The sequence below is a fragment of the Calyptranema fuscum S582 genome, from assembly GCF_055793305.1.
In genome coordinates this window covers 57,672-145,843 of the sequence record NZ_JBSLYH010000016.1, presented here as the reverse complement: position 1 = coordinate 145,843, position 88,172 = coordinate 57,672, and the positions used below count along the sequence as shown (strand labels likewise).

General features: G+C 48.2%; 65 protein-coding genes (1 of these 65 only partly in view). 20 read left to right on the top strand and 45 right to left on the bottom strand.

Annotated features, from left to right (window positions below; genetic code table 11):
- Nucleotides 1-111 precede the first annotated feature (111 nt).
- Entirely contained in the window at nucleotides 112-657 is a 546-nt protein-coding gene (locus ACR6Z4_RS13275; protein ID WP_479717755.1) for a hypothetical protein, read from the top strand.
- A gap of 1,672 nt (nucleotides 658-2,329) precedes the next feature.
- Nucleotides 2,330-4,696 carry a cation:proton antiporter domain-containing protein gene (locus ACR6Z4_RS13270; RefSeq protein ID WP_479717754.1) on the top strand — a complete coding sequence of 789 codons (2,367 nt, stop codon included), beginning with the start codon at nucleotides 2,330-2,332 and terminating at the stop codon, nucleotides 4,694-4,696.
- Here ACR6Z4_RS13270 and ACR6Z4_RS13265 read toward each other — a convergent pair.
- Complete coding sequence (locus tag ACR6Z4_RS13265) at nucleotides 4,686-4,901, bottom strand: Hfq-related RNA-binding protein (protein ID WP_479717753.1); 216 nt, start codon at nucleotides 4,899-4,901, stop codon at nucleotides 4,686-4,688. The two genes, ACR6Z4_RS13270 and ACR6Z4_RS13265, sit on opposite strands and share 11 nt — an antisense overlap.
- 73 nt (nucleotides 4,902-4,974) lie before the next feature.
- Here ACR6Z4_RS13265 and dapF point away from each other — a divergent pair, with 73 nt between their 5' ends.
- The 3 genes from dapF (at nucleotide 4,975) to ACR6Z4_RS13250 (ending at nucleotide 6,871) form a co-directional block, all read left to right on the top strand.
- Nucleotides 4,975-5,820 (top strand): diaminopimelate epimerase, encoded by an 846-nt coding sequence (gene dapF / locus ACR6Z4_RS13260; protein WP_479717752.1) that lies wholly within the window; start codon nucleotides 4,975-4,977, stop codon nucleotides 5,818-5,820.
- A gap of 280 nt (nucleotides 5,821-6,100) precedes the next feature.
- Entirely contained in the window at nucleotides 6,101-6,307 is a 207-nt protein-coding gene (locus tag ACR6Z4_RS13255; protein ID WP_479717751.1) for a glycogen debranching protein, read from the top strand.
- Nucleotides 6,308-6,436: 129 nt separating this feature from the next.
- On the top strand, nucleotides 6,437-6,871 hold the full coding sequence (locus tag ACR6Z4_RS13250; RefSeq protein ID WP_479717750.1) for a response regulator: 435 nt from the start codon (nucleotides 6,437-6,439) through the stop codon (nucleotides 6,869-6,871).
- Nucleotides 6,872-7,054: 183 nt separating this feature from the next.
- Here the strand turns inward: ACR6Z4_RS13250 and ACR6Z4_RS13245 are convergent, their stop codons facing one another.
- Both ACR6Z4_RS13245 and metH read right to left on the bottom strand, forming a co-directional pair.
- Nucleotides 7,055-8,101, bottom strand: a complete 1,047-nt coding sequence (locus tag ACR6Z4_RS13245) for a pentapeptide repeat-containing protein (protein ID WP_479717749.1) — start codon at nucleotides 8,099-8,101, stop codon at nucleotides 7,055-7,057.
- An 887-nt stretch (nucleotides 8,102-8,988) separates the two neighbouring features.
- Nucleotides 8,989-12,681 (bottom strand): methionine synthase, encoded by a 3,693-nt coding sequence (gene metH, locus ACR6Z4_RS13240; protein WP_479717748.1) that lies wholly within the window; start codon nucleotides 12,679-12,681, stop codon nucleotides 8,989-8,991.
- Between the two features lie 469 nt (nucleotides 12,682-13,150).
- Here metH and ACR6Z4_RS13235 point away from each other — a divergent pair, with 469 nt between their 5' ends.
- Nucleotides 13,151-13,798: a hypothetical protein gene (locus ACR6Z4_RS13235; protein WP_479717747.1), complete on the top strand. Its 648-nt coding sequence runs from the start codon at nucleotides 13,151-13,153 to the stop codon at nucleotides 13,796-13,798.
- A 237-nt stretch (nucleotides 13,799-14,035) separates the two neighbouring features.
- On the opposite strand, the gene ACR6Z4_RS13230 is transcribed toward ACR6Z4_RS13235, so the two are convergent.
- From ACR6Z4_RS13230 to ACR6Z4_RS13205, 6 genes are all read right to left on the bottom strand, one after another.
- Nucleotides 14,036-16,396, bottom strand: a complete 2,361-nt coding sequence (locus ACR6Z4_RS13230) for a CHASE domain-containing sensor histidine kinase (RefSeq protein WP_479717746.1) — start codon at nucleotides 16,394-16,396, stop codon at nucleotides 14,036-14,038.
- Between the two features lie 98 nt (nucleotides 16,397-16,494).
- Nucleotides 16,495-17,661, bottom strand: a complete 1,167-nt coding sequence (locus tag ACR6Z4_RS13225; protein WP_479717745.1) for a nucleotidyltransferase family protein — start codon at nucleotides 17,659-17,661, stop codon at nucleotides 16,495-16,497.
- A gap of 427 nt (nucleotides 17,662-18,088) precedes the next feature.
- Nucleotides 18,089-18,940, bottom strand: coding sequence for a segregation/condensation protein A (locus ACR6Z4_RS13220; RefSeq protein ID WP_479717744.1), 852 nt, complete (start codon nucleotides 18,938-18,940; stop codon nucleotides 18,089-18,091).
- Between the two features lie 366 nt (nucleotides 18,941-19,306).
- On the bottom strand, nucleotides 19,307-19,687 hold the full coding sequence (locus ACR6Z4_RS13215; protein WP_479717743.1) for a LapA family protein: 381 nt from the start codon (nucleotides 19,685-19,687) through the stop codon (nucleotides 19,307-19,309).
- A gap of 382 nt (nucleotides 19,688-20,069) precedes the next feature.
- The gene (locus ACR6Z4_RS13210; RefSeq protein ID WP_479717742.1) at nucleotides 20,070-20,873 is read right to left on the bottom strand and encodes a DUF3153 domain-containing protein; all 804 of its coding nucleotides are present in this window, start codon (nucleotides 20,871-20,873) and stop codon (nucleotides 20,070-20,072) included.
- Nucleotides 20,874-21,179: 306 nt separating this feature from the next.
- Nucleotides 21,180-21,722, bottom strand: coding sequence for a hypothetical protein (locus tag ACR6Z4_RS13205; RefSeq protein WP_479717741.1), 543 nt, complete (start codon nucleotides 21,720-21,722; stop codon nucleotides 21,180-21,182).
- A gap of 12 nt (nucleotides 21,723-21,734) precedes the next feature.
- Here ACR6Z4_RS13205 and ACR6Z4_RS13200 point away from each other — a divergent pair, with 12 nt between their 5' ends.
- A complete protein-coding gene (locus tag ACR6Z4_RS13200; RefSeq protein WP_479717740.1) occupies nucleotides 21,735-22,544 on the top strand; it encodes a hypothetical protein in 810 nt (269 codons plus the stop codon).
- A 238-nt stretch (nucleotides 22,545-22,782) separates the two neighbouring features.
- Here ACR6Z4_RS13200 and ACR6Z4_RS13195 read toward each other — a convergent pair whose 3' ends face one another.
- Entirely contained in the window at nucleotides 22,783-24,129 is a 1,347-nt protein-coding gene (locus tag ACR6Z4_RS13195; RefSeq protein WP_479717761.1) for a (Fe-S)-binding protein, read from the bottom strand.
- Nucleotides 24,130-24,296: 167 nt separating this feature from the next.
- The gene (locus ACR6Z4_RS13190; protein ID WP_479717739.1) at nucleotides 24,297-25,613 is read right to left on the bottom strand and encodes an FAD-binding oxidoreductase; all 1,317 of its coding nucleotides are present in this window, start codon (nucleotides 25,611-25,613) and stop codon (nucleotides 24,297-24,299) included.
- A 497-nt stretch (nucleotides 25,614-26,110) separates the two neighbouring features.
- Between ACR6Z4_RS13190 and ACR6Z4_RS13185 the strand changes: the two genes are divergently transcribed.
- From ACR6Z4_RS13185 to ACR6Z4_RS13150, 8 genes are all read left to right on the top strand, one after another.
- Complete coding sequence (locus tag ACR6Z4_RS13185; protein ID WP_479717738.1) at nucleotides 26,111-26,647, top strand: DUF2808 domain-containing protein; 537 nt, start codon at nucleotides 26,111-26,113, stop codon at nucleotides 26,645-26,647.
- A gap of 243 nt (nucleotides 26,648-26,890) precedes the next feature.
- The gene (rpmH, locus tag ACR6Z4_RS13180) at nucleotides 26,891-27,031 is read left to right on the top strand and encodes a 50S ribosomal protein L34 (RefSeq protein WP_479717737.1); all 141 of its coding nucleotides are present in this window, start codon (nucleotides 26,891-26,893) and stop codon (nucleotides 27,029-27,031) included.
- A 219-nt stretch (nucleotides 27,032-27,250) separates the two neighbouring features.
- Nucleotides 27,251-27,655, top strand: coding sequence for a ribonuclease P protein component (gene rnpA, locus ACR6Z4_RS13175; RefSeq protein ID WP_479717736.1), 405 nt, complete (start codon nucleotides 27,251-27,253; stop codon nucleotides 27,653-27,655).
- Nucleotides 27,645-28,046, top strand: coding sequence for a PH domain-containing protein (locus tag ACR6Z4_RS13170; protein ID WP_479717735.1), 402 nt, complete (start codon nucleotides 27,645-27,647; stop codon nucleotides 28,044-28,046). The genes rnpA and ACR6Z4_RS13170 overlap by 11 nt, the downstream gene beginning before the upstream one ends.
- Before the next feature lie 238 nt (nucleotides 28,047-28,284).
- On the top strand, nucleotides 28,285-29,445 hold the full coding sequence (gene yidC, locus ACR6Z4_RS13165) for a membrane protein insertase YidC (protein ID WP_479717734.1): 1,161 nt from the start codon (nucleotides 28,285-28,287) through the stop codon (nucleotides 29,443-29,445).
- 5 nt (nucleotides 29,446-29,450) lie between these two features.
- A complete protein-coding gene (locus tag ACR6Z4_RS13160; RefSeq protein WP_479717760.1) occupies nucleotides 29,451-29,948 on the top strand; it encodes a Jag family protein in 498 nt (165 codons plus the stop codon).
- Between the two features lie 30 nt (nucleotides 29,949-29,978).
- Nucleotides 29,979-30,485: a YceD family protein gene (locus ACR6Z4_RS13155; RefSeq protein WP_479717733.1), complete on the top strand. Its 507-nt coding sequence runs from the start codon at nucleotides 29,979-29,981 to the stop codon at nucleotides 30,483-30,485.
- A 246-nt stretch (nucleotides 30,486-30,731) separates the two neighbouring features.
- The gene (locus tag ACR6Z4_RS13150; RefSeq protein ID WP_479717732.1) at nucleotides 30,732-32,246 is read left to right on the top strand and encodes an AAA family ATPase; all 1,515 of its coding nucleotides are present in this window, start codon (nucleotides 30,732-30,734) and stop codon (nucleotides 32,244-32,246) included.
- A gap of 73 nt (nucleotides 32,247-32,319) precedes the next feature.
- Here the strand turns inward: ACR6Z4_RS13150 and ACR6Z4_RS13145 are convergent, their stop codons facing one another.
- From ACR6Z4_RS13145 to ACR6Z4_RS13110, 8 genes are all read right to left on the bottom strand, one after another.
- Complete coding sequence (locus ACR6Z4_RS13145; protein WP_479717731.1) at nucleotides 32,320-32,607, bottom strand: MSMEG_0570 family nitrogen starvation response protein; 288 nt, start codon at nucleotides 32,605-32,607, stop codon at nucleotides 32,320-32,322.
- An 80-nt stretch (nucleotides 32,608-32,687) separates the two neighbouring features.
- On the bottom strand, nucleotides 32,688-33,848 hold the full coding sequence (locus ACR6Z4_RS13140) for an MSMEG_0565 family glycosyltransferase (RefSeq protein ID WP_479717759.1): 1,161 nt from the start codon (nucleotides 33,846-33,848) through the stop codon (nucleotides 32,688-32,690).
- Nucleotides 33,848-34,807 (bottom strand): sll0787 family AIR synthase-like protein, encoded by a 960-nt coding sequence (locus ACR6Z4_RS13135; protein WP_479717758.1) that lies wholly within the window; start codon nucleotides 34,805-34,807, stop codon nucleotides 33,848-33,850. Before ACR6Z4_RS13135 ends, ACR6Z4_RS13140 begins: the two co-directional genes overlap by 1 nt.
- A 495-nt stretch (nucleotides 34,808-35,302) precedes the next feature.
- On the bottom strand, nucleotides 35,303-35,821 hold the full coding sequence (locus ACR6Z4_RS13130) for an MSMEG_0567/Sll0786 family nitrogen starvation N-acetyltransferase (protein WP_479717730.1): 519 nt from the start codon (nucleotides 35,819-35,821) through the stop codon (nucleotides 35,303-35,305).
- A gap of 12 nt (nucleotides 35,822-35,833) precedes the next feature.
- Nucleotides 35,834-36,922, bottom strand: a complete 1,089-nt coding sequence (locus ACR6Z4_RS13125; protein ID WP_479717729.1) for an MSMEG_0568 family radical SAM protein — start codon at nucleotides 36,920-36,922, stop codon at nucleotides 35,834-35,836.
- A gap of 132 nt (nucleotides 36,923-37,054) precedes the next feature.
- Nucleotides 37,055-38,128 (bottom strand): Nit6803 family nitrilase, encoded by a 1,074-nt coding sequence (locus tag ACR6Z4_RS13120; RefSeq protein WP_479717728.1) that lies wholly within the window; start codon nucleotides 38,126-38,128, stop codon nucleotides 37,055-37,057.
- Nucleotides 38,129-38,158: 30 nt separating this feature from the next.
- Nucleotides 38,159-38,641, bottom strand: a complete 483-nt coding sequence (locus ACR6Z4_RS13115) for an MSMEG_0572/Sll0783 family nitrogen starvation response protein (RefSeq protein WP_479717727.1) — start codon at nucleotides 38,639-38,641, stop codon at nucleotides 38,159-38,161.
- 351 nt (nucleotides 38,642-38,992) lie between these two features.
- Complete coding sequence (locus ACR6Z4_RS13110) at nucleotides 38,993-40,288, bottom strand: MSMEG_0569 family flavin-dependent oxidoreductase (protein ID WP_479717726.1); 1,296 nt, start codon at nucleotides 40,286-40,288, stop codon at nucleotides 38,993-38,995.
- A gap of 491 nt (nucleotides 40,289-40,779) precedes the next feature.
- Between ACR6Z4_RS13110 and ACR6Z4_RS13105 the strand changes: the two genes are divergently transcribed.
- Nucleotides 40,780-43,125 carry a tetratricopeptide repeat protein gene (locus tag ACR6Z4_RS13105; protein ID WP_479717725.1) on the top strand — a complete coding sequence of 782 codons (2,346 nt, stop codon included), beginning with the start codon at nucleotides 40,780-40,782 and terminating at the stop codon, nucleotides 43,123-43,125.
- Nucleotides 43,126-43,219: 94 nt separating this feature from the next.
- On the opposite strand, the gene ACR6Z4_RS13100 is transcribed toward ACR6Z4_RS13105, so the two are convergent.
- On the bottom strand, nucleotides 43,220-43,453 hold the full coding sequence (locus tag ACR6Z4_RS13100; RefSeq protein ID WP_479717724.1) for an NfeD family protein: 234 nt from the start codon (nucleotides 43,451-43,453) through the stop codon (nucleotides 43,220-43,222).
- Between the two features lie 361 nt (nucleotides 43,454-43,814).
- Complete coding sequence (locus ACR6Z4_RS13095) at nucleotides 43,815-45,593, bottom strand: hypothetical protein (RefSeq protein WP_479717723.1); 1,779 nt, start codon at nucleotides 45,591-45,593, stop codon at nucleotides 43,815-43,817.
- Nucleotides 45,594-46,092: 499 nt separating this feature from the next.
- Between ACR6Z4_RS13095 and ACR6Z4_RS13090 the strand changes: the two genes are divergently transcribed.
- Complete coding sequence (locus tag ACR6Z4_RS13090) at nucleotides 46,093-46,389, top strand: hypothetical protein (protein WP_479717722.1); 297 nt, start codon at nucleotides 46,093-46,095, stop codon at nucleotides 46,387-46,389.
- A gap of 244 nt (nucleotides 46,390-46,633) precedes the next feature.
- Here the strand turns inward: ACR6Z4_RS13090 and ribD are convergent, their stop codons facing one another.
- Complete coding sequence (ribD, locus tag ACR6Z4_RS13085; RefSeq protein ID WP_479717721.1) at nucleotides 46,634-47,755, bottom strand: bifunctional diaminohydroxyphosphoribosylaminopyrimidine deaminase/5-amino-6-(5-phosphoribosylamino)uracil reductase RibD; 1,122 nt, start codon at nucleotides 47,753-47,755, stop codon at nucleotides 46,634-46,636.
- A 1,195-nt stretch (nucleotides 47,756-48,950) separates the two neighbouring features.
- Here ribD and ACR6Z4_RS13080 point away from each other — a divergent pair.
- Nucleotides 48,951-51,545 carry a DUF5060 domain-containing protein gene (locus tag ACR6Z4_RS13080; protein ID WP_479717720.1) on the top strand — a complete coding sequence of 865 codons (2,595 nt, stop codon included), beginning with the start codon at nucleotides 48,951-48,953 and terminating at the stop codon, nucleotides 51,543-51,545.
- A 180-nt stretch (nucleotides 51,546-51,725) separates the two neighbouring features.
- On the top strand, nucleotides 51,726-54,179 hold the full coding sequence (locus ACR6Z4_RS13075) for a DUF5060 domain-containing protein (protein WP_479717719.1): 2,454 nt from the start codon (nucleotides 51,726-51,728) through the stop codon (nucleotides 54,177-54,179).
- Nucleotides 54,180-54,250: 71 nt separating this feature from the next.
- Here ACR6Z4_RS13075 and ACR6Z4_RS13070 read toward each other — a convergent pair whose 3' ends face one another.
- From ACR6Z4_RS13070 to ACR6Z4_RS13050, 5 genes are all read right to left on the bottom strand, one after another.
- Nucleotides 54,251-55,420, bottom strand: coding sequence for a DNA double-strand break repair nuclease NurA (locus tag ACR6Z4_RS13070; RefSeq protein WP_479717718.1), 1,170 nt, complete (start codon nucleotides 55,418-55,420; stop codon nucleotides 54,251-54,253).
- A gap of 187 nt (nucleotides 55,421-55,607) precedes the next feature.
- Nucleotides 55,608-56,315 (bottom strand): choice-of-anchor K domain-containing protein, encoded by a 708-nt coding sequence (locus ACR6Z4_RS13065; protein WP_479717717.1) that lies wholly within the window; start codon nucleotides 56,313-56,315, stop codon nucleotides 55,608-55,610.
- A gap of 271 nt (nucleotides 56,316-56,586) precedes the next feature.
- Nucleotides 56,587-57,810, bottom strand: a complete 1,224-nt coding sequence (gene chlP / locus ACR6Z4_RS13060; protein WP_479717716.1) for a geranylgeranyl reductase — start codon at nucleotides 57,808-57,810, stop codon at nucleotides 56,587-56,589.
- A gap of 411 nt (nucleotides 57,811-58,221) precedes the next feature.
- Nucleotides 58,222-58,413 (bottom strand): hypothetical protein, encoded by a 192-nt coding sequence (locus ACR6Z4_RS13055; RefSeq protein WP_479717715.1) that lies wholly within the window; start codon nucleotides 58,411-58,413, stop codon nucleotides 58,222-58,224.
- Between the two features lie 93 nt (nucleotides 58,414-58,506).
- Nucleotides 58,507-58,692 (bottom strand): hypothetical protein, encoded by a 186-nt coding sequence (locus tag ACR6Z4_RS13050; protein WP_479717714.1) that lies wholly within the window; start codon nucleotides 58,690-58,692, stop codon nucleotides 58,507-58,509.
- An 89-nt stretch (nucleotides 58,693-58,781) separates the two neighbouring features.
- Here ACR6Z4_RS13050 and nusB point away from each other — a divergent pair, with 89 nt between their 5' ends.
- Nucleotides 58,782-59,405: a transcription antitermination factor NusB gene (nusB, locus tag ACR6Z4_RS13045; protein ID WP_479717713.1), complete on the top strand. Its 624-nt coding sequence runs from the start codon at nucleotides 58,782-58,784 to the stop codon at nucleotides 59,403-59,405.
- Nucleotides 59,406-59,652: 247 nt separating this feature from the next.
- On the opposite strand, the gene ACR6Z4_RS13040 is transcribed toward nusB, so the two are convergent.
- The 18 genes from ACR6Z4_RS13040 to ACR6Z4_RS12955 all read right to left on the bottom strand — a co-directional run.
- On the bottom strand, nucleotides 59,653-61,110 hold the full coding sequence (locus ACR6Z4_RS13040; RefSeq protein ID WP_479717712.1) for a dihydrolipoyl dehydrogenase family protein: 1,458 nt from the start codon (nucleotides 61,108-61,110) through the stop codon (nucleotides 59,653-59,655).
- A 131-nt stretch (nucleotides 61,111-61,241) separates the two neighbouring features.
- Entirely contained in the window at nucleotides 61,242-62,393 is a 1,152-nt protein-coding gene (cobD, locus tag ACR6Z4_RS13035; RefSeq protein WP_479717711.1) for a threonine-phosphate decarboxylase CobD, read from the bottom strand.
- An 11-nt stretch (nucleotides 62,394-62,404) separates the two neighbouring features.
- Nucleotides 62,405-62,686 carry an HU family DNA-binding protein gene (locus ACR6Z4_RS13030; protein WP_479717710.1) on the bottom strand — a complete coding sequence of 94 codons (282 nt, stop codon included), beginning with the start codon at nucleotides 62,684-62,686 and terminating at the stop codon, nucleotides 62,405-62,407.
- Nucleotides 62,687-63,399: 713 nt separating this feature from the next.
- Nucleotides 63,400-64,998, bottom strand: coding sequence for an ELWxxDGT repeat protein (locus ACR6Z4_RS13025; protein ID WP_479717709.1), 1,599 nt, complete (start codon nucleotides 64,996-64,998; stop codon nucleotides 63,400-63,402).
- 419 nt (nucleotides 64,999-65,417) lie between these two features.
- A complete protein-coding gene (locus ACR6Z4_RS13020) occupies nucleotides 65,418-67,889 on the bottom strand; it encodes an AMIN domain-containing protein (protein WP_479717708.1) in 2,472 nt (823 codons plus the stop codon).
- Between the two features lie 95 nt (nucleotides 67,890-67,984).
- Nucleotides 67,985-68,827 carry a pilus assembly protein PilO gene (locus ACR6Z4_RS13015; RefSeq protein ID WP_479717707.1) on the bottom strand — a complete coding sequence of 281 codons (843 nt, stop codon included), beginning with the start codon at nucleotides 68,825-68,827 and terminating at the stop codon, nucleotides 67,985-67,987.
- Complete coding sequence (locus tag ACR6Z4_RS13010; RefSeq protein WP_479717706.1) at nucleotides 68,824-69,645, bottom strand: PilN domain-containing protein; 822 nt, start codon at nucleotides 69,643-69,645, stop codon at nucleotides 68,824-68,826. Before ACR6Z4_RS13010 ends, ACR6Z4_RS13015 begins: the two co-directional genes overlap by 4 nt.
- 1 nt (nucleotide 69,646) lies before the next feature.
- A complete protein-coding gene (gene pilM, locus ACR6Z4_RS13005) occupies nucleotides 69,647-70,762 on the bottom strand; it encodes a type IV pilus assembly protein PilM (RefSeq protein ID WP_479717705.1) in 1,116 nt (371 codons plus the stop codon).
- Between the two features lie 361 nt (nucleotides 70,763-71,123).
- Nucleotides 71,124-71,339, bottom strand: coding sequence for a hypothetical protein (locus tag ACR6Z4_RS13000; RefSeq protein WP_479717704.1), 216 nt, complete (start codon nucleotides 71,337-71,339; stop codon nucleotides 71,124-71,126).
- A gap of 568 nt (nucleotides 71,340-71,907) precedes the next feature.
- A complete protein-coding gene (locus ACR6Z4_RS12995) occupies nucleotides 71,908-72,423 on the bottom strand; it encodes a methyltransferase family protein (RefSeq protein ID WP_479717703.1) in 516 nt (171 codons plus the stop codon).
- 55 nt (nucleotides 72,424-72,478) lie between these two features.
- The gene (locus tag ACR6Z4_RS12990) at nucleotides 72,479-73,714 is read right to left on the bottom strand and encodes a glycosyltransferase family 4 protein (protein ID WP_479717702.1); all 1,236 of its coding nucleotides are present in this window, start codon (nucleotides 73,712-73,714) and stop codon (nucleotides 72,479-72,481) included.
- Between the two features lie 321 nt (nucleotides 73,715-74,035).
- Nucleotides 74,036-75,892, bottom strand: coding sequence for a glycoside hydrolase family 55 protein (locus ACR6Z4_RS12985; RefSeq protein ID WP_479717701.1), 1,857 nt, complete (start codon nucleotides 75,890-75,892; stop codon nucleotides 74,036-74,038).
- A gap of 132 nt (nucleotides 75,893-76,024) precedes the next feature.
- Nucleotides 76,025-77,113 carry an acyltransferase family protein gene (locus ACR6Z4_RS12980; RefSeq protein WP_479717700.1) on the bottom strand — a complete coding sequence of 363 codons (1,089 nt, stop codon included), beginning with the start codon at nucleotides 77,111-77,113 and terminating at the stop codon, nucleotides 76,025-76,027.
- A gap of 153 nt (nucleotides 77,114-77,266) precedes the next feature.
- Nucleotides 77,267-78,169 carry a sulfotransferase family protein gene (locus tag ACR6Z4_RS12975; protein ID WP_479717699.1) on the bottom strand — a complete coding sequence of 301 codons (903 nt, stop codon included), beginning with the start codon at nucleotides 78,167-78,169 and terminating at the stop codon, nucleotides 77,267-77,269.
- 76 nt (nucleotides 78,170-78,245) lie between these two features.
- A complete protein-coding gene (locus tag ACR6Z4_RS12970; RefSeq protein ID WP_479717698.1) occupies nucleotides 78,246-79,721 on the bottom strand; it encodes a lipopolysaccharide biosynthesis protein in 1,476 nt (491 codons plus the stop codon).
- 49 nt (nucleotides 79,722-79,770) lie between these two features.
- The gene (locus tag ACR6Z4_RS12965) at nucleotides 79,771-82,404 is read right to left on the bottom strand and encodes an alpha/beta fold hydrolase (protein WP_479717697.1); all 2,634 of its coding nucleotides are present in this window, start codon (nucleotides 82,402-82,404) and stop codon (nucleotides 79,771-79,773) included.
- Nucleotides 82,405-82,842: 438 nt separating this feature from the next.
- Nucleotides 82,843-83,961: a bifunctional chorismate mutase/prephenate dehydrogenase gene (gene tyrA, locus ACR6Z4_RS12960; RefSeq protein WP_479717696.1), complete on the bottom strand. Its 1,119-nt coding sequence runs from the start codon at nucleotides 83,959-83,961 to the stop codon at nucleotides 82,843-82,845.
- A gap of 75 nt (nucleotides 83,962-84,036) precedes the next feature.
- Nucleotides 84,037-88,172, bottom strand: partial view of an alpha/beta fold hydrolase gene (locus tag ACR6Z4_RS12955; protein ID WP_479717695.1) — the 3' portion only. It continues 1,168 nt past the right edge of the window; the window shows 4,136 of its 5,304 coding nt (coding positions 1,169-5,304); the start codon falls outside the window, past its right edge; its stop codon occupies nucleotides 84,037-84,039.

Here is an 88,172-nt window from a genome sequence, read left to right as displayed (position 1 = left end):
CTTTGATACTCCTTGTAAAATCCTCATCCTCGCAATCTGATAGAAATGAACCCAAACAAACCTGACCTCAGAAAAATTGTGGACTACCTGCCAGATCAACTAACTAAAGCTATGGCAGCCTATGCAACATCGAACCAATGTTCTGTAGAGGCAGTTTTAGAGAGGGCGATCGCTCGTTTTTTTGATTCTGAAAGCACCACGTTTACTGATGCACTCCTTGAATTGCCTGAGTCTGACCAAAGGGCACTTGAGGATTTGAGGTTGCAGGGTAGTACTGGCCTGACACCATACTGGACTGACAAACAGGATGTTTTCAGCGAATTGCCAGCTAAGATTATTACTTTGCTGGAGGACTGCTTTGTACTTCTCACGCTACTGCCACTTCAGACTATTGAGTTGGCGATCGCCCAATTTTTGCAAATCAAGCCAGTCAGCTTCGTTGCCTGTATCGATTCCCCTGGTAAAGTTCGTGAGCGGGAAAAAGCCTTACAGGATTTTTTAGAATCAACAAGACGGCAGCTAAAAAACACTCGGCTGCACATCGTGCAACCCCTCTCAAAAAATATTGAGAATCAAAGAAGAGGAAGACTTACTCCTGTGGAAAATCTGGTGGTAGAGGAAGGGACTGATTTTGCACCAATTGCCGAAACTGATTAAGCAAGTCAGCCCGACGTAAGAGAAGCGGAACGTATTGGGGTCTCTTGGAAAAATCACTTCCCCAGTCCTTGACAGTATGCGGGCTTAAACCAGTAGCGGCGGCGATCGCGTTGACGCAAGTTTTTCGATAGCCTCTTGTGGAGTCTTGCCGAACCCAGCGATGACAATATTCGCTTGGCTCTAATGGCTGTCCAAGCACTTGATCGATGCGTTCCTCAACACCCCTTACCTGCATCAGCCCACCAGGAAATGGGTGAGTAGAGCAGCAAGTGGTTTGCACAACCCCCAACTCCGAGTTCTGATAATCACAGCTTCCCCCAAACTTCCCGTCTAGAGGGATAAGTTAGAGGAATTCTGTACCAGAAGGCAAGAGATTTAGTCGGAAAACACGATCAAATTATTCCTGAGGAAGATCCGGGGGAAGGACAATCTCCCTGATACGGTTAAGCATATCTGCCATCTTCAGAACATGCAGAATGTGATCGGGTCTCCGCTCAAAATTGGGTCCCCAATCATTAACTGTACGCGGACTCAGCCCCGTCGCTTCAGCTAGGGCAGAAACACACGCTTTTCTATAACCACGTTCATCCGGGGGTACTTTAACCCACCGTTTACAGTATTCAGATGGCTCCAACAGGCATTCTGGTCGGTACGTCGATCCTAGTATTAGGTGTCTGAGTGCTCCTGTCTATTACTCTATTAAAGCTTGCTTGCAGGACGAGTCGCAATTTGCGACTATTATTCCGATATCTCAAATTCAATGCTAATAGTTCCAAGTTGTAGAGAAGTAGGGGGTTGAGTTCACGCCATGATTTATCCAAAAAGTAAATATCAAGCTTCAAGATCTTTAAACTCTTTAAGTTATGCTACTTAGTAAATAGGTTACTGTACCGAAGCTTCAAGTACCAATCAGGTAAAAGTAGGTCGAGCAAAGCGGCTTAATCTGATGGGTTTAACCGCTTTGATTTACCGCCACAACCAGGAGACCAAGTTTTCTCCTACAAAAAGCTGACGATCAGAATGAGAAATCGTAGTTTCGCTAGTATTCTTAACCGATGCAGGTTTAACACCTTCGCGAAGGGTCTATGCTCCCACATGGCTAATACAATGTTATTTTGCCAAAGCTAGGATCTCAAACGACTGACCCTTTGTGAAAGCCTTTCAGTTCCCATGTACTGTTCTTGAAATTCACATTAATCTTCTAGTGTGCCGTTTGCTCTTTAAATCTTGCTTAAACTCACAAGCCTTAGCAATCCCGGAATTTCAAGCGTTTAAAGAGCTAAAAATTAGCGTGAGCGAGAAAATTGCAACTTATGCGCGAATTATTCTGGAAAATTGCAACTTATGCGCGACAGAATTTTAACATATTGCGATCAAAATGTCTTTAATTCGCTATTTATCGTTGATACATTTGCAGCTTATGTGCGAACCGATAGGAGCACAGTATATTTTTAGAAGCGCGGCGTTGCCGTGCTTCTAAAAATATAGTATTTCGCGCCTGAATAGACTACGAGTGCTGTTGAGAGAGAGCCACGCTCCGCGCGGCTCTCTCTCAACAGCACGTACTTCAAAATATGGACTGAACTTGTTTGAAATATCCCTACACGGTCTGAAAAATCGATATCCTTAAGATTAGAAAAGATTAAAGTTTTATCTCGTTTCTAAAAAAACTGTGCAGGAAGATTTCAGACTAATCGTCGATTTGGTCATCGTGCTGGCAGCCGCCGCTGGTGGAGGATTACTTGCCGCTCTCCTGCGACAGCCCGTATTGCTGGGCTATCTGCTAGGCGGTGCGATCGTAGGGCCAGCGGGTTTAGGGTTGGTGAAAGAACTGATCCAGGTAGAGACGCTAGCTCAGTTTGGAGCAGCATTCTTGCTGTTTGCTCTGGGGGTCGAGTTTTCCCTGGCTGAGTTGAAAAAAGTTCGCGCCATTAGCCTGGGGGGTGGCACACTTCAGATTCTTTCCACCATTTTGATCACCGCGCTGGTTTCGGTGGGCATCGGTTGGGTGACATCGCCAACCCAGGGAATCTTTTTGGGTGCAATTCTCTCCCTTTCTTCCACAGCCGTTGTCCTAAAATGCTTGATGGAGCGGAGTGAGACAGAGACTCCCCATGGGCGGGTGATGTTAGGCATTTTGGTGGTGCAGGATCTGGCATTGGGGCTAATGTTAGCCGTGTTGCCTGCCCTCAATAGCCCGTCTGAAGAGATTTGGATTGCGATCGCCATGGCGTTGCTAAAAACTGCCCTGATTGCAGGTGGTGCGATCGCCGCTGGCATCTGGTTGATTCCTCGACTGCTGCGCCTGTTAGCCAAAACAGAAAGCCGAGAATTATTTCTGTTGGGTGTGGTGGCGCTGTGTTTGGGAATTGCCCTGCTGACAGAATATTTGGGGTTGTCGATCGAGATGGGCGCGTTTATCGCCGGGTTAATGATCTCCGAGGTCGAATATGCCGATCAAACCCTGACCTATGTCGAACCCATCCGCGACATTTTTGCCAGCCTGTTTTTTGCAGCCGTTGGTATGTTGATTGATCCGGGTTTTATCTGGATCAATCTGGAATTAATTTTGGGTTTAGTTGCCCTGGTCTTTGTTGGCAAATTTTTAATTATTACCCCGTTGGTCAGAGTCTTCGGTTATCCGCTGAAAACGGCTTTGATTGCAGGGTTAGGGTTAGCCCAAATTGGGGAATTTTCGTTTGTCCTGGCGAGCAAAGGGCAAAGTCTAGGCTTGGTTTCCCGACGCGTTTATTTGCTGCTACTGGGCACGACAGCGGTGACGTTAGTCTTTACGCCCTTTGTTTTGCGTCTGGTACCACGATTGCTGGCCTGGTCAGAAACTGTACCCTGGTTAACCCGTTGGCTCGATGGGGCAGACGAAGCCATGGCAGTTGCCGAAGATATGCCCACGCAAAACCATATTGTGGTGTGTGGCTATGGCAGAGTTGGGCAAATTATTGTGCGCATGCTGCAAGACCATCAACAACCCCTCGTGGTGATTGACCAATCTGAAAGCACTATTCAAACTCTGCGCGACGCCAAAATTCCTTATGTCTATGGCAATGCAGCCAGTCTGCATGTGTTAGAAACCGCCGGTGTCAGTCGGGCAAAGGGAATTGCGATCGCCCTTCCTGATCCCATGAGTACGCGCCTGTGCTTAAAGCGATCGCTAGAAATTTCACCCGATGTCGATGCGGTGGTGCGGGCGACCCAAGAAAAAGATATTGATCTGCTCTATCAATTGGGCGCACGCGAGGTGGTTCAGCCAGAGTTTGAAGCCAGTCTAGAACTCTCTGCCCATTTGCTGGCAGGTATCGGCATTCCGATGCCAATCATTCAACGCGAAATTCAACAAGTTCGCACTTCTCATTATCTAGAGCTATTGCCAGAACGACCTTCGCGCGAGATTTCTCGCGATTTAGAGGTAGCCGCCAGGGATATGAACAGCCGCTGGTATACGCTGCCGGAGGGTTCCCCGTTAGTCGGCATGACGATCGAAGAAGCAGATATGCGCCGCCTGACCGGCGTCAGCCTGATGGCAATTCGACGGGCAGAGGGCGAAGAAGTGGATTATCCCGATGCTCAGACCTTACTGCAACAGAGCGATCGCCTGTTGATTGTCGGAGAAGCCGGGGAACTGGCAGCCTTCAGCGAGCTTGCCAAGGGTGCAGCGGCAATTCCCGGAGAGAATGCATCTTGCCAGTGGTTGCTGGTCCCCGCCGATAGTTTGGTGGTTGGCAAAACTCTGGCAGAGCTCCATATCCGGCGTCAGTTTGGGGTATTGATCCAAGCAATCCGCCGAGAAAGCAAATTTATTCGCTTTCCCGATGGTAAGAGTGACATTCAGGCAGGCGATCGCCTGCTGCTCTGTGGTAATTTCCATTCTCTCAACCAGGCCAGATTGCTGATTGCACCGACAGAAGAACCGTCCGTGTTGCAAATCCCGCTAGCCACCGTCAATGCTGCCGAACGAGATGACCTGCAAGACCTGGCTGAGTCAGAGGCAACACCGGAGATTTTGAGTCAACTTAAGCCTTAGGTTTGAGATAAACGATCGCTTGCCGCCAAACGATCGTGGGTTGATCGTAATGATCGAGCAAACAGATGCAGTGGATATCTTGCCAGCGAATTTTGCCGGTAAGCAGATCGTTTGTCACCAGCTTTAACTCGACCTCGGTTTCTTCACGGGTCAATGTTTGAATTTGGCGAACACTTGGCAGTCCTGTTTCGAGTTCAGCAGTCATAAGTTTCCTTAGAATAAATTGATTGCAGCAAATTATGAATCGCTCATAATCAATACTAAGCATGGAGAGAGCAATGGCAATCGAGTTTATTAAATATCATGGGCTGGGTAACGATTTCATTTTGATCGACAATCGCCAATCTCCTGAGCCGATATTGAGTCCTGAGCAAGCGGTGCAGTGGTGCGATCGCCATTTTGGCATTGGCGCAGACGGTGTCATTTTCGCACTCCCCGGTGAAGATGGCACCGATTACACCATGCGAATTTTTAACTCCGATGGGTCAGAGCCAGAGATGTGCGGCAATGGCATTCGCTGCATGGCGCGATTCGTCGCAGATCTGGAAATAGCCGAGACGGGTTCTGCCCGAGAAGTCTACCGAATTCATACCTTGGCAGGGTTGATCAGTCCCAAAATGCTGGAATCTGGCTTAGTGACGGTCGATATGGGGTTACCCCGGTTGTTAGCCGCCGAAATTCCAACCACCTTAGTCGCGGCTGACGAAAAGGTTATCGATCAACCCTTAGCCGTTGCCAATCAAACCTGGAACGTTACCTGCGTCAGCATGGGCAACCCCCATTGCATCACGTTTGTCGAAGATGTCGCGGCGATCGCGTTAGACCAGGTCGGACCTGAATTTGAACATCATGCCGTTTTCCCCAAACGCACCAATACCGAATTTATCGAAGTGGTCAACCGTGCCTACCTGAAAATGCGGGTTTGGGAACGGGGGGCAGGCATCACCCTCGCTTGCGGTACGGGAGCCTGTGCCACGCTTGTCGCAGGTGTATTAACCGATCGATGCGATCGCCAGGCAACGATCGAGCTACCCGGGGGATGTTTAGAGATTGAGTGGTCTGAGACAGATCAGCATCTCTACATGACGGGCCCAGCGACTCAAGTTTTCGCAGGTCAAGCCTGAGACTCCAGGATTGGAATGAAATCCCACTCTTTAATTTTGGGAGCGCGGCGACGCCGCGCTCCCAAAACTAAAGATCCTCTGATCCCCAGGACAGGGTTGCATCCTGGGTCTGCATTCCATGCAAATCTAATCGTTGATTTTATAGCGGTACGCATTCGGGTTAGAACGGGGTGCAGGGGTGAAACCCCTGCGTGGGGGCACCACCACCCCTGATGTCCTGACTAGATTGCGTAGAACCATAGAAAATTAGGATATAGTCGAGCGACGAGGAGCCACTATTGTGATTATTTGGATAAACGAACAGATCGACCCTTCCGGGTTACTCTATTCCTGCATTGCCTGTTGCGATGAATCGCAGGCGCAGGAGTGCCATGCGTCTTTTGAAGCCAATTTGACGGCTTCGCAAAAAGAAGCCGGTTGGATTGCCCGCATCCGCCAAGTTAACTCCTGGGAAGAAGTCCCTGTCAATGCTCTGAAGCTAGATTAAGATTTGCGTTTACCATGAATAGGGAGAGTGCTGTGTATCCTCACACATCCTTCGTGTCCAAGTCCCATCCATGAAAAAAAGACTGAAAGACCATGAAGTTTCTGGTTGATCTCGTTTGGGAACTCTAGGATGGAATACAGTGTAAGCTGCGACCAAAGCGATCGCCCTCAACTACCTATGAATAGACCGCTGAGAGTTTTACTCGCAGAAGACAATCCAGTCAACCAGAAAGTAGCCTTACGCATGTTAGAGCGAATTGGCTATCAAGCAGATTTGGTTGAAGATGGTTTAGCCGTCTTGGAAGCTCTGCGCCGTGAGCCGTATGACGTAATTTTGATGGACATGTACATGCCCAAAATGGACGGTACCGACGCCGCCCGTCAAATCTACCGAGAATTTCATCCTTCCATTCGCCCTCGGATCATTGCCATTACTGCCAGTACCGATGATGGCGATCGCAAGAAATGCTTAGACGCAGGCATGGATGATTACATCAGCAAACCAATCCGGATGAACGAACTGGAACAGGTTTTGCAAACCTGCCAACCCGTCGGGTTTTCTTAGGGGGTTCACTGAACCCAAGCAGAATTGTGAGAGCTTGAAAAGTGCCACGGAGTGCCACTTTTCAACGCTTCACCTACCCTATTCGCTCGTGACCTGAGTAATGCACAGTCACGCTCAAAAAAGTGCATGGAGGTCTTGTGAAAGGACGCCTCCCTGCACTTTTTTCGATCAGGGATCAGGTTTTTAATCATGGATTTTGCCATCCGGCATTGTTGTTCCTTTCAGGCAGGTGCCTTCTAAATTGGCTTCCCAAAGATTAGCCTGACGCAAATTGGCATAGCTCAGATCGGCATTGGTAAGATTTGCCCCTGACAAATTTGCCATCCCCAAATTACTGCGTTGCAAACTGGCTCCCGATAAATTTGCCTGACACAAACTGGCTTCGCGCATGTCCGATTCATTCAACATGGCTTCGGTCAGATTTGCCACGTAGAGGTTAGTACCGATCAAATTGGCACCAATTAAAATCACTTTTGATAAGGTGGCGTGGCTTAGATTTGCCATACACAGGTTCGCCATACTCAGGTTGGCTCGACTCAGATTTGCCTTATATAGCGTTGCCCCGACTAAATTGGTCAAACACAGAATAGCGGCACTCAAATCGGCTTCTCGCAGGTCGGCATCCCGTAAATTTGCCTGACTAAAGGTTGCTTCTCGCAGGTCGGCATGGCTCAGATTCGTGGCATAGAGAACGGCCTGCGTCAGATTTGCCGTATAGAGCTTGGCTTGCCGTAAATCAGCCCGACTTAGATTTGCCTCTCTGAGATTTGCCATACAAAAATCGGCATAACTCAAGGAAGCATGACTCAAATTGGCTTCGCGCAACATCGTCTCGCGCAAAACCGCCTCGCGCAAATCTGCCATTGCCAGGGTTGCCGTATAAAGATTGGCGCGAGATAAATCGGCTCTAAACAGGTTCGCTTCGCGCAAATCTGTACCGATCATGTCGGCTTCTCTGAGATCGGCGTGGCTTAGATCAGCCGTGTAAAGAATGGCTTCTTTTAAGTTGGCACGTCTGAGGTTTGCCTCCTTCAGATTTGCCATACAAAAGTCAGCCTGATTGAAAAACCCTTCCCTCAGATCCGTATGACTCAGTGTGACTTCTCTAAGCTTCAACATACCGAGGGTTGCCTGACTTAAATTGGGATTGACATCAGCATGATCTTCCCGCCAGCGATTCCAGGCGGATACCCCTTGTTTAATAAGAGCTAGATGTTCTGAATTTGGCATCTAGAGCGACCCTTTGAGCTTGATTAACAGGAAATCCGACTTTAATGGAATACATCAAAGGTTTGCATTCTATTTAAGAAACACGGGCAATTGATGAGGTTGATACACAACCGCTGGAACAACGCATTGATGAGCAATCAGATCTCTTTTTAGCTAGTACACCAACTTAAAAGTTTTAGAGGGAGGTGGAGGGGGTAAAAACCCCTCTTGGGAGCGCAGCCCCCAAACCCCCATGTTGCAAAATTTCGTGTTTGCAACACTAGTTAAGGTTGCTGACTGAATGGCTGACAAATTTGTGCGATCGCGGATGAGTAATTTCCCTGAGAAACCTATACGGTTAGCCAGAATATACCTAGTATTCCCCTGACGAGATAAGAATCTTCACGTATGTCACATAAACCTCATCCGGTTTATGCATCTCAGTAGTCCTACACCCAAAGTCTGTAGCGCTTCGCGCCTGGATCAATAACAGCTGTTGAGATAGAGCCGCACTGCGTGCGGCTCTATCTCAACACCTTATACTTCAAGCCATTGAGGATTGCCAGAGAACAGATGCAGGGATAAAAAACCCTGTCCAAAACCGCGATCTCGGCAACCTGCTGTTCGATATAGCGGTACGCATTAGGGTTAGGACGGGGTGCAGGGGTGAAACCCCTGCGTGGGGGCACCGCCCCCACCCCCTAATGTCCTAACTGAATTGCGTAGAGCCATAACAATAAAGATTTTTGCAGCGCAGACGACGCCTGTGCCACAAAAAATCTTTATTTTTTAAGACTATAGCTTTATGGATTCACGGTAGGACATTGGAGAATGAGGTTGTGCCCCACGCAAGGGTTCTGCCCCTGCACCTCGTCCTGACCTAAGTACGTAGCGCCATATCTCTGCTTTTAAGCACTGAAGTACTTGGCTGCCGGATGGTATGCCACGATCGCCGTTGTCGATTGCTCAGGATAGAGTTGTTCACTCTCATCCATATGCAAGCCAATCCGCTTTGCCTCCAACAAATCCAATAGTGTGAACTGATCTTGGATATTCGGACATGCCGGATAGCCAAAACTGTAGCGCGACCCCTGATATCGTTGTGCCAACATATCCCGAATGGTGGTCGGCTCTTGACTGCCAAAGCCCAACTCGCGCCGAATCCGGGCATGGGTCCATTCTGCCAGTGCTTCTGCCAGTTGCACCGCCAATCCGTGGAAATAGAGATAGTCGGTATACTGGTTCGCATCAAACAGTTTCTTGGCAAATTCAGTAGCGACCTCGCCTACAGTCACCGCTTGCATGGGGAATACATCAATGGTATTTTGCGCTGCGGCTTTAGGTAAGTAAAAATCGGCAAGACATAACCGTCTCAGCGACTTTTGTCGGGGAAAATGGAACGTGGCGATCGCATGCGGTAGCGTCGCATCGGGATTTATTCCAATACTGGGATCATAAAGATGTAAGGAATTACCCTCTGACAAACAGGGGAAATAGCCATAGACCACCTGAGGATGCAGCAGATTTTCTTCAACCACCCGCTGTTTCCACTCTTCCAGGACGGGATAGACCTTCTCTGCGAGAAACGCATCATAGTCCTCTCGCGACTGTTCTTTGGGCTTGCGGAACTGCCATTGTCCTGCAATCAATGCCTGTAGATCGAGGTGCCAGAATAGTTCGTCGAAGGGAATCTCATGGGGTTGCAAAATCTGAGTGCCCCAGAACGGAGGCGTTGGGCGAGGAATATCAATCGCAACGGCGTCAGACCGGGTCGTATCTTCAACCGCAGCTGTTGCACTGATGGTGCGATCGCTTGCGTCGGATACGGGCGATCGCGTCTCTGCCGATCCTTGCTCTTTGACCGTTGCCCCTGCCTCCACTTCATCCAGGAATCCCTGCAAATCATCCCAGTTATTCTGAGCCTTAGCAGGCATCAGCTTATCCATGAAGTGCAGATCAGAAAAAGCATCTTTGCCGTAAACCACCCGACCGTTATAGGCATTCTGACAATCTTCATAGACAAACTTAGGCGTCAGCGCTGCGCCTCCCAAAATCACAGGCACAGTAATGCCGCGTTCGTTAAATACCTCCAGATTTTCTTTCATGAAAGCGGTCGATTTCACCAGCAAGCCACTCATGGCAATGCAGTCGGCTTTGTGTTCAGAATAAGCATCGATGATCTGATCGACCGTTTGTTTGATCCCCAGGTTGATCACCCGATAGCCATTGTTGGTAAGAATGATATCTACCAAATTTTTGCCGATGTCATGCACATCGCCTTTGACTGTGGCAATGATGACGATGCCCTTGGTCTGATTGGCATCCTCCTTCTCCATGAACGGTTCCAGGTAGGCAACAGCAGATTTCATTGTTTCTGCCGATTGCAACACAAACGGAAGTTGCATTTGCCCAGAACCAAACAGCTCACCGACCACTTTCATGCCATCGAGCAGGAAAGTGTTGATGATTTCTAACGGGGGATACTGTTCTAAAGCCTTTGCCAGAGCATCTTCCAGTCCAATGCGTTCGCCATCAATAATGTGGCGTTTGAGTCGCTCTTCGATGGGCAGATCGGTCAACGCTTCGCCCGATCGCGCGGCTTTGGCAGAAACCCCTTCAAATAGCGTCGTCAGTTGCGTCAGCGGGTCGTAAACGCAAACATTGCCTTCAAATTGACGCTGATCGTAAATCAACTGCCGACAAACGTTCTGGTGTTCTGGGTCAATTTTTGCCAGGGGTAAGATCTTTGCCGCACTCACGATCGCCGAATCTAGTCCGACTGCCATGGCTTCATGTAAAAACATCGAGTTCAGGACAATCCGCGCGGCTGGACTGAGTCCAAAGGAGATATTAGAAACTCCCAAAATAATATGAACACCGGGGAGGTGCTGACGCATCATTCGGATCGCGTCGATGGTGGCTTTGCCGTTTTCTCGATCTTCTTCGATGCCTGTAGAAATCGGCAGGGCCAGGGGATCATAGAAGATTTCGTAGGGCGGAATGCCGTATTCCAGCGCATCTCGATAGGCGCGTTGGGCGATCGCAAATTTCTGTTCAGCCGTGCGTGCCATACCGTCTTCATCGATCGTACCAACCACGATCCCGGCACCATACTGCTTTGCCAGTTCCAACACTTTAAAGAAGCGCTCATCGCCATCTTCATAGTTAGTAGAGTTGAGCAAACATTTGCCCCCGGCAACTTTTAATCCGGCTTCCATTTTTTGCCACTCGGTGGAGTCCAGCATCAGCGGCAGCGTCACATTCGTTACCAGGCGCGACACCAGTTCTCGCATGTCATGTACGCCATCACGCCCAACATAATCGACGTTGACATCCAATACATGAGCACCTTCCCGTACCTGATCTTTGGCTAATGCAACTAAGCCATCCCAGTTTTCTGCATTCAGCATCTCCCGACATTTTTTAGAACCACTGGCATTAAGCCGTTCGCCCACAATTAAGAAAGAATTGTCCTGGTCGTAAGGCTGAGCCGCGTAGATCGACGCCGCAGAAGGGGTGTATTGCAGGGCTGGACGGGGAGAAATGGGGGATGGGGGAGATGAAGGGGGTGGGGGAGATAGGGGAGATGGGGGAGATAGGGGAGGTGGGGGAGAGGTGGGGGTGGCTAACTCCAGGCTTTTTCGGACGGGGCGATCTTTGGGCTTGAGGGTGGGGGCAACCTCTGCCAGTTGGCGAATGTGGTCAGGTCGGGTACCACAGCATCCACCGATCACCTGCACACCCAGGTCTTCGACAAAATGCATTAACGCCATCCGCAGCTCTAGCGGCGTCAGTTTGTAGTGGGCATGACCCCCAACGTTTTCAGGAATTCCGGCGTTGGGAATGCAGGAAATTACAAAGGGAGAGTTGGCAGACAAGTAGCGGATATGCTCTGCCATGCGATCGGGACCAGTGGCGCAGTTTAGCCCCAAAATATCAATCGGGTAGGGTTCCAGAATTGTCAGCATGGCAGCTGCATCTGAACCCACCAACATGGTTCCGGTGGTTTCCATCGTTACCGACACCATCAGGGGCAGGCGTTGCCCTTTTTTGGCTAAAACGTCTTCGATCGCATTCAGAGCCGCTTTAATTTGCAGCACATCCTGACAGGTTTCCACAATAAATAGATCAACGCCCCCGTCATATAGCCCTTCGGCTTGCTCGGCAAACGTGGCTTTCATCGTGTCGAAGTCGATGTGTCCGAGCGTTGGCAACTTGGTGGTGGGGCCTATCGATCCGGCAACAAAGCGTGGCTTTTCAGGCGTGGAATACTCTGCGGCACACCGTTTTGCCAATTCTGCGGCAAGTTTATTTAATTCATACGCCTGATCTGCCAGGTCATATTCGGCTAAAACCAGGGAGGTTGCGCCAAAGGTATCGGTTTCGATGACATCGGCTCCGGCTTCTAAAAACCCCCGGTGAACAATGGCGATCGCCTCTGGTTTCGTTTTAATTAAATATTCATTGCAGCCTTCGTACTCTGCCCCACCAAAATCTTCTGCGGTCAGATTTTGCACCTGAAGGTTGGTTCCCATGGCACCATCAAAAACCAAAACAGGGCGGTCAGGACTGTGGAGGCGTTCGAGAAAAAGGCTTTTCATAGGAAAAATGGCAGCTTGCAGAAGTGAAGGAATCAGTCAGCATGAGACGTCAGGATCGGGAATGAAATCAAACCAAAACTAAACGTCCGGATGGTATTGAACTGGCGATCGTTAGAAACAGGGATTTACTTAAGGTGTAATTGCTTGCGTAGGGGCATGGCATTCAGTAAAACGTCTTCGCTATTACCCCAGAGTCATCTGCCGAATGCCGCACCCGTACCAGTAGAAGGCTAAAGTTGCCGATCTTAACTAAATCCACGATCTTTAGGATCACACATTCATCAACCTGTAATCCGTTGAGAGAACGATGGCTCCGCCATCGTTCTCTCAATAAAGAATTGGGTTTGATTAGATTTGCGATCCTCAGTAGATCTAGATTATCAACCTCTTTCCATTCTGTGGTAGGGGTATACAAGTTTCTGCTAGTATGCTGTCAACCTGTGTTGAGTTGGACGGAGACTGATGGGGTATGAGAAAACTTGGATATCTGGTACTCTCGGCGGTCGTTTTCAGCGTATCTACCAGTGTCAATGCCTGGGCTGGCGATCGCCCCACATCCATGTCACACTCCCCAATACCAGCGACTCCAAGCCTTCAAATCGCCCAGACAGACGTCGAGTGTCGTCTGGTCAACCGCCAAATGGGAATCTATCAAGAACCGCGCACCGATAGCGAATCGTTAGGATTAGTCCAAGAAGGAGATGTAGTGCTGTTGGGCACCGGCAGTGGTTCGGGTTGGGCACGAATTGTTGAACCTGTGGTGGGTTGGATCGATGCGCGAAATTTGCGAGTGATTCGTTGCCCCAGTGGCATGGTCAGACCGCAACCCGTCCCCATCGATCCGATGCCCGATACCGAATGTGCCGTTGTCACCTACGAAGGCTTAGAAGGGTTGGCAATCTACGATCGCCCATCGTCTACGGCAACACCCCTGGGCAACTTACCGGCTCGTTTTAGAGCTACCTTAACCGGACGCAGTGTCAGCGATCGCATGGGACGGCAGTGGGTCGAAATTCGCACAGGTAATACAGTCGGCTGGGTGGCAGAAACCGGACCCACAGGCCCCGACAGCGGCTATAACATTCGCCGACTGCGATGTAGCGATATTGTGGGTTGAAAACATAACGCCGTTAGGGTCAGTATTCTGAATGGTGTTCTAGATCTGTTGTTAATTTTTGGGAAAGGCGCGGAGCGCGCCTTTCCCAAAAATTAACAACAGATTTGAAACCAGGTTTACAGCCATTTTCAATTGCTTAAGCTACAGATTTTTTGTTGTGTGCCGCGCGGAGCGCGGCACACAACAAAAAAATTAAACATATCCCAGCGCGAAGCGCTGTAAATAACTAACACCCCGCTAGAGATTACGGTTTACTCCCTGTGGTAACGTCACAGTAAACGTTGTCCCGATGCCCATCTCGCTATCAACCGTAACCTGCCCCCCGTGTAGATCGACGCAGGTTTTTACCACAGCTAAACCTAAGCCTGTACCAACAATATCGCCGACATTTTGACCCCGATAAAATGTTTCGTATAATCGTTGCTGATCGTCCGGAGCAATGCCAATCCCTTCATCTTTAACGTGAAAGATCACAGCGTCAGGGGCGCACTCCAAAATCAGCCAGACGGGACGTTCGGCTGACGAATACTTCAGCGCATTGGAGAGTAAGTTGGACAGGATAGAATGCAGCAGTTTGGTATCGACAGAAGCATGGGTAGAAGGACTGTGACACTGCCAACCAATTGAGCGTGAGGCATCGACGCTGTGTTGCACCGCTTCCATCACCTGGCGACAGAAAGGTGCCAAATCAATCCATTCAGGATGACATTCGAGTTTACCGGCTTCAGCTCGACTGAGGGTCAAAATATCGCTCAGCAACTGCGCCATCGTCTTAGCAGCTGTTTGAATGCGCGTCAGATTTTTTGTTTTTTTCTCTTCGTTCCAGGTGCGATCGCTACTCGCCAGCAATTGAGTTGAAACCAGGATAGTACTCAGCGGTGTGCGAAATTCATGGGACACCATGGAAAACAAACGCATTTTTAGATCGCTAATTTCTTTGGTTCGTTCCAGTTCTGCGGATCGTTGCTGCACCTCTAATTCCAGTTGGCTATTGGCTTCAAACAAAGCCGATTCGACTTGTTGACGTTCCGTCATTTGCCGTTGCAACAGATAATATACTCCCGCCAATAACGTCAAACTGAAGGCAATGCTGACTATATTGATCAACAACGTTTGCTGAAGATAGTGAGATGCCTGACGATCGCCTTGTTCCAATTGCGATCGCAGATTTTGTTCCATCTCTGCAATCCGTTGTTGGAGTTGGGGTGGCAATGCATCTGAGGTGTCCCCCGGCTGAGAGGATGCCAAGGTTTGAGCAAGCAACTGTTCTAACGCTGCCAACTGCTGCTGTTGACCGGGAGTATCGGGGGTTGCTTGACGAAGCTGCGAAATTTCTAGTTCAATCGCAGCGATCGCCGATGTAGACGGATCAGCTGAGACAGAGGAATTGGTTGAAGCAGCGGAATTAGGGACGGTGGCACGTTCACTGGGTCGAGTGGCAGCGTCTGGGGTGGATAATGACCGCAATCTGGATAGGCTGGCGATCGCCGTATAAGCCTGTTGCAATGCTTCTCGATTGTCAAACAAACGAGTCATGTTCTGATATGCCGACAGGTTAGCGCCGCCCAAAATTAGCAATACCAGCCCCACCCCCACGGCAATCATCTTTTTTTCTAGCAGCCATCTTGCCTGGGTTTGCTGAAGATTGCGCAACACCAGTTTTAATTTTTCTGCTTCAGCTGTTGCTGTATCGGCGCGTAACTGGCTTTGTTGATAGAGTTCAGCCCGATCGACATACGCCGCAGTCGGCATCAGAATTAGCAACCACTGGCGATCGGCGACCGCAAAACTGCGGCTACAAATCGCCGGAGTATAGTCAGAGGCAGAGTCGGATGGGGTGCCCCTATCGGTTACGGAATTTGGCGTTGAGTCTGCCAGCACTTGCTGCTGCTGAGACGCATAAAACGCCAGTAAACTCTCATCTTTGGAATTGGATTGATCTTGCAACGAAAAGTCGATGTGTTCCAAATTCAATCCATTTAAAGCAGACTGAACCACATCTGCCAGCCGAAACACCCCCAAGACAAATCCCTGAAGTTGCTCCCGACGCGCAACCCGATGCGCAGGACTACCGCCCTGTTGATAAATCGGCAAAATTACCAAAAACCCATATTGCTTTTGGGCTTCTTGCACCAGCTCAATCCGTCCACTGATGGCGATCGCCCCTGTATCTCGCGCCTTCTCCAATGCCGACCAGCGGGTTGGGTCAGAGGCTAGATCAAACCCCAACGCCAGTTGATTTTTACTCAACGGCTCGGTGTAATAAACCGGAAAATATTCATCCCGTTGTCGTGCCGGAATAATTTCACTATTGGCATCTTGCTCGGTAATACAAAACTGAGGAAACCCTTCAGCTTGCACCGTCTGTTCAAACTTCAGGCGATCGCTTTTCTGTAGACGAGGCAACCACTCCAACGCTTGAATACTCGGATGCCGTGCCAACGCCGGTTGGACAAACCGCTGAAAATCTGACCGTTTAATTTGCTCAGACGATGCAAACAGCTGACTAATCGATCGCAACACCTCAAAGCAGGTATCCACGCTTCTCTGTAAATTGCTAACCAGACTGTCAGCCCGCTCTTGAAGTTCAGTTTTCATGCCGATTAAAAACAACAACTTTTTTGGGAGAGTGCGGCTCCGCCGCACTCTCCCAAAAAAGTGATTCACGTTATTTTTATCAGTATCCTATCCGTTCCCTACTTTGTGTCTACCTTGAGCAAATCTGCAATCACCTTATGCTCTGCCGGAGGATCTTCGGGCATCACCTGACGGGTATCGGTAATCAGCCAGTCTAACGCCGCTGCCTGGACGTCAATCGAAGCCCCCGTTTTATCCACACAATAGCGTCCAAACACGAGCTTATCGACCAATCGCACCCCCGGTCCCAAACGGGAATACTCAAACACCACGCTGTTATCGACATTTGCACCACTACAAATATGGCAACTCGGTCCAATCATCGACGGCCCGATGATGGTTGCACCATCTTCAATCTGGGTCATGCCACCAATGTAAACAGGACCCTTTATATTGACTTTGTCCCAATTGACAGCGACATTCAGCCCTGTGTAGATGCCAGGAAAAACCTCGTGTCCCGGAATATCAACATTCCGCACTTTCCCCATCAGCACGTCGCGCACGGCTCGCCAATAGTCGGGGACTTTCCCGATATCCACCCATTCAAACTCCATGGAGATGCCGTAGAAAGGTGCCCCCATTTCTACCAATTTCGGAAACAGCTCACTACCAATGTCAAATTCGACGCCAGAGGGAATATAATTCAACACTTCTGGCTCAAAAATGTAAATCCCGGTGTTGATGTCGGTGCTAAGTGCTTCTTCAACAGACGGTTTCTCCTGGAAAGATTTGATCCGACCCTCCTCATCCGTCACCACAACCCCATAGCTGGGGACTTCTTCACGGGGAACAGACTTCATGATGACCGTGGCGATCGCCCCTTTCTCTCGGTGCCAGCGCACGGCTTCAGTTAGATCGAGATCAATTAACGCATCGCCGCATAACACGATAAAGGTGTCATCAAAAAATGGAGAAAAATCCTGGATGCGCTTCATCCCACCCGCAGAACCCAATGCCTTCCCAATCAGTTCACCATCTTCGATATAACCTTCAAAAGAGTAAGCAATTTGAACGCCAAAGCGCTGACCATCCCGGAAATAATTTTCGATCTCGTGGGCGAGATGGCTGACGTTAACCATAATTTGGTCAAAGCCATGCCGACGCAAAAGTTCGAGCAGAAATTCCATGACTGGCTTCTGCATAATTGGGATCATCGGCTTTGGAGTTGTGTAGGTAATAGGACGAATACGCGTACCCTTACCAGCAGCCAAAATCATCGCTTTCATATGAAATCCACTCGTCCGGGGCAACTTCAGGTGAGACTAAGTTCGACTAAGGTAGCTTGTAACAGTGTTTCACAAGCCTGCGATTTTGCCAGAAAGAAGATGGCAATTTTGCAGAATCTACATCGAACGGATCGGGCGAAGAACTCTTAAATTTACGTAAAATTCACGGGATTGCGCGAAATTACGGGAAAGCAAGTCGCCTTGCTCGGAGTTCTTCTTAAGGATAATCCAACTGGAAATGTTTCAAAAAGATTCCGGGTATCAATTTGGGTGGAGGAATTGAAGAGGTCACTGGATTCAGGGAATGATGTTTGGTTTGCAGACGCAGCCCACACACCAATGTTGTCAGACTGTCATTCTGTTCAAGAGGGGACAGCGAAGCCGTCCCCTCTTGAACAGAATGTTCTTTTAGAACGATCCGTTGGCGTCAATCCAGCAGGGCGATACTCGACAGATCGAGCGGCTCGATGCCCGTGGCTCCGTCAAATCGACGAACTTTGAGGTCTTGATAAAACTCCTCCTGGGCAAGTTCTACTTTAGACTGAGCAGAAAGAAACAGCAGTGCCCAGAATACACCCACGCGATCGCTCTGATCGGTATGATGAGCATTTTCTTGCCGGGTTGTTTCTGCGGCATCTGAGTTAACCCAGAGGTTGAGCAACAGCTCAAATTCCAACCACTCTTCCCCATGTTCCAATTCATCCCAATACTGGCTGAGAAATCCATCTAATGCGGCAGCCACTTCAGACAAATTTTCCTGGTGCGCCAATTGGGTAATTGCCCGCACTGCCTGACTGCGAGATTGGGGACGAGGCCGCCGGGCACGAATGCGTGGTTTTTGGTCGGCAACTGCTGCTGCCATTAACTCCAGTTGGGTAATCAGCTCCTTTAACGTTACGCGGCGATTTTGGATCGGTTGGGCAACGGCACGTCGTCTAATTTTTCGCTCTAAGTTGAGCGGCAAAGAACGAGGGTCGGCGTCGCCCTCCAAAAATTCTGTGTCTCCCTCTAGCAACTCTTCGGGCTGAATCGCATCCGATCGCGCCAGACTATCCGCTTTGAGCAACACCAACACAGACGCATACAAAAAAGCCTGACCCGATTGGGATAGGTCGGCTTCGTAGGGGGCTCTGCCAGCTTCACTACTTTGAACGGGTTGTAGTTGACTCAGGAATCGATCGATCACCTCAATCACCTTGACATCCCAGGGATCGATCTCCCCCCGTTCGGCTAAGTCAATTAAAAGTGCGATCGCATTTTGTGCCAGAGAGAGCGTCATGGATGGCAATTACCGAACGCTGATGTGAACGAAATAGACCGATATCAACACAATTAAAGAGAGAAGGAACAGTGGCACCCAAAGGCTAAGGAAATTGAGTGGATCGAACACAGCAGACAAGCAATGAAAGAGTAAACATTTTAGGGTCTGAGTAGAGACGCGATTCATCGCGTCTTTACCATCAGCCAATTTCTTCGTACAGGCTGCCTAAGAATCACAAATTAAATGAAACCTGAATGTTTATTAGTGGCAGCGCGGCGTTGCCGCGCTGCCACTAATAAAATTAAATCCACGCTCCTGAGTACATCGCACCATACGTGGGGGACGGAATTCGGCGCGATCGCCCCTGTACTCCCCAATCAAGGTCTAGCCATTGGCATAGACTTCTGTCACTTCTACATCAGAGACGCCATCATCATCGTCTTGTTTAGACGCCGGTAAGAGCCGTTGTTGTTCTTCTAACTCTACTCTGTAGCGCTGAAGATCTTGCTCAAGTTCTTGGATGCGATCGTCACGCTTTTGCAACTCGCGTCCCGATTCGAGTACCCGTTGCAATTGCGTCCATACGCTAAACACCCAGGCAAGCACCGCTCCAAATCCCATCGCCAAGATCAGCTCGATCGACAGGGGAGCCTGGACTTGAACATTTTGAATAATATGAATTACAGCTGGCTCAGTATTTTCAATACCGAAGAGTACAAGTGCCAGACAAATAACAAAGATGACCGTAAAGTTAACTTGACGCATCGACTGAATCCTCAATCTAGCTAATAATCTAGCGAATAACTAAATGACCTCAGATCCTATGGCTCTACGCAATCCAGTTAAGACATCAGAGGGGCGGAGGCGGTGCCCCCACGCAGGGGGTTCACCCCTGCACCCCGTCCTAAACCTAATGCGTGCCGCTATAAATTAAATAAAACCCGGACGATTATGTCTGGAAGTGCGCTTCCACAAATCTTTGGTTTTATTAAATTCACGATCCCAGTGTCCTAACGACAACAAGCGAGTATCGAACTAAAGTTTAACAGGTCATCGAAAAAAGTATATCCAACCCCTGGGCGATCGCCCGTTATTTCAGCACACCCAAGCCACCAATGGAACGAAAAAGCAGGGATGGTTGACCGATTCAATTTTTATTAACAAATGTTGCATTTTCACGCGGGGGATGGTCTGGAAGAGGGGTCAACAGTGCCTTGAGCAGCATTCCCAGGGCAACAAAACCCATGATGACCACCGTGCCAATACCCAGCGGACTGGGTATCCAGAAGGTGGCTTCCAGGTGGTTGATCTCGCCAGCCATCAGCGTCCACACCAGGCGATCGCCCTCCAGAGTTGGAGCTAACGCCAGGGCATTGGTCAGACTCTGGGCACCCCAGGGGGTTGAGAGGCTAAATTTCAGGTCAAATAAGGTGCCGGGATTGATCAGCAGGTTGCCCTCTGACGAGAGTAGACCCAGCGATCGCAGATCAACGTCGTAACTGAGGTGGTCGCGCAACACCAGGATTAGATTGCTCTCGCGGACGCTGAGATGTGATTGGATATCAGGCAAATCAAGTGGAGTATCGGTCTGGGTATCATCAGCGGCGATCGGGCGAAAGAACTGATTAAACTTGCTTTCTAACTCTTTGCTATTGCTAAACGGAATCGTGACGACAACATCCTCATCCGTTGGCTTTTGGGTGCGCCCTCCCAACTGTTTGGCGCGTTGGTCGATCTGCTTCAGCCATGCCTGGGTCGTAGCCCGATTCAAGCGGTTTAATTGCGCCAGTTGAATATGTTGCACGATCTCGCCGTGGTGTTGATCGAGGTAATGCACGTCGATATCAGACTGCACACATCCGGTCAGACCTACGGCTAGCACCACTGCACAGAGTACCAATGTGCGCTTTAACGGGATGGCGATCGCGCTCAACCACAAACTTACAGACATGCGACCTCAACAATGCAATTGCAGGATTAGGATTTATTCTTGCTGTGCAGGTTAATTCAGTACGGTGTTGTGGGGCGCAGAGCGCCCCACAACACCGTTTCTGTAATGAACGAACTTGCACACCGCTATATTCTCGCTGGTTTGAGGGTAGGGTTACAGCAATTCATTATGGAAACTTGAGGTTTATCAGTGGCAAACCTTGAGTTCCAACCAGTCAACACACCCCTTAACACTTTTCAAACGGGGCTAAGAGCGTTGATGTTTCGTGCCCTTTGGGCACGAAACATCAACGCTCTCAATACGCTTTTAGCTCAGCCAGAACAGATACCCTGCGATCAGGGCGATCGCCACCAATGCAATCCAGACAAAGGCATTATCTTTGGTATTCACGTTGCTCCAGTCCACTGGCTCTGGTTCTGCCGGGGGACGAGGGCGGGGCGATCGCGGTGTTTTAGGTTGTTGAGCCGCTTTAAACACCGTCTCCGCATCGTCCAGGTTCGTCAGATCGGGAATTTGGGTGAGCCATTCAGATTTAATCTGGAGCCGAGGAGCCTTGAGAATATAAAGCAACCGCTTGCCTTGTTTACGGGTATCCAGGTCAGGATGTTTACTGACTTGCTCACACAGGGCGATCGCCTCCGTCCGCTGGTCGGCTGCCTCGTAGGCGATGACCAACCAGATTTGAACCTCACCACTAAACCGAGATCGTTGTTCTAATAAATTGACGGCTTTTTCTAAATCTTGCACCGACTGACGATATTGCCCTCGTTCAAAGGCTGCTTTTCCAGAAACATATAACTTTCTGGCAACGTCTAGATTTTCCGAACTCACTAGATTTTCCGAACTCACACGCCTAATTCCTTGTCAACCCTATCAGCAAAAAAACAGTGCTACTGTTTTGAGTATGAAGTTGAACGAAAAACGTTCAACTTCTTCCCAGAATTCAGCCATATCCTAAAAAAGGTTCCTGAAAAAGGAACTTCTTTGCATTGTGACACGTCAGATTTTTTACGAGCGTTTTTCATCCGCAACGGGCAAGGGTTTAGCCGTCCCGATTTGCTCAAGGTAGCTCTACGAATTTTTGAGCATTCTACCCTCGCCTGCCAGCCTCACCTTAAAACGATTCATCCCCATCATTCACCCACCTTTCGAGGTAGACCTATGCGCTCCATCCAGCATTATCTGGGCAACTGGTTCACGACCACCCAAAAACTTACCCCGGCGATCGCACTCTTGTCATTAACCAGTCTGGGGCTACTGGCTGAAGCACCCAGGGCAAACGCAGATGAAGTCGTGGTGAATGGCGGCTTAACCATTCGAGTTGGCGAAGTCTATCCCAGTCAGCAGACTTATCCTTCTTCCTATGTGATTCAAAACCCTACGTATCCAACCGTTTCAGGAACTGTTGTAGACCCAGGTGCCTACTACTATTACAACTCCGTTACTCCCTACCCCAGAACCAGCAACGGTATTGTGAACTCCACACTGATTAATCCAGTGGTGATCAATTCTCCTATCGTCAACTCGACGCTAATCAACCCGGTGATTGTAGACTCCCAGCGCAATCCGCACCGAACGATAAGAACCAGTACCTACAACAGCTACAGTGGATTTCGTCCGTCTTGTACGTTGATGGCAGAATACCGAGCTGCTTGCAACTACGGTCGCTAAGTACATCGCACCATAAGTAGGGGACAGAGAATTCGGGGTGCAGGGGTGGAACCCCTGGCTGGGGGCTGCGCCCCCAAACCCCCTGGTTTTATTTCCGAATCCTATCTGTGAATAACAATACTAAGGGTCACAGATTCATTAACCTGTAATTCTTCTTGGCAAAGCGACGGCTCCGCCGTCGCTTTGCCAAGAAGAATTAGGTTTTATTCAATCCACGATCCAAAGGAATGGGAGTGATTTAATCATGCAGTTTGATCCCACGGATTGAATAATCTAATAGCTGCATCGGATGCAGGACGGGAACCGATTTATCTTGCAGCTGTAAATGTTTGCTGATCTGGACAAAACAGCCAATGTTGGCAGAAGCGATCGCCTCTGCGCCGGTATTGAGTAAATTCCTTACCTTTTGCCGACCCAATTCTTCGGCTACGTCTGGCTGCAAAATATTGTAAACTCCAGCACTGCCACAACACAGCGCCGCATCCACAGGCTCTCTCAACTGCACCCCTGGAATTTGGCGCAAGAGTTGCCGGGGTTGCAAACTAATTTTCTGCCCATGCAACATATGGCAGGCATCTTGGTAAACCAGCGTCAGAGGTTTGTCTTGCAACGGAGCCAGCGGCGCAGTCAGCCCAACCGATGCTAAAAATTCCTGGACATCTCTCACCTGGCTGGCAAACTGTTTTGCCTGGTCTGCATACCGTGGGTCATCCTGCAAAATAGCACCGTATTCCTTCAGCGTATGCCCACATCCAGAGGCGTTGACCAACACCGCATCGACCCCTGTGTCCGCGAAACTATCGATCATCTGTCGGGCTAGCGTCTGCGTTTGTGCCTCTTGACCTTGATGATGCGAGAGAGCCGCACAGCATCCTTGAGACTTAGGAATGACAACCTCACAGCCATTGGCAGTCAAGACTCTGACCGTTGCCGCATTCACTTCAGGGTTAAACAACCGCTGCACACATCCCAATATCAGACCCACGCGATATCGTTTTTTTCCAGTTGCCGGAACGATTTCGGGTAACGAGTCCACAAAGGCTTCCGGCGGAATTGGAGGCAACATCGACTCCATCGCTGCCAGTTGAGGCGAAATTTGGTTTAAAAACCCTAGCGATCGCACCAGCTTCTGAAATCCTGATTTCTGATATAGCCCCAACGGTCGTAACAACAATCGCATCCGCTGCGGATAGGGGAACGTAGAAAAAATCAACTTTCGCAATAATGTTTCAGGCAGCGATCGCACATGATTTCGTTCCACTTGCGGACGGGTTGCTGCAATCAGCTTGTCATATTGCACCCCTGACGGACAGGTCGTCACACACGCTAAACACCCCAAACACGAATCAAAATGCTGCACGGTCGCCGCAGAAAGCGGAGCCTGCCCTTCATTCACCGCATCCATCAGATAAATTCGTCCCCGTGGCGAATCTGTCTCTTTGCCAATGACTCGATAACTGGGGCACGTAGCCAAACAAAAGCCACAGTGGACGCAGGTATCAATTAATTGCGGAGCAGGCGGGTTATGGCTATCAAAGCCTTTCATGACTCCCAGTTCCGGGGCTACGGCTCTATCAGAGGTCATGGGGGTAGCTGAATCAGACGAATCGGCAATCAAAGGTTCTGGAGAATACATGCCAAAAATTTCAACGCAGTAGAGGGATTAGAGCAAATCGATATGGGCAGGGGTTGCTAACGGGGTGAGAGGAGTTTTGCCTGCGGCAAAACTCCTCTCACCCAAACCCATAGGGTTCAAATACCGCCGACAAATCGATGGGGGCAGAGCACATTGTCTGGATCAAACTGATGTTTGAGGTTTTGCATAATTGTCAGAGCATTCCCGGTATAGCCCCAGACATCAACCGCCTGTTTTAGCGACGACGGCGCTTCTAATATCGTCAGAAAACCACCCTGGGCTTGGCACAGCTGACGCAGATTGCGTAAGGTTTTTGCGTCAACCGTTTCACCACTCACCCGAAACATTCCTAAGCCACTGGCTGCATGGATCACACCGGCCTGCATCAGCGGCAACATGGCGCTAATTTTGTCTAACACGGTAATGGCATGGGATGGGAATACTCCTATTTTGCAAGTTAACGACGGTTCTGGGTTGCCACCCTCCAACGAGGTTTGCAATGTTTGCCATAGCTGCACCTCATCATTGCCTTGCAAACACGTGCCACTCAAGTTCAAAGCTTGCCCGACCTGAAGCAACTGGTCAGCTTGCTGCTCAACGCTAACCTCTAAATTTTGAAACCGGACGATCGCTCCCATGCCATTTCCCAGACCCAACCGGGCAATCGTTTGATAGGGAACGAGTTCAGCCGCAGCGGGGGTTAGAGCTGACGCCAACAAGGTATGCATAGCACGGGCGATCGCCTCGGTTGAGCCGGTCAAAACCACGGTACGCGAGGCTTCTGGTAACGGATAGGTGCGAAAGGTCACCTGGGTGATAATCCCCAATGTGCCAAACGATCCGGTCAACAGCTTCATCAGGTCATATCCAGCAACATTTTTAACCACCCGTCCCCCAGCTTTCACCAACTGCCCATCAGCGCGGATAAAGGAAACCCCAATCAACATATCGCGAATTCCACCATAACGCTGCCGCAGGGCACCTGTGTCGGCTGTTGCGACAATTCCCCCCAGCGAAGCCGAGGTCGAGCAGGATGGATCAATCGCTAACCACTGATTTGCCTCTGCCAAACGGGTCTGCAACCCGGCAAATTGCACCCCCGCTTCTGCGGTGAGGGTCAAATCTCCTACCGCATGTTCGACCAGGCGATTGAGCCGTTGGGTGCTGACTGCCAGTTGGATGCCGTCTGCCACCCCACCCCAGCCTAATTTGCTGCCATACCCAAACGGCAATACCCGCCAGCGATTGCGATGGGCACACCGCATCACCTCTCCCAGTTCGGCTGAAGTCGTGGGAAACACCACACAGTCTGGTTGGCTATGGGGCACAAGAGCTGACGAAATCTGAGTCCTGAGGCTAGGTTCCAGGCGTTCCCAAGATTCAATCCCTGTGGCTCCGACAATTGTTGCTAATTCAGAGGCGATCGCACTCATGGGCTTGTTAATACCAGTTAGATCCAATTAAAAGTTCTACAGCAGGGTGCAGGGGTTCCACCCCTGCGTGGGGGCGCAGCCCCCACACCCCATGTTGCAAAATTTAGTGTTCGCAACACTAGTAAACTCACTCAACCGCAGCGGATTCTCAACCGCTCTCCTTTGTCACGTGCTGCCTTTAGACTCCTCATAAAAATAATTCGAATAACTTTTTTGGGAGAGTGCGGCTCTGCCGCACTCTCCCAAAAAAGTTGCGGTTTTTAATTTTGTAAGGAGCCTTAGGCTTTAAACTAATAGTCTCATCCCTGGTCTCTCCCTGAAAAATGAAATCTGGTAGGGTTGAGATTGTATGAATGGGCACTTTCCGGTTCCCGATGCGTCGTAGCTGAAAGAATACAGAAATTCCTATTGAACTTGTCTTCCGGCTCAAGTTCGTTCATCATTCGTATTCAGCCCTTGAGCAGTCATTATTGTCAGTATTTCTCGACATCAAACTTATGTCTTCTGTAGGACCCTCTCTTCAACGTGTTTTATCAGCCCTAGCGATCGCAGGTACGGTAGTTACTGCCCTGCCCATCGTCAGTCTGGCACAAGGAACTCCTGGGTTAACGATCTTTAGTGGAGTCGATCGAGCCAATGAGTTGGGTTTCCACCTCAACGATGGCAGACCTAGCCGCCCCGATCGCTACTATTTGAGAATTCCCGCAGACAAAATGACGCTGGCGGTCGATCAATTTACAGTCAGCTACCCAGAAACCTATCGCGGCAGATTTGACCCTGACCGGGTAGAAATTCGAATTCGCGGAGACGAAGTCCCTCTGAACGAAGTCATCTGGGATCAAGAAAATCGCGTCATCGAAATCTATCCCGAAACGCCCATTCCCGCAGGAACACGCGTTGAGCTAGTCTTGTCCAATGTACGCAACCCGAATAGCGTTGGCACCCATTATTTCAATGCACTGGTGCGGTCTCCAGGCGATTTACCCCTGCTGCGATACCTGGGCACCTGGATCTTGACCATCGGTGACAACTAAACCCACATTCCTACATCTCAGTATCGGCTTAAATTTAAATAGGGCAGATCATGATTGGGAGCCGCGCTTTGCGCGGCTCCCAATCATGATCTGTTCTGTAATTAAATTAAAGCTGGAAGCAAGTGGTTCTTGAGGGATTACCCCCGATTAACCAAAATTTGCCTTGGAATAGGTCTATAGAAAGTGGTATAGTTGTAGACTGTGACTTTTTAAGAATTTGACATCTTTGGGAGCGATCGCCTTATGACTAAGCGCACTCTGGGAGGAACCAGTCGCAAACGGAAACGAGTTTCCGGTTTTAGAGCTAGAATGCGGAGCCACACAGGCAGACGAGTCATCAAAGCTCGTCGTAGCAAGGGTCGTGTCAGGCTCGCTGTCGTCTAATTTTTGTTGGCAGATGTTGCCATTGATTAAACTATTGGCTTTCCTAATCCAGGGCACTTGAGCTAAAGATTCCAGCTTTTGTCGGTTTGTGTCTCAGATAGATTGCGTATAGGGTTGAAATGCTCACACTATGAGCGTTTCAATGACCTTATCAACCTATCTAGAACGTCACTTTGCACCCGTGCCCTGATGATTAGCAGCCCCATTTATCGTTAAATTGTGGCTCTTCCTAAAGCGCATCGGCTCAGAAAGCGCGAAGACTTTAACGCTGTCTATCAGCTCGGCTCACGCCGTTCTACAGCACATCTCACCCTGAGAGCCCTGCATCGACCCTACCCATCTGCGGATGCCAAGCCATTGAGTCTGGGCGAGCCTACTGAAAAAAGCTATCCGCCCACCTGTTTTGGTATTTCGATTAGTCAGAAGGTTAGTAAACGAGCAGTGGTACGCAACCGAATTAAACGTAGAATTCGAGCGGCTTTGCATCAACTTTTACCTCGTGTCATGCCTGGTTGGAAGGTGGTTGTAGTAGTTCGACCGCAAGCAATCCAGTGCGATTATGAAAGTTTTCTGCAAGAATTAGAGCAGTTACTCATCAGTGCCGAGGTTATCCATGGGCATTAAAGAAGACGTTTATTATGAAGGTGGTCCCCACATTGGAGACCTAATTATAAATATCTTGTTAGGGTTTACTGTGATTTGCTTACCCCTGACCGTAGGTGCGATCGTGCGTGCGTTCTGGCTGCGCTATCGCATTACCAGCCGACGAGTCTCGGTAACAGGTGGATGGATGGGGCGCGATCGCTCTGACATCATCTATTCAGAAATCGCAAAAATTATCACTGTGCCCCGTGGCTTAGGCTTTTGGGGAGATATGGTGCTAACGCTCAAAGATGGAAGTCGTCTGGAAATGAGGGCAGTACCTCAGTTTCGAGAAATGTATAACTACATCTACGAAAGACTTTCGACTCAGGCACAAAATGCCAGCGGCGTGCTAGGGCAGAGCAATAATTAGTCTGATTAACATCAGCTATATGCTCTCCGGAACTCAGCATCATTAAAACTCAGATCTAAAACCCTGTGCTGCTCGCGCAGCGGGTGGCATAGGGATTTTAAGGCTGTACGTTTAATCATGAGTACCGACCGAATAGCAAAGAAAATTCCGTGATGTATGGATGTTTATGCATTACCTCGTTTATTCTCAGGTAAGCTAGACTCGAAAAATTCAAAGAACGCAGGTTGACTTAGGGCACATGGATTTTGGCGTTGGGTTTCTCTCTAACAATGTAATGTTACCGATCCTGGACTTCTTTTACGGGATCCTTCCTAGCTATGGTCTGGCGATCGTAGCACTGACTTTGGTGGTTCGGTTTGCTCTCTACCCACTCAGCGCTGGCTCAATCCGCAGCATGAGGCGGATGAAAGTGACACAACCCGTCATGCAAAAGCGCGTCAAGGAAATCCAAGAGCGCTATAAAGATGACGCAGCAAAGCAACAAGAAGAGATGGGGAAAGTCTACAAAGAGTTTGGCAACCCATTAGCAGGTTGCTTCCCCGTGATCTTGCAGATGCCAATCTTGTTTGCGCTATTTGCTACCCTGAGAGGTTCACCCTTCTCCGATGTCAACTATTCCCTCAATCTGCAAATCTTACCCCCCGAACAGATCGAACAGATTCAACCGCGCGCCTTTACTTCCAATCCCCAAAATATCTATGTTTCTGATGGGGTTCACGATAAGGTTGTGGCGTTGATTCCCGGTGGTAATCGGCTTGCCGTGGGTGAAAAAACTAGCGTAGAGTTTCAAACGGCTAGCGGCAAACCCTTGGCTGAGTTGCTGGCAGACTACCCAGAGACAGCACCTGAAATCATTCCCCATTGGACGGTTACGAAAGGTGAAGACCGGATCAAAATCGATGCCAACGGCAATATCGAAGCGTTACAACCGGGTGATGTGACTCTACAGGGAACCATTCCGGGTCTGGCGGCTGATAAAGGATTTTTGTTTATTAGTGCGTTAGGTCGAGTCGGTGCTTTTGAAGAAGATGGTGCCATCCACTGGGACATCATCGCTATGGTGCTTGGCTTCGGCATCAGCTTGTACATTAACCAGCTTCTATCAGGTCAGGGTCAAGGAGCATCTGCTAACCCCAACCAGGCAGCAGTGAATCGATTCACCCCCATCCTCTTTTCCGGAATGTTCTTGTTCTTTCCGCTTCCGGCAGGGGTGTTGATGTATATGCTGATTGCAAATATCTTCCAAACCTTCCAAACCTTTATTCTGTCGAAAGAACCTTTGCCAGAAAATCTGCAAAAGATTGTCGAAGAAGAAGAGAAAAAGACAGCAGTCAGTGAGGGTGGTTCAGGTCGAGAATCGTTGCCGTTCGAACCCGGTCGTTCTAAGAAAAAGGCTTGATTCACATGATAGAGGATAGTCAGATTCAGCAACGCGGTAAAGATTGGCTTGAACAGTTTTTCAAGCTGGCAGGCTTTCCTGTGCAAATTCAAACGGATGATATTGAGCGTCCGGATGGCAGTTGCTGGCTGACTATTCCTGCTGAAGCCCTGTCTGCCGAACAACTCAGCCTGCTGATTGGCGAGAGTGGGCATGTGCTGGACTCAATCCAGTATTTGATCAATTCCACCTTAAATATTGGTCAACCGAAAGATTTACAGCACGCTTACACGATAGAACTAAATCACTACCGGGCAAACCGTCAGTTAGAGCTGCAAGCCATGGCAGATGAAGCCGTCAGCCAGGTACGCGAGACGGGTCGGGAGTTTGAAATGGCAGCTTTGTCTGCGGCAGAGCGGAGGCAAGTGCATACGATGCTGGAGGGTTTTGAAGATCTAGAAACCTACAGCCGTGGGCAAGAACCCGATCGCCGTCTGGTGGTGCGGCTTGTCGAAGTGAGTTAGGGCTTTTGGGATCGGATAGGAGGTCTGCTCATGGATATGATCTATATTCCTAATCTAGCGAAAGTTTTTGAACAAACCGAGACGATCGCCTTTCAAGAATATCTACCGGGAATGGAAACACTGACTCCGGTTCAGGGAGAGATCAAAGTTTCCCATCGCGGTAATTATCTAGAAGTGGTTGCCTACGCAGAAACGATCGTGACACTAACCTGCGATCGCTGTTTGCAAAACTATAACTATCGCCTTGCCATCAAAAATTCTGAGATGATGTGGCTGCAAGAGGGTGGAGAAAACCCGGATGCCTATCCCTTAGAACGAGAGATTGGGGTGGATGATCTAGTCGAAATTTTGCCATCAGATGGCTATTTTGACCCAGCTGCCTGGCTTTATGAACAACTATGCTTGGGGATTCCGCATCGGCAATTGTGCGATCGCAACTGCCAGGGCATCCAGTTCAGTGATCCAGCGGTTGAACCAGAGATTCGAGATCAACGCTGGGCATCTCTGGAAACGTTCAAACAAAACTTACTGAATTAAGACACCGAGACATAGCCATTCTCAACGGTGTGAAGTAAAAATTATTGAGAGAGAGCCGCGCTCCGCGCGGCTCTCTCAATTGTCGTAATGTATTCAGACACAAAGCGTCACTGGATAAAATCCCAGTTTTGATGGGGCGCGGCGACGCCGCGCCCCATCAAAACTGGGATTTTATTCAACCGCAGATCCCCAAGCTCTCCGCCTGGGTCTATACTACCGGAAGGCACACATGAATGGGTCGAGCCAATGAGCTTTAGCGAGGAATTTGAACTATTGCTGCGTGCTCGTTACTCTCTCATCTACATCCCCACTCGGGAAGAAGAGAGAGTCGAGGCAGCGATCATCCAATCTGCCAAGCGCCAGGGCAATCGGGGAGTTTATATATGGGATTTTGTCGATGGCTACCAGGGTAACCCCAATGATGCTGGGTTTGGGCGACGCAATCCCCTTCAGGCATTAGAGCTGGCAGAAAAACTGCCAGAGACTGTCTCCGCTGTATTTATCTTGAGAGACTTTCATCGCTTTCTTGATGACGTGGCAATAGCGCGTAAGCTACGGAATTTAGCAAGGCTGTTGAAATCTCAACCGAAAAATATTGTCATCTTGTCGTCTCAGATCACGATTCCTGATGATTTGAGTGAAGTGCTGACCATTGTAGAATTCCCCCTGCCCGACCATACAGACATTCAGATTGAGTTAGAACGTCTGGTGGCATCGACTGGAAAATCTTTAGAGCCAAAAGTTTTAGATGAGTTTGTTCGGTCGTGTCAAGGGCTGTCGATGGAACGAATTCGACGCATTCTAGCACGGGCGATCGCCACTCATGGAGAACTGCAACCTGATGATGTCGAACTCATTCTCGAAGAAAAACGGCAGACGATTCGGCAAACTCAAATCCTTGATTTTTATCCTGCCGTCGAGAAAATCTCAGACATTGGCGGTCTGGATAATTTAAAAGATTGGTTGATCCGACGAGGCAGTGCTTTTTCCGAACGGGCGCGGCAATATGGCTTACCCCACCCCAGAGGCTTACTACTGGTGGGCATTCAAGGTACCGGAAAATCCCTCACCGCCAAGGCGATCGCCCATCACTGGCATCTTCCTTTATTGCGGCTGGATGTGGGGCGGCTGTTTGCTGGACTGGTCGGCGAATCAGAATCGCGCACTCGGCAAATGATCCAACTGGCAGAGGCACTGGCTCCCTGCATTTTGTGGATCGATGAAATTGATAAAGCCTTTTCGGGATTTGATGGGAGGGGCGACTCCGGGACAACAGGTCGGGTGTTCGGCACCTTTATTACCTGGCTGTCAGAAAAGACGTCCTCGGTTTTTGTGGTAGCCACTGCCAATAACATCCAATCTCTGCCGCCAGAAATGCTACGGCGGGGACGGTTTGACGAAATCTTTTTTGTCGGTTTGCCCAACCAGGATGAAAGGCGCGAAATATTTTCCGTTCATCTATCCCGCCTTCGTCCCCACAATGTCAAAGGCTATGATGTAGAGCGCCTTGCTTACGAAACTCCTGATTTTTCGGGAGCTGAGATCGAACAAATTTTGATTGAAGCGATGCACATTGGCTTTAGTCAAAACCGCGACTTTACGACAGAAGATGTGCTGGAGGCAGCCAGCCAGCTTGTGCCCCTGGCGCGTACCGCACAAGAACAAATCGACTTTTTGCAAGAGTGGGCAGCCTCTGGGAAAGCTCGACTGGCATCGCGGCAAACCAGTTTGGGGAGCCGGATTCAGCAACAACCATTGTAATTTTGTTGATGGTTGCTGCGTGGGCTTTGCCCGCGCAGTAACCATCCTTTATTTTTAACAGCTACCTGCTGATTTATTCGAGAAACTGAATCACTTTTACCGTGGCGTCTGCCAAGGTCTGAAAACTTAAGGCAGTACCTTCAATCCGTTGTAGCTGTCCTATGGCTCGACTACAGGGCATTCCATATTTTGCCAATACGCGATCGCTGGCAATTTTATAAGCGGTACGCGATCGCTCCACAAAATCTGCCAACGTGTATTCATGATCGGCAGCAAAGTACTCAGTCACAATCAGCGACGGAGAATAACAGATATCTTGCGAACCGTCGGGCCATTGAACTTTAAATCGGATTTCAGGCATAGGTGGGAAAAGTTTTGAATTTTGAGTTATTAATATCAAATCTGCCCATGAATTATAGCGATTGAGCTAACAGCTAATAGCTAACAGCTATTAGCTAACAACTTTGCTCGATAGTGGTGAAGATGCAACCGCGCAGAAGCTTCCCAAGTGTAGTGGGATAGGATCGTTTGACTTGTTTGAATTAGAGTTTGAGCCAGAGAAGACTGGGTGATTAGCCGCATAGCATGAGCGATCGCGTTAGGAGAATCAGGTTCAACCAACAGCGCTTGCTGGTCTGACAAAAATTCGGTAAAAGGAGCCTGATTTGACGTGATCACAGGCAGTCCAGAGGCGATCGCTTCCAGAATTACCAACCCCCAACCTTCTTTTGTAGACGGAAAGACAAACGCATCCGCCGTTCGATAAAGCGCTGGCAAATCATCATCATCAATCACCCCCGGTAAAATCAATGAGGTGTCAATGGGTACACCCAATGACGTTGCCAGAGCAAAAAAATCATCTCGGTACGTCTGGTAATCAAACAAGGTTGCACCTCCCGCAATCACCAGTTGCGCATGAGGATACGATTCTAGAACTTGAGCAAAAGCGTGTAACAGATTAATAGAGTTTTTTCGGGGTTCAATGCCTCCAACCGTGAGATAAATCGGAGATCCATGCAATCCCAAGCGCTGTTTCAGCGCAGATTCAGAGCCATCGGAACGTGCAGAAAAGCGGTGTAGATTGACGGCATTCATCACTTTGGGTGCGTCAATATTGTAGTGGTGCAGGAGTTCTGTTTGCCAGCGATCGCTCACACAAAAACACAGATCTGGCTCGTAGATCGAGCGTTCCTGACACGCTTGTAAATACGGACTGGCATAATCTTCAATGTGATGCACCGTCCGAAAAAAATGGGGTATTTTTCGTTGTTCTCGCAACCTCAATAATGCGTTGGCTGAAATACAATCTTGTGCGTGATACAGATCGTAGATTTGGGGTTCATCAGCGAGATAATCGACAAATTCTTGAATGCGTTGTTGAATCAGAGCATCCATTTCGGATGGCGCAGGTTTTGCCGGAACCAATTCGACTTTACAGGACAGCGATCGCCCAAATCCTGAACCGTCTTTATCCAATGCATATACACAAACAGAATGCCCTAACGCCTGCAATGCCTCTGCCAGCTCTAAGGTATGCACTACACTGCCTCTGGGCTTTGTAGAATAGGTCAGGAAGGCGATTTTTAACGCTTCAACATTCATCATCCTGCTCTACCCGAAAATCCTGTTAACCGCTGTTGTGCTAAATCCCAAAATAAGACCGATTCAGAGTGCGATCGCAAGATTAACTGTTGCCCCGGTTCCATTGCTCCGATCACATCACACACTAACTGACGCTGTTGAAAATGACGCTGAACTGCTTCAACGTTTTCGGGGCGAACGCTGAGCAAAAACCCATAACTGGGAAAGCTAATTAACCACCGTGCGAACGGCAATGTATCCGGACAGGGAACTCGATCTAAATCTAAACGTGCCCCACAACCAGATGTTTCCATCAGCATCAACACCGTGCCCAAAATACCACCCATGCTGATGTCTTTGCCCGCATCGCACAACCCAGTTTCTGCCAACTGGGGCAATAGCTCTAGATCTGCTCGTAGTTGAGTTGCTTCAGCTAGGGTTGCCGCATCCCAAAAGGGATAGTCGGGGTGGGGCTTGCCGCGTAAATCAACAGCCATCATCAAAGCATCACCGGGTCGGGCATTGAAGCTGGTCATCAATCGCGTCGCTCGTCCTAAGATAGCGACGGATAAGGCATTGTAAGGGCTGTGGCAGTTTGTATGTCCGCCCACGATGGGAACGTTATAGCGCTGGGAAGCGGCTTGCATCCCTGCCCAAATCGGCTGAACAACGCTGGTAGATTGACTCCAAATCGTATCCACGACGGCGATCGGACGACCTCCCATGGCATAAATGTCACTCACGTTGACCAATACCGCACACCAACCGGCAAACCAGGGTTCTGATTCCAGCAGCGATGGCAGAATGCCCTCAGATGCCAACAGCAAGTAGCCATTTGCATCAGGAATAGCAGCGCAATCATCACCCAGGCGGATGCTTCCAGAAGCCTGAAACTTAGGGTCTATTGAGACGGATTGAATATCTTGCTTGTGCAAAATACCCAGCGATCGCCGTAATTGATCTGCCATCTCTGATAGCACCTCTGTCTCCACAATCCCACCCTTCATCTTTTTATCCTTTGATATAGCGCTACCCGCTTAGATTGAGTACGGGGTATGGGGGTAGAACCCCACGCAGGGGGCGGTGCCCCCTGTACCCCCTGTCCTGAATCAACTTGCATATTTCTATAAGATCAAATGCAATCAACCTGTCATTCATGATTGTAAGAGCATGGACGAACCCCGGCTCTTACAACCATGAATCGGGAGTTTATCCTAAGGAGCAGTAAAGAAATAACATGATCTGGGCTGTTAGCCGTTGGCTAATAGCTAATAGCCAGACAAAACCATGAAATTATTTTTCAACAAGCCCTAAGAGGATGTTTTAAAGTCTTATTGTCGGTAGCACAAGATTTCAGATCCCCCTAAATCCCCCTTCAAAAGGGGGACTTCCGAACCAATTCCCCCCTTTTGAAGGGGGGCTAGGGGGGATCAGCCAGTGCTTAAAATTACAATAGTCCACTTTTCAAACACCCTCTAAGATGCTGCTTGAGCTTGCAGCGGTGGTATAGGACGTGATTCTGTCCCCGGTGGATAAGCGCTTAGATCAGCTTCCATTAAGTGATGCGGGCGATCGCGAATGCTGATTTCGTCTAAAGATTGCCAATGCAATCGACGAAAGAATCGGACATTTTGCATCTGCACGGTTGCTAAAAAGCGATCGCAACCCCAGGTATTAGCCGTCGTAACGGCTTTATAAATCAAGCCTTTGCCGATTTGTCCGACCCGACGATAATCTGTATGCACACCCAACCGTCCCCCATACCACAGCCCTGGTTCGGGTTCGTAAATCCGCACAACACCGACTACACGCTGGGTGAAAGGTGTTTCCTGAGCGATCGCAACAATGGGATAGGCATAGGCATCTATTTCATCTTCATCACTGTCGTGAAATAATCCTTGCTCCTGACAGAAAATAGCTTGACGTAAGCCAAAGTAAGCATTGATATTGCCCTTAGATAGGGCTAACTCAAAGCGATAGTGCGGATAAGACACGACTTGAAACCCCTATTTTTCAAACGTAGAGAGCGCGGAACAAGCCCCACATTTGGCACATCCCGCATGGATATCAGCAGATGACATCCCGGATTGTTGCAACAACAGCCCCACTCGTTGATAGAGTTCGTACATGAAATCACTATCGGGTGCAGGATGATGAGCCAGGGGCGTATCGGTAATCGGCACAAAGGGCACGACAAAGGGATAAACACCCAACTGAATCAGGCGATCGCAGGCTTCTACTAAGGTTTCCAGGCTATCTCCTAAACCCGCTAACAAGTAGGTACTAACCTGCCCCCAACCAAAGACTTGAACAGCTGCCGCAAATGCTTCATAGTAATAGCTCAACGGCACAGTCGCTTTCCCCGGCATAATCTTGGTTCGTACGTCTGGATCAACAGCTTCCAAATGCATCCCCAAGCTATCAATGCCAGCCGCTTTCATCCGCTCAAACCAGATGAAGTCATCCGGAGGCTCACACTGAGCTTGAATCGGCAGGTTCACCTTCGCTTTGATGGCTTTGGCACATTCAGCCAGGTAGGCAGCCCCGCGATCGCTGGTATTGGGCGTTCCCGAGGTCATCACCATATGCTTCACCCCATCTAACCGCACTGCCGCCTCTGCAACTTCTGCCAGTTGGGCTGGCGTTTTACGAGCGATGGTGCGATCAGCGTCGAGAGATTTTTCGATGGCACAAAACTGACACGCCGTTGCCGGATCACGATAACGCATACAGGTTTGCAAAACCGTTGTTGCCAACACATCATGACTATGAAGTAGGGCAATTTTAGAGTACGGAATGCCATCAACCGTTTTTAAGCTATAAAACTGGGGCTGTTTGGGAAAATAAATCGGAGCGATCGCCTGATGGTCTCGTTCTAATGCAATCTGTCCTGTTACGCGGTCTACACTGGCATGATAGGGAGACTGCACAGCCGTTCCCGTAAATACCGGAATCATCACTGTTGTATCACCGACCGTAACCGCCTTGTGGTCAGAAGGTCCGGCACCACCTTTGCGACCATCAGCCCCAACATTTTGCTCGACTAGCTTCAGCCCATGCGACTGGAGTTCTGTGATTAATCGTTGTTTATCCATATGGAGTTAGAGACGCGATCAATCACGTCTGTAGGATTTAGGTATCTGTAAACACGCGATGAATCGCATCTGCACGATTCGGGCGTAATTCATCATGTTTGTATGAATTATGGTTGAACTTGTCGCAGAGATTCAGGGTTTAGAGGTCGGATTGGAACGCTCACTATCTACGATCAGAGATGCGTTATGAGGTTGAATAGAAACTGGGTACGATGGGGGATCGATCGTGCCTGATAGATCGGTTTCAGTGACGTCTCTTACAATTTTGACAGCAGGATCACGACTCATTACCGTCTGCGCTTGCATATTGACCTGCAATTGCAGCAAATCAGGTCGAGCATAGTGACCCACCGCATCCATCATCCGCTTACGTTTGGTGATCAACGAAATGTCTAAATCTGCGATCGCTATGCCTTCGCCGTCCGTAATCGGAGTACAGAGGTGAGATCCTTCGGGGCTAATAATGGCAGTATTACAGCCCCCACTTAAGACTCGTTGCAGCGTTTCATCTGGTGTAATTTGCTGAACTTGTTCAGCAGACAGCCAACCCGTTGAGTTGACAACAAAACAACCCGATTCTAAAGCATGATGGCGAATGGTAACGTCGATTTGATCCGCAAAAATTTGCCCGACCATTGAACCCGGAAACTGCGCACAATGGATTTGTTCATGCTGTGCCATCAAGGCAAACCGAGCTAAGGGATTGTAATGCTCCCAGCACGCCAAAGCCCCCAACTTACCAACCGCCGTATCTACAACATGCAAGCCAGAGCCATCCCCCTGCCCCCAAACCATGCGTTCGTGATAGGTCGGTGTCATTTTACGACGCTTCAATACCAGTGTGCCATCGGCATCAAACATCAACTGAGTGTTATACAGTGAGCCATGATCACGCTCATTCACACCCAGCACCACTACCACACCATAAGAACGCGCCGCCCGACTCACTGCATCCGTGACCGGCCCCGGCACAACGACCGCTTCCTCATACAGCCGCATATGCTCTTTGCCCATCAGTACGGGCGGTTGCACAAACGAAAAATAAGGATAGTAAGGAATGATGGTTTCGGGAAAGACCACAAGTTGCGCCCCGGCTTTGGCAGCATTGGCGATCGCCTGTAATACTTTTTCGGTGGTTCCATCTCGGCTAAACAAAACCGGACTGAGTTGTACGGCTGCGGCTCTAATGATGTGTGAGGAAGTCATAATCAGGTGCCAGGTGTGAGGAATAAGGATTTACAGCGTCCAGGTGTCGAGAATAAAGGCTCCATCCTTGCGATGAATCAAAACTAAATCCAATACATCAAGAGGATTGATTGGGCGAATCCCTGGAATCAAAGAAGGTTCACCATGACCATAGAGAGCTTGCAAGGCAAAGCGACACGCATAAACCTTGCCCCCTTCCGACATAAACTTGGTGAGCTGATCATTAAAGTTTTGATGCCCCGGAAACGCTGCATCTCCTAACTTAGGAAAGCCCCGTTGGACGCCCAATGTGACACCAGGACCATATAACAAAATTGACGTTTCAAATCCTTTCCGCAGCAAGCGAGTTGCCTGAAGCATATTGACCAGACCAATCGATCCTTCAAAAGCAACCGTATGAAACGTAACCAGGGCTTTTTCACCAGGTTCTGCCTGGACGTCTGGAAACACTTTTTCTTCGTAATCGACTAGAAAATCTCCGGTTTTATAAGCGGGGAATGATACTTCAGGCATGATGTTCTCCTTGATATGATTTGTCGCCAAAACGAACGCTACACATTGCAATCGTGCTGAAAGATTAAGGGCTAGTCATCCGGTCTTTTGTATCTCCTACTACGAAAGCTTGAAGTCTGGCATTAAAGCTAGGGGCGATCGCAGCAATGACTACTTGATATCTGAATCACATCCTGGCGATCGCTTTTTATCGATTTACCCCTATCGATTTCGACAGGACAGAAAACAATCATCGTTTGATAGCACTTCGCATCTGGATAGATTACGGGTGTTGCGTGAGAGCCACGCACGCTCACAACAACTTGTACTTCACACCCTTGAGAATTGCTATATTAAATCCATGATTCTAAATCACGACCCTAACAAAAACTCATTGACAACACTCCAGGCATTAGACGATGCCACAGTCTTGCGGGCTGCTTTGCGAGTTGTAATGTAATCTGCTAAATAATACGCATCTCTGGCCACCCCCGAAAAGCGTCCCGAACCCCAGGTATAAAGCCACGGCAAGCCCAAGAAATAGAGTCCCCAGACGCTGGTCACACCCCGCTCGTGACCGGGATACCCTTTGCCATCAAATACAGGTACTTCAACCCAACTAAAATCAGATTTATATCCTGTACACCAAATCACAGCCCCAATATCAGCAGCAGCATAATCAAGTGATTCCATAGGTGTTTCAGGTTGCCACGCCGGATGATAGGGCGGTTCTATCGGTGCATCTAATTGATGCTTTTCGATAAACATGTCGATGGTTTGTTTGATACTTTCAGCCACCGCATCTGCTTGATCCAGGTTTTCTTTTAAGTCATCCCAAAATTCAAGGTGTCCATTTCTGATGGTTTTCAATCGCCCATATAACTTCATTCCCTCTAAAGCAAACTGGCGCAAATCAATTTCACGCCCACCATCCCGACCTGTGACATAGTGATTGGCTTTGGCTCTGACTTTATCTTTTTGAGGATGCTCATTGATCGATAAGTCGTAGTAGCCCATTTTATCGAGCCAATCCACTACATCCTTACCTCGATATCTGCGCGGCGAACGAGGTGCCCCACCCACACATAAATGCACCGTTTTACCTGCTAAATGCAAGTCTTCCGCAATCTGACAACCCGACTGTCCTGTCCCCACAACCAGCACCGCTTTATCGGGCAGAGATTGGGGATTTTTGTACTCCGATGAATGCAATTGCACCATATCGGCAGGAAGGCGTTCTGACAGAGAAGGAATTTTAGACGTATGGTAACTACCCGCCGCAATCACAACTTGATCAGCGGTGTAATCGCCTAATGAAGTGGTCACTTCAAAGACATCCAATGATTCATTTCTACAAATTTTCAGAACGGCAACGCCTTCTTTGATCGGTGGATCGAAGGATTTGGCATAGTCTTCAATGTATTGGACGATCGCATCTTTTTGCATGAATCCTTGTGGATCATTCCCCGGATAGGGAAACCCCGGCAAGTTGCATTGCCAGTTGGGCGTCACTAAACAAAAAGAATCCCATCGCTTTGACTGCCAAGCATAGCCAATGTTTTGTTTCTCAAAAATAATGTGGTCTAACCCTCGTTCTTTCAAGCAGTAGCTCATGGAAAGTCCGGATTGACCACCTCCGACAATGATGACCGAATAGTGATTTGTCATTGACTCACCTCCTGCTTGCTTGGGAATGTCTGCAAGATTAAAGGGTGGTCAAGCTGGGGTTTTGTATCTCTTAATACGAAAGCTGTAAGTCTAACAATAAGATTAGGGGTGCCGGACAGGAAAGTTTACTTGTCAGCAAATAATAAATGTTAATCCTCTAACACCTATCTAAATGGATGGGATGGGTATTAGTGCGATCGCCAGACTCTAGCAGTAACGGACTGAATAAGCCTCAAGGTTCATTGTTGAAAGCGCGGCGTTGCTGCGCTTTCAACAATGAACCTCTGGGTTTTATTTAAGTTGTGCTTCTCATCAGGACTCAGCAATTCATTGATTTCTTCCGAACGACAAGAAAATCAGTCACAATATTGATGGTGATCCTCTAGAGCTGTTGCTAATTTTTAGGAAATGCTCGCTCCGCGAGCTTTGCCAAAAAGTTAACAACAAAATTGAAGCACTACCAATCTTTCGAAGTTCATTCACCGACAGCAATGACTTCTCCCAGACGAAACCGTGCCCGTATCCTTACTGCCGATGGATTAAAGAAACTCCAGGTTCGGATAAAGCAGTATGAGCATGAAGAAAATGCTGGGTCCAAATATACGCTGGAAAAATTGGGAGAATTGACAGGACTCGATCCAGAAACCGTCAAAAACGTATTGGAGCGTAAAGGCTCAGACCGAACTACCATAGAACGCTGTTTTATGGCGTTTGAGTTGCAGTTAGACGATAGCGATTTGATCGTCCCGACTTCCAAAAATATAGTTCAGTTCGACCCTAATTTTGTTGGTCGAGAAGAAGCGATCGCTGATCTCAATGCATTAGTCAAACAGCAAACCAAAGTCATTGTTATACAAGCACGAGGCGGCGTTGGCAAGACTACCCTGGCACGCAAATATCTCTTGCAAGAATTTGGTTCTTACGTAGAATTTCCCATTGCCAAAGAAACTAAAGATATTGCCTCGATTGAAAGCCTGCTCGAAGAAAAGTTGCGGCAGCTTGGCGAAGAGCCCGGACGAGAGTTTATGGTGTCTTGCGATCGCCTCAAACGCAAACTGCAAAGCGATCGCATTGGTATCCTAATTGACAACCTCGAACCCGCCCTCGACTCCAGCGGGAAATTCATTGAACCTCACCGTCGCTACGTTGAACTGTTGCGCGTTCTCTCCGACCCCACCGTTCAATCTACCACCCTGATCACCAGCCGCGAACGCCTCCGAGAACCAGCGATCGCTGTCCAGCACTATGGGTTGAAAAGTCTGGACATTTCCGCCTGGAAAGCGTTTTTCCAGAGCCGTAACCTGCATACAGATACCCCTGCTCTTGCCACTCTGCACTATGCCTATGGAGGCAATGCCAAAGCAATGGATATTATCAGCAGTGCCATCCTGGAAGACTTCTCTGGCAACGTCGAAGCCTACTGGCAAGCGAACCAGGAGGACTTATTCATTGAGCGAGACTTGGAAGATTTAGTCACAAAACAGTGCGATCGACTCCAACAACTTGATCCAGATGCTTACAAGTTGCTCTGTCGAATGGGTTGCTACCGCTATCAAGATGTCCCGACCGTACCCATTGAAGGATTGTTTTGTCTTCTGTGGGATGTGCCAGAAAACCGCCATCGACGGGTAATTAAAGCTTTGCAAGATCGCTCACTAATTGATTTTGAGAACGAAGAGTTCTGGTTACATCCGGTGATTAAGACAGAGGCAATTATCCGATTAAGATCTAAGCCTGATTGGATTCTAACTAATCGGTCGATAGCATATTTTTGGGTCAATGCAGTCGATATTATCATCACTATTGAAGAAGCATTAAGCTTTTTTGAATCTTATTTTCACTATTTAGAAATTCATGACTTTGAAGCAGCTTGTGGAGTAATCATCAAAAAAAAGCGTTCTAGATGGGAGTGGTACAATCTTGATGGTGGAGAGGCAACGTTTAACTCATTTCGAAGATTGGGCTTATCTCAAAAAATCACCTCATCCATTAATCAAATAATTACCAAAGTCGTTGATAGTTATTCTCTTGGATATCTATATCTTAGCTTAGCTCAAAATTACTTAGTATCTGGACAACTTCACCAAGCAATTGAAGCATCTATTCACGCAACCAAATTCACCATAGAATGCCTGAACAGAGAAACAAATTTAGAGGAAAACGATCTCAAGAAAGAGGAGTTTAGTTTAAATAGAAATTTGTTGGCTATTCTAGTAACTCAAGCCATATGCTACTTAGATTTACTGGATTTTGAAGCAGCAAGGAGAATATTTGAGGAAGTAATTTCGTATGCCAGAGAAACAGAGCAATTAAATTATGCAGTTGAAGGATTGTTTGGCTTGGCATTTATATGCTCAAGTACAGATGCTCAAAGGGCAAAAGAATTAGTTGATGAAGCTTATATTCAAATAGAGAATAACTCATTACTTCTAAGCGAGTGGTGTGTAGGTCATCGTTTTCTATTTTTAGGTTTAACCTATAAAAACATTGGAATTTTTCAAAAAGCATTTGAGATGTATTATGAAGCTATCTCGTTTGCCAAAGAATCTAGTTACATCCAAATTCATGCTAAAGCTTTGACTGGCTTAGCAGAGTTATATCGAGAAGAGGGAAAAACTAATCAGGCACTTTTAGAGAACTTAAAAGCAATAGAAATTTTGAGTAAACTTGAAGCAAGGTGTGATTTAGCTGAAGCTCACTATCAAATTGGCTTAACTTATAAAGCAATAAGCGAAGTTGAAAAGAGTAATGAAAACTTTCAAGAAGCGATTCGACTGTTCAGTGAAGTGGAAGCACCAAAGCAAGTGGAGAGGGTGAGAAAGTCAATGCAAAATTGAAAATTAAACTTTAAGGGAAAGATGGATACGTGTTATTACTCGAAAAGCATTGAGAGAATTCTGGGAAGCCCATGGTACTCCTCAAACTGGACTATCAGACAGCCCAGTCCATCGGCATCACCAGTAACGTATTTCCTTCTCTACCCACGATCGCAACCTGTTCACCCGGATTAATCGGTGCCTGGTTTTGTACTTGATAAAATCGGGCAGACCAGGACGTTCCTTCAAAGGCAACCCAACCTTTTTGGGAAAGGGCGATCGCTTCTTCGACTTTGCCAATGCCTGTATATTGAAATAGTTCAATGCTGGGGGCAATTGTGAAACTCATCTCTTCACCTCGCGTCATAATTGGGTGTTGAGCTTAGTTTCAATTGACCATCGGTTTTCAACCAGGGAAAAAGCGGGAGTTAACGCCGAACTTAGAACTTTACAAATCTAACCTGAAAAAACTTGATATCTCGACCTTCCAGGCTTATGGGAGAATGACCTGCAATTACAAGCGACTCCCTTAAAATCGGGAAAAACGGCTTATCTTCCGCATCATTGAGATTTAATATCCGGTACCCATTTGCAGGTATGAGCTTAGCATGTGGGTGAGTTCCTTGCCCTTAAGAGCCACTATAAACAGTTGATTCTTCGTGCCTTCAGGCACGAAGAATCAACTCTTATAATCGCCGTGGGGATAGGGTTTAGGCTGTAATGAAGTCCACAGACGTGATGCGGGTCGCACTTACCCCTAACACAATGGCTAGTTGTTCTCGTCCGACATTAATCAAGGTGTTGCTGCCCCGCTGACTGATCGTCAGATCAGCGAAACTCAACCCACTACCCAACACAATCTTGTCTTGCCGATCTGCAAAATCGACAATGGTATCTCGTCCTTGCCGCCGTTTGAGGACAAAGCGATCGCGTCCACTGCCCCCAATCAGGCGATCGCGTCCTTGTTCCCCATTCAACTCATCACTACCGCCACCGCCATTCAAAACATCGGCTCCGGTGCCCCCTTTGAGGTCGTCATTGCCCGCTTCACCCAATACATTATCAACTCCGGCTCCACCCTTTAAGGTGTCACCGCCACTACCGCCATAGAGGCTGTCATTACCATTGCCAGCGGTCAATGTATCGTTGCCAGCGCGACCCAGCAAATCATCATCGCCAGCCAGTCCAAAAATGCGATCGTTCCCGTCCAAGCCATCTAAACTATCGTCGAAGGGGGTGCCAATCAACCGATCATCACCGCTTGTCCCTAACACCATCGTCGCCTGAAATCGTTGGGCAAATACCCCATTACCGTCGCCATCGAGAGCATCCGTATTGCTCCAGGCAACCACAAACTCACCGTCTGGATTCATCGCAATGACGGGAGAATATTGATCGCCTGTGGCATTGCGGTTGACCTTAAAGCTACTTCCCAGTCCCGATCCATTGCTGGTAAACCGTTGAGCGTAGAGGTTTTCTAGATAATCTGACCAGGTAACGGCAAAGTTGCCATTGGCATCGATCGCCACATCGGGGGTGAACTGAATGCCAAAATCAACAGTGTTGACGGTAAATTCTGATCCACGCTGGTTGCCCAGGCTGTTAAACCGTTGTCCGGCAATGCCATCATTAGCCCCATCATTATCTTCCCAAACAATGACAAAATTACCGTTTGAGTCCATTGCGATCGCCGGATTCAGCTGTGCATTAATGGTGGACGTATTCACCTGAAATTCCGTCCCCTGCTTCACTGCCGTTGCATCAAACCGTTGAGCAAAAATACCGTAACTATCATTGTCAACTTCTTGTCCATAGCTAACCCAGGTAATGGCAAAGTTACCATTGGCATCGATCGCAACATCAGGCGAATTCTGGTTATCGTCAGTGGTTGTGTTGACGTCAAATGCACTTCCTTGAGGAACACCATTGCGATTGAAACGACGAGCATTGATATTTCCCAATAAATCAGAGAAAAAGCGCCAGGTAATGACAAAATCCCCATCCGCATTCATGGCGATCGCCGGTTGATCAATATCAGTGCTAAAAAAAGCAGGGACTGAACTGCTAGGAAAAACAACCTGGTCGCGATCGGCTAAGAATTCTGCACCCAGAGCCACTCCCGCACTGTTAAATCGACGAGCATAGATACCATTTTCATCCCGAGTTGTACCTGTACCCCCATCAATCACAAAAGGGCGACCAGCATCGACCCAGGCAATCACAAAATTTCCAGCCGCATCCATGGCAACTGTTGGTTCTGCTTGATTGCCGCTGGTAAACGTATTGACCCGAAACTCGCTGCCTAAAGGATTACCATTGCTGTCATATCGCTGCGCATAAATGCCGCTACCCTCGCCATCTTGCTCTTGACTTTCCCAAACCACAACAAAATTGCCATTGGCATCTGTGGCGATCGCTGGAGAATCCTGATTATTGGACGTGAATGTATTCGCTCTAAATTGAGCACCAACAGTGGGGGCACCTGCCATCGTTCAACTCCATTCTTCAAACATTTCTGTACCCCATTCTTCAGGTTAATCGCCCGAGTTTCCGCATAGTTTTGGAGCAGCGAATAGTATGGGAATACGCGCTCAGAAGCGACATGGTGATGGATCAAGACGCTTTGCTTGGTGCCGTTTTTTAAACCATTCCACAAAGCAAAATGAGAATGATATGGCGATCTTATTTGATTTGTGAACCTGATCAGTTGTGAGAGCGCCCACCCTTCGGGCGGGCGCTCTCACAACTAATTTAGGATTACTATACTTTTTATACCCCTGTGCAAGTTGATTCAGTACGGTGTTGTGGGAGGATGCGACCAGCACAACTCAGTCACATCCCGTTATCCTTCTCGTAAGGTTTTCTACGTTTCGGCTGAAATCTAACGTTAGAAGTAGATGATTAACCTTGATTTATGCCCTCAGAGATAAGCAGATATCTATAGAAGTTTGGCAAATTTTAGGTACCAACTCGCCGGGAGACATTTACATGAAATTAAAGTACCTGATTTTACCGTTGTTTCTGGGTACAGCACTAATTGTGGGTGCCTGCCAAACGCCAGAAGATAATCTCGATAATACGCCTGACACAGAAGATCCAACGTTGCAAGACCCGGCTGGAGTACCGGAAGATTCCACCGTGCCCGAAGATTCCACTATGCCCGAAGATTCCACCATGCCTGAAGATTCTACAATGCCTGAAGATTCCACCCTGCCCGATGATTCAACATCAGATCCTGATATGGTGCCTGGTGAATCTCCAACGGTAGCACCAACAGCTCCTTAAAAGAGGCTCCTTACAGCATTAAAACCCATAATCTTTTTGGGCAGAGTGCGGCTCCGCCGCACTCTGCCCAAAAAGGTTAGGATCGTGGATTTAATAAACCCGGACGTTTATTCTTGGAAGCGCGGCTCCGCCGCGCTTCCAAGAATAAACGTCCGGGTTTTAATTAATTTGTGATCCTTAGTCACGTTATTTTGATAAAGACCTTAACTACAAGTGCATCAAATGCAGAAGCTTGGGGGCGGTTTTATTCCTTCTGGGGCATAGGTGCCATGTTTGTAGATTCGGGTGTGAGATACCCTTCTACCAGTAGATCTGAGCCAAGCGATCGCCATCGTATATTCTCTAATACCAATGCTTGCGTCATTTGGGTATAGCCCAAATCCCCGACTGGAGACGGTGCAGTCGAGCCACCAATAATCTTGGGTGCAATGAACGCTAATACTTTTTGAACGCATCCCTCAGCGATCGCCTGTGCAGCTAACTGCCCACCACATTCCCACAACACCGATAGTAAATTCCGGTGGTATAAATTTTCCATGACAGCGGTTGGTGTTAATTCAGGCAGCACTATCACCTCAACGCCGTGTTGAATCAGGATTTTTTGCATGTCAGAATTGCTACCCGTCTGCGTAAATACCAGAGTTGGAGCAACATCAGTCTGCCAGAGTTGAGCTTGAGTGGGTAGGTCTAATGAGCGACTCATTACCACCCGCAAAGGATTATGTGCCGTGACGCCATGACTGGTCAGCAACGGATTATCCTGACGGACGGTGTTACCGCCGACAATAATAGCATCGCATGCTGTTCGTATTTCATGGACAACTCGACGCGAATCAGGTTGCGTGATCCAGGCACTATGTCCGGTTGTCGTCGCAATCTTGCCATCTAACGTCATGGCATACTTCAAAATACCAAATAGACGACGATGCAAAATACGATGGATAAACGCTTCGTTTAACCGACGACACTCTTCTTCTTCTACGCCAACCGTTACGTCAATTCCTGCGTCTCGCAACCGGGCAATGCCGGAACCCGAGACTTGAGGATTGGGGTCAATCATCCCCACCACTACTCTGGCAACACCCGCCTGGATCAACGCATCGGCACAGGGAGGAGTTCGTCCGTAGTGACTACAGGGTTCTAAATTCACATACACCGTGGCACCATGAGCTGACTCTCCGGCAGCACGCAACGCAAACACTTCTGCATGAGGTTGCCCTGCTTTGGGATGAAACCCCTCGCCAATCACTTGCCCTGCTTTGACAATAACCGACCCCACCAGCGGATTGGGGGCAGTCTGTCCGTTTGCCTGTCGAGCTAGTTCCAGGCATCGCTGCATAAATCTCTGATCAGATGAAGAACTCATGAAGAAGGCGATCGCATCTCCGTATAGATTGCGTATAAATTCCGTAGGAATACTGAAAGTGAATTTAATTTCATAAAAACTTCATAAAGTTACCAAAAGATTAAATTGTCGATATTTTCGTTCGTAAAGAGAGTCAGCCCATATCCAGCAATAGTTTTAGAAAATGTCTAACCATCGTGGGACGACATTCATAATTATAAAGTTTTAATAAAGTCTATCGTTAAGCTCTATCCAATCATTATTTCTTTCTGATATCAAAGCTATTCTGGACTAGAGATTTCACGCAATGGATGCGAATCAAAAATGCCCCACTTTACTTACCATTGTTTGGCTCAATCTTTAATGGGTAGACGACGGGTTTCCAGGCAAATTCTCCAGGACTTGCAGGCAAAAACAAAAATACCCTGGCGACTAGGGAGTCGTCCCATTTAACATGTTTAATCACCTTGCCAATTGTAGAGGTTTGCGGGTCTATCCAACACGAAGGATGAGGACGAAGGGGAATTCCTTTTATCAGGAATAAAGTCCCTCACACGCTCTTTTTAGACATAGAGTGGGAGTGTTGAGAATTGGTATTACACCCGAAAACGTTGGCAATGGTTCGGAAGTTTTCTTTTTAAGTACTGCTTGTTACAAGTAGGGTTCAAACATGAAGGGGGATGGGGGATGCAGCATCGACCAGGGGCACTGCCCTTTGCACTTCCCGTTCTAACCCCCAGTAACCTGTCGGAAAAATAGCTTTGCTCCCCCCTCCAAAACTTTCAATTTGGTGGACTAGTGGGTCGCTTGTCATGCATACCGCTATTTTTGCCCTCGCCCTAAATTCCCTCTCCATGGGAGAGCAACTTTCAATCTTCAAAAAAATTTGATGCTAACGGGTTTCAGGTTGGAATCCTCAAATCCTTTAGGGGGCATAGACTTTGAACAAAGATGTTCGAGGTCAATTAAGGATTTTTTGCCCATACTACGCCCCCATGTCGAGTCAACACAAACCGAGTTATACCAATGTTTTATGAAGCTGCGCCAAAATAGAACCCCCTGTAGTCCCTCTTGCCAAAGGGACGGCGACAGCCGGGGGTTAAATAAGACGCATCTTTACATTCAATTTGGTATGAGAACCCCACTTAAACTCAAACCGCTAAAAGCAGTCCAATTCGTTGACGTACTCTGATTATTTTTTTAGAGGATAAATCTTATGCAGCCAGTCATTAACGGTGAACGCAAGCAGTGGCATCGGATTGACTTGACCTTTGATGGACCATCGACCAGTGAGACTGCATCTGACAATCCGTTTCTCAATTATCGCCTTGATGTTACATTCACCAATGGCAACAAAACCTACGTCGTTCCCGGCTACTATGCAGCAGATGGCAATGCGGCTGAAACCAGTGCATCAAGTGGCAATAAATGGCGTGTTCACTTTACGCCCGATGAAGTCGGTAATTGGACGTATACGGTTTCTTTCCGTCAAGGTACAAATGTTGCCGTGAGTCTTGATCCAAATGCAGGAACACCCGTTTCGTTTGATGGAGTGACGGGCACATTTGCGATCGCACCCACCGACAAGACAGGAACCGATTTCCGTGGGAAAGGGCGATTAGAGTATGTCAATGAACGCTATTTACGATTTGCCGAAACGGGTGAATATTTCATCAAAGGCGGAGCCGATAGCCCCGAAAATTTTCTTGCCTATTATGAGTTTGATAACACAATCGATACAGGGGGAAGTGACAATGATTTAACGGATGGGTTACATCGGTACGCACCCCATGTAGCAGATTGGCAAACGGGCGATCCGACCTGGCAGAATGGTGAAGGTAAAGGCATCATTGGAGCCCTCAATTACCTCGCCAGTGAGGAGATGAATGCGGTTTATTTCCTCACCTACAATACGGATGGTGGAGACGGTGGTGATGTGTTCCCGTGGATCGATCCGACTCAACGCACTCGGTTTGATGTCAGCAAGTTAGAGCAGTGGGAAATCGTCTTTTCCCACATGGATGCCTTGGGTTTGATGCTCCATGTTGTGACTCAAGAAACAGAAAATGACCAAGCCTTGGGTGGCTTGAGTCCTGAACGGCAACTCTATTATCGGGAGTTGGTGGCTCGCTTCGGGCATCATCTGGCAGTGCAATGGAATTTAGGCGAAGAAAACGACAATACAGAAGCAGAACGGATGAGTTTTGCTGACTACATCCAAGCCGTTGATCCTTACGACCATCCAATCGTCATTCACAACATTCCCTGGGAGTATCAGTCAACGTTCAACCCGCTCATGGGAGATACCAGTGTTGACGGAGCTTCATTCCAGATCGCTAAAGATGATACGTCTTCCGCCAACAAGTCTCATGACAGAATTTTAGAAATCATTAATAACTCCATTGCTCAAGGGCGACCCTGGATTGTAACGTTGGATGAAATTGGACCTTACGAGGAAGGCGTCCTACCCGATTCTGAAGATCCCAACCATGATCGTCCCCGCAAAGAAGACTTATGGGGATCGTTAATGGCAGGTGGAGCAGGCGTAGAGTGGTACTTTGGTTATGACTATCCAAATTCAGACTTAGATTCAGAAGATTGGCGTAGTCGAGATCTCATGTGGGATCAAACCCGATACGCCTTGAATTTCTTTCAGACCTACTTGCCCTTTACGCAAATGCAGAGTGGGGATGGATTAACAACGGCAACGAATGACTATGTGTTGGCTAAGCCAGGTGATATTTATGCAATTTATCTACCCGATGGTGGAACAACCAATCTGTCGTTGCCCACGGGTAGTTATCAGGTGAGTTGGTTTAACCCACGTACAGGTGGGACATTGCAATCTGGCTCTGTCAACCAATTGACCGGCGGCAGTGCAGTTTCTATCGGTCAGGCTCCCAGCGATATCACGCAAGATTGGGTGGCATTAATACGCAAAAATAGACGCCCTACAGCCACATTGAATGCGTCTGAATTAGTTGCTCAAGACGGTGATGATAACGCTTATACCTTTACCATAACTTACGAAAATAATGTTTTAATCGACGTCTCGACCTTGGATGACAATGATGTTCAGGTAACGGGTCCCAATCAATTTAGCCAGGTTGCCAGGTTAGTTGATGTCGATTTCAGTGCCAATGGCACACCTCGCGTTGCCACCTATGCGATCGCCCCTTCAGATGGCTCCTGGGATGCCAGCGATGAAGGCACTTATCAAGTTTTGATCCGTCCTAATCAAGTTGAAGATACTGAGGATCAAGCTGTTTTAGGGGGTGCCATTGGCGATTTTCAGGTCGATATTACAGGGTCTAGTACGGACGGCGAGGGTCAGGCGGGGGGCGATCACGATATCAAAGGAACCAATCAACGCGATCTCATCCGAGGCACCCCTCAAAAAGATACGCTGCTGGGTCTGGGCGGCAATGATACGCTGTTGGGTTTAGGCGATCGCGATCGTTTGGTCGGCGGTAAGGGACGGGATCGATTGGTCGGAGGGCGTAGTCACGACGTCCTTTCTGGAGGTGCAGGTGGCGATCGCCTGATGGGGGGCAGAGGCACAGACGTCTACCGGGGAGATGGCGGAGCAGATGTGTTTGTTATCGGTGCGTATCAGGGTAGAGATGTGATTGTCGATTTCCGTAGCGGCGTTGATCAGATAGATTTAGCCAGCGATCTAACCTTTACTGATTTGCAGCTAATCCAACGAGGAAAAAATGTCTTGATTATGGTTGATGACAACTCGCTTGCCTTACTCAAAAATATAGACGTTAGTCAACTAACTGCTGCCGATTTTATCAACCCAACCTGATGACAGTTATAGCCATCGAGGGGTTGATGAAGACAAAGGTTGTGTGAGAACCCGCGCGGAGCTCGGGTTCTCACACAACCTCCTGATTTAACTGTCTCGACGGTTGCTATATAGGGTAAGAAGCCTTGCTCCGCAAAGCTCTCAGGCAATAGTCTATCCTTCATGCAATTGAGAATTGCCGTGTCTAGTGAATGTCGCCAGATTTATCGACTTTTTTCAAGAGCGCATTTATTTGCACTCAGCCTGATTTTTGTGATCTCGATGCAAAACCTGGGTTGTGTGCCACAATTCCTTGCCTCGCAAACGGATGCAATCGCCTGCTCCGATGCAAAAGCAACCCCGACAACTGATGTCGTTCGATTGGTAACGGGAAGTGCTGCTCTGCAACCTACACCGCCTGTGATTGCCAACCTGATCTCTTCTTCGCTGATTCGCATAGAAGCAGAACAGACCACGCTCTCTCACTATCGTATAGAACCCAATGACGTTGCGTCTAATGCCAGTTTAATCAGTCTTAAAGGGGTTAATAGTGGCACGCTGGGAACATCATCATTTGATTTTTCAGGAGAGTCGGGTACCTATGATATTTATCTCGGTTACTTTGATGAAAACGATGGCATCGGACGGTTACAGGTTTTTGCCGACGGACAGGCGATCGCAACATTAAGCCTTAATCAAGACTTAAACAGTGCCAACCCCGATAGCCAAACCTTGATTCGTCAAACTATTGCCACTAACGTTGCGCTAACGCATGGAGCAGCCTTTCAAATACGTGGAGTTGGCAATTTAGGAGACTATGCGCGGATAGACTATATCGAGTTTATCCCCGTCAATTCTCTACCCACATCCACACCTACACCTGTACCCACGTCCACACCCACGTCTTCAGACGTGACGATCGACGGAGAATTACGAAAATGGCATACAATCAACCTGACATTTGACGGACTTCAGACCAGCGAAACGGATACCAATAATCCTTTTTTAAACAATCGTCTGAACGTAACATTCACCTGCGGCAACAAACGCTATATCGTTCCGGGATACTATGCCGCCGATGGTCAAGCGTCTGAAACCAGTGCGACCAACGGTAATCGATGGCGCGTTCACTTTACCCCTGACCAAGCAGGCACCTGGACGTATTCTATTTCGTTTCGCCAGGAGGCGAATGTGGCGGTGAGCCTTGATCCGAATGCAGGTACCTCCACGGAATGGGAGGGTGTGAGTGGTTCTTTTACGGTAGAAGACAGTCATAAAACAGGGCCAGATTTTCGTGCAAAAGGGCGGTTGAACTATGTGGGCGATCGCTATCTTCAATTTGCAGAAACCGGGGAATATTTTCTGAAAGCGGGTGCGAATAGTCCCGAAAATTTCCTCGCCTATGACGAGTTTGATAACACCATCGATAGGGGTGGAAGTGATAATGATTTAACAGGTGGCTTACATCACTATGCACCCCACATTAACGATTGGCGAGCCGGTGATCCGACCTGGCAAGGAGACAAAGGCAAAGGGATCATCGGCGCGCTCAATTACCTTGCCAGTCAGACAATGAATGCGGTCTACTTCCTCACATACAACACGAATGGAGGAGACGGCAGCGACGTTTTTCCGTGGATTGATCCGGCACAACGGACTCGGTTTGATGTCAGCAAATTAGCTCAATGGGAGATTGTCTTTTCCCACATGGATGAGTTGGGTATAATGCTGCATCTGGTGACCCAGGAAACTGAAAACGATCAGGCTCTCGGTGGTCTCAGTATCGAGCGAATGCTATATTACCGCGAGTTAGTGGCTCGCTTTGGGCATCATCTGGCAGTGCAATGGAATTTAGGCGAAGAAAATACTAACACCGAAGCAGAAAGACTCGCATTTGCCGACTACATTCGGGCGCTCGATCCCTATGATCACCCGATTAGTATTCACACCGTTCCCTGGGAATATCAATCGACTTTCCTGCCTTTAATCGGAAGTGCCGTAGAGGTGGCATCCTTCCAGATTGCCAAAGACGACGATAGTTCTCCACAGAAAGGACACGATCGCATTTTAGAAATCATCCGCGCCTCAGCGGAACAGGGACATCCCTGGGTCGTGACCTTAGACGAAGTGGGACCCTATGACATTGGCGTTGCTCCAGATTCGGTTGATGCCAACCACGATCGCCCGCGCCAAGAAGACTTATGGGGCACATTGATGGCAGGGGGTGCCGGGGTGGAATGGTATTTTGGCTACGCCTATGACCATGATGACCTGGATGCCGAAGATTGGCGGAGTCGCGATCGCATGTGGATTCAGAGCCGATATGCCCTTGATTTTTTTCACACCTACTTGCCGTTCTGGGACATGCAAAGCGCAGATGATCTGACCGCTGCCACCGATGATTACGTATTCGCCAAACCTGGAGAAATATATGCCATCTACCTACCTAAGGGTGGCACAACCAATATTTCCTTGCCCAATGGACGCTATACAGTGCAATGGTATAACCCCCGCACAGGTGAGGCTCTCAGCGATGGCACGATCTCTAATCTATCGGCAGGAGACTCAGTTGCCATTGGGCTACCTCCAAGGGATACCGCTCAAGATTGGGTTGCCTTGATTCAAACCACAGCATTACGTACTCAGAGTGAATAAATCCCTAATTGTATGGAAGCGCGGCAGAGTCGTGCTTCCATACAAGGGCGATGTGGCGCAAAGCGCCATAGTTATCTGCGTCTGACTTTGCTGACCATTTTCCGAGACAGACGTAGATTCAGGTCTTCTGCTTCCGCCCATTCTTGCAAAATTCGATAAAATGCTTGGCGATCGTCTGCTTGCAACACAGCCGTTTGATCCGCCGTTTCAATCACATAGGGATACCCGCTGCCAATCACAATTTCACCCCGCACCCAGTCTAAAACGCGGTTGTGCAATCCCGCTTCATACATCCATAGGGGCATTTCTAAACGAGCCGGGTAGCTGTCTCGATTAGTTTTGAGGTACGTGAAAATTACTTGGTTATGTTGCTCTTCGTAGAGGTCTAAAATACCCGCCCGCTGACACTGAAACATCGGGGTGCGATCGCCCCATTCCATGGCCTGATTAACTAACCAGGCATCTTGCACCGCTTTCGATTCGCCCAGGTCAAACACTTTCTGTAGCATGCCTGCCAAATCTTGAGCGTAGCTAGTGTCAATATAAGCCACCAGAGGCACGCGATGCTTTTGGCTCGTGCGCAAGAGCTTTAGCAAACAATCAACATAAAATTTCTTACTGGGCGCATCAAAAACATCAGCAAAGGTGGCGACCAAAGAACCATCCAGAAAAACCAGGACATCTGTTTCTTGGGAATGCGCTTCCATGTATTCAACGAGACGATCGATTTCCATCTCAAACCGCCGCATACTCACACGTCGGTCAACCGGCTCGCCACTGTCACTCACCTGCAAATCTTGGGGCGTCATCACATCCAGCCGGATGTCTTTTTCATAATCGCCCGTCGAGAGATGGGGATTTTCAAACCAACCAATTTGCACCAGGGCAATCGGGATAGACAAATCCTTACTGGGATAAATTTGCGATCCATCTACGGCAAACGTGGTAATACCCATCAGGCGATCGCGTACCCAGGCGAGGCTTTGTTCTCGGCTTTGCCAAACTTGATTGAATGCAACAATACCATCCGGTGCTTTGCTCAACGGTTCCAGGGGTCGCGCGCCTAAATCTTTGGGGTGCTTTGCGACCTTTGCGGCAAAGTTTGCATCCGATAGGCTCAGTGCCTTTTTCCAGGCTTTTTGGTAATCGTGTAACTTCTGCAATGAGTCCTGATTAAAACTCGTAAACTCTTCACGCTTTGCATTGAGGAGGTCGCGAATTTGAGAAGGTTTAATGGTCATGGTAAGAGGAAACAGGATGGCATCTTGGCATTTCACTATTGTTGCAAGGAATGCTACATCCGGTTGTAAAGTCAGGCTGAAATCACAAAAACAAGTTTGAATAGCATCGCAACCATCGAGATGGTTAAATCAGGAGGTTATGTGAGAACCCGCGCTCCGCGCGGGTTCTCACAGCAAAACTGGGACTTTAATTTGATGATGTCAACCGTCGAGATCGAAGAACAGTCAACACACCGATGAGCAATAACCCTGCCAACGATTCGGGTTCTGGTACCGGGCTAATACGCCCATACAGTGCGGCAGTCGTGGTGGCATCTTCCAAAACGCGAAATTCTGTTGCTGGGGTCGAGCTACCGGGTTGAATAAAGCCAATTAGCGACAGGGTGTAACGGTCATCCCCTATTTGAAAACGGCGATCGCTCGTCCCCTGAATAGGATAGACAAAATCGGCATTGGCATCTGGATCAGCCGATACGTTAGGAGTACTGACCAAATCAAACTCAAACCCAAAGGTTTCGCTGAATCCTTCGGCTCCAGAAAACGATAACGTTACATTCAGCGGCACAGAGTCAACCACCGTTCCCGCATAGGCAGTATGGTTGGCATAGGTTAAGCTGCCCACTTGAAACAGCACATCCAGATCCGTCGTAAAAGGATTGCCCACAAAAATTAGTTGGTTGGCATTCACCCCATCGACGGGGGTACCCCAGGTAAACGTATTGGTATTGACTCCAGAAAATTGCGGCGAAGCATTGCTACCCAGATCGGGGGTTGCCCAAACTCCCGTAGAGGTGCCTGTAAATGTGGCTGCCTGTGCCCTATCGGCAACATTCAGCACGACTAAAGGGGCGATCGCGGTGAGCCATGCTAAAGTCTTGAGCGCGTTACCTGCCATTGGCACCTCCAGTGTCAATCCACTTTAGATCAAGGGACAAAGACTCATACCGTTTTCCTATGAAGGTGCGCCAAATTGAAAGAGGGGTGAAGGGGGCAACGCCCCCTTCGTGGGGGTTTTACCCCCACACCCCCTCTTAGAAAGTTGCAGCTCCATATTCAATCAGTATCAGATTGATGCAATTTGTGCGAAGACTATTCATAAAATTAGCACCAGGCTTTGACAGCCCGGTGCTAATTTTTACAAAAGAAATCAATTCTGCGGTAGACGCTTAGGGTGCTAACGCATTGCCACGCAGAAGACTACCAATGGTCTTCGCTGTAATTTTCAGCTGCACCAGTGGATTTGCAGGCACAACGGTTTTATACAGATAACTGTCAAACGTCAGCTTCTGAACATCGATATCAGCGCACATTTCCACGAAGGCTTCGCGGGTTGCATCCGACCGATAGAAGACCGTTTGCAGCAGATCCAGGACTTTGTAGGTAATCCCATACATCTTGTCCCAGCGCTTGATATAGACCTTGAGATCATCTTCAGTGGGAATGCGATCGCCATTTCTAGAAAATTCCACAATGGCTTCAGCACACATCCGTGCCGACTTGGCGGCAAAGTAAATGCCTTCACCGGAAGACTTGGTCACCGTGCCAGCGGCATCACCGACCAACGCCACCCGACCCACAACACGACGAGGTCTGGGATGTTCTGGAATGGGATGGGCTTCAACTTTGATGATTTCTCCGCCTTCGAGACGTTTTGCAGCACGGGCACGAATGCCAGCTTGCAGCTTTTTGATCTCAGACTTGTTAACTTTCATCGTGCCCGTGCCGACCGCGACGTGGTCATATTTGGGGAATACCCAGGCATAAAAGTCCGGTGAAACATCATCACCGACATACATTTCTGCCAGGTCTTCGTAATATGCCATTTTGTCTTCGGGCAACCGAATGCGTTCCTGGAAGGCGATCGCATAGTTGTAATCCCCGGCATCAATCGCTTTGGCAATCCGAGAGTTTGCCCCATCCGCGCCGATCACCAGATCGACCTGAAGAGTTTTAGCCTCCCCTTCCACACTGCCATTTGAATGATCGGCATAGTGGAGTGTATAGGGATCGGTGTTATTTGAGGGAATATCTAACCCATACACCGTGCCGTTAATCAAGTGAGCACCAAGCTTATGGGCGCGATCGCGCAAGAAACCGTCTAGCACTTCCCGTCGGCACATGCCGATATATTCATCGTCTTTGAGTGTGCTGCCAATATTGACCTCGACATTCGAAGGCGAGATCATCTTCATCTTGCGGACACGGCGATCAATAATCTCTGGGGGGAGATCAAATTCGCTCACCATGCACAGGGGAATTGCCCCACCACAAGGTTTAGCATTATCTAACTTGCGTTCGAATAAATAAGTTTCGATTCCAGCTTTTACTAACGTCTCAGCAGCGGAAGAGCCTGCCGGACCCGATCCAACAACAGCAACCCGTAGTGCCAAAGGTGTCTCTCCCAAATCTTCAATGTGACAAACAACCGATGCACAGTAAAAAATCTATGCAAAAGATTGAAGTATTTCAATTAACCTCACAGGAGGTCTAAAGCATCGTATCACGCAGTTTTAGACCTCTTGCTAGATCAACTCGGAGATAGGGCTAAATTGAAACAGAGCTTAACAAGATCAGGAAAAGTTAACCAGAAGACACCCATTCTGCTGGAGCCAATCTCGATTCAGGTGTATGGTTCTACGCAATCCAGTTAGAACATTAGGGGGGTGGGGGCACCGCCCCCACGCAGGGGTTTCACCCCTGCACCTCGTCTTAACCCTAATGCGTACCGCTATAATTGAGAGCGCTCGACGGCTCCGCCGTCGAGCGCTCTCACAAAATTAGGGTTTATTAAATCCCCAGTTTTAAGCTTGAGCCTGGAGAAAAGAGAGTCTGGGCAATGTATGGATCAATCTGGCGAGTTCATCGAGATGAATGAAGGGCTTGCTGATGAAGTGCGCATTTTCCACCCAATAAAAGCATTCATTGTCTGACAAATCTGCTTTAAGCGTGCAACCTCGCTCTTGAGCCAATTTAAAGATCTCTGCTGTGCCCATTTCTAAATTTCTCCTGACTGATCGGCAACCTGGGTGAAAGGGACTGTTTTCACTGGACTGTACTAATTCTTTTCTTTTTCTTTCGATTTCTCTTCAGTACTTCTCTTGAAACTTGTCAGATAGTTGACCATCCATCCCCGTGTGATTCAGCAAAACCACAGGGCTACCCGTAAAAATAGGGGGGTCTGGGCAATGGCAATAGGGCGATCGCCTGTATTTCGCCAGTTCTTGTCCGTAGCAGTGCTGCCGGTTTTCCAGGCGACAGCGGTTTTTATCCACACGCTTCCATTAACAAGCTATTGTGATTGTCATCTGGGCAACTAGGTTGCTAGGATATCTGAGTTTATCAAGAACCTTGTCAATTGATTATGCAAGCTCGCCGTATTGCCCGTGAACTAGCTCTTTTGAGTATTAGTCAACTGCCTGCTAATAAAGAAAAAGTGCAGACACAACAATTGCAAGATGTTTTATTGGCAGCTGTCAAAACCTTGATCAGTGAGGTGCAAGACACATTAGAGACTGCCGCCGCAGAATTGGAACGAGGCAGCGATCGCCTGTTGAGTAGCGAAACCCGCGCGATCGATGTTCAGAGTTCGAGAGTGATGGTCAAAGAAGCGATTGAGCTAACCCAAAGTGCTATCAATCGGTTTGGTACGGCTCTGGAATTACCGGAGTTAGTCCAAATGGCAAACCAGCGCGAGACGCGAGACTATACTTTGGAATTGCTCAGCGGCATCCGCGACAACAAAGACGAGGTCGATATTCTCTTAAATGAAGTCATGGTCGATTGGCAACTGCATCGTCTGGCACGAATTGATCAAGACATTTTGCGCATGGCAGTCACAGAAATTCTATTTTTAGGAATTCCCGAACGGGTGGCAATTAATGAAGCGATCGAACTGGCAAAACGCTACAGCGGCGATGAGGGACATCGTTTTATCAACGGGGTCTTGCGTCGGGTGAGCGATCACTTAGAATCACAAATTAATTAAAACCCGGAAGTCTATTTTTGGGAGCGCGGCTCCGCCGCGCTCCCAAAAATAAATCTTCGGTTTTATTAAATCCATGATCCTTACAAAATCATTCATTGGTATAAATTTGCAGGTGAACCCGACGGGTTCACCTGCGTTGCTAATGTTGGGGAAGAATTTGACCGTGAACCCTTCGGGTTCACGGTCAAATTCTTCCCGAGATTAAGCCATGCGCCCATTCAAACTCATCCCCAAAGCCAGCAACACCCTATCCTCTGCGCCAACTAAACCACTTCTCTAGCCAATCGCTGCAAAGGGTATTGCGTTTGCGCTGGTCATGCTGCCATCGCTCGGCAATGTGTTGCAAAATTGCTGAAGCCGAGAGAGAAATAGCAGGGAATCGGGTCAGCTGATGAAGAGGGATACGATTTTGGATCAGCAAAGCGATCGCACTGACGACGTCTTCTGCCGCATTTCCGACCAGATGCGCTCCTAAAATCTCACCATTTTGCCGCAGCACAATTTTGCAAAATCCCGCGGGCTCAGCACACAGATGGGTTTTCACCAGCGACTTAAACGACGATCTGAGAATCACCACATCTTTGCCATACCGCCGCTGGGCTTGCACCTCAGTCAGACCAACTCTGGCTAAGACCGGGTGCGTGAAAATTGCCCAGGGGATCGGCATATAGTTGACTGAGTGAATGGGTAAGAATAATGCATTTTTAACCGCCAGTTTGGCTTCGTACTGCCCAATGTGCTCAAACGGATAGCCCCCAATGACGGATCCACAGGCATAAATCCGGGGGTGATCGGTCTGCAATTTACGGTTAACGCCAATGCCATAGGGTTTGCGTGATACCCCCACTGCGTCTAACTGAAGGGTGGCAATATGGGGTTGGGGTCTATCAATTACCAAAATTTCATCGGCTTCAATGGCACGACTGCCGATCTGTGCCCACTTGCAATCCCCCAGTTGCCGAATTAGGGTGATAGGGGTCTGGGTTAAGACCTGAATGCCGTCGGCTTCGAGGTGTGCCTGAATCAAGCCAGCCGCTTCGCTATCTTCATAGGGCAGCAGGCGATCGCCTCCACTGGCTAAAACAACCTCAGACCCCAGGCGGGCAAAGGTTTGCGCTAACTCTACCGCAGGCGGTTCTGCACCAATCACAATCAGACGTTTGGGCAGATGGGTGAGTGATTCACTCTGATAGAGACGGTCGGGGGTTAAGGGGCGGATAGTATTTAAGCCCTCAATATTTGGCAAGCCAGATTGCGATCCCGTCGCAATCAAATAGTTACGAGCCTGCAACGGGCGATCGCCAACCATCAGCATTGGCTCTCGGGGTTGGAACCGCGCCTCCCCCAGCACCACATCGATCCCTTTAGCGGCAAGACTGACCAGCGATTGCTCTGCCTCTAAATTGGCGATCGCAGTCGTTGTCCACATCATTGCCTCCGCCCAATTTATCTGCCAGTCGGGGCGATCGCCACCCCTGTCGGGTGTGATGGGTAACCCCAACGCCTCACCCCGGTTGAGTTGGTCAGCCGTCTGAGCCAGATTGGCGATCGCATAATTCCACCAACGCCCGTCCATCAGAGGCTCTGCGGCTGACCGCTCTGGCTCAACTAAGGCAACTCTTGCTCCCAAAGAACGGGCAAACAACGCCGCATCACGCGCAACAAACGTACCACCAATAATGACAAGATCGTAGGAAAAGGGCATGGAAAAGGAGTGGGGGAGACAAGGGAGATGGGGGAGATGAAGGAGATGGGGGAGTCGCTAAAAAATTAAAGTTTTTTGAGAAAGCGACGGCTTCGCCGTCGCTTTCTCAAAAAACACCTCATTCATAACCCCTACCCCAATGCATGCTGCAATCCTGCCAGTAAGCGTTGATTTTCTACGTCAGTTCTAACCGCTATGCGGAAATAGCGATCGCCTAATTCTGGAAAACTCATACAATCGCGAATCAGCACCTGACTCTGGTGTAGTAAGTCGTGCTGCAATTTCATCACAGACCTATCAGACTGCACCAGTAGAAAATTGGCAGCTCCGGGATAAGGATACAACCCAGACAGCGATCGCAGTCCCGCAAGCAATAGAGGTTTGGCAGAAGCAAGCCAGTTCCAGGTTTGTTGCTGAAAGCCAGTATCTTGCAAAACAGCCACCCCTGCTGCTGCCGCCAGGGTATTGACAGACCAGGGATCCCGCCATTGCCGCCAACGGTTGAGTCGGTCGGGATGGGCGATCGCATAGCCCAGCCGCAACCCAGGCAAACTATAAAATTTGGTCAGCGATCGCAAAATCACCAGATTGGGATAGTTTGCCACCCACTCCACCAGGCTTTCCTGGTGTTCCGGCAACAAGAAATCCATAAACGCTTCATCGACGACCACTAAAGCAAATTGCTCTAGATAAGGAAGCAGCGTTTTGGCTGAAAATAGCGTGCCTGTGGGGTTATGAGGATTGTTGAGGAGCAGTCCACAGGTTTGAGGAGACAGGGAAGGGAAATTAAACTCTAAAGATGAAGCATGAGGAGTGAAGAGTAAATCATAATCCTCATCAACTCCATTTTCCTGACGTTTTCCTCCCCCCATTCCTTGTCTTGCCCACTGCAACGGATACGGCAAAATTTGAGCATCGAAAGCATTCAGTGCCCTTCCATAGTCGCCAAAGGCAGGGGTCGGTAACACAGTCGCTTCCAGGGTTGAGAGATCTCGACTCACCCACGTCAGCAATTCCGCAGAGCCGTTGCCCGGAAGAATCCAGTTAGCGGGCACCGCATGAAATTGACTTAATGCGTGGCAGAGTTCCCGATAATCTGGGTCCGGGTAGTCGCGTAGATGCCGCAGATGTGACTGAATAGCGGCGATCGCAGACTGAGGCGGACCCAGAGGATTAATACTGGCAGAAAAGTCAAGAATCAAATCAGGGGAACAACTGGCGAGAGATGCTGCCCAGGCCAGGTTCCCCCCATGTGCGGGTCGAAAAAATAGCGAATCGCTCAAATGCAGAGCCTCTACTTTGGTGGAGCAACCTTCTCTTTAAAGAGCTTACCAGCTGAGAATGCAGGTACCTTAGTAGCCGGAATTTCCATTGCTTCGCCGGTTTTAGGGTTACGTCCTTCCCGGGCTTTGCGATCGCGAGGTTCAAATGAACCAAAACCAACCAATGTAACTTTGTCACCCTTAGAAACCGCTTCCATGATGCTATCCATAGCAGCAGTTAAAACAGCATCTGCCTGCTTTTTGGTGACACTCGCCTTATTAGCGATTTCATCGACTAATTCACCTTTATTCATGAGAATCTCCTTAAATCACGTATCGGATAAAACGAGCACTTTAGAATCTCATCATGAGACTCTAAATGAATTGTTCGAGGTAGGAAAGCGAAATCGCTGAAACCCCTATGAACTCGAATTTTCAATGCTTTATTCTAAATGCAAGTTGCCAGATATGGATCGTCAAAACCTTTAATTTATATAGATTTCGGGACTTTTTAGCAAAAATCTAAATAACTGACCCCAAAATAGGGGTACAAATGGCACTTTCTTAGAGAAAGATGAAGCAAAATTTCCCAATTTAGAAGAGAAGTCAGCCTTCCTGGCACTCCGATTGGATGTTTTTTAAAGCCTTCTACTCGCCCGTTGTGAGTCCAACCATGAAACTCAAAAAAGATATGGGGTGAAAATGCCTCCCTCCTGCTCCTGCATGCTGATGACGGCGGAGGGTGGAACCCCCTTCAGGGTTAGGCACAGGCGATACTCAATCCACGAGATTCGGTGGGAGTGCCACGCGGAGGGCAGCACTCACACCGAATCTCATAGCCTAAATTAGTAGCCCTCAGAATCAGGTATCCTATGTAGGACTTTTTGCAGGGGATAAAGGGGGTAAATGCTCCTTATATCCCCTCTAAAACTTTTAATTTGGTGGACTAGAGCGTACTTTAAAACTCGCTAAGAGGATTGTTTTTTCGTGCGCGAAGCGCACGAAAAAACAACTTTTAAACCAGACCTTAGGTACTCGACAACGTCCACAACTCTCGACCGTTGTCACCGTCCTCTGCCGTAAAGAATAGCTCGCCGTTAAAATCGACCAATTCTAGAGGACTGGATGAATCTTTGCCCGGATTAATATCTCGAACCCGAATCGTACCCGTAGAGGTGCCATTGGTTCTCCATAGCTCCCGTCCCGAAGCCTCTGTGGTTGCCGCAAAGTACAGTAAATTACCAACCTGAACTAAGCCCGTGGGGAAAGAACCTTCTCCACCTACAAAAATATCTTTAACCCGCACCGTACCATCGGCTGTCCCGTCGCTCCGCCATAACTCAAACCCGCTGATGCCGTTCGTTGCCTGGAAATACAGGACATCATTAAAATTAGCCAGACTTGAGGGAAACGAACTATCACTCCCAGACGCGATATTGGTGACCAACGAAGTTCCATCCAACGTGCCATCACTTTGCCACAACTCTCGACCATTGTTTACCGTGGTTGCAGCGAAATAAAGAGTATCGCCGATTGGCACCAAATCAAAGGGATTAGACCCTTCTGACCCCAGTTGGATATCTCTAACCAGATTCGTTCCCTCCAGTGTTCCATCGCTACGCCAGAGTTCTCTACCAATCGGATTGACGTCGCCTCTATCGGCTGAGAAGAACAACTCTCCATTGAAATCGACTAACCCCAAGGGATTAGACGATCCTGAACCCAAATTAATATTTTCCACCAGCGTTGTTCCGGTGCGGGTGCCATCACTCTTCCATAACTCTTTGCCCTGCCCATTGCCATCATCTGCCGCAAAAAAGAGAGTATCCCCAACCACCACCAGTTCACTTGGGTCAGACCCTTCAGAACCAACATTAATATCTCTGACTAGAACGGTGCCGGCAGATGTGCCATCACTCTTCCATAGCTCTTTTCCGCTACTACCATTGTCGGCAAAGAAATATAGCTCTCCGTTAAATGCAACCAGATCAGATGGACTGGAGCTGTCTTGTAAGTCTCCTGTTGAGCCGGTATTAATATCTTTAACAAGTACAGTCCCTCTAGAGGTACCATCAGATTTCCAAAGCTCAACCCCAGTGCGACCATTGGTTGCGGCAAAAAATAGAGTATCGTCAACAACGGTAAGAAACTGGGGATTAGAACTATCTACACCAGGGTTAAGGTCTTTAAACGGAACGGCAAGTCCGCCACCGTTGCCACCATTGCCACCCCCATTACCGCCATCATCATCATCATCATTCCCACCCCCACCCGTTGCCCCAAAAATTGTACTGAGCCGGTAGTCGGTACCGCTCCCTTTTCGCGCTCTCACTAAAATGTAATAGGTTCCAGGATTTACCAACGTGATATTAATAAATTCGCTGGCTCCTCGTCGCCGCGTCGCCGATCGAGCTAAGACACGTCCTTTGCTATTGAGCAAAAACAGATCAGCGTCTCCTTCCATTTGGTCTAAGGCGATGGCAGCAAACCGAGAGCGAGGAATATCAAACCGATAATGATCTTTGATATCACCTTTGCCGACCGAATCTTTAAACTCTTGTATGCGAAAGCGAGTTCGAAAGAGTCGAGCCTGTTTGAGCGTGTTCCCAGCTTTATCACTTGCCATAGTTCTGGTTTCCCTAGGATTGAGTCGCCTGATGGTAATAGGTCACAACTGAAGTAGCCAATAGACGATTAAGTATTGTTGAAACAATATAGCTAGTACAGCAAAACGAAAGTTTTGTCAGGGGTGAAGGGGTGGAACCCCTTCTTGGGGGCTTCGCCCCCAACCCCCCATGTTGCAAAATTTGGTGTTTGCAACACTAGATTATCTGTTGTCGGTTTTTCTCACGACAAAAAACGTTGAGATAGGGCAAACTCTTGTGCCCTATTCCCACCGTTATATTGCGGCTGTGCGATCGCCTCTATGAGCAACATATGCCATCGTTTAGTTTTGCTTGAGTTCTGCGTCTAAGTTGATTTTTGGCAGCGTGGCATCGTCACACTGCCAAAAATAGACCTTAGTTTGATTCAAGCCACACGCTCTTAAGGAACTTGAACCCCCTGACGTTGCAAGATTTGTTGAACATCCTGACCAGGAGAATAGCGATAGCCAAAGGTAGACAGGTCAGAGTCATTCATGATCTGAGGAGTGACCAACACAATGACTTCTTGACGAGTATTGTTCCGTTCTGTGCTTCTAAATAGTGCGCCCAAAATCGGGATATCGCCCAGAATGGGAACCTTGGAAACTGTTGTCCGATCAGACTCCTGGATAATGCCTGACAGAATCAGCGTTTGACCATCCCTGAGACGGATAGCACCTGACTGAAGCGATCGCGATTGCAGTAAGGTAATGTCACCTTGAATATCTGTCGTTTCTACCGTTGCTCCAGGAGAAGAAACGGTTGGGTTCACTGCCAATGTCACAAAGCCATTGTCATCAATGCGTTCAACCTGAATTTGTAACGTCAAACCCGCATCATTGATAATCGGCTCAAATTCTCCCGGACCTGTACCCCGAATCCCACTGTAAACCTGAGAGGTCAGAGCGACGGTAGCCGTCTGCCCTTCCTGCACCATTAAGGTTGGATCCGTCAAGATCTTGGCATTGCCGCTGACCACCTGTGCTTGCAACGATGACAGGAAGCGAGTGGGATATTGGAATAGTTCTGGTAAGCCAATCTCAATCGTGCCATCATCTGCAATATCGGTAATACCGGGCTGGAGTGGATTGAGATCCGTACCAAAGGGCGGACGTGCTAACCTACCCGATGGAAATCGAGGATCGAAAACATTAATAGTCGTGGTAGTGCCATCGGGGAGCTGAACTTCCACCGGGAATGTTCTGACAGGTTGCCCTGTACTTTCTGTGCCACCATAAGGAGAATCAGGTTGGTCATCCAGGAAGGGACCCCCATCGAAACCCTCCGGAAAAGGAGCAAGGGTAACGGGCGGGCTAAGACGGCTGCCATTCACATCAGCCTGACTAGGGGGGTTAACCCGTCCATAGTTAAAGCTGGCAGCACCTCCATCATTCACAAAGAAGCCATCATCCCAGCCAAAGGAGAAGCTACTGTTAAAGTCTTCGGTGGCTAGCAAGTTGACATCCACAACTTTGACATTGACCGCAACCTGACGGCGACGCAGATCAAGTTGCTGCAACAGCACAGACGCAACTTCAACTTTACGGGGGGTGCCCACGAGTGTAATAGCATTGAGTCGCGGGTCAACCGTAACCGATAGCCCCTCTAATAGCAACGGGCTGTTCCCAGGCGTCACTTGCACTGCCACGATTTGGGGAGCTTCACGAACTTCTACAACCCGCGCCGCTGCACCTTCACCAATACTTTCAATCCGGGTGGGCTGAAAGAATTGACGGGATTCAGCACCTTGGGTTGCCAAAAAGTTAGCCGCATCAGTCACAGGAACTTGATTAAGCCGCAGCGTCCGGGCAATCACATTACGGGCTTCGTCAGGTAGACGAGGGCCGACAAACACTGTCCGACCGACTCGGTTAGCCTCAAGACCAGTAATCCGGAGAACGTAGTTAAAGACATCTTCAACGCGCTCATTCTCAATATCCAGGGAAATCCGAACGTCTGCACCTGCTACTTCCTCACCCGGTGTAGCAGGTGCAGCTGGAGCTGCACCTGTTGCTGTGGCGTCTGTTGCGCCACCAATATACGCCACGTTAATGCCAGCGGCACGCCCCAGCAAGGAGAGGACATCGCGAGCAGGAGCATCGCGCAGAACCAGGCGGGGAATCCGTTCTTCGGTGCCCAACGTCACGGAATCGGGAGACGAATCTACATTAGAGACAGAAATATCACCCAACGGTGGTGCGATCGCTCTGGGTTGCAGTGGTGGCACCAGACTAGTACTGGGCGGCTGAGCGGGAGCCCCGTTGATGGTGATCTCTGGATTTGGGACTAAAATGTCGGGCGCAGGAACGTTAGGCGATTGTGACGGAGGAACCTGGGCGACAGGGTAGTCGGCGCTGGGCGCAGCGGGAATCGTAGGAATTTGGAATGAAGCTGTAGGAGCAACAGGAGCGCTCGGTGCAGGAGCCGGTGCAGCAGGCGCTGCCATTTGCGCAGCATTAAAACTAGCACTGGTGGGCACGTAGCTCAGCACAATGTTGCGTCGATCTTGCTGAACCTGTGCTGCCGGAGCCGCCGCCTCACCATTAACCGTCACTCGAATGCTGTTGGCATCCAGTTGTGTGACCATCACGGAGCTGATGCCAGGAGCCGGATTATTTTGCAAATATCCATTACCCTGTGGTAGATCAAGCTGGGCGTTAATAATGTCAGCGGTGAGAGCATTGTCTCGCTCGACTGTAAAAATTTGTGGGCGATCGCCACTGCGAGTCTGAAGTACGACCTGCATCCCCGCATCGGTTTGACTGACCTGCACCCCCGTCACTTGAGTTGCATCTGCCCATACCGGCTGGGTCGATAACAAAATCAGCGACCCGCCACCGATAATACTTCCTAATGCAAACTGTCTCTTCATGAGTCCACTCCTCTACAGAACAGGCGAAAAAAATACGTTGTGCTACGAATAGATGGGATTAGGTGGTTTTAGGCTGAACGCGTAACGTTCAACCGTTAAGGTGACGGGGATGGAGATGCATTCGGGTCTACGGGTGCATTTGGATCTACGGCGGGAGCAGCAGGCGGTTGCGATACAGGCAGCAGTGCAATTAATTGAAATGAGGTGGTAATCCGGGTCAACGGTTGCCCATTCGCGACCAAACGCCCTTGTTCATCCAAGACAACGCGTTGCGACGCCTCATCCAGCTCAGATTTAAAATCTTGAACGATCAACAACGGTTGCAAGCGCTCAATATTGCGCATGATAGATTGAGTTTGGGCATAGTCTCCCTGAAGCTCTACATTAAACGTGACCCGCTCTAGCCTGCCATTGAGTGTCGTCCCAAACGCACCATCGTTGACGACATCTGGCTCAGTCAGCACCAAATTTTCAGCCGTTGCCACTGTACCTGGAGTTCCAGCCGTGCTGGCTTGAAACTTCGATAAATTAGCCCGTCTCTCTGGATCCGTAATGCCTGCATTCACCGACTGAACTCGTGCATTGACATCTAATAGCAACGTCTCCAAGCTTCTCTCGGTGGCAAAGAGAGCCAAGACATCCGCTTGCAACTGTTCCGCGTCTTTCAATTGCTTTCTGGCTTCTTCAATTTGCCGCTGCGTTTCCTCCTGGTTAACCAATTGAGAACGCTTCTCAGAGGCTGCCTGCTCTAACGTTTGTGTTTGCTGCCATGCTGGCTGCACCACATTGATTAACAAATAGACCGCACCTGCCAAACCCAATAACGCAACCAACGTACCACTGACGACAGGAGTTAACTGCACACCAAATATCGTCGGATAAGACGGGGCTTCTTCAAACCCGCCATCTCCAGAAATAAAATCACCACTGGCGGTCATTGCTGAATCACTCCTTTGCTTCGTAATTCTTCAATTCTGGCGGCAAGCCCTACCGCTAAGTTGCGTTCCAAATCTTGCATGAGTTGAGACGTGGGCAAATTGGTTAACGTCGTTACCACCGTAAACCTGACAACTTTAGGCAATTCCACTTCGACCTGAGCAGCAATATCTTCTCTAAACTCAATCCGGGTTGGGTCATCAATCAACTCGGCAGCCAGGATTTTAGTCAACTCAGGTTCCAAAAAGGGCGATTGCTGTAACGTCAACAAAAAGTCATTGACTTCATCAAAGTTGCGGGCGACACCACTAATTTGAATCACCGTAGACGGCTTTTCTACGACGGGTGGCGGTGCTGGCGGTGGTGCCGACCCATCAGCCGGGGCAGGAGGTGGGGGTGGCGCAGCAACTGGAGTCAGTTTCTTTTGCTCGATCGAGTCGAGTTGCATTCCAGTCGGCACCCGACCTCGAACATCTTGCAAAATAGCCGACCACGGCTTAATTCGGTCAAAGACCGTCGCCAAAGCCTGGTTTTGCTGATTCATTTGATCCACCTGCTGGCGGATCGTATTCACTTCTTGCAATTGTGCCTGTGCGGCTGCCAACTGACTATCTAACTCAGCAATTTCAGTTTGTAGTTTGGCATTGCGGGTTTGCAAGAAAAACCACAATCCTGCTGCCAGTGCGGGCAACAAAATCCCCACGGCAACCCCGACAAACAGAGGAGCCTGACTAGACTGTACCGCTCTCGGCGCAGACGTCCCCGCCTCGGATGGGCGGATAGTCCGATCATTTAAAAAATTGACATCGAGACTATACATGTCACCACGCCTCCCGCAGACCCAAACCTAAAACAACGCCTAACCCCGGTCTTTGAACCGACGGTATCTCTTCTTCTACTTCAAGCGATAAGGCTGAGATCGGGTCAACCTGACTAGCAGGCAAACTCAATCGTTGCGAGAAAAACTCATCTAACTGCCCAATCGAACCACCCGGACCTGCTAGAAGTAGTTGGGCTACTTCCAGGTTTTCACCCTGATTTAAATAAAAGTCGATCGAACGTCGCAACTCATCGGCCAACTCCCCTAAGACTCGCAGCATGGCAGCAGTGCCTGGGTTTGTTCCGCCCATCTTAGGTGAGGAGCCCACACTATCCATTGGCGATACGGGCACCGTCATCCCCTGTAATAAATCAGTATTACGAGAGGGCGGCAAGTTCATTGCCCGACTTAATGCCGTTTGAATTTGATACGTACCAATTGGCACAGTTCTAGAAAACTGAGGAACCCCATCTACCACGATGGAAATCTCAGTACTTTCAAACTCAATATCGACGATCGCCGCTGCTTCTTGAGGTGTGAACTGTCGCAATTGTTCGCGAATAGTTCGGATCAAAGAAAAACTACTAATTTCTAAAACATTGATGGACAAGCCCGCCTGTTGAAATGTATCGAGATAAGAATCCGTTACTTCTCGACGGGTTGCTACCAATAAAACCTGAACTTTCTCAATCCCATCTTCGTCTACAAAAAAGCCAAGTTTTTGATAGTCTACATCTGCTTCTTCGCGGGGAAATGGTAAGTAAAGCCCTGCCTCTTGGTTTAAGACCATCTCTCGTAATTCGCGATCGTCTAGTTCGGCAGGTACCGGAATAATCCGAGTGACCGTATCTCGACCACCAGGGATCGCCGTTGCTGCATGTTTGGTTTTGATTTTGCTTTCTGCCAATGTGGACTGAATAATTTCAGCCATTCCAGCAGAATCGAGAATTTGCCCCTCTTGAAAAATGCCTTCAGGAATTTCGGCTGATGCCAGTGTGACGAGCTGAAACCCTTGTCCTTTTCTTCGAAGACGAGCAATATTAAGACGATCCGGAGTTAGCTCAATGCCGACTCCCTTTGTTTTTTTTGCGAATAAGTTTTTGAGGCTACTAACCACAGTTTTTTCAACTCAACTAACTGAGAAGTTGGGATAGATTAATGAGTTCAGGGAAAGACAGAGGCAATTCTAGCAACAATTTCTGTGGATAAATACAGAAAGTAAAATAATTGCGTATGTATGCTACCCAATTTAGTTCAGAATTGCCACCTTGACTCAAAGGATACAAAGTTTAAAGAAAAATAACTACGTTTTTTTGAGTCAGGCTTGGGCACAGAGATCGCAGATCTAAAACGAGATTGTTTCGCTCTAAGATTCAGGCTTAAAACGAACTACTCTAATCAATCACTCGGTAAAAATCAAGCGGTTTTAACAGCGATATTACCCACAATTTAGAGAAATGAGTAGAGTTAGTCGAAATTTAAGCACAAAAAATGGGTGTTGCGCACAAGTTTTGCAGGATATTTACCCTTTTTTTTGTAAAAATCTGCTGGCTCAAATGATTTTGAACCCCAAACATCAACCCATAGGTCAGCGTACTCGACCAAGCAAGACCCGATAGCCGCAACGCCGCATCCATATTGACTGAGCGGAGATTTCCTATCCCCATGCGATCGCTCTCTTGAAAAGTGGGCACTCTAACATCAACTCAACATTGGACGTTCCCCGGTAGCAATGCCGGGATTTTTTTTGAATAACCATGGGCGATCGCCCATTTCCTCATTTTTCTATATATAGCGATCCTAAATCCGGTGTGAAAGCGCCCGCCCGAAGGGCGGGCGCTTTCACACCGGATCATTTTCACAGATCAAATAAGATTGCTATAGCTCTACGCAATCCAGTTCGGACATCGGGGGGTGGGGGCGGTGCCTCCACCCCTGCACCCCGTCCTAACCCTAATGCGTACCGCCATAGCAATTCCCAATTGCTCTGTCACAACAACCGGCATCTCAATCGCCAATCGCTATCAAAAACGGCATTGCTCAGGATCGTGGGTTTAATAAAACCCGATTCTTTTTGAGAGAGCGGTGGCTCCGCCACCGCTCTCTCAAAAAGAATTACAGGTTAATTAATCTGTGATCCTTAGTATCGCGATGGATGCGAACGTGAACCCTTCGGGTTCACGTTCGCATCCATCCTGCAAATTGGCAACGCCCTAAGAAACCCTTACTTTCTTTATGTCTACCAAGTCACGAGGCCACAACCTAGTAGAGCCAGGGGATCAGTCGTTTGACCCGCTGTTGATAGCTTAAATAATCAGGATATTTCTCTGCCAGCCAAACCTCTTCACGCGTTGCCTTGGCATTGAAAAAGACAAAAAGGACGGCGGTTGCTATCAGATGAACCAGACTCAACGAATAAAGTGACCAACCCAATGCAGCCAAAATCAAACCGCTATAGAGGGGATGTCGCACTACCCCATACACCCCCGACTGCACCAATTGACCGTCTTCTTTGGGATACGGTAAGGGTGTTAAACTTGCTCCCAAATCGATCACGCCTTTGAGCAAAAAGGCGATCGCCACGATCGCCAGAACAGCGGCGATGCCCCAGTCCAGGTAACGCCAAAGGGGAAGCAGTTGATCTACCCCTGCCGGACGATAGATCGGTAAGAGAGCAAACCCTACGAGCAAGACACCTTGAGCCACGACCCAATATTCGCCCTTTTGACCCCGACGCCATCCTTCACGGCTGAACCCCCAATCTGTCAGCAGTTTCATGGTTTAACCCCCATCGTGTAGATGGATTTAATTGTCACTGGTTCATCATCACGGGTCAATGCAACAGTTCGGCAAACAGCTTCAGGTATTGATTAGCCTGTGTTTCTAAGGGAAAGACCCGTTCGGCTTTTTCGCGGGCATTGTGACACAGGTGTTGGTGGCGATCGCGGTCTGCTAACACCCAGGCAATGCCATCCGCCAAATCTTCAACCTCATAGGGTCGCGCCAAATAGCCATTGTGCTGATGATCGACAATATCCTTAGGACCAGTTGCATTAAAAGCCACAACCGGAGTACCACACGCTAGCGACTCAGAAGCAGTTTGACCAAACGCCTCCTGCATAGAAGGAACAATCATGACGTCCGCAGCCGAATAGACTAACGCTAAAGCAACATCGTCATGTAATCGATCCATATAGTGAACTTTAAACCTTAGATCAAGAGAAGTATCGGGTTGAGATAAGCCGAAAATCACAAGCTCGATTTGTTCTCCCTGTCCAGCATGAGTGAGTTTTTGCAAAGCTGGCAGCAAAAACTGAAACCCCTTCCGTTCATCGTTCATGACACCAGAAGATGCTCCAAATAAAACTAATTGCTTATCGTGAGGTAAGCCCAGCACATCTCGTGCAATAGTTTTTGGGATGGGCTTGTACCGATTCAAATCAAGTCCATGAGGAATGACTTCAATCCGCAAGTCTTTAAACAATGAACTGCTTCTGGCACATTCAGCAAACCAGTGACTGGGGGCAACGATGGTCAGATCAAGAGGCTGCCAAACTTTAGACTTACGCGACAAAATTTTGTGAGATAAATCACTGTCCTTACCACTCTTCAATTGAGGACAGGCACCACATTCGCTTTGGTAACGGACACAAGTTTGAGTGTAATGACACCCACCTGTAAAAGGCCACATATCATGAAGCGTCCAGACCAGGGGCTTGTTAAACTTGCTCAACGTTTCAATTTTGATGAAACCGTTACAAATCCAATGTAAGTGGACAATATCAGGATTGAGTCGTTGAACGTGAGTGGCGATCGCATCTGGAAACCATTGAGGCGAAAACATTAAGCGCTCACGTTGAGGATAGGAGCGTAACGGTAAGCCATTCATGGTTGGTCCAAGCTTTGTCAGCATCGTCTTGTCAGCTAAGACATCTGAATCCAGGCTAGATTTAGCCCGTACCAACATTTGCGACCCAACACCAACCTCCTTCAATCCAGAATGCAAGCGATAGGCAGCACGGGCAGCTCCACCATCCAAATCAGACGTACTAAGATGAACAACTTTCATATAAAACTCTCAACATAAAATTGATTGATATAGCGGTGCCCGTTTCGGTAAATTGCGGTCTGAGGAGTGAACTCCTACGCAGGGGACACTGTCCCCTGCAACCCCTGTGTTGCATGAACCTGCACAGAGCCATAGTTTAGAGGGTGAATCAATCCAAGAATTTCGAGCATCCCAATTACAATTTCATCCCAAGGTTCATACTCTACAATGTCATCTTGAAGCCTTAGGATTGTGGACTTAATAGACCCGACGTTTATTGTTGGCAGCGTGGCGTTGCCGCGCTGCCAACAATAAACGTCCGGATTTTATTGAATTGGTAATTCAGTGTTGATATCCCACAAACAGAGGCATGACCTGTCCTCGCATTTCCCGTGTGAAGAATAATCGGGTTTCGCCATTTTGGATCTCTCTAACTTGAATACGATAGTTTCGGTTTGCTCCAGAAGCACTAACCGAATAAGTCAGCGATTGACTCGATTCATCATTAACAAAAGCAGCTTGATCTTGCTCATTTTCTTCAAATGGTATCACTGGATAAATTAATCCTCCGACCAACTCTGTTTTCCCTCCATCCGTCGTTTCAATGACAGATCCTTTCCCCTCAGTCTTCAATCCTAAAATCCAAAGATTTCCACCTCTATTGACGATTTTGGTTTTGGGAACATGCAAACTCTCGGCATTGAGCTGTCTTGCCCAGACATCCTGAGGATACTTTAAAAACAAATCCGTTTGCACGTCTTCGAGGAACAGATTGCCAGAATTAGGAAAGTTTTGAATTCCTTCACCTTTGATCTGACAATGTTTAATCACCAAAGGGCGAGAAGAATGATGTTCAATAATAATTCCTCCCAACAAAAGCCCTTCAATTACAAGCGGTTCTTTATCGTTTTCTTCAATCCGAAAAGTAAATGTTGCAGGGTCATTTAGATTGGTTAGCGATTCAAACCCCAACACATGTTTGACTGTTTTAGGAATGCTGATAATACCATCAACACGATAGATTCCTTGCGGGAAATAGATAGTGGATGCACCGGAATCCATTGCCGCTTGAATCGATGGATAATCTTTGACATTTGACCAATGACTCAAATCATTGTCGTGAAAGATTGGAGTTTCTTCAATTGGTAAATTCAGGGCATGGGATGGACTATCAAACAAACTGTAGGTTTGATCGGATATGTATTCAGATTGATATAGTCCTGGGACAACAGAGCGATGATTTTTAATCGCAGATTGATAGCCTTCAGCTGTGATATTTTTTGCATACAGGAAGCCATCATTCTCAACCGCACTTCCCGCTGAGTTGTCCTGAAAAAAACTATCCAGTAAAACGACTAAACCTCTTCTATTTTGCACTGCCGGAACAGAACGACCCGCATTAAGATTGAGCATGCCTCGACTAGCATTTTGAACTTGTAAATCTCGAATTGCTAACGTGTTTCCTTCGTTTACTATCCCTGCTCTTTTTTGGTTTTTTAGCAGAATGTGTTCCAGGGTAATGCTATAGATCGGTTGACGGGCTCGAATACCATAATCAAAGCCTTCGACCACCAAGTTTTTTACTAAACTGGGACCGGGCCATTCCCTCACCATTGCCAGACCAACAACACCTGTTTTATCACCCGAGCGGATCGTCACATCCTCAATTGCTCCTCGATTGTTAGACACATAGTCGATGCCAACTGCTCCTGGATTTCCTGCACCTGTGTCAATGGTTAAATCGCGAATGTAATACCGAAAGGCTGCATTACCTTGCGGGGTAAGAATAACGGGCTTGGGGCTACGAACATCTAAAAAATTGGGGGTTGCATCTTTCAGTTTAATGATGCTTTGACCTTGCCCCTGTCCCCGGATGGTCGTGCAGCATTTTCCTTGCCCAGACGGGAAGACCAGGGTGTCGCTAACCAGATAGGTGCCTTTGGGAAAGTAAATGATTTTGGGTCTGGTAAAGTCTGAAAATGGAGCTTGTAGTGCTTGGCGAATGGCATTTGTGTCATCCGTATACCCATCTCCTTGTGCGCCATAATCCTTCTGAATGTCAATCCAACCAATATCATCGGGGAATTGCTTTTCAGGCACAGAGCTATCTTCTAGTGCAGGCAGACGGTTGACGGAAGACGTAGTAGTTGCAAGATTGGGTGTAAGCGATGACTGTCGAGCCGCACAGCTTATACTCACTACGATGAGTAAAGTAACTACGAAAACCCTGAAGAATCGTTTCATCGGAGTGCCAACTATTAAAATCACATTTGAATGGATAATCAGGTTGATTTTAGATAAGCGATCGCAGATGAAATTAACATTTCCCAACTAAATGCCAAATAATAAGCTGGATATGTTTTTTCTTTTACTCAAAAGCTCTGTGATGCCCCAGCTGATTAGCAAAGTAATCATTGCAATTGCCAATAAAACCAAGCTAGAAATATGGGCTAAGAAACTCGGAAAAAGTCGAGTTGCAACAATATAGAAGCTTTCTATAAACAGCAGGTGAATGAGATAAATTCCAAACGAAGCCGTACCTAACTGCTGAATCCAATTGCTTTCTTTCAGGAGTTGTGAGGTTTGAAGTGCAAGTGCTAATGTAATGTATCCTCTTCCAATCTCATACACCGCAGCCGGGAACAGGTAAACACCAAAAGCATTAATTACAACGAAAGCGATCGCTGCCACAACTACATAGTAAGGTTTGAATTGGGGTAAACGCTGCTTGACTGATGGATAGTTCAAAATCATTGCTAAAAAGATGTAAGGCAAGCACCTGAGCAACCACGCAAGGGCAACTAAAGCAACTCGCAGCAAAGCATTTTGGGTACCATCTGGGAAAAGCAGTTCAAAAAGGTTGTTAAAAGCAAAATTCGACTTGTTTTTAAATTCATTATCGGATGCAAGGATGACTTCATATAAAAACAAACTTGCTATAAACAATAAGACTAAGACCTGAAACTTGACTCCTCGCTTAATCCATAACTCTGACAATTTAACTAACAATGTACCCGTCATGAGTAATGGTAAGAAGTAGAGATGAATAGCGATTCCACCAAAAAACAAGATTGGTACCGCATCTTCAAACAACCTCAGGATTTCACCTGTTTCACCTTGTACTCCATATTTCAACACTTTATACAGTAAATAAATGCCACTCCAAACAGCATAGGGAATTAACAGACGAATGATTCTAGCCCCTAAGGGATACTCTTTTGCAGTGGCGAACATACGACCTATTGCAAGATAGAACGATGTCGCCAAGAAAAATGGAACAGCAAAGCCAGCAAATTCTAAGATTGGACTCAAACCCGGAGGCTGATGACCGAGAGGCTGATGAATATGCAGAATTATAACTGCGTAGATTGCTATCCCTCGAAATAAATCAATCCCTACTAAGCGATGCTTTTTATCCATCCCAAATTAACTCCATCTTAGTATTGGTATTGGATGAGGAATTCATCAATATAGAAGAAAAATCTGAGACCCTATCCGAAAAGGGATCAGAAGAGTTGATTTTCGTGCCCTTCGGGCACGAAAATCAACTTTACGGATAGATTTGTAATGCTTCTACTTCAACCAGGCAGATAAATCTCGTTGGATCAAATCCTGAAGTTTGAGAACATCATCTCGATAAACTTCAATTAGTTCTTGGCGCAATTCTGGAGAGAGTTTAGGCTTTGTGAGCATATGCTTTTCAAACGTCTGCCCAATCCCCTTTGGCAATAGAGGCTTCAAAACCGATTTGATCGATTTTTGTCTAGAGAGCCAATACAAAAACTTATTTTTAGGGATACCAGAAGCACCTGCTTTGACAGAAGTATCAGGAACAAACGTATCTTCTACACCCAAGTAAGAAAAGATTTTTTGCAACGTTTTGGTTGCATCCCGCTGTAAATCTTCGTTCAGGCAGATATGAATCTGATTTTTATCGAATACCTTGTAGTAATACGATAATTGTTCATAGTAAAAACCCAACTTTTTGTAGTAAAAAATGGGCGACCAATTTTCTCGGATGAAAGTCTCTTCCATCTGAAGCGCTTGCTCAAAATCGGTCATGTATTCCAGCCCCTGTTCAATACTGCTGAGATATTCGCCTAAAAAGGCAGAATATGCTCTTTCTGCTGGATGGCGCAAAATCGCAATCAACTTTGCTTCGGGAATGTAAGCCTTAATTCGATTCGCGGCTTTGGGCGTATGCAAATAACTGGGTGAGGCTTCGCCAATTGCTTTTTCGGTAGACACCTCATCAAACAGAGCCTGGTAATCTTTAAAGTTAGTAATCGCTGTTGTATTAATCGGGTCTAAAACACCACCCGGTCTACGGAAGCAGAGATTTTCCCCTTCAAAACCAAAGAAATGAGGTTCTTTGAGGGTGGTCATGAAAACATCTGGGTGCTGCTTAAGATAGTAATAGAGTGCCGTGGTGCCTGACTTTGCCGCACCAATAATCAAAAAGTTAGGTAGAGTCATGGCTTTAGAGATATACGATGGTAGGAAAAATAAGTGTTACTGTTGGTCTGAGTCTAGATCAGCATCAATGATTGATTTAGATTTTAGGTGGCTCTGGCTTAGGCATTTTAGAGGGAGCTGCTAAACGCGCAACATTCAAAAGCTTTTTGAAGAATTTGGGGAAGAGAAGAAAGATCGTGAGTAAATAGGCGATCGCACCCAAAGCAATGCAAATGCCCAATAGTACTGAAACATTCAAACTATCAGCGAAGAAATACTTGAACAGCCAGATCACCGTAACCATAACGCCTGAGCTGACGAGGGGTGGGATAAAGCGCCCCATATAGTCGGCAATGCTCAGGTGAATTAACCTGCGAACTGCCCAGAGTCGCACAGGAGCTAAGAGGTAACCAGAGATCACCAAACCAGCCGCCACAGCAATAATTCCCCATTTAACGGCTACGGAAAATGCGATGACTCTGGCTACTGTGTCTAACAACAAGAGCCACAGTGCCCATGAAGGCTTACCCATCGCCATAAAGACGGCTCCACTGAAGTTGAAAATGGTCAGCAGCAAACCCATCAGCGCCAAAATTTGCATGACTGGAATGCTGGGTTCCCATTGGGAACCAAACAATCCTCTGACCAACTCAGGCGCTAGTATAGCCATGCCTAAGAAAGAGGGTAAAGCAGCAAAGCTGACCAGCTCACCAGCGGAATAGTAAGCTTGTCGCATTTTCCCCAGATCATCTTGCATTCTTGAAAAAGTGGGCAAGATGACTTGCCTGACTGTATCCGTTAGTAATTGAATCAGCGTAACTAAGAGGCGATAAGCAACGGTGTAATAGCCCAGGACAACAGGACCTAGAAAATAGCCAATGAGGAAGTCATCAGCTCTCATACTGATAAACGATAGAAAGCTAATGCCAACAATATTGATACCGAAGCTGAATAAATCCTTAAAGTGCTTGATCGAAATCTTAAACCCTGGTCGCCAGCCGCTGATTTTCCACAAAAGAATTGTGCTAATCAGGTTTCCGACCAGCAACTGACTCACTAAACTCCAAACTCCAAACCCCTGAAAAGCCATCACAATCGAAACGATGCAACCAATCGATTGCCCTGTTAACTGACGTGCTGCTAGCAGTTTAAAGTTGAGTTGACGACGGAGAAGTGCTTGCTGGGTTGTACTCAACCCAGCAAGCACAATCATTAACGCCAGCCATTGAATAACAGGTGCTAGTTCCGGCTGCCTAAAAGCTTGAGCAATCAAGTCAGCAGTTGTCACACCAATGCCAAGCATCAGTAAGCTAATCCCAAGGTTAAACCAAAAGGCTGTATCTAAATGTTCTGGCTCCAGGTCTTTACGTTGGACAATAGCATCTGAAAATCCTTGAACGATCAGGGCTTGAACGAGTTGAACAAAGATGCTAGCGAGTGCAATCAGCCCAAAGCTTTCTGGCGTCAGCAGACGAGTCAGAATTAAAAATGTAATGGTGGAAAGTGCCTGCCCTCCCCAATTCTGCAAACTTGTCCAGACAACGCCTTTAATGGCTCTCTGTTGTAAGGTCATTTAAGTAACCATCCCGTTTCTAGGTTATGGATTAGCGGAGAAGTGTAGCTTATTGGGAAGAAGTGTCTGCACAAGCTTGTTCTATAACAACTCTCAACTTCTCAGCCGTCACATCAACCTGGGGTTCTTTATGGAAATTGTAATGATGTCCAGGGACGTCATAAATTTCCAACCCTCTGAGAATTAAATGTTCCCAACCATAATTGGCGTCAAACCGAATCCACCAGGGACGCTGCTGGACTCGCAGCATAATAACTCTATCGGGATACGGTTGCATTGGTGTATATTCTCTCACAGCACGAGCATTTGCCAATGCAGCAGCGGTTGGTTCAACATACGAATCAGGCACCTGCCCGCCCGCTGCCAGAATTGCTGCGTATTTTTCGGAGGCGGCAGCTTTTGAACCTCGATAAAACTTTCTGAACGTCGCTTGAAATTTTTGCCCCAAAATACCACCGATCATTTGCAAGAATTGTAATTTCTGGGTGAGTGGTAAATGGAAGAAAATACGTCCATGGCGAGCAATCTTTTTGGAAATGGATGTTCGCCGATAATAGAGCGGACCATAACTGTCTAACAGGACTAGAAGCGCTACCTTTTGACCTTGAGCCCGTAGGCGTTGTGCAATCTCATAGGCAATTACACCACCCATCGACAGACCTGCAATCACATAGGGACCTTCTGGTTGAACCGTCCGAATCGTCTGAAGGTAGAGCTTTGCCATATCTTCGACCGTAGTTAGAGGCGGAAGATTGCCATCTTGTCCTTGTGGTTGTAACCCATAAAAGGGTTGATCTGGTCCTAAACGATTGGCAAGATCACGAAAACTAAGGACGTTTCCACCCAAGCCATGCACACAGAAAAAGGGTGGCTTGGAACCTTGGGTTTGAAATGGAACCAGGGGAGTCCACGGGATAGAGCCTTGTTCGTGCCGGATCAACTCTGCCAATTGGGCAATTGTAGGAGCGGTGAGCAAGGTCGATAACGGCAGATTCTTGCCAAATTGTTGCTCAATCTGATTGAACATTCGTAGGGCTAAGAGCGATTGCCCACCCAGCTCAAAGAAGTTATCGTGAATGCCAATGGACGGCAGTGCTAAAACTTGTTGCCAAATCTGGGTAAGTTGTAACTCTAAAGCATCGCGAGGAGCTTCGGGCTGCTGACTCACATAGGATTTGACTCCCCGACTACTGCTGGCATGACTGCGCTTGTCAACCAGCTGTTGCTGCTCTACATCATCCAATCGCAGCAATTCAGATACCCGTTGCTCTGGGTTCTGTAAAACATTGTGCAAAATCTGTTGAAAGTGCCCAATCAGGGTATGAATGGTTGCGTCGTCGAAGAGATCGGTGTTGTACTTTAAGCTGCCTGTGATTACCCCGGCATCATCGATCAGCGACAAAAACAGATCGAAATCAGCAATGCCGTTATCGACCTCTAACGGTTGAATGGTTAGATCGCTCAGCTGTAATTCTTGACGAGGTGTGTTTTGCAGAGCAAACAGAACCCGAGACAAAGCTCCTTGCCCCGTTTCTAAGCGATTGGCGACATGTTGGATTGGCAGATCTTGATGAGCACTTGCTGCTGTGTTGACTTGCCGCACCCGATCTAAAAGCTCCTGGAAAGAAGGGTCGCCAGATACATCGCTGCGTAAAACTAAAAGATTGACGAAATAGCCAATGATGCCTTTTATGTCATTCCGATTGCGGTTGGCAGTCGGTGTACAAACGATGAGGTCTTCTTGTTGGGTATAGTGCCACAGCAATACTTGAAAGGCAGCTAGCAGGGTCGGAAAAAGGGTGGCTCGCGATTGACGACTGTATTGTTTTAGGGCAGTGGTTAGCTCTGAGGAAATCGTAAACCGATAGATAGCACTGCCTCGTTGGGCGATCGCAGGGCGAGGGCGATCGCACGGTAGTTTCAATTCTTGTAAATCACCAGATAATTGCTGTTGCCAATACCTTTCTAACAGCGTTAGAAAATTGCCTTGCAGCCATTGCCGTTGCCAGACGGCATAGTCGGGATACTGAACGGGGAGATCGATGAAAGTAGGTTCTGCACCCGTCGCATAAGAATGATAGAGAGTGGTTAATTCTTTAAATAAAATTCCTTCTGACCAGCCATCAAAAATAATGTGATGCACCGTCAACATTAGGACAAAATCCATGGTTCCCAGGTGCAAAAGCTTAGCCCGAAATAACAACCCTTGCTGAAGATCAAAGGGCTGTCGAGCTTCTTGCTCTATCAACTGGGCGGTTTGTTGTTGGCGATCGCTCTCGTCTAGCGATCGTAAATCGATGACCGATAGAAGCCGGGTCGGGACAGGTTGGATGACTTGAACGGGTTGCCCTGCCTCTGATGCAAACGTAGTCCGTAGCGATTCGTGGCGTTGCACCAGGGTATATAAGCTTTGCTCTAAAGCTGGCACATTCAGATCTCCGTGAATCTGAAAGGCAAAGGGAATATTGTAAGCCGAGTTACCGGGCTGCAACTGATCTGAAAGCCACAACCGCTCTTGGGCAAACGATGCTGGTATTTTCTCCTCTCGGGAAATAGGCAGTAGGGGGGGTGCCTGATTTTGCAGCTCAAAAATGGTTCTGATCGATTGCCACAGATCGGCTGCTCCGGGTGAGGGTGAAGAAGAAATCATTTGCTCCTTTTCACTGGATGTTTTTGGGGACATGGTAGAACTTCGCCGTTGTTATGAATCCAACTACCAGGCAAACTCGTAGATTTACCTGCTTTTTCCAGTAAATTATTTCGAGATTGACACAAATAACCGTAGATTTTCCAGTGTTTGGGTTTGATCTTTATCAAAAAAATATTGTCAATAGTAGAGCGATCGCCGCTATTCTCAAACAGATCGCAGCTCCTTGGCAACTCAGACCCTTAATCTATCCTGTTTTTTTTAACCAGGACGAGATCTGAGATTTGGGGAACTTTTATAAATGCTGTGTAAACTATAGCGCTTCGCACCTGGCTAAAGGACGGGTATTGAGTGAGAGCCGCGCTCCGCGCGGCTCTCACTCAATACCTTGGACTTTACAGTTACCCAAGCGCCACTTTGCCAGCAATGAGACGGGGTTGATTGTGTGCCTCGCAACATCCAGCACGCACGGCGCTATCCATCCTTATAAACCACAAACAATGGCGGCGACGTTTGAGTTTCTAGATGATTCGCGGCTAAAAAACTAGAGAGAGCATTAATCAAATGATTCGTCTCATTTAAAGCCCGATCAGACTCTTCTCGATACACCTCTCGGGCAGCCTCAAATTCGGCAATGATGGCAGGGCGATCTTCGCCGGTTAAAAAGTTGGCAAGTCGGCTACAGGTATTTACGAGTCGGGCGATCGCATGTCGCCGTTCTTCAGACGCCAGCATGATATCGGTATATAAACTGCCATCTTGAGCAAACAAGCGGCTGATCATATTGATCTCCATGCGATAAATTGGGCTGGCAAAATCTAAACTGCGCCTGACATCGACCCCTTCTTCTGCCAAAAATACGCCCAGACTGAGGGTAAAGAAATGACGGATCGCCTGCACTGTTACCATCATTTGGTCATGCTCTTGTGCCGTGCAGTAAATCAATTCGCCGCCATCTTGCTCAATCCAATCCAAAACCCACTGACACGTATCAATTTGCCGCCCTGGACACACCACAACTTTTTGTGCCAGAAACGATTCGATCCCAGGTCCAAACATGGGATGCAGACCGAGTACGGGTCCCTCATGCACATCCAGCATTGCCTCTACAATCGGCACCTTAATGCTGGCAATGTCTGCTAAAACAGTCGTGGGCGACAGGTATTGGGCAATATTGCGGATCACAGCTACCGTGCTTTTAAGCGGCACACAGACTAAGACCAGCTCTGCGTCTGCTAACAACTGCTCAGCCTTATCCCAGTTGTCGTACTCCAGTACGCTGACATGATGCCCTGCTGCCATCAAGCGGGCGCTAAACAGACGTCCCATCATGCCGCGTCCACCCACAACCGTGACCCGATGCCCCACCGTTGCTTTCGGCTCAATAGCGGGTTGGGTCAATGCCGCCATGCAACCAACGACAATACTTTGCCATAAGGCTTCAGGCACACCCGCCTGAGATAGCAATGATTGGCAGTTGAGCTGTTGCTGTTCCAGAGATATAGGGTTCGAATCTGCTAAAACTGAAAGGCGATCGCGCAACAACTCAATGATTGCCTGATCAATTTGCTGTAGAGTCTTTGGGGTTGACATGATGGAATCCATAGGGTGCCAGGTGGACGCGAAGGGATGGACTGGATTAGGTATCACCCTGATTAGTCGATGGCATCAAGCTTTCTTAACTTCATACAAACTTTGAGTTTGTTTCAAACAGAGTTGCAATTGCAGACCAATCACCCGACTGCTTTTCTCGTCGTACAGCAGATCTTCCCCATGATGTCCGGGAACTTCATAGATTTTAAGCTCATCTGTCACCTTGCCCCATCCCATGGTTGGATCGGGATAGCATCCTGGCGGTTGTTTACTGGCTCTGAATAAGATAGCTTGTCCTAAATAAAACTCTGGTTGGTATTCGAGGAAGGCTTTGACATTTGCTTCTTGAATCCTACGGAGTTTATCGGGTAGCGATCGCCCACTATCCAGATAGAAGATAGGAACAACAAATGCCCACGGAGTATATTTGTAGATCCAGAGACTCAATTGCTCGAGCCAATCATGAAGAGACAAAGATTTTTTAGGTTTAAACCCTGAATCAGCCACGCTGTCTGTAGCAAATTGCTCGTCTACAAGTCCCACCTCGTTGTGATCTGTATTCGCCGTCGCAGCCAGGTCAGTAGACTGTTCGGGGTGGGTTTCAACGGGTTGGCGTTTGGGTTGAATGAGTCTCTTCCAACGCAACATAATCTTGCTGGGCAAAAGAGATATGGCGAAGGGCAATAGTGCCATCAATCTTTTGCCGACGGGCATCAGTTTGGGGTAGCCAGGTCCAAGCGAGTCAATCAAAGCAACCAGTGCTGCTTCTTGACCTTGACGGCGAAGGATATGCGCCATTTCGATGGCGATCGCTCCTCCGATTGACAATCCTGTCAGATAATACGGACCTTCAGGTTGCAGTTCGCGCATTTTCTGCACATAGATTTCTGCCATCTCTTGCAAGCGATCAATCGGTGTTTCCGTGCCATCCAAGCCTTGGGGTTGGATGCCATACACGGGTTGATCGGCATTCAAATGGGGAATCAGTTGTCGGAACATTAAAATGTTGCCCCCTGCACCATGGATGCAGAACAGAGGCGGCTTAGAACCCTTCGGTTGAATCGGAACAATCGAAGACCACAGGCTTGATTCTGTATCCCCAGTCAAAAGTTGGGCGAGTTGTTCAATGGTTTGGGTCTCGAACAAGGTTGATAACGGCAGATTCTTACCAAATTGCTTCTCGATTTCAGCAAACAACCGGGCTGCCTGTAGCGAACTGCCCCCCAGTTCAAAGAAGCTCTCGTTACTTCCGACTCTGGAAATGCCCAAGATGTCCTGCCACAGGTTGGCAAGTTGCTGTTCCAGTTCTGTTTTGGGTTGGGTAGATTCGCTCGTCGGTCGGCGACCGAGCAACGTCAGTTGTTCTCGATCAATCTCACCGTCAGCCGTTAGCGGCATTTCAGCCAAGACCTGAACCGGGCAAGAAGCCGGTGTACCAAAGCGATCGCTTACATCCAGGTGTGCCAGCGCCTCAGATACAGGTGCCTGGGCTGTAACGTAAGCTGACAACGATTGCAACGAGATTGCAGGTGCTTCCAGATACCGCTGCACATTGCGCTTGCTACCATCTAGCCCGACCAATAGCTGAGTTTGTCCGTGTGCCAAACAACCTAACAACGATTGCATTCCGCTTTGAGGGCTGAGCGAATAGTATCCCTGAATGCGAGAGAATTCCTTCATCTGGAAGCCCTGGCTCATGCCCACCTCATCCCACATACTCCAGGCCAAACAATAGCTCTGGATAGACGTTTGAGCGCGTTGATAGGCGGCGAACGCATCCAAAAAGGTGTTAGCAGCGGCATACGCCCCGGCACGATTGCCCCCAAAAAAGCCATTGACCGAGGAAAAGCTAATAAATAAACAGTCAGGCTGATCTTTAACCAACTGATGCAGTGCCCAAGTTCCCTGAACTTTCGGGCGGAGCGTTTCTGCCAGAGTCGCAGGAGTTTCTTCTAACACAGACTGTTCTGATGCACGTCCAGCCAGATGAATCACGCCATCTAGATCACACTTCCAATCGGCACAGACTTTTTGAACCACGGTCTGCAATTGATCCAGGTCAGCAATATCAACGGCTTCGTACCGAACCTCTCCACCACCATGAGTTAAGGACAAATAGGCTTCAATCCGTTGTGCCGTTTTATCCGATTGATTGGCTCGGCATTCATCCCACGTATGGCGGTCGGGCAAGGGGGTTCGACCCAACAGTAATAGGCGAGCATGGTAATGCTGCAATAAATAGTTGGCAATCTCGGTGCCGACCCCACCTAAGCCACCACTGAGAATATACATCCCACCCATTTTCAACGGCATCGGTTGGGTCGGTTGATGGTGCCAATCGACTTTTTCTAACCGAGGGACTAAGCGATCGCCAGAACGATAGGCAACCTCACGGTCTGACTGCGACATTTGCAACTCTTGCAAAATCACCGTGGCATTTTCGTCACGCTCCAGTCCTGGTAAATCCAGATGGCAACAGTCGAGCCACGACATTTCTTGAGAGGCAGACTTGAGCAATCCTGCTACCAGGGTTTTGGCGGGCATGACCGCTTCGGTTGCGTGGGTGGATTGAGAAGCAGTTGCGGCAACCAGCAAACGTACTGGCTGTTCACTGCGTTGTCCGGCTTCCAGGGCTTTGATCAAAAGCAAAACGCTGTAAACACCCTGGCTCAGGGTTTGATCAAGCGCCTGCGATGACGTGATTTCACAGCCTGCACTATCAACAGTCCAGAGATGCACGATTTGGCAAATTGGCTGAGCATCCGGGGCGATCGCACTTAATAGTTTGTGGTAGTGATCGGGATTCGCCGGATCGATCTGATAGCGATCGCGCTGGATCTGAGAAAACTCTGAACCGACAACCACTCCGACACAAGACTCACCATTTTGTTGCAGGGTGGTACACAGTGTCTCACCCACACCCTCAGCATCCAGGAACACCAGGGTTTGCCCCGTACGAACCTGCACCGTTCCGGCAGTCGCCAGCTTGGGTCGCCAAATTTTGCGATAAAACCAATCGGGTAATGTGTTGGCATTCCCCAGCAACAGATCGACGGTTTGTAAAATCGAGTCAAATTCACCCGCTTCAAATTGCTTACTCAGTTGCGATCGCTGAATCTTACCAATCGCAGTTTTAGGAATGGTTTCCTGAGCCACAGGAATTAAATAGTCAGGATTCAGCCCAATCTTAGCCACAACGATTTGGCGGATGTGCTTCAGCAGGTCTGTCAGGCGATCGCTGTCTGCAACGGGTGTATTAAAGAAAACTGCCAGTTTTTCCGTTGCCGCCCCCGGTTCCCGAACCGCACAGGCAGCCGTGAAAGATACTTCAACGCCTTCAATTTCTTCAACGACGGCTTCAATTTCATGATTGTAATAATTTGCCCCGTTGATGATGATGGTTTCTTTGGCGCGTCCAGAGACCACCAGATGTCCACTAGAAATGAACCCTAAATCACCCGTATTAAACCAGCCATCGGGCAAAAAGACTTCTTGATTGACCGCTGGATTTTTGTAATATCCCGGAGACACCGGATCGCCTTTGACATGCAAACACCCGATCGTATCTTCATTGACCAGGTTGTTATCGCTATCGACAATCCGAATTGAGACGCCCGGAATAACGGGTCCCAAATCCGTAAACGTGCTGCAATTGGGATGATCGCTACTGACCCGCTTAATCGCCCCCTTGAGGGATGCCTTATCCACAATGTGACGTAGTAACGGTTGGGCTTCAGTCGGTTGGTAATAGGTAATCCCCGACCCCATCTCTGCCATACCAAACGCCGGTCTCACAGCTGTTTTGGGAAACCCATAGGCAGCCAGATTTTCAATAAAATCTTCAACGGCTTTAGAGGAAACCGCTTCACCGGCGGTTAACAGCGATTTCACACACGACAAATCCCAGGTTTGCTGCGTCTCTTGCTTCAAGGCATCATTGACTAAAGCATAGGCAAAGTTGGGTGCCCAACTGTGGGTGATGCGATATTGATTGAGCAAGTCCATCCAGTTGAGCGGACGACCCAAAATATATTCTTTAGACGCATAAATCAGCTGACAGCCCAGATAAACGCAGCGAACGTGCCAGTCGGAAATACTGCCAATGTGGTCAAACGGCAACCAGTTGAGAATGATATCGGATTCACTATGCCGACAGAGAATATTGGTGCCTCTGGCACGAGAAATCAAGTTCCAATGGGTCAGGCTGATGC

Bases quoted from the DNA above. Each gene is read 5' to 3' on its own strand.
- ACR6Z4_RS13015 (WP_479717707.1), bottom strand. From the start codon at position 68,827: ATGACCGCCAGTGGTGATTTTATTTCTGGAGATGGCGGGTTTGAAGAA.
- tyrA (WP_479717696.1), bottom strand. From the start codon at position 83,961: ATGTCAACCCCAAAGACTCTACAGCAAATTGATCAGGCAATCATTGAG.
- ACR6Z4_RS13140 (WP_479717759.1), bottom strand. From the start codon at position 33,848: ATGAATGTTGAAGCGTTAAAAATCGCCTTCCTGACCTATTCTACAAAG.
- ACR6Z4_RS12990 (WP_479717702.1), bottom strand. From the start codon at position 73,714: ATGAAAGTTGTTCATCTTAGTACGTCTGATTTGGATGGTGGAGCTGCC.
- ACR6Z4_RS12980 (WP_479717700.1), bottom strand. From the start codon at position 77,113: ATGGATAAAAAGCATCGCTTAGTAGGGATTGATTTATTTCGAGGGATA.
- nusB (WP_479717713.1), top strand. From the start codon at position 58,782: ATGCAAGCTCGCCGTATTGCCCGTGAACTAGCTCTTTTGAGTATTAGT.
- ACR6Z4_RS13230 (WP_479717746.1), bottom strand. From the start codon at position 16,396: ATGAAAACTGAACTTCAAGAGCGGGCTGACAGTCTGGTTAGCAATTTA.
- ACR6Z4_RS13090 (WP_479717722.1), top strand. From the start codon at position 46,093: ATGAAATTAAAGTACCTGATTTTACCGTTGTTTCTGGGTACAGCACTA.
- metH (WP_479717748.1), bottom strand. From the start codon at position 12,681: ATGAAAAGCCTTTTTCTCGAACGCCTCCACAGTCCTGACCGCCCTGTT.
- ACR6Z4_RS13070 (WP_479717718.1), bottom strand. From the start codon at position 55,420: ATGACCATTAAACCTTCTCAAATTCGCGACCTCCTCAATGCAAAGCGT.
- ACR6Z4_RS13210 (WP_479717742.1), bottom strand. From the start codon at position 20,873: ATGTCTGTAAGTTTGTGGTTGAGCGCGATCGCCATCCCGTTAAAGCGC.
- yidC (WP_479717734.1), top strand. From the start codon at position 28,285: ATGGATTTTGGCGTTGGGTTTCTCTCTAACAATGTAATGTTACCGATC.
- ACR6Z4_RS13215 (WP_479717743.1), bottom strand. From the start codon at position 19,687: ATGCGTCAAGTTAACTTTACGGTCATCTTTGTTATTTGTCTGGCACTT.
- rpmH (WP_479717737.1), top strand. From the start codon at position 26,891: ATGACTAAGCGCACTCTGGGAGGAACCAGTCGCAAACGGAAACGAGTT.
- ACR6Z4_RS13155 (WP_479717733.1), top strand. From the start codon at position 29,979: ATGGATATGATCTATATTCCTAATCTAGCGAAAGTTTTTGAACAAACC.
- ACR6Z4_RS13190 (WP_479717739.1), bottom strand. From the start codon at position 25,613: ATGAGTGCGATCGCCTCTGAATTAGCAACAATTGTCGGAGCCACAGGG.
- ACR6Z4_RS13265 (WP_479717753.1), bottom strand. From the start codon at position 4,901: ATGACTGCTGAACTCGAAACAGGACTGCCAAGTGTTCGCCAAATTCAA.
- ACR6Z4_RS13100 (WP_479717724.1), bottom strand. From the start codon at position 43,453: ATGAGTTTCACAATTGCCCCCAGCATTGAACTATTTCAATATACAGGC.
- ACR6Z4_RS13245 (WP_479717749.1), bottom strand. From the start codon at position 8,101: ATGCCAAATTCAGAACATCTAGCTCTTATTAAACAAGGGGTATCCGCC.
- dapF (WP_479717752.1), top strand. From the start codon at position 4,975: ATGGCAATCGAGTTTATTAAATATCATGGGCTGGGTAACGATTTCATT.
- ACR6Z4_RS13195 (WP_479717761.1), bottom strand. From the start codon at position 24,129: ATGACCTCTGATAGAGCCGTAGCCCCGGAACTGGGAGTCATGAAAGGC.
- ACR6Z4_RS13110 (WP_479717726.1), bottom strand. From the start codon at position 40,288: ATGACAAATCACTATTCGGTCATCATTGTCGGAGGTGGTCAATCCGGA.
- ACR6Z4_RS13160 (WP_479717760.1), top strand. From the start codon at position 29,451: ATGATAGAGGATAGTCAGATTCAGCAACGCGGTAAAGATTGGCTTGAA.
- ACR6Z4_RS13065 (WP_479717717.1), bottom strand. From the start codon at position 56,315: ATGGCAGGTAACGCGCTCAAGACTTTAGCATGGCTCACCGCGATCGCC.
- ACR6Z4_RS13235 (WP_479717747.1), top strand. From the start codon at position 13,151: ATGAGAAAACTTGGATATCTGGTACTCTCGGCGGTCGTTTTCAGCGTA.
- ACR6Z4_RS13225 (WP_479717745.1), bottom strand. From the start codon at position 17,661: ATGAAAGCGATGATTTTGGCTGCTGGTAAGGGTACGCGTATTCGTCCT.
- ACR6Z4_RS13120 (WP_479717728.1), bottom strand. From the start codon at position 38,128: ATGACTTCCTCACACATCATTAGAGCCGCAGCCGTACAACTCAGTCCG.
- ACR6Z4_RS13220 (WP_479717744.1), bottom strand. From the start codon at position 18,940: ATGACGCTCTCTCTGGCACAAAATGCGATCGCACTTTTAATTGACTTA.
- ACR6Z4_RS13030 (WP_479717710.1), bottom strand. From the start codon at position 62,686: ATGAATAAAGGTGAATTAGTCGATGAAATCGCTAATAAGGCGAGTGTC.
- ACR6Z4_RS12995 (WP_479717703.1), bottom strand. From the start codon at position 72,423: ATGAAACTGCTGACAGATTGGGGGTTCAGCCGTGAAGGATGGCGTCGG.
- ACR6Z4_RS13040 (WP_479717712.1), bottom strand. From the start codon at position 61,110: ATGCCCTTTTCCTACGATCTTGTCATTATTGGTGGTACGTTTGTTGCG.
- ACR6Z4_RS13020 (WP_479717708.1), bottom strand. From the start codon at position 67,889: ATGAAGAGACAGTTTGCATTAGGAAGTATTATCGGTGGCGGGTCGCTG.
- ribD (WP_479717721.1), bottom strand. From the start codon at position 47,755: ATGAGTTCTTCATCTGATCAGAGATTTATGCAGCGATGCCTGGAACTA.
- ACR6Z4_RS13150 (WP_479717732.1), top strand. From the start codon at position 30,732: ATGAGCTTTAGCGAGGAATTTGAACTATTGCTGCGTGCTCGTTACTCT.
- ACR6Z4_RS13145 (WP_479717731.1), bottom strand. From the start codon at position 32,607: ATGCCTGAAATCCGATTTAAAGTTCAATGGCCCGACGGTTCGCAAGAT.
- ACR6Z4_RS13250 (WP_479717750.1), top strand. From the start codon at position 6,437: ATGGAATACAGTGTAAGCTGCGACCAAAGCGATCGCCCTCAACTACCT.
- ACR6Z4_RS13275 (WP_479717755.1), top strand. From the start codon at position 112: ATGGCAGCCTATGCAACATCGAACCAATGTTCTGTAGAGGCAGTTTTA.
- ACR6Z4_RS13125 (WP_479717729.1), bottom strand. From the start codon at position 36,922: ATGGATAAACAACGATTAATCACAGAACTCCAGTCGCATGGGCTGAAG.
- ACR6Z4_RS12975 (WP_479717699.1), bottom strand. From the start codon at position 78,169: ATGACTCTACCTAACTTTTTGATTATTGGTGCGGCAAAGTCAGGCACC.
- ACR6Z4_RS13105 (WP_479717725.1), top strand. From the start codon at position 40,780: ATGACTTCTCCCAGACGAAACCGTGCCCGTATCCTTACTGCCGATGGA.
- ACR6Z4_RS13185 (WP_479717738.1), top strand. From the start codon at position 26,111: ATGTCTTCTGTAGGACCCTCTCTTCAACGTGTTTTATCAGCCCTAGCG.
- ACR6Z4_RS13170 (WP_479717735.1), top strand. From the start codon at position 27,645: ATGGGCATTAAAGAAGACGTTTATTATGAAGGTGGTCCCCACATTGGA.
- ACR6Z4_RS13095 (WP_479717723.1), bottom strand. From the start codon at position 45,593: ATGGCAGGTGCCCCCACTGTTGGTGCTCAATTTAGAGCGAATACATTC.
- ACR6Z4_RS13010 (WP_479717706.1), bottom strand. From the start codon at position 69,645: ATGTATAGTCTCGATGTCAATTTTTTAAATGATCGGACTATCCGCCCA.
- ACR6Z4_RS12970 (WP_479717698.1), bottom strand. From the start codon at position 79,721: ATGACCTTACAACAGAGAGCCATTAAAGGCGTTGTCTGGACAAGTTTG.
- ACR6Z4_RS13025 (WP_479717709.1), bottom strand. From the start codon at position 64,998: ATGGCAAGTGATAAAGCTGGGAACACGCTCAAACAGGCTCGACTCTTT.
- ACR6Z4_RS13115 (WP_479717727.1), bottom strand. From the start codon at position 38,641: ATGCCTGAAGTATCATTCCCCGCTTATAAAACCGGAGATTTTCTAGTC.
- ACR6Z4_RS12965 (WP_479717697.1), bottom strand. From the start codon at position 82,404: ATGTCCCCAAAAACATCCAGTGAAAAGGAGCAAATGATTTCTTCTTCA.
- ACR6Z4_RS13055 (WP_479717715.1), bottom strand. From the start codon at position 58,413: ATGGGCACAGCAGAGATCTTTAAATTGGCTCAAGAGCGAGGTTGCACG.
- ACR6Z4_RS13080 (WP_479717720.1), top strand. From the start codon at position 48,951: ATGCAGCCAGTCATTAACGGTGAACGCAAGCAGTGGCATCGGATTGAC.